At 59.8% G+C, this 115343-nt stretch carries 87 protein-coding genes and 1 pseudogene (1 of these 88 running past the window's edge); 62 read left to right on the top strand and 26 right to left on the bottom strand.

Features of this window, described 5'->3' with window-relative positions; genetic code table 11:
* From RIN49_RS16295 to RIN49_RS16250, 10 genes are all read left to right on the top strand, one after another.
* A protein-coding gene (locus RIN49_RS16295) for an ABC transporter permease (RefSeq protein ID WP_309121228.1) crosses the window boundary here: on the top strand, positions 1-661 show its 3' portion. The gene continues 275 nt to the left of window position 1, outside the view; only the last 661 of its 936 coding nucleotides appear in the window; its start codon lies beyond the left edge, outside the window; its stop codon occupies positions 659-661.
* A gap of 14 nt (positions 662-675) precedes the next feature.
* Entirely contained in the window at positions 676-1548 is an 873-nt protein-coding gene (locus tag RIN49_RS16290) for a carbohydrate ABC transporter permease (RefSeq protein WP_309121227.1), read from the top strand.
* 72 nt (positions 1549-1620) lie between these two features.
* On the top strand, positions 1621-3309 hold the full coding sequence (locus tag RIN49_RS16285; protein ID WP_309121226.1) for an ABC transporter substrate-binding protein: 1689 nt from the start codon (positions 1621-1623) through the stop codon (positions 3307-3309).
* 71 nt (positions 3310-3380) lie between these two features.
* Positions 3381-6815, top strand: a complete 3435-nt coding sequence (locus RIN49_RS16280) for a glycoside hydrolase family 2 TIM barrel-domain containing protein (protein WP_309121225.1) — start codon at positions 3381-3383, stop codon at positions 6813-6815.
* A gap of 98 nt (positions 6816-6913) precedes the next feature.
* Positions 6914-7606 carry a GntR family transcriptional regulator gene (locus RIN49_RS16275; RefSeq protein ID WP_309121224.1) on the top strand — a complete coding sequence of 231 codons (693 nt, stop codon included), beginning with the start codon at positions 6914-6916 and terminating at the stop codon, positions 7604-7606.
* A 17-nt stretch (positions 7607-7623) separates the two neighbouring features.
* A complete protein-coding gene (gene uxuA / locus RIN49_RS16270; RefSeq protein ID WP_309121223.1) occupies positions 7624-8718 on the top strand; it encodes a mannonate dehydratase in 1095 nt (364 codons plus the stop codon).
* Complete coding sequence (locus RIN49_RS16265; RefSeq protein WP_309121222.1) at positions 8702-9550, top strand: SDR family oxidoreductase; 849 nt, start codon at positions 8702-8704, stop codon at positions 9548-9550. The genes uxuA and RIN49_RS16265 overlap by 17 nt, the downstream gene beginning before the upstream one ends.
* A 13-nt stretch (positions 9551-9563) precedes the next feature.
* Complete coding sequence (locus tag RIN49_RS16260) at positions 9564-10373, top strand: Nif3-like dinuclear metal center hexameric protein (protein WP_309121221.1); 810 nt, start codon at positions 9564-9566, stop codon at positions 10371-10373.
* Between the two features lie 32 nt (positions 10374-10405).
* Complete coding sequence (locus RIN49_RS16255; RefSeq protein WP_309121220.1) at positions 10406-12463, top strand: alpha-glucuronidase family glycosyl hydrolase; 2058 nt, start codon at positions 10406-10408, stop codon at positions 12461-12463.
* A gap of 173 nt (positions 12464-12636) precedes the next feature.
* Positions 12637-15660 (top strand): carbohydrate-binding protein, encoded by a 3024-nt coding sequence (locus RIN49_RS16250; protein WP_309121219.1) that lies wholly within the window; start codon positions 12637-12639, stop codon positions 15658-15660.
* 66 nt (positions 15661-15726) lie between these two features.
* On the opposite strand, the gene RIN49_RS16245 is transcribed toward RIN49_RS16250, so the two are convergent.
* Complete coding sequence (locus tag RIN49_RS16245) at positions 15727-17487, bottom strand: sensor histidine kinase (protein WP_309121218.1); 1761 nt, start codon at positions 17485-17487, stop codon at positions 15727-15729.
* Positions 17488-17509: 22 nt separating this feature from the next.
* Entirely contained in the window at positions 17510-19051 is a 1542-nt protein-coding gene (locus RIN49_RS16240) for a response regulator (protein ID WP_309121217.1), read from the bottom strand.
* A gap of 187 nt (positions 19052-19238) precedes the next feature.
* Here RIN49_RS16240 and RIN49_RS16235 point away from each other — a divergent pair, with 187 nt between their 5' ends.
* From RIN49_RS16235 to RIN49_RS16220, 4 genes are all read left to right on the top strand, one after another.
* On the top strand, positions 19239-20222 hold the full coding sequence (locus tag RIN49_RS16235; protein WP_309121216.1) for an ABC transporter permease: 984 nt from the start codon (positions 19239-19241) through the stop codon (positions 20220-20222).
* Between the two features lie 24 nt (positions 20223-20246).
* Positions 20247-21134 carry a carbohydrate ABC transporter permease gene (locus RIN49_RS16230; RefSeq protein WP_309121215.1) on the top strand — a complete coding sequence of 296 codons (888 nt, stop codon included), beginning with the start codon at positions 20247-20249 and terminating at the stop codon, positions 21132-21134.
* Between the two features lie 141 nt (positions 21135-21275).
* Complete coding sequence (locus RIN49_RS16225; protein ID WP_309121214.1) at positions 21276-22931, top strand: ABC transporter substrate-binding protein; 1656 nt, start codon at positions 21276-21278, stop codon at positions 22929-22931.
* Between the two features lie 75 nt (positions 22932-23006).
* The gene (locus tag RIN49_RS16220; RefSeq protein ID WP_309121213.1) at positions 23007-25097 is read left to right on the top strand and encodes an alpha-galactosidase; all 2091 of its coding nucleotides are present in this window, start codon (positions 23007-23009) and stop codon (positions 25095-25097) included.
* Here the strand turns inward: RIN49_RS16220 and RIN49_RS16215 are convergent.
* A complete protein-coding gene (locus tag RIN49_RS16215; RefSeq protein WP_309121212.1) occupies positions 25091-25954 on the bottom strand; it encodes a helix-turn-helix transcriptional regulator in 864 nt (287 codons plus the stop codon). The genes RIN49_RS16220 and RIN49_RS16215 overlap by 7 nt on opposite strands.
* Before the next feature lie 153 nt (positions 25955-26107).
* Here RIN49_RS16215 and RIN49_RS16210 point away from each other — a divergent pair, with 153 nt between their 5' ends.
* From RIN49_RS16210 to RIN49_RS16200, 3 genes are all read left to right on the top strand, one after another.
* A complete protein-coding gene (locus RIN49_RS16210; RefSeq protein WP_309121211.1) occupies positions 26108-27472 on the top strand; it encodes an MATE family efflux transporter in 1365 nt (454 codons plus the stop codon).
* Positions 27473-27590: 118 nt separating this feature from the next.
* A complete protein-coding gene (locus RIN49_RS16205) occupies positions 27591-28049 on the top strand; it encodes a MarR family winged helix-turn-helix transcriptional regulator (RefSeq protein WP_309121210.1) in 459 nt (152 codons plus the stop codon).
* Between the two features lie 67 nt (positions 28050-28116).
* On the top strand, positions 28117-28590 hold the full coding sequence (locus tag RIN49_RS16200; protein WP_375295259.1) for an ArsI/CadI family heavy metal resistance metalloenzyme: 474 nt from the start codon (positions 28117-28119) through the stop codon (positions 28588-28590).
* A 63-nt stretch (positions 28591-28653) separates the two neighbouring features.
* Here the strand turns inward: RIN49_RS16200 and RIN49_RS16195 are convergent, their stop codons facing one another.
* Both RIN49_RS16195 and RIN49_RS16190 read right to left on the bottom strand, forming a co-directional pair.
* Positions 28654-29673, bottom strand: a complete 1020-nt coding sequence (locus RIN49_RS16195) for a Gfo/Idh/MocA family protein (protein WP_309121208.1) — start codon at positions 29671-29673, stop codon at positions 28654-28656.
* A gap of 437 nt (positions 29674-30110) precedes the next feature.
* A complete protein-coding gene (locus tag RIN49_RS16190) occupies positions 30111-31361 on the bottom strand; it encodes an FAD-dependent oxidoreductase (RefSeq protein WP_309121207.1) in 1251 nt (416 codons plus the stop codon).
* Between the two features lie 105 nt (positions 31362-31466).
* Here RIN49_RS16190 and RIN49_RS16185 point away from each other — a divergent pair, with 105 nt between their 5' ends.
* Entirely contained in the window at positions 31467-32504 is a 1038-nt protein-coding gene (locus RIN49_RS16185) for a LacI family DNA-binding transcriptional regulator (RefSeq protein WP_309121206.1), read from the top strand.
* Positions 32505-32659: 155 nt separating this feature from the next.
* Positions 32660-33543 (top strand): annotated as a pseudogene (locus RIN49_RS28830) (DUF1259 domain-containing protein).
* A gap of 77 nt (positions 33544-33620) precedes the next feature.
* On the opposite strand, the gene RIN49_RS16170 reads toward RIN49_RS28830, so the two are convergent.
* Entirely contained in the window at positions 33621-34592 is a 972-nt protein-coding gene (locus tag RIN49_RS16170) for a superoxide dismutase (RefSeq protein WP_309121203.1), read from the bottom strand.
* A 57-nt stretch (positions 34593-34649) separates the two neighbouring features.
* Positions 34650-35528: a LysR family transcriptional regulator gene (locus RIN49_RS16165; RefSeq protein WP_309121202.1), complete on the bottom strand. Its 879-nt coding sequence runs from the start codon at positions 35526-35528 to the stop codon at positions 34650-34652.
* A 108-nt stretch (positions 35529-35636) separates the two neighbouring features.
* Here RIN49_RS16165 and zwf point away from each other — a divergent pair, with 108 nt between their 5' ends.
* Together zwf and tkt are read left to right on the top strand one after the other, a co-directional pair.
* Positions 35637-37154 carry a glucose-6-phosphate dehydrogenase gene (zwf, locus tag RIN49_RS16160; protein ID WP_309121201.1) on the top strand — a complete coding sequence of 506 codons (1518 nt, stop codon included), beginning with the start codon at positions 35637-35639 and terminating at the stop codon, positions 37152-37154.
* Positions 37135-39123 carry a transketolase gene (gene tkt, locus RIN49_RS16155; RefSeq protein ID WP_309121200.1) on the top strand — a complete coding sequence of 663 codons (1989 nt, stop codon included), beginning with the start codon at positions 37135-37137 and terminating at the stop codon, positions 39121-39123. Before zwf ends, tkt begins: the two co-directional genes overlap by 20 nt.
* Positions 39124-39160: 37 nt before the next feature.
* Here the strand turns inward: tkt and RIN49_RS16150 are convergent, their stop codons facing one another.
* From RIN49_RS16150 to RIN49_RS16135, 4 genes are all read right to left on the bottom strand, one after another.
* Positions 39161-39619 carry a hypothetical protein gene (locus RIN49_RS16150; RefSeq protein WP_309121199.1) on the bottom strand — a complete coding sequence of 153 codons (459 nt, stop codon included), beginning with the start codon at positions 39617-39619 and terminating at the stop codon, positions 39161-39163.
* Positions 39620-39722: 103 nt separating this feature from the next.
* Positions 39723-41555 carry an ABC transporter substrate-binding protein gene (locus tag RIN49_RS16145; protein ID WP_309121198.1) on the bottom strand — a complete coding sequence of 611 codons (1833 nt, stop codon included), beginning with the start codon at positions 41553-41555 and terminating at the stop codon, positions 39723-39725.
* A gap of 124 nt (positions 41556-41679) precedes the next feature.
* A complete protein-coding gene (locus RIN49_RS16140; protein ID WP_309121197.1) occupies positions 41680-43188 on the bottom strand; it encodes an ABC transporter permease in 1509 nt (502 codons plus the stop codon).
* Positions 43189-43201: 13 nt separating this feature from the next.
* Entirely contained in the window at positions 43202-44578 is a 1377-nt protein-coding gene (locus tag RIN49_RS16135; protein WP_309121259.1) for an ABC transporter permease, read from the bottom strand.
* A 256-nt stretch (positions 44579-44834) separates the two neighbouring features.
* On the opposite strand from RIN49_RS16135, the gene RIN49_RS16130 reads away from it, so the two are divergent.
* Positions 44835-46571 carry an ABC transporter ATP-binding protein gene (locus RIN49_RS16130; RefSeq protein WP_309121196.1) on the top strand — a complete coding sequence of 579 codons (1737 nt, stop codon included), beginning with the start codon at positions 44835-44837 and terminating at the stop codon, positions 46569-46571.
* Between the two features lie 70 nt (positions 46572-46641).
* Here the strand turns inward: RIN49_RS16130 and RIN49_RS16125 are convergent, their stop codons facing one another.
* Positions 46642-47187: a hypothetical protein gene (locus tag RIN49_RS16125; RefSeq protein WP_309121195.1), complete on the bottom strand. Its 546-nt coding sequence runs from the start codon at positions 47185-47187 to the stop codon at positions 46642-46644.
* A 361-nt stretch (positions 47188-47548) separates the two neighbouring features.
* Here RIN49_RS16125 and RIN49_RS16120 point away from each other — a divergent pair, with 361 nt between their 5' ends.
* Positions 47549-48721: an alanyl-tRNA editing protein gene (locus RIN49_RS16120; RefSeq protein WP_309121194.1), complete on the top strand. Its 1173-nt coding sequence runs from the start codon at positions 47549-47551 to the stop codon at positions 48719-48721.
* A gap of 73 nt (positions 48722-48794) precedes the next feature.
* On the opposite strand, the gene RIN49_RS16115 is transcribed toward RIN49_RS16120, so the two are convergent.
* On the bottom strand, positions 48795-49838 hold the full coding sequence (locus RIN49_RS16115) for an SIS domain-containing protein (protein ID WP_309121193.1): 1044 nt from the start codon (positions 49836-49838) through the stop codon (positions 48795-48797).
* Between the two features lie 164 nt (positions 49839-50002).
* On the opposite strand from RIN49_RS16115, the gene RIN49_RS16110 reads away from it, so the two are divergent.
* From RIN49_RS16110 to RIN49_RS16050, 13 genes are all read left to right on the top strand, one after another.
* Positions 50003-50977, top strand: a complete 975-nt coding sequence (locus RIN49_RS16110; protein WP_309121192.1) for an ROK family protein — start codon at positions 50003-50005, stop codon at positions 50975-50977.
* 12 nt (positions 50978-50989) lie between these two features.
* On the top strand, positions 50990-51844 hold the full coding sequence (gene fba, locus RIN49_RS16105) for a class II fructose-1,6-bisphosphate aldolase (protein WP_309121191.1): 855 nt from the start codon (positions 50990-50992) through the stop codon (positions 51842-51844).
* A gap of 6 nt (positions 51845-51850) precedes the next feature.
* Positions 51851-52783 carry a 1-phosphofructokinase gene (gene pfkB / locus RIN49_RS16100; protein ID WP_309121190.1) on the top strand — a complete coding sequence of 311 codons (933 nt, stop codon included), beginning with the start codon at positions 51851-51853 and terminating at the stop codon, positions 52781-52783.
* A gap of 100 nt (positions 52784-52883) precedes the next feature.
* The gene (locus tag RIN49_RS16095; RefSeq protein ID WP_309121189.1) at positions 52884-53669 is read left to right on the top strand and encodes a DeoR/GlpR family DNA-binding transcription regulator; all 786 of its coding nucleotides are present in this window, start codon (positions 52884-52886) and stop codon (positions 53667-53669) included.
* A gap of 93 nt (positions 53670-53762) precedes the next feature.
* Positions 53763-54821: a Gfo/Idh/MocA family protein gene (locus tag RIN49_RS16090; RefSeq protein WP_309121188.1), complete on the top strand. Its 1059-nt coding sequence runs from the start codon at positions 53763-53765 to the stop codon at positions 54819-54821.
* Between the two features lie 139 nt (positions 54822-54960).
* Entirely contained in the window at positions 54961-56751 is a 1791-nt protein-coding gene (locus tag RIN49_RS16085) for a sensor histidine kinase (protein ID WP_309121187.1), read from the top strand.
* On the top strand, positions 56744-58261 hold the full coding sequence (locus tag RIN49_RS16080) for a response regulator (RefSeq protein WP_309121186.1): 1518 nt from the start codon (positions 56744-56746) through the stop codon (positions 58259-58261). The genes RIN49_RS16085 and RIN49_RS16080 overlap by 8 nt, the downstream gene beginning before the upstream one ends.
* A 132-nt stretch (positions 58262-58393) precedes the next feature.
* The gene (locus tag RIN49_RS16075) at positions 58394-59860 is read left to right on the top strand and encodes an ABC transporter substrate-binding protein (protein ID WP_309121185.1); all 1467 of its coding nucleotides are present in this window, start codon (positions 58394-58396) and stop codon (positions 59858-59860) included.
* Between the two features lie 94 nt (positions 59861-59954).
* Positions 59955-60893 (top strand): ABC transporter permease, encoded by a 939-nt coding sequence (locus tag RIN49_RS16070; protein ID WP_309121184.1) that lies wholly within the window; start codon positions 59955-59957, stop codon positions 60891-60893.
* A gap of 30 nt (positions 60894-60923) precedes the next feature.
* Positions 60924-61841: a carbohydrate ABC transporter permease gene (locus tag RIN49_RS16065; RefSeq protein WP_309121183.1), complete on the top strand. Its 918-nt coding sequence runs from the start codon at positions 60924-60926 to the stop codon at positions 61839-61841.
* A gap of 24 nt (positions 61842-61865) precedes the next feature.
* Positions 61866-63185, top strand: a complete 1320-nt coding sequence (locus tag RIN49_RS16060) for a glycoside hydrolase family 125 protein (protein WP_309121182.1) — start codon at positions 61866-61868, stop codon at positions 63183-63185.
* Between the two features lie 2 nt (positions 63186-63187).
* Positions 63188-66304, top strand: coding sequence for a beta-galactosidase (locus RIN49_RS16055; RefSeq protein WP_309121258.1), 3117 nt, complete (start codon positions 63188-63190; stop codon positions 66302-66304).
* Between the two features lie 18 nt (positions 66305-66322).
* The gene (locus RIN49_RS16050; protein ID WP_309121181.1) at positions 66323-69055 is read left to right on the top strand and encodes an alpha-mannosidase; all 2733 of its coding nucleotides are present in this window, start codon (positions 66323-66325) and stop codon (positions 69053-69055) included.
* Positions 69056-69136: 81 nt separating this feature from the next.
* Here the strand turns inward: RIN49_RS16050 and murQ are convergent, their stop codons facing one another.
* From murQ to RIN49_RS16020, 6 genes are all read right to left on the bottom strand, one after another.
* A complete protein-coding gene (gene murQ / locus RIN49_RS16045; RefSeq protein ID WP_309121180.1) occupies positions 69137-70069 on the bottom strand; it encodes an N-acetylmuramic acid 6-phosphate etherase in 933 nt (310 codons plus the stop codon).
* A gap of 58 nt (positions 70070-70127) precedes the next feature.
* Positions 70128-71000, bottom strand: coding sequence for a carbohydrate ABC transporter permease (locus tag RIN49_RS16040; protein WP_309121179.1), 873 nt, complete (start codon positions 70998-71000; stop codon positions 70128-70130).
* A gap of 25 nt (positions 71001-71025) precedes the next feature.
* Complete coding sequence (locus tag RIN49_RS16035) at positions 71026-71988, bottom strand: ABC transporter permease (RefSeq protein ID WP_309121178.1); 963 nt, start codon at positions 71986-71988, stop codon at positions 71026-71028.
* 117 nt (positions 71989-72105) lie between these two features.
* Positions 72106-73734, bottom strand: coding sequence for an extracellular solute-binding protein (locus tag RIN49_RS16030; RefSeq protein WP_309121177.1), 1629 nt, complete (start codon positions 73732-73734; stop codon positions 72106-72108).
* Positions 73735-74370: 636 nt separating this feature from the next.
* Entirely contained in the window at positions 74371-77625 is a 3255-nt protein-coding gene (locus RIN49_RS16025) for an ATP-binding protein (RefSeq protein ID WP_309121176.1), read from the bottom strand.
* The gene (locus tag RIN49_RS16020; protein WP_309121175.1) at positions 77622-78293 is read right to left on the bottom strand and encodes a response regulator transcription factor; all 672 of its coding nucleotides are present in this window, start codon (positions 78291-78293) and stop codon (positions 77622-77624) included. The genes RIN49_RS16025 and RIN49_RS16020 overlap by 4 nt, the downstream gene beginning before the upstream one ends.
* A gap of 240 nt (positions 78294-78533) precedes the next feature.
* On the opposite strand from RIN49_RS16020, the gene RIN49_RS16015 reads away from it, so the two are divergent.
* Positions 78534-78746, top strand: a complete 213-nt coding sequence (locus RIN49_RS16015; RefSeq protein ID WP_309121174.1) for a hypothetical protein — start codon at positions 78534-78536, stop codon at positions 78744-78746.
* 94 nt (positions 78747-78840) lie between these two features.
* On the top strand, positions 78841-79008 hold the full coding sequence (locus tag RIN49_RS16010) for a hypothetical protein (RefSeq protein ID WP_309121173.1): 168 nt from the start codon (positions 78841-78843) through the stop codon (positions 79006-79008).
* Between the two features lie 22 nt (positions 79009-79030).
* Here the strand turns inward: RIN49_RS16010 and RIN49_RS16005 are convergent, their stop codons facing one another.
* Together RIN49_RS16005 and RIN49_RS16000 are read right to left on the bottom strand one after the other, a co-directional pair.
* Positions 79031-80347 (bottom strand): BaiN/RdsA family NAD(P)/FAD-dependent oxidoreductase, encoded by a 1317-nt coding sequence (locus RIN49_RS16005; protein WP_309121172.1) that lies wholly within the window; start codon positions 80345-80347, stop codon positions 79031-79033.
* A gap of 32 nt (positions 80348-80379) precedes the next feature.
* Positions 80380-81690, bottom strand: coding sequence for a BaiN/RdsA family NAD(P)/FAD-dependent oxidoreductase (locus tag RIN49_RS16000; RefSeq protein WP_309121171.1), 1311 nt, complete (start codon positions 81688-81690; stop codon positions 80380-80382).
* A 180-nt stretch (positions 81691-81870) separates the two neighbouring features.
* Between RIN49_RS16000 and RIN49_RS15995 the strand changes: the two genes are divergently transcribed.
* The 3 genes from RIN49_RS15995 (at position 81871) to RIN49_RS15985 (ending at position 84495) form a co-directional block, all read left to right on the top strand.
* A complete protein-coding gene (locus tag RIN49_RS15995; protein WP_309121170.1) occupies positions 81871-82665 on the top strand; it encodes a polysaccharide deacetylase family protein in 795 nt (264 codons plus the stop codon).
* A 109-nt stretch (positions 82666-82774) separates the two neighbouring features.
* Entirely contained in the window at positions 82775-83116 is a 342-nt protein-coding gene (locus tag RIN49_RS15990) for a DUF1904 family protein (protein WP_309121169.1), read from the top strand.
* A 215-nt stretch (positions 83117-83331) separates the two neighbouring features.
* Entirely contained in the window at positions 83332-84495 is a 1164-nt protein-coding gene (locus RIN49_RS15985) for an acyl-CoA dehydrogenase family protein (RefSeq protein WP_309121168.1), read from the top strand.
* 22 nt (positions 84496-84517) lie between these two features.
* Here the strand turns inward: RIN49_RS15985 and RIN49_RS15980 are convergent, their stop codons facing one another.
* Positions 84518-85981: an RICIN domain-containing protein gene (locus RIN49_RS15980; RefSeq protein ID WP_309121167.1), complete on the bottom strand. Its 1464-nt coding sequence runs from the start codon at positions 85979-85981 to the stop codon at positions 84518-84520.
* Between the two features lie 296 nt (positions 85982-86277).
* Between RIN49_RS15980 and RIN49_RS15975 the strand changes: the two genes are divergently transcribed.
* The 3 genes from RIN49_RS15975 to RIN49_RS15965 all read left to right on the top strand — a co-directional run bounded on the left by RIN49_RS15975 (position 86278) and on the right by RIN49_RS15965 (position 89799).
* Positions 86278-87207 (top strand): ABC transporter permease, encoded by a 930-nt coding sequence (locus RIN49_RS15975; RefSeq protein ID WP_309121166.1) that lies wholly within the window; start codon positions 86278-86280, stop codon positions 87205-87207.
* 14 nt (positions 87208-87221) lie between these two features.
* Entirely contained in the window at positions 87222-88112 is an 891-nt protein-coding gene (locus RIN49_RS15970; protein ID WP_309121165.1) for a carbohydrate ABC transporter permease, read from the top strand.
* Positions 88113-88191: 79 nt separating this feature from the next.
* The gene (locus RIN49_RS15965) at positions 88192-89799 is read left to right on the top strand and encodes an extracellular solute-binding protein (RefSeq protein ID WP_309121164.1); all 1608 of its coding nucleotides are present in this window, start codon (positions 88192-88194) and stop codon (positions 89797-89799) included.
* Positions 89800-89857: 58 nt separating this feature from the next.
* Here RIN49_RS15965 and RIN49_RS15960 read toward each other — a convergent pair whose 3' ends face one another.
* Positions 89858-92092 carry an AraC family transcriptional regulator gene (locus RIN49_RS15960; RefSeq protein WP_309121163.1) on the bottom strand — a complete coding sequence of 745 codons (2235 nt, stop codon included), beginning with the start codon at positions 92090-92092 and terminating at the stop codon, positions 89858-89860.
* A 238-nt stretch (positions 92093-92330) separates the two neighbouring features.
* Here RIN49_RS15960 and RIN49_RS15955 point away from each other — a divergent pair, with 238 nt between their 5' ends.
* A complete protein-coding gene (locus RIN49_RS15955; RefSeq protein WP_309121162.1) occupies positions 92331-93371 on the top strand; it encodes a Gfo/Idh/MocA family protein in 1041 nt (346 codons plus the stop codon).
* Between the two features lie 90 nt (positions 93372-93461).
* Here RIN49_RS15955 and RIN49_RS15950 read toward each other — a convergent pair whose 3' ends face one another.
* Complete coding sequence (locus tag RIN49_RS15950) at positions 93462-94022, bottom strand: LysM peptidoglycan-binding domain-containing protein (protein ID WP_309121161.1); 561 nt, start codon at positions 94020-94022, stop codon at positions 93462-93464.
* Positions 94023-94167: 145 nt separating this feature from the next.
* Between RIN49_RS15950 and RIN49_RS15945 the strand changes: the two genes are divergently transcribed.
* From RIN49_RS15945 to RIN49_RS15915, 7 genes are all read left to right on the top strand, one after another.
* On the top strand, positions 94168-95085 hold the full coding sequence (locus RIN49_RS15945; protein ID WP_309121160.1) for a LysR family transcriptional regulator: 918 nt from the start codon (positions 94168-94170) through the stop codon (positions 95083-95085).
* Positions 95086-95182: 97 nt separating this feature from the next.
* A complete protein-coding gene (metE, locus tag RIN49_RS15940; protein ID WP_309121159.1) occupies positions 95183-97483 on the top strand; it encodes a 5-methyltetrahydropteroyltriglutamate--homocysteine S-methyltransferase in 2301 nt (766 codons plus the stop codon).
* Positions 97484-97624: 141 nt separating this feature from the next.
* On the top strand, positions 97625-97960 hold the full coding sequence (locus RIN49_RS15935; protein WP_309121158.1) for a hypothetical protein: 336 nt from the start codon (positions 97625-97627) through the stop codon (positions 97958-97960).
* Positions 97961-98022: 62 nt separating this feature from the next.
* Entirely contained in the window at positions 98023-98352 is a 330-nt protein-coding gene (locus RIN49_RS15930) for a hypothetical protein (RefSeq protein ID WP_309121157.1), read from the top strand.
* Positions 98353-98480: 128 nt separating this feature from the next.
* Positions 98481-99107, top strand: coding sequence for a YqaA family protein (locus RIN49_RS15925; RefSeq protein ID WP_309121156.1), 627 nt, complete (start codon positions 98481-98483; stop codon positions 99105-99107).
* 125 nt (positions 99108-99232) lie between these two features.
* Positions 99233-100579, top strand: coding sequence for a flavin monoamine oxidase family protein (locus RIN49_RS15920; RefSeq protein WP_309121155.1), 1347 nt, complete (start codon positions 99233-99235; stop codon positions 100577-100579).
* A gap of 120 nt (positions 100580-100699) precedes the next feature.
* Positions 100700-101665: an aldo/keto reductase gene (locus tag RIN49_RS15915; protein ID WP_309121154.1), complete on the top strand. Its 966-nt coding sequence runs from the start codon at positions 100700-100702 to the stop codon at positions 101663-101665.
* A gap of 59 nt (positions 101666-101724) precedes the next feature.
* On the opposite strand, the gene RIN49_RS15910 is transcribed toward RIN49_RS15915, so the two are convergent.
* Positions 101725-102516 carry an IclR family transcriptional regulator gene (locus RIN49_RS15910; protein ID WP_309121153.1) on the bottom strand — a complete coding sequence of 264 codons (792 nt, stop codon included), beginning with the start codon at positions 102514-102516 and terminating at the stop codon, positions 101725-101727.
* Between the two features lie 32 nt (positions 102517-102548).
* The gene (locus RIN49_RS15905; protein ID WP_309121152.1) at positions 102549-103532 is read right to left on the bottom strand and encodes a 2-dehydro-3-deoxygalactonokinase; all 984 of its coding nucleotides are present in this window, start codon (positions 103530-103532) and stop codon (positions 102549-102551) included.
* 139 nt (positions 103533-103671) lie between these two features.
* Here RIN49_RS15905 and RIN49_RS15900 point away from each other — a divergent pair, with 139 nt between their 5' ends.
* The 10 genes from RIN49_RS15900 to RIN49_RS15855 form a co-directional block, all read left to right on the top strand.
* The gene (locus RIN49_RS15900) at positions 103672-104829 is read left to right on the top strand and encodes a mandelate racemase/muconate lactonizing enzyme family protein (RefSeq protein WP_309121151.1); all 1158 of its coding nucleotides are present in this window, start codon (positions 103672-103674) and stop codon (positions 104827-104829) included.
* 53 nt (positions 104830-104882) lie between these two features.
* Positions 104883-105803 (top strand): dihydrodipicolinate synthase family protein, encoded by a 921-nt coding sequence (locus RIN49_RS15895; RefSeq protein WP_309121150.1) that lies wholly within the window; start codon positions 104883-104885, stop codon positions 105801-105803.
* A 26-nt stretch (positions 105804-105829) separates the two neighbouring features.
* The gene (locus tag RIN49_RS15890; protein WP_309121149.1) at positions 105830-106642 is read left to right on the top strand and encodes an SDR family NAD(P)-dependent oxidoreductase; all 813 of its coding nucleotides are present in this window, start codon (positions 105830-105832) and stop codon (positions 106640-106642) included.
* Positions 106643-106648: 6 nt separating this feature from the next.
* Complete coding sequence (locus tag RIN49_RS15885; RefSeq protein ID WP_309121148.1) at positions 106649-107644, top strand: aldose 1-epimerase; 996 nt, start codon at positions 106649-106651, stop codon at positions 107642-107644.
* Positions 107645-107657: 13 nt separating this feature from the next.
* A complete protein-coding gene (locus RIN49_RS15880; protein WP_309121147.1) occupies positions 107658-108842 on the top strand; it encodes a mandelate racemase/muconate lactonizing enzyme family protein in 1185 nt (394 codons plus the stop codon).
* 42 nt (positions 108843-108884) lie between these two features.
* On the top strand, positions 108885-110414 hold the full coding sequence (locus RIN49_RS15875; protein WP_309121146.1) for a response regulator transcription factor: 1530 nt from the start codon (positions 108885-108887) through the stop codon (positions 110412-110414).
* A 139-nt stretch (positions 110415-110553) separates the two neighbouring features.
* Complete coding sequence (locus RIN49_RS15870) at positions 110554-112362, top strand: sensor histidine kinase (protein WP_309121145.1); 1809 nt, start codon at positions 110554-110556, stop codon at positions 112360-112362.
* A 178-nt stretch (positions 112363-112540) separates the two neighbouring features.
* Positions 112541-113509, top strand: coding sequence for an ABC transporter permease (locus tag RIN49_RS15865; RefSeq protein ID WP_309121144.1), 969 nt, complete (start codon positions 112541-112543; stop codon positions 113507-113509).
* Positions 113510-113520: 11 nt separating this feature from the next.
* On the top strand, positions 113521-114402 hold the full coding sequence (locus RIN49_RS15860) for a carbohydrate ABC transporter permease (RefSeq protein WP_309121143.1): 882 nt from the start codon (positions 113521-113523) through the stop codon (positions 114400-114402).
* 94 nt (positions 114403-114496) lie between these two features.
* On the top strand, positions 114497-115343 hold an 847-nt coding region (locus RIN49_RS15855), incomplete at its 3' end, for an extracellular solute-binding protein (RefSeq protein ID WP_309121142.1).

Below are 115343 nucleotides of genomic sequence, written 5' to 3'. Positions count from 1 at the left end.
CAGTTATCTCGCGGTCCGATTTCCGCTGACGCTCGTCTTCGCGCTCCTTCTCAACGAGCTGGTAAGGATGAAGTGGAAGAAATTCATCCAGACGGTATCTTATCTGCCTCATTTCATCTCGATGGTCATCGTGGCCGGGATGGTCAAGGAGATGGTGAGCGTAACCGGACCGATCAACGCCTTCCTGACGTGGCTCGGATACGAGAAAATATCGTTCATCTCGCTTCCGGAATGGTTTCCGACGATTTACGTCGCCTCGGGCATCTGGCAAGCGCTCGGATGGGGGACGATTCTGTATTTGGCCGCCATGACCGGAATCAATACAGGGCTCTACGAAGCTGCGAAAATCGACGGCGCGAGCCGGTTCCGCTTGGCTTGGCACGTGACGATTCCCGGTATTCTGCCGACGGTCATGGTGCTGCTGATTCTCGACATCGGCAACATCTTGGGCTCGAATTTCGAGAAAATCCTGCTTCTGTACAATCCGCTTACGTACGAAACGGCGGATGTCATCTCCACCTACGTATACCGGATGGGCATTACCGGCGGCAACTTCAGCTACGCGACCGCGGTCGGGTTGTTCGAGGGCGTCATCGGCCTCATCCTCGTGACGATCGCGAACGAAATTTCCAAACGGACGACGAAAGCCAGCCTATGGTAGAGAGGAGATTCGATGTGAAAACGCCATCGTCCTTCAGCCTATTCAATCTCGTCAACGGTATCGTCATGCTCCTCGTCGTCTGCTTTACATTATATCCGTTCCTTTACCTCGTGGCGCAGTCCTTCAGCTCGGAAGCCGCGATCTACGCGGGGAAGGTGTCGGTGTGGCCCGTCGACTTCACGACCAAGACGTACGAGGTCATTCTGAGCAAACCGGACTTCTTCCGTTACTACGGCAACACGATTTTGTACTCCGTCGTCGGCACGTGCATCGCCGTCGCGGCCACGGCCGTCATGTCGTATCCGCTTTCCAAAGAACGGCTGCGGCTGAACAAATTTCTCATCCCGTTCGTGCTGTTTACGATGTATTTCGGCGGCGGCCTCATCCCGAACTATATTTTGGTCGCGAAGACGCTCGGCATGCGGGATACGATATGGGCGATCGTCATTCCCGGAGCGATCAGCGCCTTCAACGTCATCCTGATGAAGACGTTCTTCGCGAGTCTCCCGAACGAGCTCGAAGAAGCGGCTCGCGTCGACGGTCTGGACGTCTTCGGCATCTTTACGAAGATCGTGCTGCCGCTGTCGAAGCCGATCCTGGCCACGATTACGTTGTTCGTCATGGTCGGGATGTGGAACAACTGGTTCGGGCCGTCGCTCTTCCTGCAATCGAAGGAGAAGTGGCCGATCGCTTTGTATTTGAAGCAAATCATCGATAACGCGGTCAGCCCCGCCGAGATCGGGGCATCGTCCGATCAAGCCGCCCAGATCGCGGCCAGCGTCAAGTCGACCGCCATGGTGCTTACCTCGCTGCCGATCATCTGCGTATACCCGTTCGTCCAGAAGTATTTCGTGCAAGGGATGATGATCGGCGCCGTGAAGGGGTAATCGGTATAACCGGAGGGGCGGCGCCGCTTCGTTATATACATCAACGCAATAGAAATCAAGGGAGGCACGGGTATGGAAAGGTTTAGCAAAGCAGCGTTACTCATGACGCTGGCGGTGACGGTCGCGATCCTGTCGGCCTGCAATTCGCAGTCCGGGGGCGCAGGCGCTTCTTCGAACGGGGAATCGCCCGCTCCGCCGGCGGAGGCGGGCGGCAAAGACGAACCGGCGACGGCGATTGCGGATTACGTCTTCGGGGAGGACCAGACGTTCCGCTCCAACGAGCCGGTGACCTACTCCATGATGTACAGCGATCATGAGGGCTACCCCTACAAAGAAGATTGGCGGCTGTGGAGCGCCATTCAAGAGAAGTCGAACGTCACCTTCGACTTGTCGATCACGGCGCGAACGGAATACGAAAATCAGAAGTCTCTGTTGGTCAACAGCGGCGATGCGCCGTATATCATTCCGAAGACGTACGACGAATCCGCCTTCGTCGCATCCGGCCAAATCGTGCCGGTCAGCGATTGGGTCCAATACATGCCGAACTATATGAAGGCCGTGAAAGCGTGGGGCATGGAAGAGGACTTGAAGGCGAAGCTGAAGGAAGACGGCAAGTATTACGTCCTTCCGGGCATGTGGGAGGCGAACGGCGGCGGATATTCCTATATCATCCGCAAGGACGTCTTCGAAGCGGCGGGCATCGACGTCGAAGCGGAGCAGGCGAATTGGACGTACGAGTCGTTCGCGGAAGCGATGAAGAAGGTGAAGGAATTTACCGGCGCGCCTTACGTGTTTTCCGATCAATTCAAAGGCGAATCGACGTTGAACATCGCGGCCGTCCAATACGGCGTTACCGGAGGATGGGGTCTCTCCAACGGGTTGACCTTCGACCACGAGAAGCAGCAATTCATATTCGCCGATGCGTCGGAGGATTTCAAGGCGTACCTGACCTACTTCAACCGCTTACTCGCCGACGGCGTCATGGATCCCGAATCGTTCACCCAGGAGGACGAAGTCGCCAACGCCAAGTTTTTCAAGGGCGACACCTTCGTAATGAACGGAAACTACCAGTTGCTGTCGAATTACAAGTCCAAGATGCAGGCTCCGGAAGCCGAACTGTACATGATTACGCCGCCGGGCGGCCCGAAAGGGAAGCTTCAAGTCGAAACCTCGCGTCTGGAGAACGGCATCATGATCAGCCGGAACGCGCTTGACGACCTGGGCGAGGAAGGCTTTATCCAGATGCTTCGCTTCGTCGACTGGCTCTGGTATTCCAACGAAGGGCAGACGCTCAGCCTCTGGGGCGTCGAAGGAGAGACGTATACGGTCGACGCGGAAGGCAATATCGTGCTCAATCAAGACATCTACTACAACGGCTTGAACGAAGGCGCGACGAAGCAGCTGAACGCCGACTTCGGCTTCGCCGGCGGCGTGTTCGCTTACGGCGGCACCTCCAAGCTGAAGATGTCCAAGATGTCCGAAGGCGAGAAGGACTACGTCAATCGGATCTTGACGACGCGCGAGCCGCGCAAGCTGCAGCCGCCGATCATGGCGACGCCGGAAGAGACCGAGCAGATGAATCTGATCAAGACGCCGCTCATGGATTATGTCAAGACGATGACGCTCAAGTTCATTACCGGTCAAGAAAGCCTAGATAACTGGGGCCAGTATACGGCGCAAGCGGAGGCCAACGGCAGCGCGCGATATGCGGATATGGCGAACGACATTTTCCAGAAGACGAAGAGTTTGTTAGGGGATTGACTCGAACATGGGCCGGGCGCGAGCGCCTGGCCTTTCATTCTAAATTAATGGCGAAAGCGGGCGCATCGACCATGAATACGACAGAGCCGTTCAACGACGGCTGGGCATTCGCAAGGAGCGGTCTGGACGTCGCCGATCCCGCCGGGCTGCGCTTCGAACCGGTGGATCTTCCCCATGATTGGTTGATTGATAACCCATCCGCGCTATACGAGAACGGGATAGGCTGGTATCGGAAGCGACTCGTCCGGACGGCGGAAGACGGCGGCCGAGGACGGCGGCTTCTGCTCTATTTCGAAGGCGTGTACATGGATAGCTCCGTATACGTCAACGGACGGCTCGCGGGCGAGTGGAAGTATGGCTACTCCTCCTTCGAGCACGACATCTCGGACGCCGTCGTCGAAGGCGCGAACGACATCCTCGTGAAGGTCGTGCACCAAAGTCCGAACAGCCGATGGTATTCCGGGGCAGGCATCTATCGGAACGTCTGGCTGAAGACGCGAGGCGACGACCATATCGTCACCGACGGGGTCTATGTGTCGAGCCGGCCGCCGGTCGACGGAAGCGACGCATGGTCGGTGGAGGTCGATACGGATGTGCGTCTCGCGGGTGACGTCACTCTCGTGCACCGCATCGTCGATCGAGGCCGCACGATCGCGGAAGCGTCGGAGACGATGCTTCTCGCCTCCGGGCGGGAAGCGAAGGGACGCGCCCGGTTGTCGGTGGAGAAGCCGCTGCTGTGGAGTCCGGAGGAGCCGAATTTGTACCGGTTGGTCACGCGGTTGGAGCGAAGCGGGGAGCTGCTGGAGACAAGCGAGCGGTCGATCGGCTTCCGGGACGTCGTCTTCGATCCGGAGCAGGGGCTGCGGGTCAACGGGAAGAAGCTGAAGCTGAACGGCGTATGCGAGCATCACGATCTTGGCGCCTTGGGTGCGGCGTTCAACGTCCACGCGCTGCGAAGACGGTTCCGGCTGCTGAAGGAGATGGGCGTGAACGCAATCCGTACGGCGCATAACATGCCGGCGCCGCAGCTGATGGATCTGGCGGACGAGATGGGGCTGTTCGTCGTGTCGGAAGCGTTCGATATGTGGGAGCGATCCAAGACGCCGTACGATTACGCAAGATTCTTCAAGGGTTGGGCCTATCGCGACGTGAGGAGCTGGGTGCTTCGGGACCGCAATCACCCGAGCCTCCTCATGTGGAGCATCGGGAACGAAATCTACGACACGCATGCGGACGAGCGAGGGCAAGACGTTACGCGAATGCTTATGGAATATGTGCTCGAGTTCGATCCGAAGCGGAATGCGCGGGTCACGATCGGGTCCAACTATATGCCTTGGGAACCTGCGCAGAAGTGCGCCGACCTCGTCAAGCTGGCCGGCTATAATTATGCGGAAAAGTATTACCGGAAGCACCATGAAGAGCACCCGGATTGGATCATCTACGGCAGCGAGACCGCTTCGATCGTACAAAGCCGGGGCGTCTACCATTTTCCGTTCGAGACGTCGATTCTGGCCGACGACGACGAGCAATGCTCCGCGCTCGGAAACAGCTCGACGAGCTGGGGCGCGAAATCCGCGGAAGCTTGCATCCTGGCGGAGCGGGATACGCCGTTCTCTTTAGGACAATTTTTATGGACCGGCTTCGATTATATCGGCGAACCGACGCCGTATCATACCAAGAATGCTTACTTCGGCCAGCTCGATACGGCTACGTTCAAAAAAGATTCGTATTATATCTATCAAGCCGCTTGGACGGATTACCGGACGAACCCGATGGTTCATGTTTTCCCGTATTGGGATTTCAACGGCGGGCAGCGGATCGACGTCCGCGTCTGCTCGAACGCGCCTAGGATCGAGTTGTTTTTCAATGGCGCGTCGGTCGGCGCGATGAACCTCGACCGCGAACGCGGGACGCAGCTCGTCGGCTGGTGGAAGCTTCCTTATGCGGAGGGGGAAATCAAGGCCGTCGCGTACGACGAAGCGGGCGACGTCATCGCGACCGACGTCAGGGCGTCCTTCGGGGACGCGAAGCGGATTCGCTTGGAGGCGGATAAAGAAGCGCTGACGGCGGACGGCGCCGACCTGATGTTTTTGGAGATCGGCATGGAGGACGAAGACGGCCGTCCGGTCGAGAACGCCAACAACCGGGTCCGCGTCGAGGTCTCGGGGGCGGGCCGACTGCTGGGTCTCGATAACGGAGACAGCACGGATTTCGACCCGTATAAGGGACTCAGCAGAAGATTGTTCAGCGGCAAGCTGATGGCGATCGTCGGGGCGACGCTGTCCCCGGGACGCGTTCGCGTCGAGGTGTCGTCGGCGGGCATGCCGTCCGCCCTATTGGAATTCGATTCCCATGCGGCGAAGGGCGGCGCGCCGGCAGGGGTTTCGGCGCAGACGAGCAACCGGGATCTGCCGTGCGCGACGGGGCGCTTGGACGAAATTCCGGTTCGCAAGATCGAACTCGTCAGCGAATCGGGCCGAAGCTTCGATCCGTCCGTACGGGAGATCGTCGTCCAAGCGACGCTGCGGCCGGACAATGCGACGGATCGGGACGTCGAATGGCGCGTCGTCACGGACGAAGGCATCGACTCGAACCTCGCTTCGGTCGAGGCGGCCGGGCTGCGGGCGAAGGTGACCGCGCTCGGCGACGGAGCGTTCCGTCTGCGCTGCACGAGCAAGAACGGCACGGACAAGACGAAGCTGATCTCGCAGCTGGAGTTCACGGCCACGGGGCTCGGGACGGCTTACAAGGATCCGTACGGATTTATCTCGGCGGGATTGTACGATTACGCCAAGGGGGAGGTCGGGAACGGCAACGAACGGGGCGTCGCGACGAGCCGAGACGGGGAGACGCTTGTCGGCTTTCGCGGCATCGACTTCGGGCCGTACGGCTCCGATACGTTGACGATCCCGATCTTCGCGCTTACGAGCGAACCGTACGCGCTGCAAATCTGGGAAGGGATGCCGGACGAAGCGGGCAGCGTCCTGGTGGCGGACGTCGTCTACCAGAAGCCGTCCAAGTGGAATGTGTATCAGGAGGAGACATATCGGCTGACGAAGCGGCTTCGCGGCGTGACGTCGATCTGCTTCGCGCTTCGGCGGAAGGTGCATATCAAGGGCTTCTCCTTCGAACGGCAGAGCCGGGCGTTCGAACGCAACCAGGCGGCCGACTGCGACCGGATGTACGGCGATGCGTTCGCCGTCGTCGGCCGTCGCGTCGAAGGGATCGGCAATAACGTCTCGCTGGAGTTCCACGGGATGGACTTCGCGGCCGAAGGCGCGTCGAAGCTGATCGTTCGAGGGAGGTCGCCGATCGAGAACACCATTCATATCCGGTTCTCCGGCACGGACGGGGAGAGCAGCCGGCTCGTGGAGTTCGAGAAATCCGACGGATACGAGGAGCGCGCGTTCGATATGGAGAAGGTATCGGGGCTGCGGCAAGTGACGTTCATCTTCCTGCCGGGCAGCCGATTCGACTTCGATTGGTTCCGTTTCGAGCGTGGATAGGTTTTGTTCGAATATTCTTGTATTACTTGTATACAAGTATGCGGAGAACATGTTATGCTGTGCTCAGGTACGAAGAGCAACCTATCGGAGGTATTCCTATGCTCGACCTCGAGCTGAGCAAGCCGGACCCGCGGCAGTCGGCCCGCGACTATGTGTACGACATGCTGCGAGACAACATCATACGCTTGAAGCTGAAACCGGGGCAGCCCCTCTCGGAAAACGAACTCGCGGCCAAGCTGCGCATCAGCCGAACCCCGATTCGGGAAGCGCTCGCGCGTCTTTCCCAAGAACAGCTGCTCGAGGTGCTGCCGCAGCGCGGCACCTACGTCTCCTTGATCGACTTGGACCAGGTGGAGGAGGCTCGCTTCGTTCGGGAGCAGCTCGAGCCCGCCGTCGCGAGAGCGGCCTGCGAACGGTTCGCGTCCGATCATCTCGTGCAGCTGGAGATGAACGTCCTTCTCTTCGAGAAATTCGTAGGGGAGAAAAATTACGCCAAGCTGTTCGGGCTGGATATCCAGTTTCACGAGACGTTATTCGCGGGCGGCGGCAAGGAGCGCACGTGGAAAATCGTGAACGCGATGAACGCCCATCTGAGCCGGATTCGCATGCTGAGTCTCGCTTCGGAGTTTAATTGGAGCACGATCGTCGCGCAGCATCGAGCGATCGTCGAGGCCATCTCCGGCAGAAACCCCGACGAGGCGGAGCGGATCATGAAGGAGCATGTGACCTTGATCCTTCAGGACCAAGAGGCGTTGGTGCGAAAATTCGAGGGCTTCTTCAAGCCCCGATGAGAAGGCGGGATGACGGTATGAAAATGGTGTTTCGTTGGTTCGGCGAAGGCAACGACCAAGTGCCGTTGGCGCATATCCGGCAAATTCCCGGCGTAGAAGGGATCGTCTGGGCGCTGCACGACGTGCCCGTCGGGGAGGAATGGCCGACGGAGAAGATCGAAGCCGTTCGGCTCCAGGCGGAAGCCCACGGCTTCCATATCGACGTCGTGGAAAGCGTCAACGTGCATGAGTCGATCAAGCTCGGCTTGCCGTCGCGGGATCGGTACATAGAAAACTACAAGAGGACGGTCGAGAAGCTGGGCCGCGTCGGCGTCAAGGTGATTTGCTACAACTTCATGCCCGTCTTCGACTGGATCCGGACCGAGCTGTATCGGGAGCTGGAAGACGGCTCCACGGCGCTGTTCTACGAGAAGAGCTTGTTGCAAAACATGGATCCGCCGGAGCTGGTGCGCAAGATCGCGAACCATCCGAAGTTCACGATTCCCGGCTGGGAGCCGCAGCGGTTGGAAGCGCTGTCGGAGCTGTTTCTCGCCTACCGGGACGTTACCGAAGAGCGGCTGTGGAGCAACTTGCAGTTTTTCTTGGAAGAGGTCGTTCCGGTTGCCGAACGGAGCGGGATTCGCATGGCGGTCCATCCGGACGACCCGCCTTGGTCCGTCTTCGGTCTGCCGCGTATCGTAACCGGTCGGGCCAATATCCGGAGACTGCTGAAGCTGGTGGACCGTCCGGCGAACGGGGTCACCCTGTGCAGCGGGTCGCTCGGCGCCGATCCGGCGAACGACATACCGGCGATGATTCGCGAGTTCGCGGATCGCATTCCGTTCGCCCATATTCGGAACGTGCGCGTCTACGAGAACGGCGACTTCATCGAGACGTCGCATCGGACGTCCGACGGAACGGTCGATATCGCCGGCATCGTGCAGGCGTATCACGACGTCGGCTTCGCGGGATATGCGAGACCGGATCACGGCAGGCATCTATGGGGCGAGCAGTGCCGTCCCGGGTACGGGCTGTACGACCGCGCCATGGGCATTATGTATCTCTGGGGTCTCTGGGACGCTCTGGAACGCCGGAACGAAGGGAGGCGGCATTGCCATGCTGCAGATCAATGAGCGCTTGAAGGGCAAAGTCGCGGTCGTCACCGGCGGCAGCGGCGTATTGTGCGGCGCCATGGCCGTCGAGCTGGGCCGGCAAGGCGCGAAGGTGGCCGTTCTGAACCGCAAGGCGGAGAACGGCGCCGCCGTCGCGGAACGGATTCGGGCCGCGGGCGGGGAGGCGGTGGCGATCGCCTGCGACGTGTTGGACGCCTCCAGCGTAGCCGCGGCGGAGGAAGAAGTGTTCCGGACGTTCGGGCCGTGCGATATTTTGATTAACGGGGCCGGCGGCAACCATCCGGATGGAACGACGACGAAGGAAACGCTGAAGCTCGAGGACTTGGGGCGAGCGGGGATGCGGAGCTTTTTCGATCTGAGTCCGGAAGGATTCAGCTTCGTGTTCAACTTAAATATTCTCGGCACCCTGATCGCTACGCAGACGTTCGCGAGACGGATGCTCGGACGGGAAGGCTGTACGGTGATCAATATGTCTTCCATGAGCGCGCCGAGTCCGATGACCAAGGTGCCCGCCTACAGCGCGGCGAAAGCGGGAATCGACAACTTCACGCAATGGCTGGCCGTTCACCTGGCGGACGTCGGCATTCGAGTGAACGCGATCGCGCCCGGCTTCTTCTTGACGGAGCAAAACCGGAATCTGCTCACCGAGCCGGACGGCGGCCTGACCGAGCGGGCGCATAAGATCATTGCGCATACGCCGATGAAGCGCTTCGGCAAGCCGGAAGACTTGCTCGGCGTCCTCCTCTGGCTGATCGATCCGGAGCAGTCGGGCTTCGTGACCGGCGTGACGATCCCGATCGACGGCGGCTTCATGGCCTATTCCGGCGTGTAGGGAGGCGGCCGATATGTCCCGGTCCGTAACGGCAGGTCAGTTCATCGAGAGGTATGTGCAGCCGCCGACGTCGTCGGGGGCGGGATCCGGGGCGACGGTCGACGGCTTCGTGGCGGGGGCGCCGAATACGATCGTAACGGGCGTCGTCACCGCGTTCCTGGCTTCGCAAGCCGTGCTGGAGCAAGCCGTCGCCCTTGGCGCCAATCTGGTCATTACGCACGAAGGGATCGATTACAGCCATCATTCCAACGCGTCTTTGCTGCGGGACGAGGATCCCGTATGGTCGGCGAAGCAAGCTTGGATCGCCGGCGCGGGGCTCGTCGTGTACCGGTATCACGACGGCATGCATCGTCGCCGGCCGGACGAGATCGCGGCGGGTCTCGTCGAGGCGCTCGGATGGGAGTCCTGCGTCGAGGACATTCGACCGGAAGCCAGCATCGTCCGGCTCCCGCCCTTCGAACTTCGTTCGCTTGCGGCGTTGCTGAAGGAAAAGCTTAGCCTCCCCTATGTCCGCGTCGCCGGCGACCCGGACGCCCCTTGCGCCCGGATCGGCGTGACGGTCGGATACCGGGGCGGCGGCGCCGCGGCGATCCCTCTGCTCCGCGAGGTCGACGCCGTCGTCGCCGGCGAAGGGCCCGAATGGGAGACGCCGGAGTACGTAAGCGACGCGCTGCATCAAGGCAGGAAGAAGGCGTTCCTCCTTATCGGTCACGCGGCGAGCGAGGAGCCGGGCATGCGGCGGCTGGCGGCGCGGCTGCAAGCGGCTTGCCCCGACGTGCCGGTTCGCTTCGCCTCCGGCCGGCAGACGCTTCAACTGTTGTAGCAAATCATAGGTTCCCGGGAGGACGATCTTGCATGCAAGACCAAACGTATGAGGAAGCGTATGCTTGCTGGCTCCGATACCGCGCGGTCGAAGACGACCCGCTGCGGCAGTCGTATTTGCGCGCTTGCGCCTCCATCGCCATGACGGACGCTTCGGCGGTGCTGGATGCCGCGCGGCGAGAGCTGACCGACGGACTGCGCGCGTTGCTCGGGACGGCGCCGGCGTCGGCGTCCGCCGAGGACGCTTCGATCGTGGCGGGGACGCTCGGCAGCGATCCCCGGCTCGATGCGAAGAGCCTAGGGGCGGACGGCGGTCGGCTCGGCGAGGAAGGCTACGTGATTCGTCGATCGGTCGGCGGTCCGATCGTGCTGGCCGCGAATACGGAGCGAGGCGTGTTGTATGCGGCGTTCCGCTTCCTGAAGCTGCTCCGGACCGGAGCGTCGATCGAACGCTTGGACGTGACCGACGGCCCCGCGAATCGGCTGCGGATGATCAACCATTGGGACAATATGGACGGAAGCGTCGAGCGCGGGTACGCGGGTCGATCGATCTTCTTCCGAGACGGTCGGTTCATCGAAGACTTGTCCCGGATCCGGGACTATGCGCGGCTGCTTGCGTCCGTCGGCCTTAACGCCGTCTCGATCAATAACGTGAACGTGCACAAGACGGAGACGCGGCTGATAGCGGAAGACTTCCTCCCGGACGCGGCGCGCGTCGCGGACGTCTTCCGATCGTACGGCGTTCGGCTGTTCCTGAGCGTCAATTATGCCGCGCCCATCGAGCTCGGGGGTCTTGCCACCGCGGATCCGCTCGATTCGGAGGTCGCGAATTGGTGGGCGGACCGAGCCGAGACGATCTACCGGTACGTTCCGGATTTCGGCGGCTTCGTGGTCAAGGCGGATTCGGAATTCCGGCCGGGGCCGTTCACCTACGGCAGGAATCATGCGGACGGAGCGAACATGCTGGCCGACGCGCTCGCGCCGCACGGCGGGATCGTCGTCTGGCGCTGCTTCGTCTATAACTGCCTGCAGGATTGGCGAGACCGAAAGACGGACCGAGCCCGCGCCGCCTACGATCACTTCAAGCCGTTGGACGGTCGGTTCCGGGACAACGTCGTGCTGCAGATCAAGAACGGACCGATGGATTTCCAAGTCCGCGAGCCGGTATCGCCGCTAATCGGCGGCATGACGAACACGAATCAACTGATGGAGCTGCAAATTACGCAGGAGTATACCGGGCAGCAGCGGCACTTATGTTACCTCGTCCCGCAATGGAAGGAAGCGCTCGACTTCGACACGTACGCTCGGGGCGAAGGCTCCCTCGCAAGCGAGGCGGCGAGCGGGGCGCTGTTCGATCGGCCGCTCGGCGGGATGGCGGCCGTGTCCAATATCGGGGACGACCCGAATTGGACCGGACATCCGCTGGCGCAGGCGAACCTCTACGGCTTCGGCAGACTGGCCTGGAGTCCCCGCGCCGCGGCGGACGACATCGCGCGCGAATGGATCCGCATGACCTTCGGCGGCGACCCGCGGGTGATGGAGGTCGTTCTCGACATGCTGCTCCAGTCCTGGAACATTTACGAATCTTACACGGCGCCGCTCGGCGTCGGATGGATGGTGAACCCGAACCACCATTACGGTCCGAACGTGGACGGGTACGAATACGCGAAGTGGGGAACGTATCATTTCGCGGATTGCCGGGGGATCGGCGTGGATCGCACGGTCGCTTCCGGCTCGGGGTATACGAGCCAGTACCGCTCGCCGCAATCCGACCGATACGAATCGCTGACGGAGTGTCCCGACGAGCTGCTCTTATTTTTCCATCATGTGCCGTATACGCATCCGCTTGCGTCGGGCAAGACGGTCATTCAGCATATTTACGATACGCATTTCGAAGGAGCGGACCGCGCGGCCGAGCTGCTCGCGCAGTGGGATACGCTGCAAGGCGCCGTCCCGGAAGCGACGTTCCGGGAGGCGCGCGAACGATTCGTTCATCAGGCGGAGCACGCCAAGGAGTGGCGGGATCAGATTAACACGTACTTCTACAGGAAGTCGGGGATTCCGGACGCGCGCGGTCGGAAAATCTATTAATCAAGCATTTGCGGGGCTCGTGCCGGGATGGCGCGGGCTTTCGTCGTTTTCTGCCGGAAGTCCGAAGCTTTGGGGTACGAATCGTAACTTTCTTGGATAGAAGGGAGCTCCTTCCGACTTATACACTTGAGGAGGGCAGGCGCAATGCCAGACTATCCCTTAAGGAGGAGACTATGATAAGAGCTATTTTTAGGAACAGGTGGCTGCACGGGCTGCTCGCCGCCGTCCTCTTGCTGCAGCTGACGGCGCGCGCGCCGGCCGCCGTCGCGGAGGACGAATCGGTCGCGTTGACGTTCGAAGCGGAGGCGGAGGCGAACGCATTGACCGGCAAAGCGACGGTGAACGACTGCGATCCGGCCGCGGGATGCTCCGGAGGCCGGATCGTCGGCAATCTGTGGGGCGGCTCCACCCTCCGCTTCCAGGATGTCGTCGTACCGGAAGCGGGAATTTATACGATGACCGTGCGTTATATTTCGGGCGATCCGCGGTCGGTCGCGATCGGCGCGAACGGCGCGCCGGGCGACCGGTTCGATCTGCCGTCCACAGGGAGCTGGAGCACCCTCGGATCGTACGAGCTCGAGATCGAGCTGGCGCAGGGCGCGAATAGCATTCTGTTCGACGACGGGGGAGGCTACGCGCCGGATATCGATCGAATCGATCTGGAATGGAGCCGGGAGCCGGGTACGGATCCCGGCGAGGAGCCGCCGGGCGAGCCGTCCGGCGATGTCTACGAAGCGGAGGATCCCGTCAATACGTTAACCGGGAATGCCGGCGTCCGCGCGTGCAAAGCGTCGAGCGGCTGCTCGGGCGGCAGCAAGGTCGGAGATCTATGGGGAGGCTCCTCCTTGCGCTTCAACGGCGTCGCCGCGCCGACGGACGGCGTCTACCTGTTGAAGCTGTCCTACATTTCCGGCGATCCGCGTCCGATCGCGGTGACGGTGAACGAAGGCGCGGAAGAGACGTACACGCCGCCGGCGACGGCGGATTGGGATACGGTAGGAACGTTCTCGATCGAAGCGGAGCTGCGGGCGGGCGCGAACGTCGTGACGTTGGACGATAACGGCGGATGGTCGCCCGACATCGACAAGCTGGAGGTCGTCGCCGTCGAAGCGCCGGGCGAAGATCCGGGAGCCGTCGATGGCATCGGCGAGATGGGGGCGAAGCTGGAATCGGCGACGTTCGGCACCATTGTGGTAGAAACCTATGAGCGCGGCCTGCAGGCGACGAACGGCGTCTATAGGATTTTGTACAATACGGAGTCCGGATTGGCGGCGTACGCGTGGAACGGGAGAACGGTCGCGAAAGGCGTGTTCAGCACCGTGCGTCTGGACGGGCTGCTGGAGAGCCGCGATTACGAGGAGCACGCGTTCTCGTTGAGCGACGTGGAGCGGATCAAGGACGGACACGGCAAGGGCATCCGTTTCGCGATCGAGAACCGGCAAGAGGGCTTTCCCGTCATGAAGCAAATTTATCAAATCTACGACGGTCTGCCGTACTTCCTCGCGAGCCAGTCGGTCGCCGGCGCAGCCGAGCTGCGCACGAACGAGATGGCTCCGATCGTCCTGAACGCCAAGGGCGGGGTCGATATCGGGGCGTACGGCGACAATCGGGTGCTGGTTACGCCGTTCGACAACGATATGTGGTCCCGATACCAGGCGCGCACGATCAATACGAGCCTGAATACGAACAACTATATCAGCTCGGAAGTAACGGCCGTCTACGACAACGAGAGCCGCGACGGTCTCGTCGTCGGATCGGTCACGCACGACCTTTGGAAAACGGGTATCGCTTGGAGCGGCTCGAACGACCGTCTCGACAAACTGAAGGTGTACGGCGGCTTCGCGTCGCAGGCGTCCACGCACGATTCGCTGCCGCACGGCGAAGTGTCGGGGACGACGGTGACGTCGCCGCAGATGTTCGTCGGCTTCTACGACGACTACCGCGACGGACTCGAATCGTACGGGCGGGCGAACGCGGCGGTGGCCGCGCCATTGAAGTTCGAGCGCGGCGTGCCGAAGGGCGTGCCGGTCGGCTGGAACAGCTGGGGCGCGTACGACAGCAAGCTCAGCTACGACAAGGTGGTCGCCGTGTCGGACTTTTACAAGAACAACCTTCAGGAGGAAGGCTTCTCCAACAAGGGCAACGTCTACATTAACTTGGATTCGTATTGGGATAATCTGACCGATCGGCAGCTGAAGGACGTCGTCTCCGTCATTCGGAACAACGGCCAGAAGGCTGGCATCTACTACGGCCCGTTCGTCTATTGGGGCGACAATATGGAGCAGCCGGTCGAAGGGACGGACGGACAGTATACGTACGGGGATATTATTTTGCGCGATCCGGACGGCAACCCGCTGCCCAAGGTGGACGGCGCCTACGCCGTCGATCCGACGCATCCGGGCGCGAAGCAGCGAATCGACTATTACTTCAAGCGATTCCTCGACTACGGCTTCGAATACATCAAGATCGACTTCCTCAGCCACGGCTCCTTCGAAGGGGCGCATTACGACCCGAACGTGGAGACGGGAATCGAAGCGTACAACCAAGGGATGGCGCACATCAACGAGGCGCTCGACGGGCGCATGTTCATCAGCGCGTCGATCGCGCCGTTGTTCCCGAGCCAATACGCGCACGCGAGACGCATCTCCTGCGACGTCGACGGGACGCTCGCCAAGACGGAGTACCAGCTGAACAACCTGACGTACGGCTGGTGGCAGAACGGCACGATCTATACGTACACGGATCCCGACTATATGACGCTCGCCAAAGGGGGCTCCTTCGAGGCCGCGCAGTCTCGAGTGAACGCGGCGGCGATCTCGGGCACGGTGTTCCTCGGCTCCGACGACGTAGCCGACCCCGTCGCGCAGCAGTACATGAGAGAACTGCTGACGAACGAGCGCGTGAACGAGGTGGCGCTCGAGGGCGAAGCGTTCCGTCCGATCGAGGGGGATACCGGAACGGCGGCCGCCGACGCGTTCGCGCTGTCGAAGAAGAAGCGGCATTCCATCGCCGTATTCAACTACTCGAACGATCCCGCGACGAAGACGATCGAGCTGGCGCGGGCCGACATTCCCGCAAGCGGGACGATCGCGATCGATCTGTGGACGCAGGAACAGCATCTTGTAACGGACGGGAAGCTGACGATCGATCTGAAGGGCGGACAGTCGAAGCTGCTCGTCATCGAAACGAAGGAATAAGCGAAGAGGCCTGCCGCCGCATACCCCGTATGCGGTCGGCAGGCCTGTTGCGTCGAAAGCGGTACGTTACCCTGGAATGCGGATCCGCACGGACGTTCCGATGCCGGGCCTGCTGAACAAGGTGACGCCGTACGAGGGGCCGTACATCAGCTTCATGCGCTTGTCGACGTTGGCGATGCCGTAGCCGGACGCGACCCGACCCGTCTCCGAGGCGTCGGCATCGGAGGCGTTCGTCGTCTGGCGGAAGCCGGCTCCGTCGTCGATGACCATCAGCGCGATATCCCCTCCCTCGCGGCGCGCCCGGATGATGATATTGATGCCGCGGCGGTCGTCCCAAATCGCGTGGTTGATGCAATTTTCCACGAACGGCTGCAGCGTCAGCTTCGGAATCGGGAACGGATGCACGCTCTCGTCGATATCGTAATGCATCCGCAGCAATCCCTCGAACCGGATTCGTTGAATCGCGACGTAATACTTCGTCAACGTCAGCTCTTCGCTGACGGAGATGACGTTCTTCCCCTTGTTCAGCGAGATGCGGTAAAACTTCGCCAGATCGGACACCATCCGGTTCATCCGGGGATCCGCGTTGCGCAGCGCGAGGGAAGAGATCGACGCCAACGTGTTGTAGAGGAAGTGCGGATTGATTTGGGCTTGCAGCACGTTCATCTCCGCTTCCTTCTTGTCGATCTCCTTCTTATACACTTCCGTGATCAGGTTGTCCAGCCGGTTCGCCATGCTCCGGAACGCGATGCCGAGCTGCCCGATCTCGTCGCGTCCGAGCGCGTCGACGCGGACGTCGAACTCTTCGCGCTCCACCTTGCGGATCATGCGGAGCAAGAGCTCCACCCGCTTCGTGATGAGCCGCGCGGTCACGTAGATGAGCAAGGTCGCCAGCAGGATGCTCCCGATCGCGAAGAGCAGAATGCGGCGCGTGGCGTCGTGCGCGTTCTCGATGAAGTTGCGGTACGGGATGAGCACTACCGTCTTCCAGCCGTAGGACGTCGTGCGGTAGACGACGAACACCTTTTCGCCGTCGTAAGTGCCGTCGTACTTGCCTTCCCGGCCGTCTTGGAAGCCGTCCTCCACGAACGAATCGAGCCGAGCGCCGAGCATGCTCTTATCCTTCGCGGATAAGATCGCGCCGCCCCGGTCGACGACGAAGATCGACTTGTCGTCCGACTCCTTGGCCATCAGCGAGTAAATGTCCGACTCCAAAATATCCATCGTCAGAACGCCGTACGGAAAGTTGAGGCTGTCGGAATTGAGCAGCCGGGTCAGCGTCAGCGTCGCCGGAGCGTCCGGCCGCGGCCGCTTGGACAAAAACCGGATATTGCCGTACGTGTTCTTCACCGCCTCGTATTCGGGCGATCGCATGAAGGTTTCGTCCAGCCGCCGGATGTAAATATGATCGAGCGGGATCGTCTGGTTCGTCACGTAGAGCGTCAGCGCATGGATGTCCGGATTCGTCGTCAGCACGTTGTTGATCGTATTGTTGAAATAGCCGTACGCGTCGACGAACCGGCTCGTGTCGCCCGAGTAATCCTGCGACAAGTACGCGCGCAGCGTGTCGTCGAGGTACAGCGTCGTCGAAATTTTGCCGTAGGCGTCCAGCTTGCTCTCGAGGTTGGAATTGATCTGCGAGATGGTCGCCGCCGTGTTCGCATACTGCTGGTTCGTCAGCTCGTCGCGGAGCGTCGCGTGCGAATAGTAGACGAAGAACAGCAACGGCAAAATCGACGCGAACAGGAAGACGACGAACAGCTTGCCGCGCAGCTTCAGGTTGGCCGCGCTCGCGACGAGGCGCCGCGCGGCCGAGATCGGCGTCATGGGCATTCACTCCGGTCTAGGTTCAAGTGTACGCCTTCCGGTACTCGTTCGGCGTGCTTCCCTTATGTTTATAAAAAACGGAGCAGAAATACGAGACGTTCTCGTAGCCGACCGCATGGGACACCTCGTGCACCTTCAGCGACTTATCCTTGAGCAGCTCGGCCGCGCGCCCCATCCGGATGCGGGTCAAATATTCGTGAATCGTCTCGCCCGTCTTCTCCTTGAATAATGTCCGAATGTAGTTCGGAGACAAATAAATTTCCTTCGCGATGTCGTCCACGGTCAGCGGAAGGTGGTACCGTTCGCCGATGAGCCGGACGATCCGGTCCGCGACCTGCCGGCTGCGGTCGGCATCGCGCTCCTTGATGAGCGAGGCGACCCGTTCCGCGTAGCGGAGCACGTACGTCTCGATTCGGCCGAGCGACGTAAGAGCGGACAGCTCCTTCCAATGGTCGGCGAACAGCAGCTCCTGGTCACCGCCGGCGAGTAACGCGGAAAATTCATGCTCGACGGCGGTCAGCAGCCGAATCGCGGCGTGCCCCGCCTCGTTGCGTCGAATCCGCCGATCCCTCAGCAGAGCGAACAGCGGCGCCGCCGCGGGCGTCTCGCCGCGGCGGACCGCCCCGACCAGCTCGGCGGCGTACGCTTCGACGTCCGCCTCGAGCGGCGCGAGCGGACCGCAGTCTTCCGGTACGATGACGCGGCCGGGCTCCAGATAGAACTTGTACTCGTTGGCGAGCTTGGCCGTTCGATACGACTCCGGGAGCCGTTCGATGCCGCGTCCGACCGCGCCGAGCCCGATGGTGAGCGCCGCTCCGTCGCCCGCGAGCGGCTCGAGCCGCCGCCTAAGCGCCTCCCAATAGGCGCGGTCGGCTTCGAGGCGCATGCCGGGCTTCGCCTGCGACGCGACGGCGTACGCGCCCGGCGCGAGCTCCGCGACGATCGATCTGGCGAAGGACGCCTGCAGCTCGGTCTGCAGCGTCCGCAGCCATTCGGGCGGAGGCGCCGTACCGCCGTCGGCGTCGATCGTCACGGCCGCGGTCAGCAGCTCGGCGCCGGCCGACAAGCCGCTCGCCAGCATCGCCAGCTGCTCGGCTCTCTCCTTGAGCCGCGCCGGATCCGACTCGCGGATCATCTGCAGCAGCAGCTTCTCCGCCGCCCAATCCTCGCCCTGCGCCGCGAGACGGTCCTCCTCGCACTTGCGCTTCACGCGCTCCATCAGCGCCTCGAGTTCCTCGAGATCGATCGGCTTCAGCAGATACCCGGCCGCCTCGACGTTCAGCGCCGCTTTAATATATTGAAACTCGTTATGTCCGCTAAGGAATACGATCTTGACTTGCTTCCGCAGTTGCCTGGCGCGGCGCGCGAATTCCAAGCCGTCCATGATCGGCATGCGGACGTCGGTCAGCACGATATCGGGACGGCACGACTCGAGCGCTTGGAGCGCCTCCTTGCCGTTCGCGGCCGTCCCCGCGACGGAGATGTCCATCGCGTTCCAGTCGACGTACCGCTCCAACGTCTCCAGCTCCAGCTTCTCGTCGTCTACCAACAGTATGGAGTACATCGCGGAATCCCCTTTCCTTCACCTGCAACGACTGCTTCTATTCTAAGCGCAATGCCGCATCTCAACAATGGATGCGGGGAAAGTGCGTCATTTTCGGGCATGAATCTGAGGATGCTTGTATAGAAGGGCGGAAGCCGAGGCCGATATAATGGGGAAGCAAAGTCCAACGACGCGGGAGGTACCTAACATGAGCATTCGAACGAAGCAAGTCGCCTCCGCGCATGAGGCGGCGATCGCGCGCAAGCGCCCCCTGGACCGATGGGCCAAGATCAAGGAGCAGCGGCTGCTCTATCTGCTGATGCTGCCCGCGTTCATCGTTACGCTGTTATTTTCGTACGCGCCGATGTTCGGGCTCTACATCGCCTTCATCAATTACGCGCCGACGGGCGGTTCGTTCTTCGCCCAGCTGGCGAGGAGCGAGTTCGTCGGATTCGACTGGTTCGAATACTTCTTCGTGAACGGCGACTTCTACATGATCATGCGCAATACGCTGGCGCAGAGCTTCCTCTCGCTGCTGTTCGGCTTCCCGATGCCGATTCTCCTCGCGCTCATGATCAACGAGATGGGGAGGAGCTGGTTCAAGAAAGCGTTCCAGACGGTCTCGTACATGCCGCACTTCATCTCCTGGGTCATCGCGGCCAACATCGTCATTACCGTGCTCGCGAGCGACGGCGTCGTCAACAAGGTGCTGATGGGCCTCGGGCTCGTCCAAGAGCCGATCGCGTTCATGATGAACGGACCGATGTTCTGGTGGATCATCGCCTTGTCCAACACGTGGAAGGATATGGGCTTCAACGCCATTCTGTATTTGGCGGCGATCGCGGCGATCAACCCGGAGCTGTACGAAGGCGCGAAGGTGGACGGTGCGAGCCGCTTCCGTCAGATGCTGCACATTACGCTGCCGTCCTTGCGTCCGACGATCGTCATTCTCGCCATCCTGGCGGTGGGCGGCATTCTGAACGCCGGCTTCGACCAGCAGTTCCTGCTTCAGAACAATACGATTCTGAACTATGCCGAGGTCATCGATACGTACACGTACAAATACGGGCTGCAAAACGGGATGTTCTCGTACGGAGCCGCGGTCGGGTTGTTTAAATCCGTGGTCGCCTTCGTCTTGATCGTCTCCGTGAACGCCCTGGCGAAGCGCATGAAGGAAGACACGTTATTCTGACGCAAAAGGACGGGAGGAAGCCGCATGATCAGCCGCAAGAACGATTTCCTATTCATGTCGATGGTGTATCTCTTCATTGCCTTCGTCTTCGTCGTCACGTTCTATCCGTTCTGGAACATCTTCATTATTTCGCTGAACAGCGCGGAGGACACGATTCGAGGCGGGCTGTATTTATGGCCGAGGGAGCTGAGCTTCGAGAGCTACCGGCAAATCTTGAACGACGGCGAAATTTTGAACGGCCTCAAGGTGACGCTCGCCCGCACGCTGGTCGGCACGCCGCTGGCGGTGCTCGTCATCAGCATGCTGGCTTACGCCGTAAGCAAGCGGGAGCTGATCGGGAGCCGGCCGATTACGCTCTACTTCATTTTCACGATGTATTTCTCGGGCGGATTGATTCCTTATTACATGGTGTTGAAAAGTCTCGGTCTGATCGACCACTTCATGGTCTTTATCTTGCCGGGCATGATGAACGTGTTTTACATGATTATCGTGCGCACGTTCATTCAAGGCATTCCGCAGGAGCTGGACGAATCGGCCAAGATCGACGGGGCGAATTACTTGCACATTTTCTTCCGGATCATTCTTCCGCTCTCGCTGCCGGTGCTCGCCACGATCGGGCTGTTCACCGCGATCTCGCACTGGAATGCATGGTTCGACTCATACGTGTTCACATATAAGACCGAACTGAAGACGCTGCAAGCCGTTTTGGTGAAAATTCTGAATCAATACCAGACGGGCTCGATGATGAACGAAGCGCAGCAGTTGGCCGAGTCGTCCAAGCGCGCGGCGGTGTCGCCCGATACGATTCGAATGGCCGCCACGATGGTCGCTACGCTCCCGATTATCATGGTGTATCCGTTCCTGCAGCGGTATTTCGTCAAGGGGATGACGCTCGGCGCGGTCAAGAGCTAAGACGGCGGCCGCCGATAAGCTTGAAAGGGGGTGTGGCGTCGCCGGCGGTACTCGCGGGCCTTGCCGATTCGAAAAGCGTACGTAAGCGTAGACGATTCTTAAGATGATTCTTATGATACTTACTAAGGGGGATACAAGACCATGGCACACACGAACAAGCTGCACACTTTCGCCGCATTCGCGCTCAGTCTCGCGCTGGTCGCGGGCTGCTCGAACGCCGGAACCGGCGGAACCGCCGGAAGCGGCGGGGCGTCGGGCGACGCCGACGCCAAGCCGGCGGGGGAAGCCTCCGGCGAAGCGTCGGCGGCGGATAGCCTGGAGCCGATTACGCTCACGTTCTTCGACCAGAACACGGGCGACGCGTTCACGAATCCGGTGGCGCAGGAAATTACGAAGCGGACCGGCGTGACGATCGAAATCCAGCAGCCGACGGGCAACCCCGCGGAGAAGCTGAACTTGATGCTCGCGAGCGACGACTTGCCGGACATTATCCTGATGAGCCGCAGCAGCGACCTTGTGAACAAATATATATCCGCCGGCGCGATCGTGCCGTTGGACGACTTGATCGCCGAGCACGGTCCGAACGTACAGCAGATGTACGGAGATACGCTCAACAAGACGCGCCACACCGACGGCAAGAACTATTATTTATCGAACTGGTACGGCCTCGAACACGAGCCGGTATTCGGCTTCAACATCCGCAAGGATCTGCTGAAGGAGCTCGCTCCGGACAAGGCGGAAGGCGGCGTCCCGTTCGCGGCCGAAGAGTTCAAGCAGCTGCTGACGGACTTCAAGGCCAAGTATCCGGACATCGACGGCAAACCGACGATTCCGCTGACGATGGACGGCGAAAATATGGGCGCGGTGACGGGGACGTTCAAGGGCATGTTCGGCCTGAAGCCGTATTACGAGGATAGCGAGGGCCATATCCGATTCGACGTCAAAGATCCGAAATACCGCGAGATGGTTCTCTACATGAACGACTTGTACCGCTCGGGCCTGATCGATAAGGATTGGGCGATCAATAAGAAGCAAGCGTGGCTGCAGAAGCTCTCGAGCGGCGCCGTGCTCGCGACGACGGGCGCGTACTGGGATCCGGGCGACGCCAACAACATTCTGAAGAAGGACATCGGGGAAGAGGCGCAGCTGTTTCCTTATAAAGTCGTCGCGCCGAACGTGGATCCGGGACAGACGACGTACGGCTCGCGCAGCTCGCTCGGTTGGGACGCGATCGCGATCTCGAAGACGAACAAGGATCCGGTTCGCACGATGAAGTTCATCGACTTCCTCGCGAGCGAGGAAGGGCAATACCTGCTGATGTGGGGCGTCGAAGGCGTCCACTGGGATATGAAGGACGGCAAGCATACGCCGCGTCCCGAAGTGCTGCAAGGCTTCAAGGACGACTGGGCGAACTACGCCAAGCAGACGGGCATTCGCAAGTGGACGTGGTTCATCAAGAACGGACCGGGCTCCGACGGTACGCCGTACGATCTGCCCGCCCGTTACGAGCGTACGCCGCTCGATCAGATGGCGCTCAAGAACTTGTCCGACTCCGTCTTCGACACCGCGCCGTACGACGGGCTAGGGCCGAAGGGCGGCACGCCGGATGCGTTGATCGAGCAGAAGGTGAACGACATTAAGACGCAAGCCGTCACGAAGGCGATCATGGCGAGCTCGGCCGAGGAATCGAACCGGATCTTCGACAAGATGCTTGCAGACATGAAGGCCGCCGGCGACGAGAAGGTCGAGGACATTATCGACGCCAACTTCAAGGAGCGCGAGACGCTCTGGAACTAACCGCAATTCGGGGATAACCATTAGGAAAAGCCGGTCGCGCACTGGCTTTTCCCCATTTTCGGGAGGGATATGGCCATGGTTCGAGTCAAGGCAGGGAGCATTCAAGTCGTAAGGGAGTCCGCTCGATTTACGGTCGACAACGGACAAATCGCCGTCGTTTCCGATCTGGCGGACGGCACGCTGGCGATGCGCTGGCGGAGCGGCGCCGCCCTTGAGGGGGTGTTCAGCGAATGCGCGATCCCGTCCGGCATCGCGCGTACGACGCACTACGGCGCGCACCGCGTCGACGAAGCTTCGATCGGGGACATCGATGACGCCATCGGCCGAGGGATCGCGTGGACGGTAGAGCATACGCCGGCGGAACGCATCGACGGGGACGCTCTTCCCGTACTCCGGCAGCGATTCCGGTTGTACGACGGGCTGCCGTACTGCCTCGTCGAGCTCGAAGCGGCCTGCGAGGCCGTATGGGAGACCGGCGAGATGGCGCCGATCGCCGCGCTGCGGAACGACGGTTCGATCTTGTCGCTCGGCGGCGGCGAGGCGTCAAGCCGGGAGGAGCTGCGCGTTCTGTTCGTGCCCTACGACAACGATAAGTGGGTGCGATACGGCTCGTACCCGATTCCCGGCTCGGTGGAGAGCTACGAAGCGACGGCGATCTACGGCGCGGACAGCCGCCGCGGCGTCGTCCTCGGCTCCGTCCGGCACGACTTCTGGAAGACGGGCATCCAGGCGGAAGGCACGTTCGCCGGCGAGCTTGCGCGGCTTCGGGCGTTCGGCGGCGTATCGGGACTGCATACGCGGGACACGCTGCCTCACGGCACCGCCAAGGGACTCGTCAACGTGTCCCCGCTCGTCTTCGTCGGAGCGTATGACGATTATCGGACGGGCATGGAGGCGTTCGGACTCGCGAATGCGGCGCTGGTCCCGGCGCTCCCGTGGGACGGCGGCGTGCCGTTCGGCTGGAACAGCTGGTCGGCCGTCATGTCGAAGCTCGATCTGGACGTCTACGTGCACACGTCCGATTTCTTTCGGAACGAGCTGCAGGGCGGCGGCTTCCACGGCGACGACGGCGTCGTGTACGTTAACTTCGACGCCTTCTGGAACCATCTGCCGGCCGGGGAGCTGGAGGAGGCGGTAAGACGGGTGAAGGCGAACGGGCAGAAGCCGGGCATTTACTTTTCCCCGTTCGCGTATTGGGGCAAGGATCCCGAGCGGCCGGTCGAGGGCTTCGAAGGGCAGTACGTTTACCGCGATATTTTGCTGAAGGACGACGCGAGCCGGCTGTTGCCGACGCTCGACGGCGCGCATGCGATCGACCTCAGCCATCCGGTCGCGCTGGAGCGCATCCGCAATGAGCTTCGGAATTTCGTGGAGCGGGGCTTCGAATACGTGAAGGCGGATTTCTTGTCGCACGGCGCCATGGAAGGGCGGCATCACAACCCCGAGATTCGGACCGGCGTGCAAGCGTACCATCTCGGGATGCGGACGATCCGCGACGCGCTGGCGCCGGAGAAGATCGGCAGGCCGTTCTTGATCAACCTGTCCATCGCGCCGCTCTTCCCGCACGGCTATGCGCACAGCCGCCGCGTCTCCTGCGACGCGTTCGGCTTGATCGGCGACACGGAATATATGTTGAACGCGGTATCCCACGGATGGTGGATCAACGACGCCCTGTATCGCTTTAACGACCCGGACCATACGGTGCTGTATAAGAGCGAGAATCAGCGGGAGACGACGGAGCAGGAAGGCAGAAGCCGCCTTACCGCCTCCGTGATCGCGGGCACCTCGCTGCTGCTGGGCGACGATTACCGGCAGGAAGAGGCAGCCCGTCGGGCGCGCGAATGGATGACGCATCCGGACGTCATGAAGCTGGCGCGGCTCGGGCGAACGTTCCGCCCGGCGGGGCGGCCGAGCGGAAGCAAAGCCGCGGACGTATTTACGCTGCGGACGGACGAGGGGCATTGGGTCGCCGCGTTCAACTACGACCCGAACGCGGGGATCCGGAAGGAGCTCTCCCTCGAGGAGCTCGGCATCTCCGAGACCGGGGCGCTATCGGTCGCCGACGTATGGTCGGGCGCGGAGCAAGTCGTCGAAGCGGGCGCGCGTCGCCTGCTTGTCGAGCTCGAGCCGGCGGAAGCCAAGCTGCTTCGCATCCGGAATCACTGAAATAACTGACGGTATTCGCGGGGCGTCATGCTCTCTAGCCGCGAAAAGCAGGTGCTGAAGTAAGGCGCCTGCCGAAAGCCGACCTCTTCCGCGATGCGGGAGATCGTCCAATCCGTCTGCATGAGCAGCAGCTTGCTCCGTTCGATCCGGTAGCGGAGCAAATACTCCTTCGGCGTACAGCCGTATTCCCGCTGCATGCACCGGGCGATATAGACGGGGTGAAAGCTGAGAAGCTTCCCAAGCTCGCGAACGGTAATGTCTTCGCGGAAGCGGCCGCGAAGGACGGCGGCCGCCCGTTCGGCGCACGCCCTTCCCGGCGAGTTCCGACGCGAATCCTGGGAGGCGGCGAGCAGCTGCACGAGCTCCTGGAACAACAACTGCTGCTTCAACCGGGCCGCGCTCAGATGCGCGTTCGGATGAAGCTCATTCAACTGACCGAGCAGTTCGTCGGCTTTGGCGGGCTTCGCCAAGCGGACGAACTGCGGCAAGGTCACCGGAAAGCTTCGTACGTCGAATAATTCGTCCGCGTCGTTGTCGGGATGAAGCTCTCCCGCATCGTCGTCCGCAGCCGCCCAAGGGCCGGACGTCTGGAAATGAAGCCAATAATACTCCGTCCGCTCCCGGCAGTCTTCCAGGCCGTAATGGAAGCAGTCCGGCCGCAGCACGAGCGCGCACCCCGGCTCTACCTCATACCGCCGCTCCTCCTCCCCAATGTATAAACAACCCTTCTGGACGAACAGCAAGTCGAATACGCGAAGGTTTCGGCGGCTCATATGTCGCTCTCCGGGAGCGAAGATCGAATGCCCGCAAGCGATGTATTGCAGCAGCGGGGGCACCGTGAAAACAAGCATGGTCATGGAAGCGTTTCCTTCCCGAAAGGTTTCATATGTGAAAGTTTTCGTTGAATAATTGAACCACTGACGGAAGTATACCATCTATAATCTGTTAAGGAAAAGGCGAAATCTTTCGTCCGAATCAGGAAACAACTTGTCAGTCCGGAGGTTTAATTTGTGAATTCCAAATTTTCACTATGGGCGCTGTCTTGGCCGATTTTTCTCGAGCTGTTCCTGCAGACGCTGCTCGGCACCGTCGATACGGTCATGGTCAGCCACATCTCCGACGGGGCCGTCGCCGTCGTCGGATTTTCGAACCAGCTGTTTAACGCCCTGAATACGTTGTTTATGACGATCGCCACCGGCGCCGGCATTCTCGTCGCGCAGCGAATCGGCATGAAGCGGGAGGAGGAGGCGCGCACGATCGCGATCATGGCCGTCACGGCTTGCACGTTGATCAGCGCCGCGATCAGCCTAGCGTTGTATTTCTACTCCGCTCCGATCGCCGGCATGCTGAACGTCTCGAACGAGCTGCTGCCGCTGTGGAACGTCTACGTCTCCAACATCGGCGCCGGCATGGTTCTCACCGGTCTCATCGCCGTGCTCGGCACCGTCATTCGGAATACCGGCAATACGAAGGGACCGATGTTCATCGGGATCGGGATGAACGTCGTTCACATCGTTCTGAATTACGGCTTTATCTACGGCGCGTTCGGCATGCCGACATGGGGACTGTTCGGCGTGACGGTATCCGGAAACTTGTCGAAGCTGTTCGCGGCGGTCCTGCTGCTGTACATGTTCGTGTTCGCTTTCGAGCGGACGGTTCGACTGCGGGACTTCGGCATTTTCAAACTCAGCCTGTTTCGTCAGATCTTGAAAATCGGTTGGCCGCTAGGCGTCAACATGTCTTGTTGGGTGTTCTCTCAGCTGGCGATTTACGCGTTCCTCGCCGATCTCGGCGACAAGGAGCTTGCCGCCCGCACGTATATGAACACGCTGGAATCGTTCTGCTTCATGCTGGGCGGGGCCATCGCGGCCGCCGCGCAAATTCAGATCGCCCACTTGTTCGGCGCAGGGAAAATCCGGGACGCGTACGCGGCGGCGTACCGGGCGCTGTGGGTCGGTCTCGCGTTCGTCGCGGCCAGCAGCATCCTGCTCTATCTATTCGGCCGTCCGGCGCTCGGGCTGTTTACGAAGGACGGACAGATCGTCGCGATGGGCGTCTCGCTGCTGACGCTGAACTTGGTGCTGCAGCCGGGCAAGATGCTGAACATGGCGCTCGGCAACGCGCTGAACGCCGTCGGCGATACGCGGTTCACGATGCTCGCGTCTCTCGGTTCCATGTCGGTCATCGCGACGGGCTGTTCGTATTGGCTGGGCCTCGAGATGGGCTGGGGGTTAATAGGGATTTATTGCTGCATGATCGCGGACGAATATGTGCGGGGCGCGATGTCTTTCTATCGGTGGAGGGGCAAGAAGTACCTGAACAAGGGGGCGGCGCAGCCGGTGCCGGCGCGGCTCGAAGCGGCGGTCCCGCTGTAACGGATAACGAACGGAGCTCCTTGCGCAAGGGGCTCCGCTTTGTTGTCAGAATCAGATGCGAAATTAAATAGTTGCAAACATCAATTGTTATATGTTATAAATACATTAGGTGATCGACATGAAAACATTACCGCAATATATCGATGCGAGGGAATTGCTGCAGCGAACGTTCCGGCGCTTCGGGCTGCTTCAGAAAGACGGCGCGTCGTGCTGCGGCGTATCGGTCGTACAGAGCCACATCCTATACGAGCTGGCGAAGCGGCCGAATATTTCGCTGAACGATCTCTCCGAGATGTTGGCGTTGGATACGAGCACGTTGAGCCGCCAAGTGCAGCAGCTGGTGGAGGGCGGGTTCCTCAGCCGCCTGCCGGACCCGAAGGACCGCAGGTACGTGCTCCTGTCCCTGACCGAAACCGGGGAAGAGCAGTGCGCCCGCATCGCGGGAACGATGGAGACGTACATTCAGGACGTCTTCTCCTACATTCCCGACGACAAGAAGGGGCAGGTCCTGGAAAGCCTCCAGCTGCTTAGCGATGCGATGGGGCAAAGCCCGCATTGCTGCAAACCTCCTCTCTAGACGAGAGGAGTCGCTTTTTACCCAATAGTTGCAACAATCAATTATTGAATATATGAAGGAGTGTTGTCTGATGAAAATGCACGTCGCGATCAATGTACGAAATCTGGAGTCGTCCCTCGCGTTCTACAAGAAATTGTTCGATGCCGAACCAACGAAAGTCAAAGAGAATTACGCGAAATTCGAGCTCGACGAGCCCGCGCTTCATTTCTCGCTGAACGTTCGGCCTTTCGACGGCAAAGGCGCACTGAACCACCTTGGATTTCAAGTCGGCCGCACCGAGGACGTGCTGGCGGCGAAGGAGCGGCTCCGGCAAGCGGGGCTGGTTTCTTTCGACGAGATGGACACGACCTGCTGTTACGCCGTCCAAGACAAGATCTGGGTGACCGATCCCGAGGGTAACGCATGGGAAGTGTTCTACACCCATAGAGACAGCGAATTCGAGGCGGCGGAAGAGCGAGCGATGCCTGCGGTATGCTGCGCCACAGCCTCTGCCAAGCCGGTCGTGGAACAGGATCCACCAGCGGCGACCTCATGCTGCTGAATCCAAAAACAAGGGGCCCGCGCGAATGCGGACCCCTTGTTTTTTCGGTTGCTCTTCCTGCGATTACAGCTTTACGATCCGGCCCGTCGCCTGCGATTCGAACGCGGCCAGAATGACGGCCAACGACTTCTTGCCTTCCTCGCCGGAGATGCTCGGAGGCGTCTGCGTCGCGATCGAGCGGACGAACGCGTCGATGACGCCGCTCGGCACTTGCTTCTCGTTCGTGGCCATGGCGCCGACGACATACGTCTCCACGCTGCCGTCGCGAAGCTCCACGATCACCTCGTCGCCGTTCACGGTTCCGATTTTCATGACGCCGTTCTCGCACCAGAGCACGGTGCTGTTGTCGCCGCCTCTGTATTGCGTCCAGCTTGCCGTCAAGGTGCCGATCGCGCCGCTCTTCATGCGGAGGAGGCACGTCGCGTTATCGTCGACGTCCGTGCCCTCTTTATGGATCGTGCCGACGAAGCCGGCCACTTCCGCCACTTCGTCGTTCAGAAGGTATCGGATAAAGTCGGATTTATGCACGCCGAGGTCGCCCATGGCGCCCATCGCCGCTTCTTCCTTCCGGAAAAACCAGCTGCCGCGGCCGTCTACGCTCCACCCTTCCGGTCCCGGGTGGCCGAAGGCGGTGCGGAACGTCAACACCTTGCCGAGCTTGCCGGAGTCGAGCAGCTCCTTCGCCTTCGCGTGCGGAGGCATGAGTCGCTGATTGTGGCCGACCATCAGGTAGACGTTGTTGCTGCGAGCGGCGTCGATCATCTGCTGCGCTTCCTCCAGCGTCGTCGCCATCGGCTTCTCGACCAATACATGCGCTCCCGCGTTCGCGGCCGCGATGGACATCGGCGCATGGAGGGCGTTCGGCGTACATACGCTGACGGCGTCGACCTTCTCGTTCTTCAGCAGCTCTTCGTAGCTGGCGTACGCTTTGCCCCCGTACTGCTCGGCCATCTTCTGCGCGCGCTCGAGAACCGGGTCGGCGAACGCGACCAATTCCGCGTCGGGATTGGAGGCGTACTCGGGAATGTGTCGGCGCTGCGCGATCGCGCCGCAGCCGAATACGGCGACTTTGATTTTGCTCATTATAGAATGCCTCCTACTTCATCGTTTTTGCATATGTGCCAATGCGAAAAAAGCCAATCGTTTGCATCGTACACGAAAACCGGCCGGAAGAAAATTAACGATTTCCTTAGGAGATGAACTATCTGGCTATATTGTGGGCGGGAGGTTGGCGGATGTAAGATCGCGGGGGGCTGGGAATGGAGCGGATTCGCGCGTTTAGCCGGTATTTTCCGCCTAAAGCGCCTAGATAAGCGCAGAAGTGCGCTTTAGGCGGAAAAGTCCGCCTAAAGCACGAGATAAGCTCAGTTTTGCGCTTATAGCCGGAAAATTCCGCCAAAAGCGCCGAGATAAGCGCGAATTCGCGCAGCCGGAAGAAGGCGGTCGAGGGTTTCCACGAGTGGCCTTCTTGGAGCAGAACGCCCCGCGGTCGTCCACTAGGCTCGGTAAGCCTCGCATTATTATTTCTGAAACTCCACGCCTTGCGCGGACAGCCGTTCGTGCAGCGCCGGGATGGAGATGCCGGCGACCGAGGAGCCGGTTTCGACGGCCAGCGAAGCGGCGTTGCCCGCCGCTTGGCCGAGGGCGTAGCACGTCGCCTGCACGCGCATCGACGACATGGCGACGTGCGTGGCGGAAATGCAGCGCCCGGCGACGATCAGCCCTTCGACGCCGACCGGGACCATGCAGCGGTAGGGGATGTCGTAGCCGCTCACATGGCGTTCGTCCGTACTGGCTCCCCCCGTCGGGTTGTGGATGTCGATTTCGTAATTCGTCTGCGCCACGACGTCGTCGAATCGGCGTCCGCCCGTCACGTCCTCCTCCGTCAGCGTATACAGCCCGACGATTTGGTTCGTTTCCCGAACGCCGACCTGTCCGGCGACATGGGACAAAATATAATTTTCGAAACCGTTGCGCTGCAGGTAGTTCGCGACGGAGAACGCCTGCCGCAGCGATTCCTTCTCCGCGAAGTTGACGTCTCGAATCTTCGCTCCGTTCCCCCGCACGCGCGTCATATTGACGAGCAGCGTGCCGTCCCCGGTCTTCTCCCAATACAAGCGTCGGCCCTGCGGCAGCTCCGATACGTCCTCGTAGCGGTAGCCGTCCTCCGGCAAGTACTGGCGCGCCGGCTTCCCCGTATCCTGCATCATGAACATGAGGGTCATCGGCTGCGTCAGACCGTCCTCGTCGCGCCCCGAACGCAGCGGCACGCCGGCTTCGGCCGCTACGCGCGAATCGCCCGTGCAATCGATGAAGACGGCGCCTTCGAACGCCTTGAGGCCTTCCCGCGTATTGGCGACGACGCCCGTGACGCGGTCGCCCTGCTTGATCGCGGCGACGACGCTCGTGTGGTAGTAGACGTCGACGCCTTCCTTTTCCAGCTTACCGTTCAAATAGTGGCGCAGTTCGAAGGGCGAATATTGCGGCCAGATGGACACATGGTGCGTATCCGGCAGCGCCTCGGGAAGAAACTCCGCGATGAACTCCCGGTAGATGCCCGTCACATTGCCGATGCCCATAAAGACGCTTACGTTTCCGAGCGTTCCCATGCCGCCCAATTGAGCGGAATGCTCCAAAAGTATGGTTTTCCGGCCGTTCCTAGCGGCGCTTACGGCCGCCGCGGTGCCGGCCGGCCCGCCGCCGATGACGACGACCTCCGCCGTATCGTACACAGGTACGGTTGTATTTAACGTGACTTCTCGATTCGACATATCCATTCTCCCTCCCGCAGGAACGATGTTTAGCCCCATCATAATCAAATTTGCAGCTACAAAATAGTTTCATTTTAGTTACAATTAAAGAGGGAGGCGGGTCTTGTGCCGAGTAAAAAAGCGGTGACGCTGCGAACGATCGCCGACGAACTGAACTTAACGATTCATACCGTCTCGAAGGCGCTCCGGGGACTGCCGGGCATGTCGGAGACGACGCGTCGAACGGTGGTGGAACGGGCGCGGGAACTAGGGTATCGGACGAAGGAGCAGGAGGCGGGCATGACCGCGGAACGGATTCCTTCGGTGCGGGCCAGACCGCGGCGCTTCGCGATGCTGATGAGCGGAGATCTGCCGTTCCATCGTCAGCAGACGGACGGGGTACAGACGCGGTTGGCCGAGCTGGGGCATACGTTATACCCGTTGGTCGTGCCGAGCGGGTTGGGCGAACCGGCGGAGCTGGAGGCGTGGCTCGAGAAGATCGGGGCGGAGTTCACGGACGGCTTGTTTCTGTCCGCGGTGCTGCCCGAACGGCTGGAGGCGGCGCTGCTTCGGAACCCTCTGCCCAAGGTGCTGATTAATTACCCTTCCGATCTGGCGGAGGTGGACAGCGTCGTATGGGATGTAGAGTATGCGGTTCACCGCTCCATGGAGGCGATCTATGCGAACGGACATCGGAACGTGTTGTACGTCGGGGAGATCGAGCCGTTCCGCGGCTTCCGTCTTCGGTGGAGGGCGTTCGCCATCGCCTTGAAGCGGGCGGGCGTCGAGCGGGCGCCCGATCCCGACGAGCATGTCACGAGCGATTCCGGGGATCGCGTCGAGTGGATGGAGAAGCTGCGGTCCCGGTTAAGCTCCGGGCGGTACACGGCTGTATTTTGCGCGATTCCCGGCACGGCGGAGTGGGCGTATGCGGCCGCCGCTTCCCTCGGCCTCGACATTCCCGGGGCGGTCTCCCTCGTCGGCATGGAGCACGAGGAGCATCCCTATCTGCCCGATCTGGCGCGGCCGGCGTTGTTCGTGAAAGAAGCCGGGGAGAGGGCGGCGGAGCTGATGCTGCGCCGCATCGCGAATCCGACGCTGCCTTACGAGCATGTCCGGCTGAAAGGTCCGTTCCTCGAAGGGCGAACCCTCCGCCGTCTATAATTTTCGACATCCGTCGTTGTCCCGGCCCGTGCCTCTAAGGTATGGGCTTTCGATGTTCCTGAAGCCTAACTATCCGGAAAAGGGCCTCGAATGACGCTACTCACCTAGAGCACTCCTGCGGAATTGTCATAAGTTGCTTGCAGGAGGTGTTTTCCATGGCGATGCATATGCAACCGTCCCGGCTGTGCAGGAGATTCGCTCAAATTTTAAATGCGACTCCTTCCGTAATTAACGGGGTTTGCACCGCGACCAGGTCCCGAACGAACATCAAACCGAAGGTGCTGCGAAGGAACGCGCAGTCGTTCATGTTCGTCCCGCAGGCGTATTCCTTCGAGAAGTTGGATCGGCAAGGCCGCGCGTTATGTTTGGGGGAGACGGTCATTCTGCAGTCGGAGCTGAATCCGTTCATCTCCAGCCTGCGCAGACAAGGGATCAAGGTGACGGCGACGCACAACCACTGGTTGTTCGATTCGCCGCGGCTCATGTACATTCACTTCGAGTCCATCGACAAGCCGCTCGATTTCGCAAGGAAAGTCCGCAACAGCAATCGTCTGCTCACATCGCGGATCGTCCGCGGGTAACGGCAACGGAAGGAGGGATGCACATGGTACTCTCGTTCGAACAAACATGCGAACGATTCGGGAAGATTCTCGGGGGCATGCATACGACGCAGGGCAAGGTTTGCACCGTCATGAAATCCAGAACCAACATTCAACCGATCGTGCTGGGGAGGCGAGCCAAATCGTTCTTGCTTCTTCCGCAGATGTTCAGCTTCGAATCGATGACGAAGGACGGACGGGCGCTCTGCAGCGGCGAGACGGTCATCCTGCAGTCCGAAATCAATCGATTCACGAGCAGGCTGCGCCGACACGGCATTATCGTCACCGCCATCCATAACCACTGGCTCTTCGATAACCCTCGGTTGATGTACATGCATTGGGAAAAGGTCGACAACCCGCTCGCGTTCGCTCGCAGCACGAAGGATGCGCTCGGCGTATTGACGACCAGGGTCGTCCGGCCGAGAGCAAAAGCGCGTTAGGTCCTGCAACGGGAGAGGCTGCCGCATGAGGCAGCCTCTTATTGCCCAGTCTTGCCTAATTCCCCCGAAGTCGACGATCAATACGGCTTCCAGCGTAATTGCCGGGCTTGATCGTACCGTCGTTCGACGTCTTTCCAATTCACGACATTCCACCAAGCTTCGATGTACGTTTTGCGATCGTTATGGTATTTCAGATAGTATGCGTGCTCCCATACGTCGAGGACAAGCAGCGGAACGACGTCCCATTGGGAGAGGTTTTGGTGCTTCTCCGCTTGAAGAATTTCCAGCCGGTGCGAACGGGGGGACCAGACGAGGATCGCCCAACCGACGCCTTCCGCCTTCTCCGCGGCTGCCGAGAAGTGCGCCTTAAATTCGTCGAAGCCGCCGAAATCCGCATCGATCCGCCCTCGGAGGCCGCCCCCGACGGACGGCTCCCCGCCGCCTTTCGGAGACATATTGTTCCAGAAAATGGTGTGAAGGTAATGCCCGGCTCCGTGAAACGCGGCTTCCCGCTCCCAATGGAGAATGAGGTCGTAGTCCCCCGTCCTTCGAGCCTCTTCCATCTTTTTCTCCGCCCGGTTTAATCCGTCCACGTAAGCTTGGTGATGTTTGTCGTGATGGAGTCGCATCGTCCGTTCGTCGATATACGGCTCCAATGCGTCGTAATCGTACGGGAGAGGAGGCAACGCGTGCCCCCCGATAGGCACCGGATTCGGCGCGATCGGCGCGCCTTGCGACGAACCATGCCCGGACGGATGCGCGTCGGGAAAATGGCTGAAACCCTCGTTCAGTAAGTATGCCTCCTGCAGCAATGAATTCACGGCCGCAGGCGGGATCGAAGGCGGGTACGTGTTCAACATGCTTTTCGCCTTTTGCTCCAGCAGCCGCAGCTTGCCGAGCCACTGTTCCAACTCTCGGCTCCGATCGTCGGACAACGCCGCCGTCGACCGCATACCAGAAACATATTCGCCGCCTCTCGCGCACCAGTTCGCGAGGCTCCGGCACGTTCGAACCGGATCGTACCGGGTATACCCATCCGCATTCCTCAACTTTGTTCCGCTCCCCTCATCCTTCTGAAATACCCTATGCGGGTATTCGCCCGGAGGTTAACGAATCAATTCGATGAACGCGCTTGCCGCGCGGGAAAGCGGCATGTTCCGCATCGTCATGATGCCTACGTGGGACGGGGGGATCGGCACGTCGAGACGGACTTCGAACAGAGACCCTTCCTCCAGCTCCTTCGATACGAACTCCCGCGTTACATACGAAATCCCGAGCCCCCTCCGGGCGAACTCGATGAGCAGGTCGACGCTGCCGACCTCGATCTCCGGCTTGATCGAGTACCCATAGTGCTGGAACAACTCCGTAATCGCCATGCGCGCGCGGCTGTTCCGCGAAAACAGGATGATCGAATGCCGCAGCAGCTCCTGTAAGGACAGCGTCTTGCCTCTTAATTCGGCGTACCGCGCTCCCGCCACGAAGCAATCCTGCAATTGAAAGCTTTCCTTCACTTCCAGCTGAGGCTCGACGATCGGCATGCGGACGACCCCCAAGTCGATCCGGCCTTCCTTCAAGAACGTGATGACCTCCGGCGTCGTCCCGTGGTTCAGGTGCAGCTTCACGCCGGGATGCTGCTCGTGGAATTGTTCCAGGTGCGGAAGCAAATAGTGCTTGAACAGCGAGTCGCTCCCGCCGATGCGCAGTTCGCCGCTCTCCAAATTTTTCAACGCGGCCATCTTCTCCTCGGCCAACGCGATAAGAATATGCGACTGCTCGATATACGAATAGAGCACGCTTCCCTCTTGCGTCAGCTCGACCCCCTGCGACGTGCGGGTAAACAATGCGACGCCGAAGCTTTGCTCCAGCTGCTTAATGGCATGGCTCACGCTCGGCTGCGTCAGGAACAGCGCCTTGGCGGCTTGGGACAAGCTCCCCGTCTTAGCCGCCCAATAAAACACCTTGTACAGCTCGTGATTGATCGCCATAGATGTAGTCTATATCTCCTCTGAAATATATTCATTACTTGTATATCCGGTAATTGTATTATAGTAGAACCACAACAATGAAACTAGCGGTCTGGAGGGGGATGCAAGATGGAACCGACGACGATGATTTTGTTCGGGGCGACAGGCGATTTGGCCAAACGGAAAATATATCCGGCCCTCTATAATTTGTTCTTGGGCGGCAAGCTGCCGCACGGATTTTCCGTGTTCGGGTTAGGCCGGAGAGAATGGTCGGACGAAGTCTTTCGTTCGAACGTCGAGCAAGCCGTCCGACAGTTTTCCAGACGCAAGCCGAAGGATATCGATCAGGGTCTTACCGATTTCTTGGGGATGTTCCGGTACAACGTGCTGGAAATCGACCGCGAGAGCGACTACCGGGAGCTGCTGAGCGTCGTCGAACGCAGGGAAGCGGCGCTGCGCCTTCCGCCGAACCGATTGTTTTATTTGTCCGTCGGCCCCGAGCACTTCGAGACGATCGCGCTCAACGTTCGATCCAGCGGACTCGGCTCCGCGAGCGGGTGGAAGCGGCTCGTGATCGAGAAGCCGTTCGGTCATGACCTGCAATCGGCGCGGGATCTGAATCGGGTATTGAACCATGCGTTCGCCGAAGAAGAAATTTACCGCATCGATCACTATCTCGGCAAGCCGGTCGTACAGCAGCTGAAGGCGCTTCAGCAGGCCAATCCGGTGCTCCAGGCGTTATGGTCTCACCGCTACATCGCCAACGTGCAAATATCGGCCGGCGAAGCGGACGGCGTCGGCTTGCGCGCCGGATACTACGATCATATCGGCGCGCTGCGGGACATGTTCCAAAACCATCTGCTGCAGCTGTTGATGACGGCCGCGATCCAGCTGTCGCAGGACAGCGGTCCGGAAGAGGTCCGGTGGAAGAAGAGGAATGTAATGGAAGCGGTGGATTTGCTCCAGAAGGAAGACGTTCGCGCTCGCGTCGTCCGCGGTCAATACGCGGCGGGCCGCGTCGGCGGCCAGGACGTCGTCGGGTATACGCGGGAGCCGGGCATCGCGCCGGACTCTCGGACGGAAACGTTCGTAGCCGCCCGGCTTCACATCGACAACAACGCTTGGCGGGGCGTTCCGTTCTACCTGCGTACGGGGAAGCGGATGAAAGACAAGTCGACTAGAATCGTGGTCGAGTTTAAGGAGCCGCTTCGACCGAAGTCCGAGGGCGGCGTCGCGCCGAACCTGCTGATCATCGAGATCGGGCCGAACGAAGGCATCTCGCTTCAGTTCAATGCGACGGAGCACGGCCCGAGCGGGGGCTTCAAGCCGGTTCGGATCGAGCTGCATCGGAACCCCGAAGATTCGCCGGAGTCGTACGAGAATTTGATCGGCGACGCTCTCGAGGGGGACGCGACGTACTTCGCGCATTGGGACGAAATCGAGTTGTCTTGGCGATGGGTTCAACCGGTGCTGGACGCATTCGAGGAGGAGCTCGTTCCGCTGCATTACTACGAGGCAGGCTCGTGCGGACCCGATGCATCCGACGCGCTGCTCGCCGCGGACGGAAACTTCTGGTGGCTGGACGACAGAGAGGAACGAACATCCGAAACGAAAGAAGGAGAACGCTATGCCTCATACGCAAACTAGTAACCGACTCGCGGTCGATACGATCCGCACGCTGTCGATCGATGCGGTCAATGCCGCGAATTCCGGTCACCCGGGGCTGCCGATGGGAGCGGCGCCGATGGCGTTCGCGCTCTGGTCCGACCATCTGAATCATCACCCGGGAAATAGTAAGTGGTTTAACCGGGATCGATTCGTCTTGTCGGCGGGACATGGCTCCGCGCTCTTGTACAGCCTCTTGCACCTATCGGGCTACCGCGTGTCGATCGAGGACTTGAAGGCGTTCCGCAAGCTGAACAGCCGGACGCCGGGACATCCCGAATACGGGCACACGGACGGTGTCGAGGCGACGACGGGTCCGCTGGGGCAAGGCGTCGCGATGGCCGTCGGGATGGCGATGGCCGAAGCGCATCTCGCCGCGAAGTACAATCGAGACGGATTCCCGGTCGTCGATCATTATACGTACGCGCTTGTCGGAGACGGCTGCTTGATGGAAGGCATCTCGTACGAAGCGATGTCGATGGCGGGACATATGAAGCTTGGGAAATTAATCGTGCTTTACGATTCCAACGATATCTCGCTGGACGGCGCGCTGAACCTAAGCTTCGGCGAAGACGTTCGGAAACGGGCGGAATCCGCGAACTGGCACTACTTGCGCGTGGAAGACGGCAACGATACGGAAGCGATCTCGGCGGCGATCGGGGAGGCGAAGCGGAACGATTCGCAGCCGACGATCATCGAGGTGCGCACGATCATCGGGTACGGCAGCAAGGCGCAGGGCACGAACAAGGTGCACGGCAATCCGCTGGGCAAGGAAGAAGCGAAGGCGACTAAGGAAACGTACGGCTGGGCATACGAAGAAGAGTTTACGGTACCGGAGGAAGTCCGAGCGTATTTCGAACGGCTGAAGGAGGAGGGAGCGGCCAAGGAGCAAGCGTGGAACCGGCTGTTCGCCGACTATACGGCGAAGTTTCCCGCGGAGAGCCGCGAGCTCGCCGAGGCGATCGAGGGCAGCGCGTCCATTGCGGCCTCGGACATTCTTACGTTCGACGTTTCGAAGGCGATCTCGACCCGGATCGCCAGCGGGGAAGCGATCAATCATTACTTGAACATCGTTCCGTCTCTCTTCGGCGGCAGCGCGGACCTGTCGCATTCGACGATGACGGACATGAAGGGCGAGCGCCCGTACGCGGTCGAATCCTATGCCGGACGCAACGTCTACTTCGGCGTGCGCGAGCATGCGATGGGCGCCGCGGGCAACGGGATGGCGCTGCACGGAGGCGTTAAGCCGTTCGTCAGCACGTTCTTCGTCTTCAGCGACTACTTGCGCCCGTCCATCCGATTGGCCGCGCTGCAGAAGCTGCCAGTCATCTACGTGTTCACCCATGATTCCATTGCGGTCGGGGAGGACGGCCCGACGCACGAGCCGGTGGAGCATCTGGCCGCGCTGCGCACGATCCCGGGCTTGACGGTCATTCGTCCGTCCGACGCCAACGAGACGGCCAGCGCCTGGGCGTATGCGCTCGAGCGGAAGGAAGGACCGGTCGCGCTCATTTTGAGCAGACAAAACTTGCCCGTATTCGGAGCGACGAGAGGAAATCGCGAGTTCGTCGAGAGGGGCGGCTACGTACTGACGGAGACGAACGAAAGGCCGGAGCTCATCCTGATCGCGACCGGCTCGGAAGTGTCCTTGGCCGTCGGCGCGAAGGCGGAGCTCGAGAAGGAAGGCGTCTCCGTCCGCGTCGTGGCCATGCCGTGCCGGGAGCTGTTCGATCGGCAATCGGCGGACTACAGGCGCAGCGTTCTTCCCGATGCGGTCGAGAAGCGCGTTACGATCGAAGCCGGCATCTCCCTCGGGTGGGAGAAGTACGCGGGAACCGCCGGCGCCGTGTTATCGATCGATACGTTCGGCGCTTCGGGACCCGGCGGGGCGGTAATGGAAGCCTTCGGCTTCTCCGTCGACAATGTCGTTCGCATCGCGAAATCCCTATAAAGCAGAGCAGGCACGCCGCCGGCGTGCCTGCTTTTTTTCAGATTCGATGGATCGGTTCGATCTTGATAAGCGCCCTTCCGTTCGCGTCCGGCGCCGGATCGGGGACCGACAGCTTCCACCCGGCGGAAAGCATCGATTCCACCCGTCGGGTTTCCTCCGCCGACAGCGGAACGACGACCGCTTCGCCGCCCGGCTCGAGCACGAGCTCGGCGTCTCGGCGGAGCGCGACGGCGATCCAGCTATGGATGCCGCGAAGCGTGTTGTACTTCACGCGGTAGCCGTGCCGAATCGCGTCCTCGAGCGCATCGGCGTGCTCTCGAGCGTACGCGACGAGGTCCGCGTAGTCGAACTGAAATTTGCTTTCGTCCTTGGGCAGATCGCCTTCCCGGACTTTCCGAATGAGTTCTTCGTTCGACCAACCGTAAGATTTCAGCGATTCCAGCAAGAGCGCATGCCATTGCGGCAGCTTAGTTTCCGGGTGAAGCGGTTCGTTCATCGTCTTACACTCCTTGTTCGATTCGTAGGTTGCGTCGGATAAGAAGAGACTGCCTTCGCCGCAGTGTCATGGCGTAAGGCAGCCTCCTTTTTCGTCGTTGGGCTTATTTGCCGGCTTTGTATGCGTTCAAGAACTCTTTCACTTTCGCCGGATCGGCGGTAAGCTCCAGCCCCGTCTTCACCATCGGGCTGAGCGTCGACACGGCCTTGAATTTATTGCCGTTATAGAATGCGAGAATCTCATCCTGATTGATGGAGTAGAGGACGGCTTTACGCAAATCGGCGCTTTCCGCGACCGGACGGTTCGCCGTGTTGAACAGCAAATACGATACGGCGTTGCTCGGGATCGTCTGCAGGAACAGCTTGCTGTCGCCGCGGACGACGTCGTATTTCGTCTCGGACACGCCGTAGTACAGATGGATTTCGCCGCTGCGGAGCGCGGACAGGGAGCTGTCTGCGTCTTTAATGAAGCGGACGTTGATATTGTTGATTTTCGGTTCGTGCTTCGTGCCCTTCATGTAAGCAGGGTTTTTATAGAAGACCGCTTCGTAATCGTTCTTGTACGACAGGATGTACGGGCCGCTCGTATACAACGTGTTGTTGTACTTATCGCCTTCGGTCACGGTGTTCTGGTCGCCGTACGGAATGTCTTTGTTCACGTCGAACGTCGCGACGTCGTATGTGTTGATGCTCTCGACTTGCTTCTTCGATACGATGCCCGCGGATTGGTGCGCCAAGTAGTTCAACACTTGCGGGAAAGGTTTCGTCGTCGTTACTTTCACGACTTGGTATTTGCCGGACTTGCTGTCGGATTGCGTCTTATCGGAGACGAGCTCGGCGATGTTCGCCGGGAGACCTTGCTCCAGCGCGGCTTTCACGCTTTGATCGCTGCCGGAAACCTTCGTCGCTTCCAACGCCGCTACGTCCGTGACGAGCTCGGCGCTTTGGATATGCTCGTGAAGCGTGTACGTCCGGTGGTCCGGTACGGAATCTTTGTTATGCGCGCGCTCGAGCGAGAAGATGACGTCGTCGGCGCCGACGCGCTCGCCCGTATCCACGGCCAGCTTATCCTTGATCGCCGCGAAGTTGATGTCGTCTCTCAAGATGAAATAGTAGTCCGAGTTGCCTTCGGCGATCGCGTGATTGAAGGACAAGGAGCCTTCCGACGTGATCTTGTCGTCGTCCGTCAGGTTGACGAGACGCACGTACTGGTTCGTGTTGATAATGTTGATGGATCCGTCGTTTCCTTTGATCGGATCGAGGGACGTCAACGTCGGCATCGTCGATTGCAGCAGGAGCGCATCCGTGCCGTTCTTCGCAGCGTCCTTGAAGCTGATTTCTTCCCAAGGGAGCGAACGGGACTTGGAAATGCGAACGGTGTCCTTGTTCAGGACGTCCTGATTGAACGCTTGCGCCTTCAAGGAATTGTATAACGGCGCGATATAGGCCTTCTCGAACACGAGCTGCTGCTCGAATTGCTTGTACGTCTCGATATACTGATCCGGCGTCTGGTTCGAAGCCGAATCGATGAGCGCGTCGATCTCCGCATCCGCGAGGATGCTGTAGTCGCCGCCGGTCTTGAACAAGGAGCGAACCGCGTAATCCGGGTTGCCGGTAACCGTCGTCCAGCCGGACAACGCGATGTCGAAGTTGCCGGCGTCTTGCTGCGACTTGAAGCTGCCGTAGTCCGGCTGGATGTTCAGCTTGACGTTGAAGCCGTTCTTCGCGAGCTGGTCGCGCACGATGTTCAGATCGGCTTCGTTCGAGCTCATGCCGAGAAGCTCGATATCGACGGGAGTGCCGTCGACGACGGCTTCCGTCTCTTGCGCGGGCTCGGGCGTCTCCGTCGCCTCGTCTTTGGTGGTGACGTTGCAGGCGCCAAGCACGATCGTTAAGCTGAGCAGCAATAACGCGGAAAACTTGCCTTTGGTTCTCATTGCCTTCTCCTCCAATGGGAAAAATATATTTTATTTAAACTCACATTCAATCATCGAACCTCATGTTTGGTAACGTAGAAGCGATGGAATATGAATGAGGTTTCGAATGTGTAAAACCGGACGGCTAGTCCAGCTTCGGATCGAGCGCGTCGCGCAAACCGTCGCCGAGAAAATTAAACGACAGCACGAGCAATATGATCGCGAGCCCCGGGTAGACGGCTGTAAACGCGTGCGTCTCGAGATAGGCGCTGCCGAGCTTCAAAATGTTGCCCCATTCCGGAATATGCGGCTCGACGCCGAGTCCCAGATAGCTTAAGCTGCTGGTCGAGATGACCGCGGTGCCGATCGTCAGCGTCGACTTCACGATCATCGGGGCGATCGAATTGGGCAAAATATGCTTGAAGAGAATCGTCAAATCGCCGACGCCGAACGCCCGCGCCGCCTGAACGTATTCCAGCGTCGAGACGAGCAGCACGTTCGCCCGCATCGTCCGGGCATACGTCGGGATCGCGCCGACGCTAAGGGCCAAAATGAGATTGACGGTGCTGGCGCCGAACGCCGCGATGATGGCGATGGCCAAAAGAATGCCGGGAATCGCGTATAAAATATCGAGCGCCCGCATGATGACGTTGTCCGTATGGCGGCCGTAGTATCCCGAGACGGCGCCGAGCAGCCCTCCGATCACGAGAGGGATGAGCGTGGAGGCGAGTCCCACCGCGAGCGAGATCCTCGCGCCGAAGACGATGCGCGAGAACAAGTCTCTGCCGAAATTGTCGGTGCCGAACGGATACGCCAAGCTGACCGGCTGCAGAATGTTCCCGTAGTCGTTCTCGACCGCCAGGCCGTAATCGAACGTGAGATAGCTTGTGATCGACATCGTCAGCAGAAACAGGATGAACAACAGCCCCAGCATCGATGTCGAGCTGCGAGACAGCCGATCGACGACTTCTCCCAGCTTCGATCCGGAGGAGAAGCCCTCGTCCCGAAGCCGCGCGAGCAACAGAAGCCCGAGGAATAGCGCGAACAAGTTGCCGGACGCGGCCGTCAGGATCAGTACGACGGCGACGATGCCCATCCAGCGGGGAAGCGAGGCAGGGCCTCCGAATTTCGCCACGAGCAGCAAGGCGACGAGTTGAATCGCGGCCGAGACGATCAGGAGAAACATCCCCAACAGGAACGTGTTGGCCACGTACGGCTTGAATAGGTTGAGCGCCGTCACGGCGAAGACGAGCAAGGTCGTCAGCAGCGTATATACGGCAAGCGTGTAAACCGCGGTTTTCTCGCGCTTCGCCAATTGGAACGCGGCGGCGGCGACGAAGACGTTGCCCGAGAGAAGGCTCAGCATAAGCGCGTACGCAAGCGAACGGGTCGCCTTCGAAATGGCGCCGGACCGAATCAGATCGCGCCGGATGAGTCCCCATACGGCAAGCTGCAGACCGCCGAATAAGAAGTAAGCGGCGCTCGCGGCGAGCGCGACCGGCCGGAACGTTCCGTCCTCGAAGCGATAGGCGTTCAGAAGGAAGAGGAGCGCCAACGCCAAGCTGACGACGCCGGCGAAGCTCGCTTGACCGTATTCGGCGCTCGACTTCAGCTTGAACCGGATTTCATGCGTGGTTAGTGTAGTCGGAATCACGGCAGCACCTGCTTTAGTATTGTTTCATCTTGGATCGAATTCTAGGATCGAAGAAGGCGTACAGCAAATCGACGAGTACGTTCACGACCGAAATCGTGATCGCGGTATAGACGACGCCCCCCATAATGGCGGGGATGTCGGGGATGAACTGCTTATCCACGATATAACTACCGATGCCGCTAATGTTGAACACCTTCTCCGTGACGGCGGCGCCCCCCAGCATGCCTCCGAATTGGAGCCCGATGACGGTCACGATCGGAATGAGCGCGTTGCCCACGGCGTGCTTCCATAACACGCTGCGGTTCGAAAGCCCCTTCGCTTTGGCGGTGATAATGTAATCCTCGTGAATGACTTCGAGCGTCGACGAACGCGTCATCCGCGCGACGGCCGCCGTCAGCCCCGTGCCGAGAACGACAATCGGCATGATCGCCGACAGCCAGTTCGTCGGATTGTACGTCGCCGGCAGCCAGTGCAGCTTGATCGAGAAATTCAAAATGAAGATCAAGCCTTGCCAGAAGTTCGGAATCGACAGTCCGAGCAGCGCGATGAACATGAACGTATAGTCGAAGAACGAATTCGGGCGCGTCGCGGAGACGATGCCGATCGGCAGCGCGATCAAGATCGCGATGAGCGTCGAGATCGCCGTCAGCGTTACCGTCACCGGAAATTTGTTGGCGATCGACGCGGTCACGTTCTCGTTCCCGGCGAAGGAGTTGCCGAGGTCGAACGTCAGGATGCCCTTGATCGTATTCCACAATTGCACGAGATACGGTTGATCCAACCCGTAGATGCGATTGAAGTTGGCGATCTGTTCGGCCGTCGCGGTTTCCCCTAAGATGTTGGCCGCCGGATTCATCGGGGAAATGTAGAGAATCGTGAAGACGAGGAACGATACCCCGAAAATGACGAATACGGCCATCATCAGACGTTCGGCGACATACTTCAAATACGCGTTGGCGTAGATTCCCATCAGGAGATACATCGGCAAGCCGAGCGCCAGCGAGACCGCGAAGAAAGCGGGATGCCGGAGCAGCAGGCGGAACGTCTCGTCCAGCCCCGCCTCGTTCATGCCGTCTTCCGCTTGCCGCAGCTCTAAGCGTTCCCGCACCGCGGCATCGAATTTCTTGGACGCGATCCGTTCGGCTTCGCGGCGGAGGCGTTCCGCGTCCGCGGCTTGACCGAAGAAGCGGTGCTTCCTGCGCAGCTGCTCCCCGGCTTCCTCGAATAAAGTTTCCCGCAAGCCGGATTGCAGCAGCAGGGCTCTGGTTTCCGAAGCGCGACGAGCGTATTCGGATTTGGACCTGCGAAGCAGGTGCATCGCGTACACAAGGACCGTGACCGGCGCTCCCGATAACAAGAGGAGCAGGCGATAGGTCGGGTGAAGTAACATTTTGCGGTATATGGCGGACAAGCGGTCCGCATATCCGGTTCCGGCGGAATTGGCGTACCCAATCAAGCGAGTCGGCTCCTTGCTACTATAGAATGAATTAATTTGTATTATTCCGATAGGTTTAGTATACTTTAATTTGAGACATTTGAAAAGTCAAGCGTTCTCTATGAAACGGGTTTCTTAGAAAAAGTTTCTCGTAAACTATTAAACACCGTTATATTATATCATTAAGTATTATATCAGGTCAGGTGAATCCATGGACACTTTATTAAAAGTAGACGGATTATCCGTTTCATTCTTCGCGCGCGACGCCGAAGTCCAAGCCGTTCGGAACGTCAGCTTCGAGGTCGGGAGAGGGGAGACGCTCGGCATCGTCGGGGAATCCGGCAGCGGCAAGAGCGTCACCGCAAGAACGATCATGCGGCTGCTTCCTTCGCCTCCCTCCATGGTGAAGAGCGGCGAGGTTTGGTTTCAAGGAAAGAACCTCCTCGAGAAGAGCGATGCGGAGATGGAGGATATTCGCGGCCGGGAGATCGGGATGATCTTCCAGGATCCGATGTCGTCCCTCAATCCGACGATGCGGATCGGCCGGCAAATCGAAGAGAGCTTGATCAAGCACCAGAAGTTGAACGCTTCGGAAGCTCGTCGGGAAGCGATAGAGATGTTAAAGCTGGTCGGCATATCGAATCCCGAGGCGCGATACGCCCAATATCCGCATGAATTTTCCGGGGGAATGCGGCAGCGGGTCATGATCGCGATCGCTCTGGCTTGCCGTCCGGCGCTGCTCATCGCCGACGAGCCGACGACTTCGCTCGACGTCACGATCCAAGCGCAAATTTTGCACCAGATGAAGGAGATTCAACGCCGGCTCGGCACTTCCATCGTCTTAATTACGCATGATCTGGGCGTCGTCGCGGGCATGTGCGACCGCGTCGTCGTCATGAAGGACGGCGAAGTCGTCGAGACGGGCGCGACCGAGCGAATCTTCGCCGACCCGCAGGATCCGTATACGGTGAAGCTGCTGAACGCCCTGCCGCGGCTCGACGAGAAGAAGAAGCCGAAGCTCCAGCCGGCGTATGTCAAAAGCGAAGACGACGTGCCGCTGCTGCAGGTCCGCTCGTTGCGACAACACTTCGACCTCGGCAAGGGGCAGATCGTTAAGGCGGTCGACGGGGTCAGCTTCGACCTTCGGGCGGGAGAGACGTTAGGCGTCGTCGGCGAATCGGGGAGCGGCAAGTCGACGACCGGGCGGACGATTCTGCGCTTGCACGAAGCGACCGGCGGCGAGGTGCTGTTCAAGGGCATCCCGCTGCAGCAGCTGAACCGCGCCGAGATGAAGAAGATGCGGCGCCATATGGGCATGATTTTCCAAGATCCGTACTCCTCTCTCAATCCTAGACTTCGCGTCGCCGACATTATCGGCGAAGCGCTCGACGTGCACGGCATAGCGCTCGGCAAGCGGGAGCGGATGCGGCGCGTGGCGGAATTGCTGGAGATGGTCGGCTTGAACGAGTCGCATGCGATGCGCTATCCGCACGAGTTCTCCGGCGGGCAGCGGCAGCGGATCGGCATCGCGCGAACGTTGGCCGTCGAACCCGAGTTGATCGTGTGCGACGAGCCGCTGTCGGCGCTCGACGTGTCGATCCAAGCGCAGATCGTAAAACTGCTGGAGGAACTGCAGCAACGGCTCGGGCTGACGTATTTGTTCATCGCCCACGACCTGTCGATGGTCAAGCATATTAGCGACCGCGTGGCGGTCATGTATAAGGGGAAGATCGTCGAGCTGGCGGAGAGCGAGGAGTTGTATTCGAATCCGATCCATGCCTATACGAAATCGCTGCTCGCGGCGATTCCGGTTCCCGACCCCGGCGTCGAATCGCGGAAGCAATTCGCGCCTCAGCATGAAGCGATGCGGGCGGATCCGTACGGACTCGGGCGCTCCTCCTTCGTCGAATGGTCGAAAGGTCATTGGGTAGCGGTAGCGAACGACTGAAGCTTGACGCATAAGCCCGAACCGCGAGCCCCGCTTGCGGCGGGCTTATGCTTTTTCTTCTTGCCGGTCTTCAAAGCCGAAGGTTCATTCGCCGCTGAAGCATCGCAAGCTCCGTCATCCATCGCTTCGACCGCTCCTCGTAGTCCGACATGCTTCGTTCGTCCTTGCGCGCCTTCGCCTCCGCGTACCTTGTCAACGCCAAGTCGATGCAGCCTAACAAAGTTTCCTTGCGGAGCGACAGCTCGAACCTCGGATCGTCGGCCGCGGTCGACGTGTACGCTTTCCCTTCCTTATAGATCGTAACGACGAGAATGCCCTTGCGGAACGTGTGCTTCTCGCCGCTTAAGCCGGATGCTGCGATGCACGCATCCATCATCTCCACAATGGCGGGGTCGGCGGGAGCGAGTCTCCAATCGTACAGCTGCAGCCGATATTTCGCGCCTAAGCGCTGCAAAGTAAGCGCGTACCGGTCGAACCGGCCTCGGATCGTATAAGAGAGCGCGTTCGGCCCGAACGTTCGGTCCACGATATATTGTTCGTCCAACGCGGAGAGGTACCGTTCGAATTGTTGAATCGTAAGCTCCCCGGATATGTTGCGGTACATGACGACCTCCATGCGACATCAACTCCTCCGTTTTTACTATCTTTGTATTAGCTTCGTACCGAGAAGGTGATTGCCGGTTTTGGGAGGAACGGTTCGAGGCGAAGGCGTCTGTCGGAGGAAACCGCCGGGGAAGAACGGGAAGAGCGGACTTTGTTCCGTTCTGATAACAACTCGCCGTTCCGAGCGAGAGAAGCGTCCGGATCGTTGCCGGCGCCGGCGTCGGATGATGCAGGAATGAGATTTTCCGTTTCGAAAAAATGGGCGCGCATAGCCTTCCCTTGCCGGCCCGAACTTTTGCGGTAGTAACCGTTTATGTTAGAATTCGGACGACGAACGACAATACCTTGATCGTAGAACGGTGGTTCCGAAATCGATGACGAAGAGACTCTATTACGACACCGCCTACTTGACGGAGTGGGGGACGCACCTCTCGAAGACGCTGCGGCGAGAAGACGGGTGGTACGTCGCGCTCGCGGAGAGCGCCTTCTATCCGCACGGCGGAGGGCAGCCCTGCGACTACGGGACGATCGACGGCATTCCCGTCTTGGACGTCATAAGCGAGGAAGACGAAGTGCTGCACAAGGTGGAGCGCCTGCCCGAAGGGGCTGCGGTCCTGTGCCGCATCGATTGGCGGCGCCGGTTCGACCATATGCAGCAGCATAGCGGCCAACATCTGTTGTCGGCGGTGTGCTTGCGGCTGTACGGCGCGATGACGGTAAGCTTCCACCTGGGCGCGGACAGCGCGACGATCGACGTCGAACTGCCGGAGCTGTCGCCGGAGCGATTGGCGGCGTTGGAGCGGGAGGCGAACGACGTCGTCTTCCAAAATCGAGCGATCGCCAGCTACGTCGTGTCCGGAGAAGCGGCGTCCCGGCTGCCGCTCGTCAAGCCGCCGAAGGTGACGGGAGACGTCCGGATCGTGGAAATCGAAGGCGTGGAATACAACGCTTGCGGCGGCACGCATGTATCGGCGACGGGCGGCATCGGGCTGATCAAGCTGCTTCGCGCCGAGAAGCAGAAGGGCTGCACGCGCATTACGTTCAAGTGCGGCTTCCGCGCATTGGAGGAATTCAACGCCGGCGCGGCCATCTTAGGCCGCCTGTCCGCGACATTCAACGCCGGGAAGGACGCCATTCTCGATCGCTTCGCGAAGTGGGAGGAAGAGCAGCGGCAGCTTCAGAAGGAGCTGGCCGAGCTGAAGGAGAAGCATGACGCGTACGTCGCCCGCGAGCTGCTGGAACGGCGGGACGACGGCGTGATCGCGGTCGCGTTCGAGGACAAGCCGCTGAAGGATTTGCAGGGCTTGGCGGGCAAGGTCGCGGCGATGACCGACGTGCCGGTGCTGCTTGCGGATCGGGCCGGGAGCAAGGTCGTGCTCGCGCACGGCGGACGGTTCGGTCTTGCGTGCGGCGCCTTCGTCAAGGAGCATGCGGGGGCGTACCGCGGCAAAGGCGGGGGCAGCGCCACGTTGGCGCAGGCCGGATTCGGGAGCTGGGACGAGGCGGCGGCGTTCTTCGCGTTCGCGAAGCGGACGTTCAAAGCGTAAGGGAAAAAGGCATGGCGCATCCGGGGATGCGCCATGCCTTTTTTTCGTGCGTTGCGGCGGGTGCGCGCGCGACTTACAACTTAACCCATGCCACGAGTCCGTCGGGCTGATCGGGGTTAGTGCCCTTGCGCTCGGCGGCGACCAGGGCGGCGATCTGCGGGATGAAGATGAACGGGATGCCCTGCGCGGCGACGTCGAGCGGGCTCTCGGTCACGATCGAGAGATCCGTCAGCTCCGCCGGCGCCGCCTCGGCGCGATCGGCGAACGCGATGACGCGGGCGCCGCGGCCCTTCAGATCGCGCAGCAGATTGTGCTGATGCGTCGTGCCGCTGCCCGTTACCGCCGCGATGACGAGCGTCTCCGCGTCGACGGTGACCATCGGGCCGTGCCGGACGTCGAGCAGGCGGTGCGAATGCGCCTGCATCTTGGCGATCTCGGTCAAAGCGATCGCTCCCTCCGAAGCGAGGCCGTACAGCTCGCCGTCGGCGAGGACGACGGCGTTCGTCCATTCGAAGCCGGCCGCTTGGCGGATGTCCTGTTCGAAGCGCGCCATATATGCTTCGCCTTGGCCGATCGCCTTCCCGATGTCGGCGATCAGCGCCTCGTCGTCGCCGAGGTAGGCGGCGATCAACAAGTTCGCGACGTACAGATTCACGACCGTTCGCGTCTGACAGACGCTGTGGTCGAACGCCCACGGAAGCTCGAGCGAGAAGTCCGCAACACCTGCGAGCGGCGAGCCTTCGACGCAGGAGAGCGCCAAGACGGGAACCTTGCGATCCTTCCGGACGAGGCGCAGCGCCTCCACGACTTCGCTCGTGCTGCCGGAGCGCGAAGGAGCGACGAGCAGCGCGTTCGCGAGCAGCGGCGCGTACGCGTCCGCGTTCAGCATCAGGTCGCCGCCGGCGAGCGCGATCGACGGCAGCCCGGCGCGGAGACGGACGGAGAAGGCGGCCGACTCGCTCAGGCAGTAGCTGGAGCCGCAGCCGGCGAAGACGAAGGAAGAGACGGCGGAAGCGCGAACGAAGGAGACGATGGCGTCCCGCTTGCTCTGCATATAATCGAAGGTTTGCTGCAGCGCGGCGTATTGCTGTTTAATTTCCTGGTAAGTCAAACTCATGAATCAGGTACCTCCCCTATGAAAATGAGATCCAACCAATCATTCCTACCTCTCATTCTAATCATTAATATTGAAAAATCAATCAAAATAATGATTGAAAAATTCATTTTCCAAAATTATTATTAAGTACATGAGGAGTTCATCGGGCGAGGGGAGGGTCAACGATGAAATATGCAGCCGGCGTCGACGTCGGAGGGACGAATGTCGTGTGCGGTCTGATCGAGGAGACGGGACGGGTCGTCGCGAGGCATAAATACGCTACCGCTCCGGAGAACGGATCGGCCGCCGTGCTCGAGGGCATCGGCGCCGCGATCGAACGGTTGCGAGAGGAAGCGGGGATCGCCGCGGACGATTTGGAAGCGATCGGGCTCGGCATCCCCGGATTGTCGGATCCGGAGCGGGGCGTCAGCGTTCGCGCCGTCAACTTGCATTGGAGCCAAGTTCCGGTAGCCGCCGAGATGCGTCGGAGGCTGGGCAAGCCCGCGTACATCGACAACGACGTGCGCATGTATGCATACGGCGAGGCGCTCGCCGGCGCGGGACGAGGCGCTCGCTATGTGCTCGGCGTTACGATCGGCACCGGCCTTGCGTCGGCGTTCGTTCAGAACGGCGAGCTCCTCTACGGCCATCGCTGCATGGCCGGGGAGATCGGGCATGTGCCGATCGAGCATTTCGAATCGATTCCTTGCAATTGCGGACGGACCGGGTGCCTCGAGACAGTCGTCTCCGCGACGGGGATCGCGCGGCAGGCGCGGACGCGGATCGAGCGGGGCGAGCGCAGCTCGCTCGCCGAACGGTTTCCGGACTTGTCGAGGCTGCGGTCGGTCGACGTGACGGAGGCGTGCCTCGCCGGCGATGCGCTCGCGAAGGACGTGTTGGACCGGACGGGGCGGGCGCTCGGCGCCGCTCTTGCGTGGGCGGTGCCGCTGCTGTCGCCGGACGCGATCGTGATCGGCGGCGGCGGCGCGCTCGCCGGCGATGCGCTGTTCGTTCCGATGAAGCAGGAGCTGGAGTCGCGATTGCTTCAGGACTATAAAGACCAGTTTGCGATTAAGAGCGCCGAGCTGCACGACGACGCCGGGTTGATCGGGAGCGCCTTATGGGCGCTCGCCCGCAACCGGAAAGCACTTCATACCTAGGAGGAACCTATCATGCCCCTTATTTCTTCGACCTCGATGCTGCAAGCCGCAAGACAACGGAAGTACGCCGTCGGCGCGTTCAACGTGCATACCCTCGAGATGCTGCAAGCCGTCGTAGAGGCCGCCGAGGAGACGCGTTCGCCGCTCATCATTCAATCCACGGTCGGTACCGTGAAGCATCTCGGACCGGACTACATCGCCGCCGCGGCGCGCGTCGCCGCCGATCGCACCGGGCTGCCGATCGCGCTGCATCTGGACCATTGCACGGACTTCGACTTGATCGTGAAGTGCATCCGGGCCGGATACACGTCGGTCATGATCGACGCGTCCATGCATCCGTACGAGGAGAACGTGGCGCGTACGCGCAAAGTGATGGAAGTCGCCGAAGCGGCCGGCGTGAACGTGGAAGCGGAGCTCGGCAAGGTCGGCGGCGTCGAGGACGACATCGTCGTCGACGAGCGGGACGCGCTGCTGGCCGATCCGAACGAGTGCAAGTCGTTCATCGAGCGGACGGGCGTGCACACGCTGGCTCCGGCGATCGGCACGGCGCACGGCATCTACAAGGGCGAGCCGAACATCGACTTCGATCGGATCGCGAAGATCGCCGACCTCGTCGAAGCGCCGCTCGTGCTTCACGGCGGCTCCGGCATTCCCGCGGAGCAGGTGAAGCGCGCGGTATCGCTCGGCATGGCGAAGATGAACGTCGCGACCGAGCTGCGCATCGCCTTCTCCGACGCGATCAAGGACATCTTCGCCGCGCATCCGGACGAGAACGATCCGCGCAAATACATGGTGCCGGCGAAGGCGGCGGTGAAGCGTCTCGCCATCGAGAAGATGCAGTTGTGCGGTTGCGTCGGGAAGGCGTAATCGCCGATGATCACGACCGTCACGCTGAACAGCGCTATCGATAAGACGTATTACGTCGGACGCTTCGACAAGGGGAACGTGCACCGCGTCGGCCGGCAGATCGCCGAACCCGGCGGCAAGGGCAATAACGTAGCCAAGGTCGCTCGACTGTTGGGGGCCGAGGTCGCCGCTTCCGGCTTCGCGGCCGGGGCGAACGGCGCTTTCATCGAGGAGCGGCTGGTCGAACGCGGCATCCGGACCGCCTTCGTCCAGGCGCAGGGGGAATCCCGCATCTGCTTGAACATTATCGACGAGACCGACGGGAGCTCCACCGAGCTGCTGGAACAAGGCCCCGTCGCGACCGAGGCGGACGTCGCCGAATTGAAGCGGACGCTGCATGGGCTCGCGTCGTCGTCGAGCATCGTCGTCCTGTCGGGCAGCTTGCCGCAAGGCGTTCCCGTCGCGCTCTACGCCGAGCTGATCGAGACGATCCGGGCGGCGAACGCGAAGGCGTACCTGGATACGAGCGGCGCCGCTCTCGCCGCCGCGCTGCAGGCGAAGCCCGACTTCGTCAAGCCGAACGAACAAGAATTGGCCGCCTGGCTCGGCCGGGAGCTTCGCTCCGAAGACGAGGTCGCGCAAGCGGCTTCGAGTTTGGCGGACCTTGGCATCGGAACCGTCTGCGTCACGCTGGGCGGGCGCGGGGCGATCGCCTTCCTCGACGGGAAGGGCTACCGGGTGAAGCCGCCGAAGATCGAAGCGGTGAACACGGTCGGCTGCGGCGATTCGTTCGTCGCCGGGATGGCGTACGCGACGGAGCGAGGCGCCTCGCCCGAGGGGCGGCTGCGCGCGGCCGCCGCGGCCGCCGCGGCGAACGCGATGTCGGATCGGGCCGGGCATCTCGAGTTGCGGCGATACGAGGAGTATCTGAACGAGGTCGAAGTGACCGCGTTCCGTTGACGGAAGGCCGGGCGCGGCTTCGAGCTCCTTTTCAACCTAGCCGCCGCTTGTTAGAATATGGAGAGACGCGGGCCGGCTCGGCCCATCGAAGGAGAAGCGCATGGAGCATTCGAAGGGCGAAAGCCGCCGATTAAAGCTGTTGGAGCGAATTAAACAGAACGGCAAAGTGTCCATCCAAGAAATCGTCGACGAGATGGGATGCTCGGAAGCGACGGCGAGACGCGACCTGGACTTGCTCGAGAAGGCGGGGAAGATCATCCGCACGATCGGGGGAGCCGTCAGCGAAGGCGCTTCGTCGGCGCTCTCCGGGGAGCTTCCGTTCGCCAACAAGCGCTCCTTCCTCCGGCAGGAGAAGGAGCGCATCGCGGACACCGCGGCCGGCTTGGTCGAGGAAGGGGACGTCATCTGCCTGACGGGCGGGACGACCACCTTCTTCATCGCCAAGGCGCTGAAGGAGCTGAAGGAACGCCGGAACCTTACCGTCGTCACCAACGCGGTCAACATCGCCGCCGAGCTGGCGGATGCGGAAGATATTCAGGTCGTCGTCATCGGCGGCGTCATGCGGTCGAAGAGCTACGAGCTGACCGGGCCGTTGGCCGAGAGCGTCATCGAGAAGCTGAACGTCGCGAAGATGTTCCTCGGGGTCGACGGCGTCTCGCTTACGCACGGGTTCACGATGCACTCGGAGCTGGAGGCGCGCATCGCGCAGCGGTTGATCGAACGGTCGGCGCAAGTATACGCGGTGCTGGATCACAGCAAGCTGCAGCGGACGGCGCTGTTCACGATCACCGCGCTGGATCGGGTGACGGGCATCGTCACCGACCGGAAGCCGGAGAAGTGGTTCGAGGACGCATGCGAGAAACATCGAATCCGAATTCATTACTGAACGCGCGGGGCCTTCCTCCGGTAGTTTCCTCTACCGCGAAGGCCCCTTCTTTGGCGTTAAAGAACTAGAGAGAGATCGGGAGGAATGGAGAGAATGAAACCATTGAAGACGGCGGTGATCGGGCTCGGCCGAATCGGCTGGTCCTATCACTGTCCGCAGCTTACGAAGCATGAGGGGTACGCGCTTACCGCGGTCATGGACCGTTCTCCGGAACGTCTGGACGAAGCGGAGCGGGCGTACGGCATTAGAACGTATCAAGACTTCGATCGGCTGTTGGAGTCGGAAGCGATTGACCTGGCGGTGATCGCTTCGCCGACGATCTTTCATAAGGAGCAGGCGATTCGCGCCATGGAACGCGGCGTAGACGTGCTGCTGGAGAAGCCGATGGCAGGCAGCCTGGAGGAAGTGGATGCGATCCTCGAGGCGATGGAGAAGCACGGCAGGAAGTTGATGGTGTTCCAACCGCATCGAACGTACGCCGAATTTCTCGCGGCGAAGAGCATCGTCGACGGCGGCAAGCTGGGGCGGGTCTTTATGATGAAGAGAGCCTCCTCCGGGTATGTCCGCAGGAACGACTGGCAGTCGATGAAGAAATACGGCGGCGGCATGCTGAACAATTACGGCGCCCACTTCATCGATCAGTTGCTCTGTCTGGCCGGCTCCGAGGCGAAGCGAATTTCTTGCGGCATGAAGCGAATCGCGACGCTCGGCGACGCGGAGGACGTCGTCAAGCTCGTCATCGAGACGGGGAACGACGTCACGCTCGATCTGGACATCAACATGGCCGCGGCCGTACCGCTGCCGCCGTGGACGATTCTCGGGCAGTACGGCAGCGCGAACCTGGAATACACGGAGCAGGGCGCTCGGTTCGTCGTTCGGTACGTCAAGCCGGAGGAGCTGCCGAATCTGAGCGTTCATCAGGAGTTGGCCGCTCCCGGGCGCACGTACGATAACGGGGATCGCCTCGTCTGGCATGAGGAGAGCGTTCGCGTCGACGAGTTTCCGCCGTTAAACTTCTACGAGCAGTGCTTCGATTACTTCGCGCGTGGGGGGCCGTCCTTCGTGGCGGTCGAGCAAACCCGGGAAGTGATGAGAATCATCGAGGAGTGCAGAAAGCAGAACGAAAGAGTCGAATCGCCGGCGCTGGCTTAATCATCAAATCCCATACTGTCGCGAAGAGAGCATTCGGGTCCGAAGGACCGTCGAACGCTCTCTTCGTCGTTCCGCCGGTTCCGCGGAGAGGGGGACATCTGCTAGAATAAGGGCTTAGATCCGGGGGGATGAATATGGAATGAAGAATTTGTATAAAACGTTCTTTCAGAAAAAACTGTACGTCAAAATCATCGGCCTGTTTTCCGTCATGACCGTTCTGAGCGTCATCACACTGTTCTACATGTTATCCGCGGTGATGTCCGAATCGATCACGCGAGTCGAGCTGGACAATCAGGAAGAGGCGATGGAGCTGGTCGACGACGTCATTCGCGCGAAAACCGAGCAGGCGCAGTCGTTGATGCTGTCGATCTATCGCAACGATCCGTTGTACTCCGACTTTTCCGCTTTCCTCACAAGCTCGTACGAAGACTATATTCAAAAACGGCTCAATCGCGCCCATCAATATCCGGGGTTCGACTTCCCCAACGCGACGAGGTATTTCAAAGATTTCATCGACGACAACCGGGATGTGCGGCATGCGATCATATACAGCGGAGAGACGCAAGCTTTATATGCGCTCGGGCATAGCGGGAACCTGAAGCGCGTGGAAGTCAACGCGTCGCGATCCTATATTCCCGAATTCATGGCGTCCGACGTGCCGCTCGTCTCCGTTCCGAACGTCTGGGTACGCAAGGCGATCGGGGAATTCGACCCGAACTTATTCGCGGTCAGCGTCCCGATCACGCAAGTGCGGACGTTCCGGCCGATCGGCAAGCTGGTCCTGCTGTACGATACGGAAGCGATCCGGAGAGCGGCGGGGGAGAAGGCGGAGGCGAAGGGGAGCATCGGCGTCGTCGCGGCGGACGGGAAGTTGCTGTATCGATCGCCGGAGACGCCGAAAGACGTGACGTTCGCCCTGCAGCCGGATGCCGATGCCGAAGCGAATTATTATATTACGACGTTAGCGAACCCCGCGGGCGGATATACGGTCGTAAGCGCCGTCTCGAAGGCGCTGATCGCAGAGGAGTCCCAAGGCGTCCGAGTCGGCTTAGCGATCGTCGGCCTGGCCTGCATCGGAATCGCGATCGCGGTGTCCTCCTGGTTCATCGTGAGGCTCTCCAAGCGGACCAACCGCATCATCGGCTTCATGCGGCGGGCGGAAACCGGCGACATGGCGGTCCGAATTCCGGACGAGAAGGATGACGAGCTGGGTCAAATTTCAAGGTCGTTCAATCAGATGTTGGACGAGCTGTCCAAATATATCGACCGCGTGTATAAAGCGGAGATCAAGCAGAAGAACGCGGAGATGGCGGCCCTGCAGGCGAGGGTCAATCCGCATTTTCTCTATAATACCTTGGAAGTGATACGCATGAGGGCCGTCTCCCAAGGCGCCAAAGACGTCGGGGAGATGATTTACAGTATGTCGTCCTTGTTCCGAAATTTCGTGAAGCCGAAGCCGAGGCATACGCTGCGGGACGAGCTGGGGAATTGCCGGCTGTATCTGGAGCTGTTCCGGATTCGATACAAGGACAAGTTCCGGTACGAGATCGACTGCGAGCCGGAGCTGAGAGAGATGGAGATGATCAGCACGTCGCTCCTTCCCATCGTGGAAAATTATATCGTGCACGGCCTGCGGACCGAAGCGGCGGATAACGTCGTCTCGATCCAAGCCGTTCGGGATGAGGACGACATCCGATTCGTGTGCGCCGACAACGGCGCGGGGATCGAGCCGGATCGCCTCGAACGGATTCGCGCGACGTTGAACGACCCGGACATGGAAGCGGAATCGTTCGGACTGCGCAGCGTGCTGGAGCGGCTGATATTGTTCTACGGCAACCGCGCGCGACTCGAGGTCGACAGCGCGCCGGGGGTCGGCACGACGGTCACGGCTTGGATTCCGATACAAGGAGAACATGACGATCATGTATAAAGTGTTTCTTGCGGACGACGAACCTTTCATTATCGAAGGGTTGTACGACATTCTGGATTGGACGGAGCTCGGGCTCGAAATCGTCGGCAGCGCCGGGAACGGGAGAGAAGCGGCGGCGGCGCTGCGGACGGCGCCGGCGGACATTCTGATTACGGATATTTCCATGCCCTTCATGAACGGATTGGAGTTGATTCGCGACATTCGCGGCGTTCGGCCCGAGATCCGGGTCATCGTGTTAAGCGGCTATAACGAATTCGAATACCTGAAGGAAGGTCTCGTGCTGGGCATTGAAAATTATCTATTGAAGCCGATCAACGTGGACGAGCTGCAGGCGACGCTGCGCAATACGGTCGAGAAGCTGGATCGGGAGCAGGAGCTGCCCAAGCTGCAGACGAGCGATATCGGCATTTTGAAGGAAAATATTATGTACCGTTGGGTGACGGGCGGCATCTCGGAGGCGGAATTGGCCGAACGCGCGGAGCTGCTGCAGATCGATATCGGCCGCGCCTGCTTCTTCGTCGCCCTTCTTCGAACGGACGGCGATCCGGAGGCGCTCTACCGGACGGCTGCGGAGCTGCTGCCGCCGGATGCGTCGGCGGTTCCGTTCCACGATCTGAACGGCGACGTCGTCGCCCTGTTCATGACGGACGATGCGAAGGAAGGGAAACGGGAGGCGCTCGAACGGCTGCAACGGCTGCAGCGCCGAATGGAAGAGTACGGGGGATGCCGGATCGCGATCGGAAGCGTAGAGCGCGACGTCGGAGACGTGCGCAGCAGCTACGCGAACGCCCAGAAGGCCCAAGAGTACTTCTTGCTTTACGATCGCCGCGAGATGCTCGATTACGCATCGCTCCCGATCGGCGGCGACCCGGCGCCGAGCGGCCTGCCCTCGGAGATGAACTACGAGAAGCTGATTTTCGCCAAGGACGAAGAGAAGCTGATGCAGCGGATCGAAGCGGATTTCGAAAGCTTCCAACAGCTCGAAGGGATGACCCCGGGATATTTGCAAAGCCTTGCGGTGGAGATGATCATTCAACTCCAGAGACCCTTCCGCGCCGGGCAGCACGGCGCGCCTCCGCCGTGGTACAGCGAGGGAATCAAGAAAGCGGCCGCCGCGGCGTCCAAGGAACAGCTGCTCGGCATCGTGAAAGAGGCGGCGCGCCGCATGATGGAGTCGCTTCGCAAGGACGGCCGGAGTCCGATCGTACAGCAAGTCCTAAAGCATATTCACGAGTCTTATGCGGAATCCTTATCGTTGAAGTCGATGGGGCAGCGCTACCATGTCCATCCCGTGTATTTAGGCCAGTTGTTTCTGCGGGAAACCGAGGTGACGTTTTCCGAATACGTGAACCGTTATCGGATCGAACAGTCGAAGCGGCTGCTGAAGGAAACGAACGAGAAGGTGCAGGAGGTCGCCCAGTCGGTCGGGTATTGGGAGATCGGTTACTTCTATAAACAATTCAAAAAATACGTCGGGTTATCCCCGACGGAGTACAGGGAACTGTCGTAATGTACGCAGTTTCCTTTAATTTATCCAGCGAATCTTTAGTTTGATTCCTATTTGAAAATGCTTTCATGATTTAGTGTTAAGAGGTAAGCAACACATAAGAATCCATGCGATGCAAAAGGGAGAGAGAAAGAGATGGCAATGAAGAAGAAGCGTTTAGGGACGACGGTCGCTTCGCTGCTCGTAACGGCGCTTGCGTTAACCGCTTGCGGCGGCGGCGGAAGCGCATCCCAAGGAACGGCGGAACAACCGGTAGAATTGCTTTGGTACACGATCGGCACTCCGCAGAAGGATACGGATCGCGTCATGGAAGAAGTCAGCAAGTACACGAAAGAAAAGATCGGCGCAACGGTGAAGATGACCCAAATCGATTGGGGCGACTATACGCAAAAGCTGCAGGTCATGGCGGCGGCGGGCGAGCCGATGGATATCGTATTCACTTCGTCTTGGGCGTTCGATTATGTGCAAAACGCGCGGAAGGGCGCCTTCCTGCCGATCGACGACCTGTTGAAGGAACACGGACAAGGGATCGTCGAGACGTTGGACCCGGCCTTCCTGGAAGGCTCGAAGGTGGACGGCAAAAACTACGGGATCCCGGCGAACAAGGAGCTCCCGGCGCAAGAGGTATGGCGCTTCAACAAGCAATATTTGGACAAGTATAACCTCGACTACACAAACGTCTATTCGCTTGAAAGCTTGGAGCCGCTGCTGAAGACGATCAAAGAAAACGAACCGTCGGTAACGCCGCTCTCCCTCGACAAGAACCACAAACCGTATGTCCCTTACGACTACGTGATCGAAGGGCTGCCGATGGCGGTGGCGCTGGACACGACGGATTACAAAATCGTAAACCTGTTGGAGACGCCGGAGATGAAGCAGGCGCTCGAGACGATGCACAAGTACTACAAGGCAGGGTATATTCCGGCGGAAGCCGCGACGATGACGTCCGCGACGGATATCCAAACGGCCGGCACGTGGCTCGTCGATCGCGCGACGACGCAGCCTTTCGCGGACAATCTGTGGACGGAAAGCTTGGGATACCCGATCGTATCCACGCCGGCCAGCGAATCGATCATCTATAACTGGTCGGTCATGGGCTCCATGCAGGCGATCTCGGCGAATTCCGAGTATCCGGAGAAGGCGATGCAGTTCCTGAACCTGCTGAACACGGACTCGTATCTTCGCAACCTGGTGGATTCCGGCATCGAGGGCGTTCACTACGAGAAAGTCAGCGACAACGTGATGAACAACTTGGACGCGTCCAAAAACTACGACATGCCGACGTTCTCGTTGGGCAACGTCATGCTTACGTATTTGAACCCGACCGATCCGGAAAACAAATGGGAAGAGTTCCAAAAGTTTAACGATGCCGGCAAACCGGCTCCGCTGCTCGGCTTCAACTTCGATACGTCGAACGTCAGCACGGAAATCGCGACCGTCCAGAACGTGAAGGAAGAGTTCTGGTCCGCTCTGATGACGGGTACGGTCGATCCGAACGAATTTACGCCGAAGGCGATCGAGAAATTCAAGGCCGCGGGTCTCGACAAGATCATCGAGGAAGCGCAGCGCCAATTGGACGAATGGCGCGCCGCGAATCAATAAGGAACAGCGCGAGGGCGGGGGCGAATGTGAAGCGCATTCGCCCTCTCCGTTTCGCCGGATTTCGCGGATACAGCCGGAACGAGGAGGGTGAACGATGAGTGCCGTCAGGCGATTATTCAAGGATTTGAACGCAAATAAAGCGATGCTGTTGATGGTGCTGCCTGCAACGGTATGGTTTTTGATTTTTTCTTATTTGCCGATGGCCGGATTGGTTATCGCATTTAAGGAATACCGTTATTCCAGAGACGGATTTCTTGCCAGCATCCTTAACAGCGCTTGGGTAGGGTTCGAAAATTTCAAGTTTTTATTCAGCACGAACGATGCGTGGATCATTACCCGGAACACGGTGTTTTATAACGTGGTCTTTATTATCCTCGGATTGTTATTGGCGGTGGCGATGGCGATCGTGTTATCGGAAATCGTCAACAAAAAATTCGCGAAAGTATACCAGACCGGCATGTTTTTGCCCCACTTCTTGTCTTGGGTCATCGTCGGTTACTTCGTATTCAGTTTCCTTAGCTTCGACCGGGGCGTCTTGAATCAGCTCATGGAAGCGCTCGGTCTCGAACGGATGCAGTGGTATGCGGACCCCGAGCCCTGGCCTTTCATCATCGTGTTCGTCAACCTATGGAAATCGGTAGGATACAGCAGCGTGATTTATTTGGCGGCCATCACCGGCTTCGACAAGTCGCTGTACGAAGCGGCCATGATCGACGGGGCCAATAAGTGGCAGCAAATCCGAAGGATTACGATCCCCTTGCTTATTCCGCTCATGACGATTATGACGCTGCTCAACATCGGCAGGATCTTCTACGCCGACTTCGGGCTGTTCTTCCAAGTGCCGAGAGATTCCGGGGCGTTGTATTCCGTTACGAACGTTATCGATACGTATGTATATAGAGGCTTGACCACGACAGGCGAAATCGGCATGAGCACGGCCGCAGGCTTCTACCAGTCGATCATCGGCTTCCTCTTGGTCATTACGTCTAACTATATCGTCCGCAAAATCAATAAAGATAATGCGCTGTTTTAACTTTCAATGCCGAAGGGGGGCAGGAATCAGATGCTGGCCGTAACCAAGAAAAACCGCGACTTCCACCGGATCTCTCCCGTGGGGAATGCCATCTTCCACGCGATCGCCGGATTGTTCACTTTCGCGTGCGTATTCCCCTTCGTGTTCGTCATCATTATTTCCTTCACGGACGAGAGCACGTTGGCTAGGAACGGATACTCGCTGTTTCCGGAGAAATGGAGTTTGGAAGCGTACCGCTACATTTTGTTGACCGGGGAACAGCTGTTCAGATCTTACGGAGTGACGATCTTCGTGACCGTCGTAGGCACGATCGTCAGCATGGCGTTCATCGCCTTGTTCGCGTACGCGATTTCGAGGAAGAGCTTTAAATATCGAAACTTCTTTTCGTTCTTGGCTTTCTTTACGATGCTGTTCAACGGCGGCCTGGTGCCGACCTACATCGTCGTCACGCAGCTGTTGGACTTGAAGGATACGGTGTGGGCGCTCATCCTTCCGATGGCGGTTAACGCCTTTTATATCATGATCATGCGTACGTTTTTCGTGACGTCGGTGCCGGATGCGATTATCGAGTCCGGGAAAATCGACGGCGCGAGCGAGTTCCGCATCTTCACCAGTCTGGTGCTGCCGTTGTCGCTCCCGGGCTTGGCCACGATCGGGTTGTTCAGCACGCTGGGGTACTGGAACGATTGGTTCAACGCTTTGTTGTACATCGACGATCCGGGCTTAGTGCCGCTGCAGTCGATGCTGATGCGCATCGAGAACAGCATGTCCTTCTTGCTGCAGAACACGTCCAACGCATCGATCAACGCCGGACTTCTCCAATCGCTGCCGCAGGATACGTCTCGGATGGCGATGGTGGTGCTGGCGACCGGACCGATCGTGCTCGCTTACCCGTTCTTCCAACGGTATTTCATTCAAGGCTTGACGATCGGCGCGGTGAAAGAATAATTTTCCCTGGAGGAACCATTAGACATGGAACAATTTAGACTTCCGAAAATTCCGATGCCGGAGCTGCAGCTGCCCGAATCGATCCAAGCCGTGTGCCGAGAAGCGGAAGAGAAGCTGGCCCACCGTCCGAAGCTGCTCCGCCAGTTCTTGAACTGCTTCCCCAACACGCTGACGACCACGACCAAGCAAACCGAAGACGGAACGACCTTCGTCATTACGGGGGATATCCCGGCGATGTGGCTCCGCGATTCCGTGGAGCAGGTCGTGCATTACCTTCCGTTCGCGAAGCAGGACGCGGACCTGCAGCGGATCGTCGGCGGCTTGATTCGGCGGCATATCGAGATGATTTTAATCGATCCTTATGCGAACGCGTTTAACGAAACGGCGAACGATTGGCACTGGAACGCGACCGACGAGACGGAGATGTCGCCTTGGGTGTGGGAGCGCAAATTCGAGCTCGATTCCATCTGTTTCACGATTCGCCTGGCGTATTTGTATTGGCAGGAAACCGAAAGAACGGACATCTTCGACGCGAGCTTCAAGAAGGCGATGTCGAGAATCGTCGATGTATGGAAGACGGAGCAGCGCCACTTCGAGCTCTCGCCGTACCGCTTCGCGCGGGACAACGGCATCCCGACGGATTCGCTGCGCAACGGCGGGTTGGGGATGCCGGTCAACTACACGGGCATGATCTGGTCCGGTTTCCGCTCCAGCGACGACGCTTGCGATTTCCACTACAACATTCCCGCCAACATGTTCGCCGTGGTCGCGCTGCGATACATGCGCGAGATGGCGGAGTGGGTGTTCCGGGACATGGCGCTCGTGAAGGAGCTGACGAAGCTGGAGGCGGACGTGGATCACGGGATTCAATTGTACGGCATCTATCGGCATCCGGAATTCGGACCGATCTACGCATACGAAACCGACGGATTCGGCAACTACTGCCTGATGGACGACGCCGGCACGCCGGGATTGATGTCGATCCCGTATCTCGGCTACGCGACGGCGGACGATCCGATTTACCGCAATACGCGCAAGTTCGCCCTGAGCAAGAGCAATCCGTTCTACTACGAGGGGAAAGCGGCGAAGGGGATCGGCAGCCCGCACACGCCGCCCGGCTACATCTGGCATATGGCGTTGTCGATGCAGGGGCTAACGGCGACGACGGCGGAAGAGAAGCTGGAGATGATCGCGATGCTGGAGGCGACGGATGCGGATACGGGGTATATGCATGAAGGCTTCCATGCGGACGATCCGTCGATCTTTACGCGGAAATGGTTCGCCTGGTCCAACAGTCTGTTTTCGCAGCTGGTGTACCGCGCGATGAAAGAAGGGATCTTGTGAGCCTGACGAAAGATACGATAATTTTCTACGACGCCGAGTTTCCCGGCGCGGAGCATGCGCGTCCGGATCCGGACGCGCTGCGGGCGATCGGCACGGTGGTCGGAGCGCGCGAGCTGTCTGCGGCGCTTCGCGCCTCCGCCGGCGGATGCTTCGTCACGCTGCATGCGCCGTATTTTCCGAAGGCGGCTTGGGAGGACATTCTCGCGTATCTCGAACGCGGCGGCGGACTGATCAGCGTCGGCGGGGCGCCCTTCAAGCGGCCCGTCCTGGAATCTAGCGGCCTGTGGGCGGCGGAGCCGGAACAGACCGCCTATCACCGGGAGCTGCGCATCCACGAGACGCTCCCCGTCGATTCGAGCCCGATCCATCGCCTCGCGGCGTCGGACGACATCCCGATCTTCGCCGGGAAGGAGTCGTTGTTCGCGCCGGCGGATACGTGGAACTTGGTCCCCCACGTCTCTAAGAGCAGCGACCTTCCGCACCAGATGGGTTCGGCGGGTCCGATGGACGCCCATCTGTATCCGGTGCTGAAGGGGATTTCCGCCGCGGGGCGCGAGGTCGCCGCACCCGCGGTGCTGTGGGAGCATACGAAGGGCGATTTCGCGGGAGGACGCTGGTTGTTCGTCGTCCAACCGGCGGAAGCGCGGTTTTGGGCGAACGGAGGCATCGAGGCGTTGGCCGAATGGGCCGGGTATTGCGCGGCGGGCGTGACCGAGCTTTGGCTGAAGCCGAATTACGCCTCTTACGAGCCCGGCGAACGGCCGATGCTGACGCTGCAGACGCAGCGTCTCGGACGACATGGCGATCCGGAGCCGAAGGCGTGGACGTTTTCCATATCCGTATGGCATGCGTCGAACGCGGCGGAGCCCGTGTGGCGGCGGGAGTTTTCCGTTCCGACGACGGAGCGCCAGAGCATTACCCGCATTTCGGTTCCGATCGGGGTCGAGCCAGGGTTTTACCGGGTGGAATGCTTCGCCGTCTCGGCGGACGGGGAAACCCGTACGCTCCGGCAAGGCTTCTGGGGACGCGACGAGGCGCTGCTTGCGGAAGGCTCTCCGGTTACGGCGGGAAGGGATTATTTCGAGAAGGACGGCAAGCCGCTTCCGGTCGTCGGGATGACGTATATGACGTCCGACGTAGCGCGGAAGTTTTTGTTTTTGCCGAACGCGGCCGTGTGGGATCGGGACATGGCGCAGATGCGCAAGGCGGGGATCAATTGGATTCGTACCGGCATCTGGACCGCGTACAGGAATGTGATGCAGGTCGACGGGCATGCGTCGGAGGAGGCGCTTCGCTCGATCGACGCCTTCCTGATGACGGCGAAGCAGTATGATCTCCAAGTGACGTTTACTTTCTTCTCGTTCACGCCGGAGACTTGGGAAGGGGTCAACCCTTATTTGGATCCGCGCAGCGTGGAAGCGCAGAAGCGGTTCATCCAGTCGATCGTCTCCCGTCATAAAGATACGACGAACGTCGATTGGGACTTGATCAACGAGCCTTCCATGTTCGACCCGGCGCGCATCTTCTCGAACGGCCCGCGGTCGAGCCGCGACCGATTCGAGCAAGAGGCGTTCTCCGCATGGCTGAAGGAGCGGCACGGCACCGTCGAAGCGCTCCAAGCGCGATGGAACATGACGCCGGGGCAGCTTCCGAATTTCGACGCCGCCCGCTTGCCGGAGCCCGAAGAGATCAACTTCGACGTCCAAGATATGCATCAAGGGAAGAGAGGGACGCGCTGGCTCGATTACGCGTTGTTTTCGATGGAGATGCACAATCGGTGGGCGAAGCAGCTCTACGACGCGATCAAAGCGGAGTGTCCGCGCCATCTCGTCACGGTAGGGCAGGACGAGGCGTTGGGCGCTCAGCGTCCTTCCCCGTTCTTCTATGCCGAGGCGGTCGATTATACGACGGTCCATTCGTGGTGGCTCAACGATCACCTCGTGTGGGACGGCATCTTCGCCAAGACGACGGAGAAGCCGAATTTGATCCAGGAAACCGGGATCATGTATGTGGAGACGCCGGAAGGACGGGCCAAGCGCTCGGAGCTCGAGCTGCGGAACATTCTCGAGCGGAAGTACGCCTATGCGTTCGCCACAGGCGGCGCCGGCGCGGTACAATGGATATGGAACACGAACTTCTATATGGATAACGCGAACGAGTCCCATATCGGCGCCTTGCGCGCCGACGGCACGGAGAAGCCGGAGGCGAACGTCTCGTACGACTTCGGACGGTTCATGAACGAGATCCGGGAGCTGTTCCGGGGGCGCCGATTGGAAGATGTGGCCGTCGTATTCCCGTATTCGAACGACTTCTCCAATCGGAAGCTGGCGTTCGACGCCACGACGCGTCTGACGCGCGCCTTGGCTTACGAGTTGAAGGTGCCGTTCCGCGCGGTAGGGGAATATCATCTGGATGCGCTGGAACAAGCGCCCGCGAAGCTGATCATGGTGCCGAGTCCGCACAATCTCGACGACGCCGCGTTCGACAAGCTGACGGGCATCGCCGATCGCACCGGCGCCGTCCTGCTGCTCACCGGCCCTGCCGGGCTCGACGCGTACTGGCGGACGTCCGAGCGGCTGACGCGAACGCTGGGCCGACGCAGCCTGAATAACGTGCTGCGGGAGGAGGCGCTCGACGTCGGGGGCAAGACGCTCCCGGTATCGTTCGGCAACCGACGGATCGCCGAAGTGTGGAAGGAGGTTCCGGCGGAGCCGTCGCCGGCGGCGGCCGACCGCGTGCTCGACGTTCCGCTCGGCGGCGGACGGATCGTCTGGAGCCCGCTCCCGGTAGAGCTGAACGAACGGTCGGAGCCGATCCTCGCGCTGTATCGGCATGCGCTGCGCGCGGCCGGGTGCGGGAGCGATCTGGAATGGCTGGAAGGCGGACGGCTTCCCGGCGTATACGGTCGGAAGCTTCGCTTCGATCAAGGGTCGCTCCTGATCTTCGTATCGGAATTCGGGCACGACGCGACCGTGAAGGTGAAGGATCCAGAGACGAACCGCACGTACACGTTCCTCTTGGCGAAGGAGCGCTCCGTGCTCTTCGCATGCGACGCGGCCGGTCGGGTGACGGCCGTATACCGTCCGGAGGAAGTAGCGATCGCCGTTGACGGCGAGTAAAGAGGAGGCTGCCAGACGATGACAGCGCAACGAACCGCGCATCTCGTATCCCATACGCACTGGGATCGGGAATGGTATTTGCCTTACGAGAGGCATCATGTTCGATTGATCCAACTGATGGACGACTTATTCGAGACGCTTCGAACCGATCCGGACTATAAGAGCTTCCATCTGGACGGGCAGACGATTATCTTGGAAGACTATCTGCAGGTTCGCCCCGAGCGGAAGGAAGAGCTGGAACGGTGGATTCGCGAAGGGCGGATCCGCATCGGGCCTTGGTACATTTTGCAGGACGCCTTCTTGACGAGCTCCGAGGCGAACTTGCGCAATCTGCTGATCGGGCATCAAGACGCCCGCCGGTACGGCGCGATCGAAAAGGTAGGCTACTTCCCGGACACGTTCGGGAACATCGGGCAAGCGCCGCAAATGATGAAGCAAGCGGGAATCGACAACGCGGTATTCGGCCGGGGCGTGAAGCCGACGGGCTTTAACAACACGGTGGCGGACGGCGATTACGAATCCTCCTTCTCGGAGCTGATCTGGGAAGGTCCGGACGGCTCGCAAGTATTAGGCCTCTTGTTCGCCAACTGGTACAGCAACGGGAACGAGGTTCCGACGTCTCCGGAGGAGGCGAAGGCGTATTGGGAGCGGAAGCTGGCCGACGCGGAAAAATATGCGTCGACCGATCAGCTGCTGTTCATGAACGGTTGCGATCACCAGCCGATCCAGAAAGATTTGCCCGAGGCGCTCCGTCTCGCGCGCGAGCTGTATCCGGATACGGCGTTCGTCCATTCTTCCTTCGAGGAATATTTGGCGGCGCTCCAGCGGTCGCTGCCGGAGCGGCTGTCCGTCGTCAAGGGCGAGCTCCGCAGCCAGCGCACGGACGGCTGGGGAACGCTCGTGAACACGGCCTCCGCAAGAGTATATTTGAAGCAGCTGAACCAGACGGGTCAGGCGATGCTGGAGAAAGTGGCCGAGCCGCTCGCCACGTTCGCCGCATGGCTCGGGAAGCCGTATCCGCACCACTTGTTCACGTACGCGTGGAAGACGCTGATGCAAAATCATCCGCACGACAGCATCTGCGGCTGCAGCGTGGACGAGGTGCATCGGGAGATGATCACCCGCTTCGATAAGAGCCGCCATGTGGCCGAGGCGATCGCGGAGGAAAGCAAGCGATATGTCGCCGAAGCGGTCGACACGTCCGGCTTCGCGACGTTCGGCGCCGACGCGGTGCCGTTCGTCGTGTTCAACACGACGGGATGGGCGCGCAGCGGCACCGTCGAGGTCGAACTCGAACTCGAGCGGCTGTATTACCGGGATGGCGTCCCGCAGCAAGAGATGATCCGACGAATGAAGGCGATAGAGCTTTCGGGCCGCCTCCTGGTGGACGCCTCCGGGAATGCGATCCCTTACGCGATGGAGGATCTCGGGGTCCATTTCGGCTACGACTTGCCGGACGACAAGTTCCGTCAGCCGTATTGGGCGCGCAAGGCGAAGATCGCGTTCGAAGCCGCGCGCGTGCCGGCCCTCGGGGTCGCCGCGTATGCGATCGTGCGGTCGGAGCGAGCCGCCGCGGCGTCGCCGGACTCCCTGCTTCGGGGCGATCGTGCGCTGGAGAACGAGCTGCTGCGCGTGGAGATCGGGGACGACGGCGCGCTGCGGGTGACGGACAAGACGACCGGCCGGACGTATTCCGACCTATGCGTGTACGAAGACACCGGAGACATTGGGAACGAATATATGTACAAGCAGCCTAACGGAGAAGCGGCGCTTACGACCAAGGGACTGTCCGCAACGATCCGAACGGTCTTGGATCGGCCGGATCGCGCGACGATCGAGATCGTTCACGATTGGCATGTGCCGGCTTCGGCCGACGAGCGCTTCGAAGAAGAGATGCGGGAGGCCGTGTATTTCCCCGAGCGGCAAGGCCAGCGGGTCGAGCGGACGGTACCTCTTACGATTCGCACGAGGGTGAGTCTGCGCCGAAGCGGCAAGGGGGTCGAAGTCGAGACCTCGTTTACGAATCTAGCCAAGGATCATCGCGTACGCGCATTGTTCCCTACGGATTTGGCGACGAACCTCCATCGAGCGGATTCGATCTTCGAAGTGGCGGCGCGCGAGAACGAACCTTCCGCCGAATGGACGAATCCAAGCTATTGCCATCATCAACAGGCGTTCGTCGACGTCAGCGACGATCGCGGCGGGCTGACGATCGCGAACCTCGGATTGCATGAATACGAAATCGTGCGGGACGGACGCAATACGATCGCGGTCACCTTGCTCCGCGCGGTTGCGGAATTGGGCGACTGGGGCGTGTTCCCGACGCCGGAAGCGCAATGCCTCGGAGACCACAAGTTCCTTATGGAGATCATTCCGCACGCCGGAGACGGCGCTAAGACGGGCGCTTACGCGGAAGCTTACCAGTTCCAAGCGCCTTGGACCGTATGCCAGACCGGCGTACATGCAGGCGCCGTCGCGTCGGGTTATGCTCCGATCGGCTGGGAAGGGGACGGAGTGGCGTTCTCCTCGCTCAAATTCAGCGAAGAGAGCGGCCATGCGACGGTTCGTTGGTATAATATGACCGGGGAGACTTCCGAAGTCGCTCTCGTCCTCGGCCATGGGGTCGAACGGGCGTACAAGAGCGACGTCTTGGAGCAAGTCGGCGACGTCGTCGAGACGGATGCCGAAGGCCGCTGCACGCTCCCGATCGGACCTTGCGAAATCCTGACGATCGGTGTTCATAAGAAATAAACAAGAAGTCCGGTTCCGCCAAGGCGATAAGCCTTGAGGGAACCGGACTTCGGCGTTTATTCAGGCACGGGCACGTGAGGTTCATTCCGCCTTGGCGGGTGGCAATGCGCCCTTCGCGGCGCGGATCGCCGCCTTCAGCCGGCCTTCGTGACGCAACAGCAGGTCGGCGGCCTCCGCGGCGTTCGCGCCGGTCTCGATCATGAGAATCGCCGTCTTGACGTGCATATTCGCCTGCTCCAACGCTTCGACCGCTCGCTCTTCCGAGGCGCCGGTGCTCGTGCGCACCATGCGGATCGAGCGGTCGTACAGCTTCGTATTGCTCGCCCGGAGGTCGACCATCAGGTTGTTGTACACTTTCCCCAGCTTGATCATCACGCCGGTCGTCAGCATGTTGAGCACAAGCTTCTGCGCGGTGCCGCTCTTCATCCGGGTCGACCCGGCGACGACTTCGGGGCCGACCACCGGCGCGATGCAGATGTCGCACGCTTCGCCGATGCGCGTGTTCGGGTTCGTGGTGACGCCGACGGTGCCGGCGCCGAGCTCCTTCGCGCGGCGGACGGCGCCCAGGACGTAAGGGGTGGAGCCGCTGGCGGTAATGCCGACGACCACGTCCTTGGACGTGACGCCCTTCTCGTCCATCAGCCGCGCGCCGGCATCCGCGTCGTCCTCGCAGCCTTCCACGGCCGTGCGCAGCGCGCCGTCCCCGCCGGCGATGTACGCTTGCACCAGCTCCGGGGCCGTACCGTACGTCGGCGGACATTCGCTTGCGTCCAGGACGCCGAGGCGCCCGGAGGAGCCGGCCCCGACATAAAACATGCGGCCGCCGTCCTTAAGAGAATCATATATACGGTCCACCGCCGCGGCGATCGATTCGATCTCCTTGCGGACCGCGAGGGGGACGAGCTGGTCCTCGTCGTTGATCAGCATGAGCATATCCCGGGTTTCGCACTCGTCGATAAATTGCGTAGCGGGGTTGACCTTCTCGGTCGTCAATTTCGCGAAGTACGAAGTCATCGTTTATCCATCCTTTTCTACTGTGTAGATAACTTGGTCGTCATTGCGCCGCCGCGCTCTATCCCTTGACCGATCCTACGATCAGTCCCGCTACGAAGAAGCGCTGCAGCAGAGGGTATAGAATGATGATCGGCAAGGTGGAGGTGATGATGACCGCGGACTTGATCGACATGGCGATCGTGCTCTTATCCGCCGAACCGGCGCCGTCGCCGACCATGGTCGTCCCGTTGACGATATTGCGCAGGAACAGCATGACCGGGTACTGACTCGTATTCAAGTAGATCAAGCCGTTAAACCAGTCGTTCCAGAAGAAGACGGCCGTGTACAAGCCGATGGTCGCCAGCGCTGGCGTGGACAGCGGCACGATGATTTGGCGCAAGATGCCGAAGTAATCCAAGCCATCGATAATGGCGGCCTCTTCGATTTCCGAAGGAACGGCTCGGAAGAAGTTAATCAGAATGATCAGGTTGAACTGATTGATCGCGAACGGCAGCAGCATCGCCCACGCCGTGCCGGTCAGATGCAGATTCGAGATGAGCAGGTACGTCGGGATGAGTCCTCCCGAGAAAAACATGGAGAACACGACCAGCTTCATGACGATTCGCTGTCCCTTCAGGAAGCCCTTGGATAACGCATACGCGAAGAGCGTCGTCATGAATAAGGAAATCAACGTGCCCGCTACGGTATAATAGATCGTATTGCCATACGCCTTGAAAAAGTTCGGATACGAGAAAATTTGAATATACGCTTCGACGTTAAAGCCCACCGGCCATAGCGACACTTGGTTGTTGACGATCGCGGTCGGGCTGGACAAGGACATCGCCAACATATAAATGAAAGGCACGATGCAAATCAGGACGACCAAAATCATAATGAGATTGATGACCAGGTCGACGAACGTCATGGAATGAAGCTTTCGTTGCTGGACCACGCGCGGATCCTCCTTTCCCCGGTCGTTAATAGATGCTTTCGCCGGATACCTTCTTGCTGAGCCAGTTCGTCCCGGAGACGAGGATGACGCCGATAACGCCGCTGAACAAGCCGATGGCCGTCGCATACGAGTAGTTCTGATTCATCAGGCCCGTGCGGTAGACGAGCGTATCGATAATGTCGCTGACCATGGCGTTTGAAGGCGTGTAAAGCAGCAGCACCTTCTCGAAGCCGAGGCTGAGCAGCGAACCGACGTTCAAGATGAGCATGATCATGATCGTGGACATGATCGACGGGATCGTTACGTATATGATTTTTTGGAAACGGTTGGCGCCGTCGATATCCGCCGCCTCGAACATCTCCCGGTTAATGCCGGTGATGGCCGCGAGATAGATGATGGCCGTCCAGCCGGTAAATTGCCACGTCTCGGTTAAAATATAGATGGGCCGGAAATATTGCGGCTCATTGACGAAATAGATCGGCTCCATGCCGAATACTTGCTCCAGGATACGGTTGAGCAATCCGGAGCTGGGAGACAGAAGTTCGCCCAAGATGGCGATGACCACCACCGTGGAGATGAAGCGGGGCATGTACGAGATCGTCTGCACGAATTTACGGAACCGGGCGTTGCGCACCTCATAGAGCAGCAACGCGAAAATAATCGGAATCGGAAAATTGATTAGGATGTTTCCGAAGGAAAGCACCAACGTATTGCTGAATGCCCGCCAGAAGGAAGGGTCTCCGAAAAACCGTTCGAAGTAGGCGAAACCGACCCAATCGGTACCGAACGGTCCCATCCCCGGCCGGAAGCGGCGGAACGCCAAGATATTGCCGACGAGCGGAGCGTATTTGAACAATAGAAAATGGACCAACGGAATTACCAGCATAACGTACAGCTGCCAGTAACGCCGGAAGTGGCGGGAGCGCGACCCCGGGGAAGCCCCGACGGAAGGCTGCGCGCCGTTCGAGCGGATGGACGTATCGGCCATATCCTTCACCTGCTTCTTGTTGTGAATTGCGAATCATAGAACAGGGCCTGCCTGAACATGTCGTCCAACCGCGACTACATTCGGAGGGCAGGCCCTTGTTCCGTAGCTTACGAATGATTATTTCTTCAAATTATCGTTGTACAGCTGTGCGAATTTCTCGATTTGCAGGTTCTTCATCTCTGTGACGTACTGATCCCAATCCGCGTTCAGGTCCTTCTTGCCGGTCAGGAACGCGTCCGCCCAAATTTCGAACGTATCGGCGAGCGGCGTCTGGAGGGAGCCGGCTTCCTCGGCCGTCATATCGTCGAACATCGGGCTCGGCGGAATCGCTTGAATCGCCTCGTCCATGCCTGCGACCGTCGCGTTGATTTGCAGGTAGTTCTCGTCGTACTTCGTCATCTCGCGAGCGTTCACCCATACGAGCTGGAGCGGATCCGCGCCGAAGCCGTACTTGAGCTGCATCGACTTATAGATGCCGTCCGCGGAGCTCGCGAGATCGTCCGCATACTTGATCTTGTCGCCGTCCATCGTGTACGTGACGCCTTCGACGCCGGAGCTTGCGAGCTGCGCGCCTTCTTCGGAGAAGAACATCTCGTCGATCGTGCGGACGATGCGCTCGAAGTCTTCGCGCTCCGCCGTCTTCTTCGGGAACAGGATGCCGGAGCCCGTGCTGCTCTTCGGCTGGTGATGCGCGCCGGCCGGACCTTCGAGCGGCGGGTACATCTGAAGGTTGAAGCCCTCTTCCGTCGCCGACGCCTCGATGCCGCCGATCTGATCGTAATACGCGTAGGATGCGAACGACTTGCCCGTCGCCATCTTCTGCGCCCACTTGTCGCCGTCGATCGGTTCCGCCATCTCCGGATCGAGCAAGCCTTCCTTATACAGCTTGGAGAGGTAGGTCATGTATTGTTTGTACTGGTCGCTGATGGCGCCCGGGAAGTATTCTTGCTTCTCGTAATCCCAGCTCAGCGTGTTCGTGCCGGAAGCGCCGTTCTTGCCGACGCTGACGCCGTAAGAAGGCATCGTCATCCGGTACAAGACGCGAGGGCCGGCTAGAATCGTAAGCGGGTACGAATCCGGATTTTCCTCTTTGAATTTCTTAAGGACGGCGTACAGGTCGTCGAACGTTTTCGGCGCCGACAATCCGTATTTTTGCAGCAGGTCATCCCGCAAGATCAGGCCGCCGTCGTAGAACGGCTTATCGAACAGCGAAGGGAGGTAATAGCGCTTGCCGTCCTTCAGTTCGAGCGCCGCGATTTGTTCCTGCAGGCCGAACTCTTCGACGCGGGCGTTGAAGTTCGGCGTCCAGTCGGCATAGTCGCTGATCGGGACGATCGCGCCGTTAAGCGCGAGGGATGCGTTCTCGCCCTTCGTGGTTTGATACAGGATGACGTCCGGTACGTTGTTTCCCGTATTCAATGCAAGAGACACTTTCGTCGCATAATCGGCTACCGGAATGACTTCGAAGGATAAGTCCACGTTGTAGCGCTTCTCCCACTCCTGAACGATCAGCCAGTCTTCCTTAAACGGGAGCGTCGCGTTGTCGGCATAGTAGAGCGATAGCTTGAGCGGTCCTTCCGCTTCGGTCGTCGCGCCGCCGGACGTATTGCCTTCGTTCGATGGGCTTGGCGTTGCGCCTTCGCCGGTAGTGCCGCCGTTGCCGCCGCTGCCGGCGTTGCAGGCAAGAAGCGTAGACATCATCAGGCCGAGCACGACTGTGGTGGAAACCAGCTTTTTCTTGTACATACGCTTGAAGACCTCCCTAAATCCTTGAATTATAGTCCGTTGTAACCCGTGAACCGCTTACATCTCGAATCATAGCATTATTTTATTTCACCAGTCAACGATTATTATGAAATTTTATTTCACGTTTTTCGACTTATTACACTTTTAAAGTAAAAAACCGATAACCCAGGTCGGCGAGCGCCGAATATTTCAATTCTGTCGAGGTGCACAACCACGAACATTCAGGGGAATTCACAGGCCTGTTTCGCCGTGCAGGGGAAGGCTTCGACGGCGCAAGGCGGGACCGTGGGAGCTGCCAGGAGCGGCTGTCGTCCGCCGAAATGCGGAGCGAACCATAAGAGGTATGGGACCGTCGGGCACGAAAAGGGGCTTGGCGTTTTTTTCTTTGCTGCGGCAAACTCGCTGCGCGGGGCGCACGAGAGCGAAATGGTGTCAAAATTTGAGCCGTTCGGGGAAATGGGCGCAAAATTTGAGCAGCTTCTCCCCGCGGGCGGATCGCTGGAGGGGGGCAGTGCGGGAGCGATGGACCCCCGAGACTGTAAGGTCGGTAGTAGCTTAGCAGTCTCGGAAGGGAGCTCTAACGCCTCCGACGGCGTAACGCTGTCGACATATTGCCTCGGAGATGAGGCAAGCGGTTCAGATCGGCAATACGATGCGGAGATCGCAGCCCCAGCCGGGGGCGTCGGTCACCTGAAGCGATCCGCCCAGCTGCACCACCCGCTCCCGCATAGCGGTCAACCCGAAGCCGAACGGCGTATCGCCGTACGGGATGCCGTTGTTTTTCAGCGAGAAGCGCAGCTGCCCGTTCTCCGCATACAGCCGGAAGGCGAAGGCGCTGCCGCCGCCGTGCTTCAGTCCGTTGGTCAATCCTTCCTGCAGCGCGTGGAAGACGACCTTCCGGTACAGCGGCGGGAGCTCCGGCAGCGCATCGATCCGGACGTCGACCGAGACGCCGGTAATGTCCTGCGTCTCGGAGAGCAGCTTGGTCAGCGATTCCCGCAAGTCCGTCTTCGTCACGTCGTCCTTCAGCATCCGGACGGCCGACCGAATCCGGTCCAAGCTGTCGCGGACCAAGCCTTGCGCCGCGGAGAGCTTCTCGAGCGCCAGCTCCCGATCGACGGCGAGCAGGCGCTTGGTGGCTTCGAGCTGCATGACGGTGGCCGTCATCGTGTGGCCGACCGAATCGTGGATTTCGTGAGCGATCCGATTGCGCTCCTCCAACGCGACGATCTCGCGAAGCGCTTCGATCGTCTCGCGGATGGAAAACTGCAGCTCCCGATTCCGCTGCTCCAGCGCTTCGGTCCGTTCTTGCACCTTCTCCTCGAGAGACCGATTCAGCTCGGTAATCTTCAGGTGCAAGTTTACCCGGGCGAGCAGCTCTTGCTTCGCAACCGGCTTCGTGACATAGTCGTTCGCGCCGGATCGGAAGCCTTCCGCCAAGTCTTCCGGCAAGCTCTTCGCCGTCAGCAGGAGAATCGGGAGGTCGGCTTCCCCGTGCGTGCGGCGAATACGCCTGCACAGCTCGTACCCGCTCATGCCGGGCATCATGACGTCGGCAATGATCAGATCGGGCCTCAGTCCCGCCTCCAACGCCGCCAGCGCTTGGGCAGGGTGCGCGTGCGCCACGACCCGATACGACGGGGATAGATGGACGGCCAGCACTTCCAAGTTCACGGGTTCGTCGTCGATGACGAGCACCGTTCTTCGCTCCGCGGCCGACGCTGCCGACTGCTGCAGCCCAGCGAGCGGCGGCTCGGGCTCGTCCGCGTCGGCCCGCGCCGGCGCGCGTTCGGGCTCGAGCGACCGCAGTGCCGCGACCGGCCCCGGCGACGCGGCCGGCACCGCCGCCTCCTCCGGCCATAGCGGCAGCGAGAACGTAAACGTGCTGCCGACGCCAAGCTCCGACTCCACGGCAAGCCGTCCGCCATGCAGCTCCGCAAGCTGCTTGCTGATCGTCAGCCCGAGCCCCGTCCCGCCGATTCCTTGCTCCTCGGTATGGCGGCTTTGGCGAAACCGTTCGAAGATGCGTTCGCGGTCGTTCTCCGGGATGCCTAGTCCGCTGTCGGAGACGGAGATCCGCAGGAATCCCGGGTCGGACTCGTCCGGAGCGGCGAAGATCGTAATGTCTCCTTCGGTCGTGAACTTCACGGCGTTGCCGAGGAGATTGTATAAGATTTGCTCGACCCGGTCTTCGTCGGCCATGACCGGAGGCAGTTCCGCGGGAAGAGCGCAGCGGATGGCGAGCCCTTTGACCTTGGCTTGGGGCTGCAGCAGCGCGGCGACGGCTTCGGCCGTTTTCCTTAGATCGACGGGACGCACGGTCAGGCGGAGATCGTTGTGCTGCAGCTTCGACAAGTCGAGGATGTCGTTCACGAGCCGCGTCAGCCGGCGGCTGCTGGCCACGATGAGAGACAGCCGCTTTCGGTCCTCCGGATCGGTCGTCGCGGATCGGTCCAAGAGCGACTCCGCCATGCCCGTAATGCCGAACAACGGCGTGCGGAGCTCGTGAGAGGTACGCGCCAGGAAGTCGTCCTTCATCCGATCGATCTCCTGGAGCTGCCGGTTCTTGGCCGCAAGCTCCACGGCGTACCTTCGGATCTGGCCAAGCGTATCGTCGAACCGCAAGATCAGCACGGCGCCCAAGCACAGGACGAAGAGAAACACGCCCAAGGTCAACTGGGCGCCGTTCAAGTAAATCACGAAGAACGGGAACCGCTCGTACAACAAGTGGACGAAGGGGTACACATTCACTTGGACGTAGTAGACGGCCGCCAAGATAAGGAGCAGGACGATCCCCGCGAACACCCAGACCGTCTCCCGATCCTTGCTCCGCCGATAAGAGCGGACCAGGAGATACAGCATGACGCACAAATACGCGCACAAGAGGCCGGTCAGAATTTTGTCTACGAGCAGATGGTATAACGGCTCGTGATAGAGAGCGACGACGAGGATCGAAGCGGCGTAACCCCATAACGACCGCATGAACGCGCGGAACAGCTTGCCCGCGCGGTCCCCGTACATGCGGCTCAAGAAGCCGAACAACGCTCCGGCCCCGACGGTGAAGACGACATCCTGCAAATACACCAAGAGCGGGAGGTCCGCGAACAGCTGCAGCGTAGGCGCGCGATTGACGCTGCCGTAGGCGGCGCACGCCGTCAAGACGCCGAAGTGAAAGTAGATCGTATCCTTGGCGTTCACGGCGAACAAGAGGAACGAGCTGATCGAGAAAAACAAGAACAAGACGCAGAGCACGACGCGGAGAACGTCCTGCCGCAGCATGTCCAAATAGAAGGCGTCCGGTCGGCCGATCAGAACGCTTCCGAAGCTGGGAGCGGCGCCTTCGGTATACACTCGAAGATAGATCGGCTTTCCGAAGTCCTCCGAAGCCAAGGGCGCCAAGCTCCAGCGGATGTGCTTGTTGACTCTGAAGTCGTACGGCTCCATGTTGAATTCGTAGATTTCCCTTGAATCGCTAAACAGCTGCACGGCTTTAAAGCCGCGAAGCAGCAGGTGCAGTCCTTCGGCCTCGTCCCGGAACCGTTCGGGAAGCGGAGCGCGAAGCCAATAATGCCCCGTGTAATCGGATGGAATGATCAGCTGGGGAAGAGTGTCCCCGATAGGCTTCCAGTCCGTGTCCGCTTGGGGGGCCGGCAAGCCTTCCGGGGAGAGGGGGATGTCCTCCAACACGTATTCCCACCCCGGGGAGGACAGCCAATTGTTATAGCTGTGGAAGCCTTCGTTCAGGCTGTTCCAAGAGACGATAAACCAAAAAAGCCAAAGCAGCCCTGCGGCCGGCAACGCGAACAGTCCGGTCATCAGCAGACGCCGCCATGACTTGCCGCGAACCCATGTCGTCATCGATCCGTCCCGTCCTTCCTCCCGGACGTTCATTCGTCGGCGAAGAGCTCCTTAAGGCAGAGGATGGCCTTAGAGCGTTCGTTCACTCCGATTTTCTGGTAAATGATGCTGATGTAGTTTTTGGCCGTGCCTTCGGAAAGGAAGAGCGCGCTCGCGATTTCCTTGTTCGACTTGCTCTCGAGCAGCAGTTGAATGATTTGACGTTCCCGGTCGGTGAAGGCGATGCCTTGTCGCTTCAGTTTGCCGGCGAGACGGGGCTTGCGGTATCCGGAGGTGAGAAGCGAAATCCGAGAGGCCAGCTTGCCGGCCACGGAGGAGGGAAGCATCATCTGTCCCGCCGCGGCGTCGCGGATCGACTGGATGATTTTGTCCCCGGGCATGTCCTTCAAGAGGAAACCGCTTGCACCGTACGCCATGCTGTCCACGATGTATTGGTCCTCCAAGAAGGTGGTCAGCACGACGACGACCAGGTCGGGAAATTCGTCCAGCAGTCGCCGCGTCGCTTCGATGCCGTCGATTCCGGGCATGCGGATGTCCATGAGGACGAGATCCGGACGGAACCGGCGGACCGCTTCCATGGCGGCGATCCCGTTATCGGCCGAAGCGACGACCTCCATGTCTTCTTCCAAATTAATAATCGTTTGCAAACCGTCTCGCAACAGCGTCTGATCGTCGGCGATCACAATGCGAATCTTGGTCATGGGTCTTTTCTCATCCTTTTTTCTGTCACTGCTTGTTATTCATTATAGTGCATCCTTCGAGATGCGGTAGATTTTGTTTCCATAGGCGGACGAATCGCTTGCTCGGCCGGGTTTTCGCCATGACCCTGCCGCCTACTAGAATGGCACATGACGAACGATTCGCGAGGAGGATGAACGAGTGAGGAAGAGGAACATCGCGTTGATCGGTTCCGGGGCCTCTCGCCGGACGAATAAGAGAAGATGGGTTTTAACATCGTGCCGGGATTAGGGTACGAGAGAGTCGACCCGAACGAATTCGGTTTGGTCGATCCGAACGATTGCATGCGCGTCGCGATCAAGCCGGAGGCGCGCATCCCGTACGCGACGGCGAACGGCACGCTGGCGCTCGGCTGCGGCGACAGCGTCTTGCTGACTCATCCGATCACCGGCCAAAGCGCGAACGCGGCTTCCTAATGCGCGGAGGCGCTCTACGACGTATTGGCGAACCATCGGGATTCGCCATGGGATCCCGCCCTCGGCGAGCCGGACCCGGGAGTATGCGACGAAGATGACGGAATGGAGGAACGGCATGACGGGGCCGCTCTCGGACTCGTTCTCGGAGACGTTGGGCCGGGCGACGCGGAGCCAAGCCGTCGCGGACGAAGTCGTCGGGCCGTTCCTCGATCCGATCAAGGCGCATCGGGTGTTCTTCGCTTCGTCCTTGCTCGAGGCTTGAATCCGTTCGACCGGAACGGGACTTACTCGGCGCCGGTCAGACGGTCGGCGAGCGCCATCGCGGCGGCATAACCGGAGCTCCACGCCCATTGCAGGTTGTAGCCGCCGCAATCTCCGTCCACGTCCATCACCTCGCCCGCTAAGTAGAGCCCCGGCACAAGCTTGGATTCCAGCGTGCCCGCTTTGAGCTCCGTCGTATCGATGCCGCCGGCCGTCGTTTGCGCGTTCGCGAACCCGTTCGTATCGATGACGGGAAAATCCCATTGCTTCATCAGTCGATACAAGATTTTCTTGGTTTTCCACGATAGATCCTGGCAGAGCAAGTTCGGCTCCTGATCGATGCCCGCCTCTTTCAACAAGACGGGAATCAGCTTCTTGTTCAAGATGCCGATGAAGGAAGCCGCAACCGTCCGGTGCCCGAACATGCCCCAGTGCGTATCCAGAAATTCGACGACCTCTTCCTCCGTGCGGTCCGGCATCAACTCAAGCGATAAGATCACCTTTTCCCCTCTTGCGAGACGATACGCGGCCTTCCGGCTTAACTGTAGAATCGGCGGGCCGGAGGCGCCGTAGTCCGTAAACAATATTTCTCCGTATTCGCTGCGGATACATTCGCCGCCTACGACGATGTGGCCCAATCCTTCGAATTTGACGCCGGACAGGTCCTTCAAATACGGGTAGTCCAGCTTCAATTGCACGATCCCCGGAACAGGATGGATTAGAGTATGTCCCAGCCGCTGCGCCAGCGTATACCCGGAGCCGTCCGTTCCGGTTTTCGGAGCGGTCAGGCCGCCCGTGCAGAGGAACAGATAATCGCTCGTATACACGACCTGTCCCTCCGTCTCCGACTGGCAAGAAATCGTGAATCGCGGATGACCCGTTGAAACCTGAACGTCCGTCACTTTGGTCTTGAAATAGATCGGAACGTTCCGATCCTCCAGCGCGATCCGAAATATATCCAACACCGACGCCGCCTGCAGCGACATCGGATACATCCGGCCGTTCTCTATGGAGACCAGCGGAAGGCCGAGCGCATTGAAAAAATCGACGGTTTGCCGAACGCCGAATTGCTTCAGCACGGGCAGCGGAAACTCCGCTTGGCTGCTATGATATTTATCCAATAAAGCGAGCGCCTCGTCCGTACCCGTCAGCGTGGATCGGTTCGTAATGTTGCAGCGTCCGTTGCCGGTCGTCAATACCTTCTTCCCGACCCGATCGTTGCTCTCGATGAGTCCGACATCGATCCCGAGGTCTCGCGCAGTGACGGCGGCCATCAGGCCGGAAGCGCCGGCGCCGATAATAAACAGTTCATGGTGCTTTGAAGAGGGAGAGTCATACATAAGCGGTGGATGCATTCCTTTTTCCAATAGATTCATTTGTAAATGTGTTTCCCCAGCGCCATCGCGGCCGCATAGCCGGAGCTCCAGGCCCATTGCAAGTTATAGCCGCCGAAGTCGCCGTCGACGTCCATCACCTCGCCGGCCAAATATAGCCCGGGCACGAGCTTGGATTCCAACGTGTCCGAGACGAGCTCCGCCGTATCGATGCCGCCGGCCGTCGCTTGCGCGTTCTCGAAGCTATGGGTATCGGTCACTTTGAAATCCCAACGCTTCAGGATTTTATAGAAGATCCCTTTCGTCTTCCACGAGAGATCCTGGCAAAGCAGGTTCGGCTCTTGATCGATCCCCGCTTCCTTCAGCAGGACGGGAATCAGCTTTTTGTGAATGAACCCGGTGAACGATTCCGCAACCTTCCGGTGCGCGAAGGTTCCCCAGTTCATCTCCAAAAATTCAACGACCTCTTCCTCCGTGCGGTTCGGCATCAGATCGACCGATACGGTCACGGATTCCCCTCTGGCGAGATGATACGCAGCCTTCCGACTGAGCTGGAGAATCGGCGGACCGGAGAGGCCGTATTCGGCGAAATGAATTTCCCCGGATTCGCTGCGAACGACTTCCCCGTCTACAAGGATATGGGCTTGTCCCTGGATTTTAATGCCGGACAGCGCCTTCAGATGCGGGTACTGCACTTTGAGCTGCACGATGGACGGCGCGGGCTCGATCAAGGCGTGACCGAGCCGTCGAGCCAGCGCATACCCGGAACCGTCCGTGCCCGCATTTTGTCCGGTTAGGCCGCCCGTACATAGAAACAAGTAGTCGCTCGTATAGACCGCCTGCTCCTCCGTCTCGGTTCGGCAGGTAATCGTGAATCGCGGATGCTCCGCCGATACGGCCACATCGACCGCTTTGCGGTTCAAGTATACCGGAACGTTCCGATCCTCCAGCGCAAGTTCGAATATATCCAACACGGACGCAGCTTGCAGCGACATCGGGTACAGGAAGCCTTCCTTCAATCGCGTAAGCGGAAGCCCGAGCACCTGAAAGAAATCTATCGTTTGGCGAATGCCGAATTGCCGCAGCACAGGAAGCGGAAATTCAGGCTGACTGCCGTGATACTTGCGTAATAACGCCGCCGCTTCGTCCGTCCCGGTCGCAGTGGATTCGTTCGTAATGTTGCATCGGCCGTCGCCGGTCATGGAAATCTTCTTTCCGATCCGGTCGTTGCCTTCCAGAATGGCGGCATCGATCCCCAAATCCCGCGCGGTGACGGCGGCCATCAGTCCTGATGCGCCCGCGCCGATAATGAATAGCTTGTGGTGCACGGAAGTCCGATACTCGTTCATGGTCGGTCGATGCATCCTTTATCCCGTTTTTTCTTTCATTATAACATAACCGCGAGCGTCGCTTAATCCGGTAGAGAAATGCGGATGACGTCGTTCGGAACGGCTATTTACGAGGCGGAAAGGGGTATGGTTAAATGAGGATATTATTCCCATTCCTATTTCCGAAGGAGATTTTCGAACATGAGGATTCGTTACGATCGCTTTCCCGGCGGCGTATCCAAGGCGCTGACGCTCAGCTACGACGACGGGCGCGTCCACGACCGGAGGCTCGTCGAGAAGCTGAACGCCTATGGGCTCAAAGGCACCTTCCATCTAAACTCCGGTTTCTTCGGCCTGGAAGGATACGTTCATGAGGAAGAGGTGGCCGCCCTCTATCAGGGACACGAGGTGTCCGCGCATACGGTGAACCACCCGTTTCTGGAGCAGTCGCCGCCCGAGCAGGTCGTCGATACCATTATTTCCGACCGCAAGGCGCTCGAGACGTTGGTCGGATACCCCGTGCGCGGGATGAGCTATCCGTTCGGCACGTATAACGACCGCGTCGTCGCGACGCTGCCGACTCTAGGCATCGAATATGCGAGAACGGTCGCGAGCCACGGCAAGTTCGACGTTCCGAGCGATCTGCTCCGCTGGCATCCGACGTGCCATCATAAGCAGATGCTCGAGCGCGTCGACGCCTTCCTCGCGCCGCTTCGCCATTCGAGAATGAAGCTGTTCTACATCTGGGGACACAGCTACGAATTCGAGAACGACGACAACTGGGACATCGTCGACCGTCTCGGCGAACGGCTCGGCGGCCGCGACGACGTCTGGTACGCGACGAACGCGGACATCGCGGCGTATTTGCAAGCGATCGAGCGACTTCGGTTTTCCGCCGACTGCCGCATCGTCCATAACCCTTCGGCCATCCCGGTGTGGGTCAGCGCGGAAGAGGAGCCGCTCATGATCCCGGCGGGACGCATCGTACGACTTTAGTCAATGGAGCAGCGATGACCTTCCCCCTTTTCATGATGACAAGCATGCGGCCACCTAGTATAATACGGAGAACAGATGTTTGGGATACTCGGAAGAATAGGGAGATAGGATGCCGCAACTAACCGTAAGGGGAATAAGCATCGAGTACTTGCTTGCCGTCAGCAAACCGATGGTAGAGGAGCTGGCCGCCGTCTGCGGCTGCGGGACGGACAATTTCACTATCGATTGTTTGGCGACGGCGTCCGTATTCGAGGGGAAGACGACGGAGACGTATCCGTTCGTGGAGGTCGCTTGGTTCGAACGCGGTCGCGACGTTCGGAATCGGGTGGCGGAGACGATTACCCGATTCGTTCGTCAGGCGGGCGTTCCGGAGGTGGAGGTCGCCTTCAAGGTCTACTCGGAAGCGGCTTATTATATCAACGGCATCGCTTGCGATTCTGGAGAGAACTAAGCCAATGAACGAGATGCAGGCTGCTCCGGCGGAATGTCCGCCGCGGGCGGCCTGTTTTTTCGAGACAAGACGACTGTACAATCTGGGTGATTCGACGCACCGGACGTCTTCCGGAAGGGTATAGAACCATATAATGCAACAGAGCGGAGTCGCGAAGTTCGGGCTCCGCTTTCTTTTTATGTATAATGAGAGGAGGATGACGAGGAGGGCCGCATATGAACCGATGGATCGACCAATACGTTCGCAACGCCGCGGAGCGGGAACGCGTCCGCGCGGCCGAAGCCCTGGCCGCCCGATTCGCGGAGAGGGCCGGAGCGCATGATCGCGACGGCTCGTTCCCGTTCGACAATATGTCCGACTTGTTCGAAGCCGGTTATCTTCGGTTGACGGTTCCGAAGCGGTACGGCGGCGACGAAATTTCGTTGTACGAATTGGTGCTGCTGCAGGAGCGTCTCGCGTACGGCGACGGCGCGACGGCGCTGGCCGTCGGCTGGCATCTCGGCCAGACGTTGCATTTCCGAGAATGCCGGAAGTGGCCGGAGCCGCTGTTCGCCGAACTGTGCCGCGATATCGTCCGGGACGGCGCGATGATCAATACGTTCGCGAGCGAGCCGGCGTCGGGCAGTCCGAGCCGAGGCGGCAAGCCGGAGACGGAGGCGGTCCGAACGGACGGAGGCTGGCTGATTTCCGGTCGGAAGACGTTCAGCACGTTGTCTCCGATTTTGGATCGGTTCGTCGTTACCGCCTTCGTACCGGAGGAAGGCGCCGTCGGCGAGTTCCTCGTTCGGAAGGGCGAGGGCGTAACGGTGGAGGAGACGTGGAATACGCTCGGCATGCGGGCGACCGGAAGCCACGACGTCGTCCTGGATCGCGCGTTCGTCTCGAGCGACGCCCGGCTCGAGCAAGCCAAGGTCGACGACGGCGGAGGGTGGCTGCTGCATATTCCCGCGTGTTACATGGGCATCGCGATCGCGGCGCGGGACTTCGCGCTGGACTTCGCCCGGACGTACAAGCCGAACAGCGTGGCGGCGCCGATCGGAGAGCTGCCGACGGTGCAGCAGTCGATCGGCTTGATGGAGACGGAGCTCCGCACGGCCCGGAGCCTATTGTATGCGACCGCGGACCGGTGGGACCGGGAGCGAGAAGGCCGGGCGGCGCTTAAGCCGGATCTCGGCCTGACGAAGTACGTCGTTACGAACGGCGCGATCAAGATCGTCGACTTGGCGATGCGGATCGTCGGCGGCGCGAGCTTGTCGAAGCGGCTGCCGTTGGAGCGGTACGCTCGGGACGTGCGGGCCGGCTTGTACAACCCGCCGATGGATAACAACGTGTTGACGTTGCTGGCGAAGGCGGCGCTCGGAGAGACGGGACAGGGGTGATGCCCCTGTTCCGTCTTTCGCGTTAATTCGCCGGTACGATCTCCCATTTCTGATTCGCGCCGCCCCAGTAGTCGTACTGGATGACGTTCGAGCCGTTGGCGGTGCCGGTCGCGTCAAGCGACCTCCCGCTGTTGCGGTTGACGAGACGGTACGCGCCGTTGCCGACGTCCGAAATCGTCCACTGCTGATTGTTGCCGCCCCAGTAGGACCACTGAATGACGTTCCCGTGATTGGCCGTCGACGATTGGTACACGTCCAAGGCTTTCCCGCTGCCTACATTGACGAGTCGATAGTAATTCCCCGCCGGCTCGATCTTCCACTTCTGATTGGCGCCGCCCCAATAACTCCAAATATCGACGTTGGCGCCGTCGGCCGTCGATTGACCCTCCACCTCCAACGCCCGCCCGCTGCCGACGTTGACGAGCCTGTACTCGGCATTCGGGTCGAAGAGGCCGCCGCTGCTATTGCCGGCGATGACGCCGGTCGACGTATCGATGTCGATGCTCGGATACCAATTCATCTCCAAGGACGTATTCGTCGGGAACGCGAGCGGCAGCCAGACGTACTTGGAGTTGTTGACCGGCTCCCCCCAAGCTCCCGCCCAACGGTCCCCTAGGTATAAGTAGGACGTCGTCGCACTGCCCGTAACCGGAACGACGAACGTAGACTGCGAATCGAACGTAGTGGAATTGCCGAAGTTCGTCGGATTCGTCCAAGCGCCTTCGATATTCGAAGTCGTCGAATACTTCGCCTGGTTCGGATTCCACCCGGTTGCGCCGGACGTTATCAAGAAGTAGGTGGAGCCTCGCTTGAACACGGCGGGAGCTTCCCGATATTGCCCGACGAACATCGTTCGGATGAGCGCGTCCACGCCAAGGAAATCCGAAGTGAGCCGGAACACGTTCATATCGGCGTTCACTCGGGTGGAAGAGAACAAATAGGCGGTGCCGTTGTCGTTGTACACCGTCATATCCCTCGAATCGTACCCCAACGGGCGGAAGCTGCCGTGATAGGTATACGGCCCCTCGATATTCGAAGCGGACGCGACGGCGACGCGCGCCTCGCCGTAGTCGACCCCGTTTTCCTTATGCATCCACATGACGTATTTGCCGGTCGCGCCGTTGTACAGCAGCTTCGGCCGTTCGATATTCGCCGTCGCGAGCTCGCCGCCCATGCTCTTCGATAGCAGATGCGCGCGGAACTCCCAGTTTTTCAAATCCGTCGATCGGTACAGGGAGACGAGATTCGTGCCGTCGCGATTTTCGCCTAACCAATAATAATAGTTCCCCTGATTCAGCATGCCGCCGCCGTGCGCGTGGACTACGTTGCCGTTCGTGTCCGTGAACTGAACGCCGTTCGCGACGTTCACCGTCGCCGCCCGCGCGATCGGCGAGAGCTGGATCAAACCCAACGCGACGAGAAGCGCGGCGATCAGCCCGTATGCGGCCCAGCGCCGAGGCGCGCCCATCCTTGCGGTACCGCTCATGAATGCATCCCTCCATGAAATAGACTTCTTACGTTTCCCATGCTACGGAACGGCCGAGCCTCGAGGATAGCGACCATACGAGACATCCGTGAACTTTTCCAACCAGGGGGGAGCGAACAATGCGGTCGGAGGCGAACTTGGCGGCCGCGTCGGGTTTCGTAAGGGACGTCACCATCTTGCATAGGCGAAAAAGCAGTTTTGTTCACGGAAGGAACGGATTTGCACTACCCGGCTCGACGGACGCCCTCTATGCTTGTGAACAGGAACCCATCGACCGGAGGAGGAAGCCGACGCGCATGATCAAGGTCAAACGTAAGGGACTGCTTCACGAGCTGAAGACGAACTACATTATGTTTTTCATGCTGCTGCCCGCCATTTTGTTTTTTCTCGTGAACAACTACTTTCCCATGGTCGGAATTTATTACGCTTTCATTCAATTCGATTTTCACGCCAGCCTGTTCGAATCGCAGTTCGTCGGCTTGAGGAACTTCGAATTTCTTTGGAAGTCGGGCAAGCTGGTCGAGTTGACGCTGAACACGCTCGGATACAATCTAGCGTTCATTGGACTAGGCAACGCGTTAGCGGTGGCGCTGGCGATTCTGCTCAGCGAAATCAAGGGCAGATGGTTTAAGAAAATTACGCAGTCCGTCATGTTCCTGCCCTACTTCGTCTCCTTCGTGATCTTGAGCGTCATCGTCTTCAATCTGTTCAATTACGAGCAAGGCGTCTTGAACACGCTCCTTAAGCTGTGGGGCTGGGAGCCGGTCGACGTGTACGGCAAGCCGAAGCTTTGGATTTTGCTGATCATCGTGTTTTATCTTTGGAAAAATCTCGGATACAGCATGGTCATTTACTTGGCGGCCATTACGGGCATCAGCGAAGAGTACTACGAAGCGGCGAAAATCGACGGCGCGAACGTCTTCCAACGATCCTGGCACATTACGCTTCCGATGCTCAAGATCACCTTCGTCATCTTGCTGCTGTTCGCGCTCGGGAGCATTATGAAAGGTCAATTCGACCTGTTCTATCAGATGGTAGGGAATAACGGGCTGCTATTCAGCACGACGGATATTTTGGACACGTACGTTTATCGCTCGCTCCGGGTCACCTTCGACTTCGGCATGGCGACGGCCGCCGGCGTGTACCAGTCGGTGTTCGGCTTCGCGCTCATCGTGTCGGTGAACGCGATCATTCGGAAAATTAACAGCGATTACGCTTTGTTCTAAGGGGAGGACGCACGATGAAAATAAGGGAAGAAAGCTCCGCCCGGTTGTTCCGCGCCATCGCCTATCCCGCGGTAATCTTCGGCAGCGTCGTCTGTTTGCTGCCGTTCTGGCTCATCTTGTCCGGCTCCTTCACGAGCAACGAAGCGATTATTCGAGACGGGTACGGTCTTCTCCCTTCCGAGTTTTCCCTGGAGGGATACCGGCTCGTGTTTCGAATTCCGATGGAGATGCTCCGCGCCTACGGGGTAACGGGATGTACGACGGTCGTCGGCACGGCGCTGGGCTTATTCTTTATGACGATGGCCGGCTTCGTGCTGCAGCGGAAGGATTTTAAGTACCGAAACTTCTTCTCCTTCTTCATTTATTTCACGACGTTGTTCGGCGGCGGGCTCGTTCCTTGGTACATTCTGATCACGAGTTATCTCAAGTTCACGGATACGTATTACGCGCTCATTTTTCCGGGATTAATGAGTCCCTTCCTAATTATTTTGATGCGGAGCTTCATGAAGTCGGCCATTCCCGACGAGGTGATCGAATCCGCGAAGATCGACGGCGCGAACGACTTTACGATCTATTCCCGCATCGTGCTGCATCTGTCGATGCCGGGCATCGCCACGGTCGGGCTGTTCCTCGCGCTGCATTACTGGAACGATTGGTTTTTGTCCTCGCTGTTCATCAACGATCCGAAGATGTACCAGCTGCAGTTCTACCTCTACAACATTATTAGCAAGACGGTGTTCGTCTCGAACTTCGGCGCCGCCTCCGGCGTCGTTCCGGAAAATCCGCCGACGGAGACGATGAAGATGTCGATGGCCGTCGTCGTGACCGGGCCGATTTTGCTGTTGTACCCGTTCGTGCAGCGGTATTTCGTAAGAGGCCTGACGATCGGCGCGGTGAAGGGGTAGGTTGGATTCGATTCAGGGGCCCCTGAATCGACTGACATAGATGGAATATGATACTTTCGTTATTAGGAGGAGTTCAAACATGATCGTATCGACGAAGTGGAAAAAGCGGGTCGGCACGCTGCTTTGCCTCGCTTTGGCGTTCGCGACGCTCGCCGCGTGCAGCGGAGGGGGGAGCGGGGCGGAGCCTGAGAAACCCGCCGAGTCCGGAGGAACGACGCCCTCGACGTCGGAGCCGGCCAAGAATCCGGCCGCGGCGCCGGCGGGGCCCGATTTCTCCGAGCGAGTCGAGCTTCAATTCTATATGCTCGGCGACGCGCCGAAGGACTTGCCCAAGGTGCAGGAAGCGATCAACAAGATGGCGCTGGAAGACCTGAACGCCACCGTCACCTTCAATTACACGACCTGGACGGACTGGGATCAGAAGTATAAGCTGCTTCTCTCGACGGGGCAAGCGGTCGATCTCATTTTCACCGCGGAGTGGACGCAGTATCAGTCTTACGCGAAGCGCGGCGCGTTCCTGCCGCTGGAAGACTTGCTCCCGAAGGCGGCGCCGACGCTGTACGACTTCGTGCCGCAAGACATGTGGGAAGCGGTCAAGGTGGACGGCCATATCTACACCGTGCCGGCCACCTATAAGGAGTACGTGACGAACGGCTTCGTCTGGCGGGAGGACTTGCGGGCGAAGCATAACCTTCCGAAGCCGGTCGACATCCCGACCTTCGAAGCGTATCTGGATGGGATCAAGAAGAACGAGCCGGATATCCAGCCGCTCGCCGTAGGCTCGAACGTGAAGGGAGCGCTGTCGGATACGTTCCGGGAAGTGTCCTACAATCCGGTCGGACTGCCGCTGCCGTACGGTATCGGCATTCGATACGACAGCCCGAAGGACGTATATTCGTATTGGGGCTCCGAGGAGCATAAACAAGAGCTGTTGAAGTTCAAGGAATGGGCGGACCGAGGGTATTTCTCCAAGAACGAGCTGAACGAAAAGGAGACGCAGCAGTCGCAGCTGACCGCCGGCACGGCGGCCGCCATGATGGGCGACAACCCGACGCGGTATAACAGCACCTTAAGCGCTATGAAGTCGCTGCATCCGGATTGGGACCTCGGATATCACTCGTTCTCGCTGACGAAAGGGATCGCGACGCCGGTCCACCCGATCCATAACGGCTTCGCCATTCCGAAAAACAGCAAGCATGCGGAACGGGCGCTTGCGTTCTACGAGAAGATGGTGACCGACAAGCGTTACAACCAGTTGACGCAATACGGCTTCGAAGGCGTGAACTACGCGGTGAAGGACGGCTACTACGAGCGGATCGGCGACACCGCGAGCAACGGCTTCAACCGAGAGGCGATGAACGGCTGGGCTTGGCGCAATCCGGAATATATGTTGTTCGAACCGAGCTACGATAACGTGAAGGCGATCTTCGACGAGCTGGATAAAATTCAGAAGCCGGACATCTATCTCGGCTTCGCCGAAGACTATGGGCCGTATTCCGCGGAGCGTGCGGCGTTGGAGCAGGTGGAGAAGCAATATTTGTACCCGCTTATCGCGGGGCAAGTCGAAGACGTCGAGGCCGGGCTCGCGACGTTCATGGAGAAGGCGAAGCAGGCCGGTCTCGAGAAGGTGCAGACGGAGTACGCGAAGCAGTGGCTCGCTTATCTGGAAGAGGCGGGGATTCAATAACGGCGTCATCGGCAAGCGGCATCCCTCGCGAAGAGGCATGCCGCTTGTGCGTTCGTCGTTACAGAGAGATGCCCTGCTTGGATTTCCGGAATTCCGCGGGCGTGACGCCGAAAGACTTCTTGAACATGCGATGGAAATACGAGCTGTTCGTATATCCCGTCCGCTCCGCGATGTCGGCGATGGACACGTCGGTCGTCAGCAGCAATTCCTTAGCTTTCTCCATTCGGACTTGGTTGATCGCGTCGACGATCGGCGTAAGCGTATGTTGTCTGTAGACGCGGCTGACATGGAAGGAAGACAAGGACAATTCGTCCGCGAGCCAGTTCAGGCTGAGGCTCGGATCCGCGTAGCGCGTCCGGATGAGCTCGTTGATTTTCCGCACCAGCGTCTCCTGCTTGTTATTCCGTTTGGCCGCGATTCTCGAGGTCAGCTCGTCGAAGAGCCTGAAGTAGCTTGCGGTCAGCTCCTCCAACGTCTCAACGTCGTGAAAGGCGGGGAGCTGCGGATCGACATTCCATTCTTGCGGCAGCGAGCCGTTCTTCAGCATCTCCGAAAGCAGATTGGCCAGCGTCATGCGAAGTCGGGCGACGGACGCCACCGCCGTCTGAATCGGATAAGCGGACGTCTCCTGCAGAATGTCTTGGAACCAAACCTTGGCTTCGTCCGGCTTGCCGGCCATCAGAGCGTCGATCATCCGCTTCTCCTTGACGGCGGGGAAGGCGTATTCCCGCGACGCGCCGGATTCCAGCTTCGCGCAATCGATCCTCGAACCGAGTCCGTGGAAGAAGCGCAGCAGCGTGGCGTCTCGGGTCCGGCGGTACAACGCGGGCAGTTGGTCCGCTTCGCCGGCGACGGGACTGACGGCGGCGGTGAGCCCGATTCGAATGTACTCCATACACGAGGCTTGAATTTGCGAAAGCATCGGATCGAGCCATTCCGCGTCCCGCGCCTCGTTCGGTTCGAGCGTATTCAGCAGAAATAGGATGCCGTCGTCGTCCATATCCACGGCTTCGACGCGGTAGTATTTCGAGATAATTTCGGAACCGATATTCATGACGGCGAATTTGTATATGAGCAGATCGCCGCCGCTCTTCTCCTTCAACGACGCGAAGCGATCGATTCTGACGTACAACAACCGGTACGGCCGCGTGAAATCGAAGGCGATGCCGAGCTGCTTCAGCTTGGCCAGCTGCGCCCTCGCATCCAGATGCTGCAAGTAAATCAGCTTGCGAAGCGCGGCTTGGCGAATCGCGTACCCGTTATCCCTTCGTTCCGTCTCCAAGTCCTTCACTCGGTTCACGATGTGATGGATGGGGACGTACAAATAACGGGATAGCAGCCAAGACAAGAGCAACCCCGTCAAGAGGACGGAGGCGGCGATCGCCAGCGTAATTTTCTGAAACTCTCGAATCGGCACCGTGACCGCTTGGTACGGCGTCACCCGAATGTATTTCCAAGACAGCCCGTCCGGCGCGGTATACGAAATCAACGACTTCGCGCCTTCGAAGTTCGAGACGACATACCCGGGGCGATCCGATCGCATCGAGGCGCGCAGCAGCTCCTCGCTTCCGCCTAACGCCTGCGTCCGCAAGGCGTCGACGGATAGAATGCGGTCGTGATCGTCGACGATATACGTCGATCCGGCAGTGCCGTTCGCGATCTCCCGGTTGATCCAGTCCGCCGAAACGTTGACGACGACCGCGGAGTTGATGGCGCGGTCAAAGCCGATCGCATCGTAACAGAGATAGGTGTAGATGCCCGTCGGTTCCGCGTCGCCGGGATCGAGCTTGTAGCTTCGCGGAATCGGCGTGAACGCCTTGTAGTCTTCGTAGCGATCAAGGACTTTCAAGATATCCTTGTCGGGCAGGTCGGATTCCGGCAGGGGACCGCTCTGGCCACGATTCGAAGCCACGTAATATATTTTGTTCGCTGGATTGTATACGTAAATCGATTCGATGAACGGGGTCGTAGCCAAGTAATTGCTTAGATCGATCATCGCGCCTTGGATATCGAACGCGGAGGGATTGTTGTAATACAACAACTTGGCGACGTTGCTGTTTCTGTAAATTTGGAACGACAGCGATTGCGCGCTCTCCGTCAGTCGTTCGACTTGTCGGCTCGTCTCGCTGAGCCGGCTCAGGTCGGATTGAAACACTTGCCTCTGCAAAATTCCGGAGTAGCTGAAGTAAAAGACGAACGAAGAGGCGATCAGAGCCAATGCCACGCAAAGGGTAACGCCTAACAGCAATCGGACATACAGCTTCCCGTTCGTTCGCATGGTTCGCAGCGACATCTTTCGATCCCCCTCTTGAGAAATGTTCACAGTGACAAATGCGGATGCAACCTGATTATACCTTCCGGCTCGCACCGCGGACAGTGGACTTTCGCCGAAACAGCGGAGAAATCCTTCGCCGCTCGCATGAACATTTCGCATCGAAGCGAACATTTCTGATGTGTACGGTATTGCGCATTCCATTTGCTATAATGGAAAGTGCATATCCATCTCAACGGAGCATTGGAGTGAAGGGTAGATGTCCGATACATATAGGATCGTGGTTGCCGGCTGCGGCAATATGGCGAACGCCTGGGTGAAGGGCGCGCTGGCGAGGGACAATGCGGAGATCGTAGGCTTGGTGGACATCAAACTCGAATTCGCGCAGGCGATGGCGGAGCGCCATGGCCTCGCTTGCGAGACGTTCACGGATCTTGCCGAGGCGTTGGAGCGGACGGGGGCGAACGTCGTCTGCGACGTAACGATTCCCGCGAGCCACTACGGCGTCTGCTCGACGGCGCTGCAGCGGGGAGCCCATGTGCTCGGCGAGAAGCCGATGGCGGAGTCGATGGCGGACGCCCGCGAACTGATCGCGATATCCGACCGGACGGGCCGCACGTACGCGGTCATGCAAAACCGGCGTTATAACGCCAATATCCGCGCGCTGCGCGAGCTCGTGAAGAACGGGACGATCGGCAGGGTCGGATACGCCGGCGCGGACTTCTTCCTCGGTCCGCGCTTCGGCGGCTTCCGCGAAGCGATGGACAGTCCGCTCCTTCTCGACATGGCGATTCATACGTTCGATCAAGCGCGCTTCCTGACGGGGGCGGATCCGGTTTCGGTGTATTGTCATGAATTCAATCCGCCGGGATCGTGGTATGCGGGCAACGCTTCGGCGATTTGCATCTTCGAGATGTCGGACGGCTCGGTGTTCGCGTACCGCGGTTCTTGGTGCGCGGAAGGCGCGCCGACGTCATGGGAAGCGCAGTGGCGTATCCAAGGGGAGAAGGGCGCGGCGATCTGGGACGGAACCGGCGCGCCGTTCGCCGAGGTCGCCCTGCCGGGCGAGCAAGAAGGCAAGTTCATCCGCGAGTACGAGCGAGTGGAGGCGCCGTTCGCATGGCAAGGCCGGTCCGGCCACGAAGGCTGCTTCGACGAGATGTTCGCGGCGCTGGAGGAAGGCCGGCCGGCCGAAACCGACTGCCGCGACAACATCAAGAGCATGGCGATGGTGTACGGCGCGATCGACAGCGCGAAGGCGGGGCGGAAGATCGATTTGAAGCCGTATTACGGCGGGTAATTCCGCGGCATCATCGGAAAGAAGGCGGCCGGTTCGCAGCGTGACTTCCACGCGCGGACCGGCCGCCTTACGTTCGCCGAGACGTTCCGATTATTGCCCCCCTTGCTCCAGACGGCGGACGCGCTGCCGGAGCCGGTCGACCTCCGCGTCGAGGTTGTTCAGCTGCCGCTCGAGCTGCGCGGTTTGCCGCTCCAGCCGATCCACGCGCTCCTCCAGACGGCGGCCGCCCGGGATCGGGATCGGGAGCGGGAGCGGGAAGGGAGGCGGGTAACCGGCGCCGCCGCCGCCCGTGACCGGAATTCGCAGCTGTTGACCGACATAGATGTAGCCGCCTTGCAGATTGTTCGCTTGGATCAGCGCGTCGACCGTTACGCCGTAACGGGAGGCGATGCCGTACAGCGTATCGCCGGGTTGCACAGTATAAAACATGCGGTGAACGACCTCCAATAAGTATGGTGCTTTCTCCACATCGTATGTGTCCCGTAGGCGAATCGCCCTCCGCACTCGCCCATTTTCGACGTGCGCCGCGTCCCGGTACCCGGCGGCCTTCGCGATCGCCGCGACGTTCCGATCCGTCTCCGGCAGCACCCGGCATGCGCACTCGATGCGCCGGCGCGGGGAGAACCCCGTCCCCGACGCCAAAATCATCATAATACGGCGCCGGGCGACTGAATATTTCACATTGTTTGGTTTTCTTTTCTTCTGTTCGGAAGGTAAACGTTCTTGTTTCTTTCCTCCGCCCATGCTATTTTGAGAACAAATCGCGGGAGAACCCAAGACGAGGAGGAAGCGCCGAATGACGATCCAGCAGCTGAAATACGCGATCGCCATATTCAAGCACGGCTCCATGAACGAGGCCGCCAGGCGGTTGTTCGTCTCTCAGCCGAGCTTATCGAATGCGATCAAGGAGTTGGAAGACGAGCTCGGCTTCGCGATTTTCGAACGGTCCAACAAGGGAATCCGGCTGTCCGGCGACGGCGCGGAATTTCTGCGGTACGCCCGGCAGGTGGTCGAGCAGGCGGAGCTGTTGGAGAGCCGGTATTCGAATAAGAAACCGTCCCCCCAGCACTTCTCGGTATCGACGCAGCATTACGCGTTCGCGGTGAACGCGTTCGTCAGTCTCGTGCAGGAACACGGCCAGGAGGAGTACGAGCTTTCGCTGCGCGAGACGAAGACGTACGAAATTATCGAAGACGTGAAGAACTTCAAGAGCGAGCTCGGCATCTTGTACCTGAACGAGTTTAACGAGAAGGTCATCGATAAGCTGCTGCGGACCGCGAACTTGCAGTTTCACCCGCTGTTCGTCGCCAAGCCCCATATTTTCATCAGCGTGCATAACCCGTTGGCCAAGCAGTCGATCGTTTCGATCGACCAGTTGAGCCGCTACCCGTACTTGTACTTCGAGCAAGGAGAATACAATTCCTTCCACTTCTCGGAAGAGATCCTTAGCACGATGACCCATCCGAAAAGCATTCGCGTCAGCGACCGGGCGACGCTCTTCAACCTGTTGATCGGTCTCAACGGATACACCATTTCGACCGGCGTGCTGAGCGCCGATCTGAACGGCAACGAGATCATTCCCGTTCCGCTGGACTGCGAGGAGACGATCCGCGTCGGATGGATCGCGCATCGGAACGCATCGTTGTCGACGCTCGGGACGGCGTACGTCGAACACCTGAAGCGCGCCATTCTCCCGGTAAACTTCCCACTATAGCTTTAGGCTATAGCCAGGAATAGAATTTTCCAGTTACCCGACCGCGGATCGACCATGGTACCTTGTTGGTAACAACGAGCAGAGGAGTTTGGGAATCATGGCGAAGAGCGGCGCGATCGGGTATCCGCGAATCGGGGCGGACCGGGAATGGAAGAAGGCGTTGGAGGCGTATTGGGCAGGGAAAATAGAGGAGCCGGAGTTCCACAGCCGGTTGCGGGAAATCCGGCTCGATCACCTGCGGAAGCAGCAGCGGAGGGGCATCGACTTCATTGCGGTGAACGATTTCAGTTACTACGACCATGTGCTCGATACGGCCGCGATGTTCGGCCTCGTGCCGAGCCGCTTCCCGTACGAGGGCGGCGTCGTCCCGCTGTCGGCGTACTACGGCATGGCCCGGGGAACGAAAGACGCGGCGGCTTGCGAGATGACGAAGTGGTTTAACACCAACTACCACTATATCGTCCCCGAGCTGGACGGGGCGTCGCCGGCGCTGACGGAGAATAAGCCTCTTCTAGCCTACCGGGAAGCCAAGGAGACGCTCGGCATCGAAGGCAGGCCTGCGCTTTTAGGCCCGCTCACCTTCCTGAAGCTGTCGAAGGGGTACGCTCCCGAGGACATCGACCGGTGGCTCGACCGTCTTGTGCCGCTGTACGTTCAAGTGCTTCGAGAGCTGGAAGCGGAGGGCGTCGATTGGGTTCAGATCGACGAGCCGATCGTCGTCGAAGCGTTGGACGACGCCGATACGGAGCGCTTGAAGTCGATCTATGCGGCGTTCGCCGCTGCGGCCCCGAAGCTGAACGTCATGCTGCAGACGTATTTCGAGTCGGTCGAGCGGTACGCCGACATCGTCGCGCTGCCGGTGCAGGGCATCGGACTCGACTTCGTGCACGGCCGATCCGGCAATCTGGCGGCGATGCGGGCTCATGGGTTTCCGGCGGATAAGACGTTGGGCGCGGGCGTCATCGACGGCCGGGGGATCTGGAAGACGCCGCTCCGCGACCGGCTCGCGCTGCTGGATGCGCTCGCCGAATTCGCGCCTCAAGGGCGATTGGTGGTACAGCCTTCCTGCAGCTTGCTGCACGTGCCGATCTCGGTCGACGGGGAGACGCGGCTCCCCGCGGAGCTTCGGGACGCGCTGGCGTTCGCGGACGAGAAGCTGGACGAGCTCGCGCGGTTGACGAAGGCCGTCTCGGAGCGGAGTCCGCAGGTCGAAGCGGAGCTGAGCGACTACGACCGCGCCGCCGCAGCGCTGGAGCGATCCGGCGCGCGACGCCGAGCGGACGTGCGGCGGGCGGTGGCCGCGATTCGCGAAACCGAGGCGCGCCGGAGCCGGCCGTTCTCGGAGCGGTACGCCGCGCAGCAAGCGAGGTGGCGCCTGCCGCTCCTGCCCACGACGACGATCGGCAGCTTTCCCCAATCGGCGGACGTCCGGAAGGCCCGAAGCAAGTTTCGCGGCGGCGAATGGAGCCGAGAACGGTACGAACGTTTCATCCGGGAGCATATCGAACGCTGGATCAAGCTGCAGGAAGACATCGGGTTGGACGTACTCGTACACGGCGAATTCGAACGCACCGACATGGTCGAGTTTTTCGGCGAGAAGCTCGAGGGATTCGCGTTTACGCAGAACGGATGGGTGCAGTCCTACGGGTCGCGCTGCGTCAAGCCTCCGATCATCTTCGGGGACGTGGCGTTCCGGCAGGCGATGACGGTCGAAGAGACGACGTATGCCCAGTCGTTGACCGCTCGCCCTGTGAAGGGGATGCTGACGGGTCCGATTACGATTTTGAATTGGTCGTTCGTTCGCGACGATCTCGAGCGCAAGGAGGTCGCTTACCAACTGGCTTACGCGCTTCGGCAGGAGGTCGAGGCGCTCGAGCGGGCCGGGATCGGCATGATTCAAGTCGACGAGCCCGCGATCCGGGAGGGGCTTCCGCTCAAAGCGAAGGACCGATTCGAATATGCGGCATGGGCGGTCGAAGCGTTCCGCCTGGCCACCTGCACCGTAAAGGACGAGACGCAAATCCATACGCATATGTGCTATTGCGAGTTTCATCACATGATCGACGCGATCAAGGCGATGGATGCGGACGTCATCTCGATCGAGACGTCGCGAAGCCATGGAGAGATGATTCTCAGCCTCGAGACGAACACGTACGAGCAAGGGATCGGTCTCGGCGTATACGATATCCACAGCCCGCGCGTTCCGGCGGTCCGGGAGATGACGGACCTGATCGACCGCGCGCTGCGCGCGCTGGACCCCAAGCTGTTCTGGATCAACCCCGACTGCGGGTTGAAGACGAGAGGGCTCGAGGAAACGGTGGAGTCGCTGCGCCATATGATCGAAGCGGCGAGGATCGCCAGAGCGAAGTATGCAGCCGCTCCCGTCGGAGGCGCTTGATCCAAGGGGAGCCTCCATGTCGATCAACGAGACATTAGTAACGAAAGCGGAACGTCTGACGCCGAAGCTTCGCGAAACCGCGATCGCGCCTCGCCGCTGGTCGACGCCGTCGCCGATCCGGACGCGTTCCAAGGCTGGCGCATGGAGACGGCGGGCGACGATGAGGAATTGTCCGGTCGCGCGTTCGGGAAGGGCGAGAGCTTTGTCTTGGACTTCGGCGACCACCAAGTCGGATACGTCTCGTTCGCCGCGGATGCGGTCGGCAGCCCGCCGGACGCGCCGCTGAAGCTGAAGCTCGTCTTCGGGGAGATGCCGTGCGAGATCGGGGAGAATTTCGCCCAATACGACGGATGGCTGAGCAGTTCCTGGCTGCAGGAGGAGACGCTGTACCTCGACGTACTGCCGGCCGCCGTGACGCTGCCGAGACGTTATTGCTTCCGATACATGAAAGTAACGGTCGTCGACGCTTCGCCGTAATCCCGGGCGCGCGATTCGCAAACTTCCGATGCACGGCGGTCACGTCGGCCGACGTCCTGAACGTGCCGCCGCTTCCGGCGAGCGTGCCGGACGACTTGGCCGCGATGGACCGGATCGCGGTCAAGACGCTGCAGGATTGCATGCAGACGGTGTACGAGGACGGCCCGAAGCGGGACCGCCGGCTGTGGATCGGCGACCTGCGTACTGGACGCGATCGCTATAAACGCAGGACCGACCCAAATCCCGTCGCGGGGTTGGGTCTTTTTCCGTGCTTCATGAACATCTTCGCGATACATAAGATCGATACGGTCGGTGGTTGCTCGCGTCTCCGGAGTTTACGCGCGGAGCCGCTTTGTATTCCTGCTTGCTCCTCGTTAGTGGAGGTTGAGTAGAGAGCCGCGCGCCCCGCACAAAGTCTAGGCATCTCCCTGTGCCGCAGCCGATTCACGAATCGTTCGATTCCTGTTACAATGAAGCGGCACGACTCACTGGATGTCTCGGAATGGGGAATAACGATCGGATGGATAGCATAGCGGAGTTTTTGAAACAGTTCGGCGCGTTAGGGTTGTTCGTGCATTCGATGATCGACGCCATCTTCTTTCCGATCCCGGCGTTCTTCACGCAGGTTTCGTTAAGCATGATCGATCCGCAGGCAGCGCTTCAATTGGCCACGGTAGGGTTCATCGGCTGCTTGCTGGGAACGCCGGTCGGCTACGGAATCGGCAGGCTGTCGGGCAAGGTGCTGCTTCATAAATTTCTGAAGAAGAAGTGGGTCGACGCGGCGACCGCCATGTTCGGCAAGAACGGGGAAGCCGCCGTGATGATCGGCGCGTTCACGCCGATTCCCTTTAAGGTATTTACGATATTGTCCGGGGGATTGAATTTCCCGTTGTGGAAGCTGATGGTTTACGCCGCGATCGGGCGGGCCGCGAAGTTTTACATCGTCGGCAGCCTGTTTTATATGTACGGCCGAGCGGCCGAAGGCATGGTGAAGCAGGTGTCCATGTACGTCTTCCTCATCGCCGTGCCGGTGCTGCTGATCGGATTGTTCGTCAAGCGCAAGCTGACGAACCGCGCGAAGGCGAACGAAGCGGCAGGCGGGAAGGCGACGGTGGCGGTACAAGCGTCGCACAGCGAAGAGGCATAATCGAGATGTCGAACAGGCCGATGCGGCGACGCATCGGCCTGATTTCATTTTCGCCGGTAACGATGGATTAAACTGCCGGTCGAGCGTTAATCCTGAAGAGAATACCGACCGTGGAGGAGAAGTCTTTGGTTCCGAGGCATCAGACCGAGGTGATCGTCGTCGGCGCCGGCTTAGCCGGGTTAACCGCCGCATTGGAATTGATGTCGCATCAGGTTTCCTTCGTCTTGCTGGAGGCGCGCGACCGGGTCGGCGGGCGAGTGTACAGTCGCGCGGAGGACGGCGTGGTCGTCGATTACGGCGCCCAGTGGGTGTCGTCCAAGCAAACCCGGATGTCGGCGCTGCTGCATCGGTTCGGGCTGACGACGACCCCGACGCATACGGAGGGGCGCACGTTCTACGAGCTGATGGGTCGCCGACGCACGTCGGCGTCCGCAATGCCGCCCTTGCCCGCGGTTTCCCTCCTGGACGTGCTTCGCTTGCGGAAGCGACTGCGCGAGCTGGAGCGGCGAATCGACTTGGAGGCGCCATGGATGTCGAAGGAGGCCGAGCAATGGGACGCCGGCACGCTTCGAGCGTGGCTGGATCGGACGATGTTTTCCAAATACGGAAAGGCGCTCTACGAAATCATTGCGGAAGAAGCGCTATGCGGGGAGCTCGGCGAATTTTCGCTGTTGGACGCGGTATGGTCGTCGGCGTCGTGCGGCGGGCACGACCGAATTCTTACGGCGGAGCAGCGCTGGATCGCGGAAGGCGCGCAGACGCTGCCGGAGCGGATGGCGGCGGCGCTCGGCGATGCGGTCAAGCTGAACGCCCCGGCGCGCGCCGTCGAGTGGACGGAACGGTCGGTGACGGTGCGGACGGATCGCGAAGCCTGGGAGGGAAAACGGGCGATCCTCGCGATGCCTCCGACGTTCGCGGGGCGCCTGCGGTATGATCCTCCGCTGCCGTATATGCGGGATCAGCTGACGCAGCGGGCGGGGCAAGGCGCCGTCATGAAGTTTATCGTCGTATTCGAGAAAGCGTTCTGGCGAGACGTGGGGCTAAGCGGAGAGGCTTATATGGACCAAGGCCCGATTCGGCTCGCGATGGACAGCACGCTGCCCGGGCAGGGCAAGGGCGTACTGACCGCGCTCGCCACGGGGAAGAGCGCGCGCACGCTCGGCTTGCTGCCCGAGGAGGAACGACGGGCCGCCGTCTTGCGCAGCTTGTCGGTGCCGTTCGGCGACGAGGCGCTTCGGCCGGTCGCGTTCTACGAGAAGGATTGGATGTCCGATCCATGGTCGAGGGGCGGCTACGCCGCGCATCTCCCGCCGGGCGTCCTGACGCAGCTCGGTCCCGCGCTGCTGCAGCCCGTCGGACCGATCCATTGGGCAGGCACCGAGACCGCGACCGAATGGCGGTCCTATATGGAAGGAGCCGTACAATCGGGGGAGCGGGCGGCGGCCGAGGTGCTGCGGGCCATCCGGCCGTAAGGACCGAATCGAGCGAAGCGCCGATGCGCATCGCAGAGGAGCCGTCGCAAACATGCCGTTACAGCCCGCCCGTCGAATGGTAAAATATACAAAACCATTTCGAATCGGAGGGCGATGACGATGAAACGCGTACGTATCGGAGACACGGACTTGGTCGGCTCGTCGCTGGCGCTCGGCGGGGTTCCGCTCGGCAGCCGGCTGGATCGGGAGGCGTCCTTCGCGTTGATGGACCGGTACGTCGACGCGGGCGGCAATATGATCGACACGGCCGAGGTGTACGCGAATTGGCTGCCGGGCGAGGCGAGCGTCAGCGAGAAGACGATCGGCGCTTGGATGAAGGCGAGGAACAACCGCGAAGCGCTGATCGTCACGACCAAGGGGGCGCATCCGCGCATCCCGACGATGCATATCGCGAGAATGTCGCCGCAGGAGATCGCCCAAGACGTCGAAGCCAGCTTGAAGCGGCTGCAGGTCGACGCGATCGATCTGTATTGGCTGCACCGCGACGACAAGGATAGACCCGTCGGGGACATCCTCGAGACGCTGAATGCGCAAGTCCGCGCGGGGAACATCCGTTATTTCGGCTGCTCGAACTGGACGGCGGAGCGGATCGAAGAGGCGCAGCGATATGCGGCCGAGCATGGCGTGCAGGGCTTCTCGGCGAATCAACCGATGTGGAGTTTCGCTTCCGTCGACGCGGCGAAGTTTCAAGATCTTACGCTCGTGGCGATGGACGAGGAGATGCACCGCCTTCACCGAACGTCCGGCCTAACGGCGATTCCGTATTCGTCCCAGGCGCAAGGCTTGTTCGCGAAGCTCCAGGACGGGCGGCTCTCCCTCGACGGCGAAGCGGAAGGCGTCGCGCCGCACTACCGAACGGAGGACAACCGGAGGAAGCTGGAACGCATCCGGACGATCGCGGAGAACAAGTCGCTGTCCTTCACGCAGATCGCGCTGGCGTATTTGCTGTCGCAGCCGTTCCCGACGATCCCGATCGTCGGCTGCCATACGGAGGAGCAGCTCCGGGACTGCCTAACGGCGGACGAGGTGCGGTTTACGGAGGAGGAGCTGGCGTTCTTGTCCTAATCGACGAAACGAAAGAAGGCGGTCAGGGCGCATACGGCCCCGACCGCCTTCTTTCATGGCTACATTCTCGCCGTCACATACCCCATCTTGGTCGAGATGCGGTCGGCGACTTCGATCAAGACGCCCGCCAGCTCGCGCTCCCGCTCCGGCAAGCGGATATCCGAGAGCGGGCCGGACAAGCTGATCCCCGCCACGACCTTGCCGCTTCGCCCCCGCAGAGGCGCCGCGATGCAAGCTCTTCCGAGCGCCAGCTCCTCAAGCTCCGTGGCGTAGCCGCGGGAGCGTACCCGCTCCAACTCTTCCATCAGTTTGGTTCGATCGGTAATCGTCCGATCCGTGTAAGCGGTCAGTTCGATCCGGTCCAGCAGCGCCGACGCCTCGTCGCGGCCGAGGTGCGCGAGCAGCACCTTGCCGATGCCCGTGTTGTACAGCGGGTTGCTCCGCCCGAGCAAGGTGTACATCCGCGGGGAGCGATGGCTGTCCACATGCGCCAAATAAAACATCGATTGCGACTTCAGCACGGCCACGTTCGCGCCGAGGCCGAGCCGCCGCTCCAGGTCGAACAGCTCGGGCAGCGCCAGCTTCCGGATTTCGGAATTGTTCAGCGCGATGCCGCCGAGCGTAATGATCTGATGCCCCAGCCGGTAAAACCCGCTGAACTCGTCCTTCTCCACATAACCTAAGCTGACCATCGTCGCCAGCAGCCGGGATACATTGCTCTGCGTCAAATTCAGCTTCTTCGAAAAGTCGATCACGCGCAGCTCCGGCTGTTCGTCGGAGAAGCAGGAAAGAATCGCCAACGCCCGGGTCACGCTCTGGGTGATCATCGGATTCGTTTGTTCAGACTTCATCGGGTTCCATCCCTCGTAAGAGTATGATGCATTCATTGTACCTTATATCGTTCGAAAATTCTCATCGCCCCGCGCGCGCTGAGGCGATCCGACTCCTCCTCCGACACGGCGACGACGTCGAGCTCCGGATATCGCTCCTTCGCGATCGGCTCGAAGACGGACGGATACAACGATTTGCCGTACAGCACGAGACGCGACGTCCGCGGCGTGATCATCTCCCTCAAGAGGGCGAAGTCGAGCGAGAGCAAGGCGCCGAGGTAGAAGCTGGTCGCCCGCCGCTTGCCTGCGGCCTCCATCGTCTCCGCGACCCGCACGGAGAACAAGGCTCTGCCGAAGCCCGCCTGTTCGGCCGTCTCCAGCCCCTTCCGTACCCAAGCCTCGTCCGGCTCGAATTCCGAGAGGGATTGGAGGCTGCTTTTCAAAATCGTCTGCTGCATGATCGTCATCATCAATTCCCCGGTGATCGACGTCCGGCATCCCTCGATGCGCCCCTGGCGAAGCAGAATGCACTTATGATGCGAGCCGTAATGCATAAATAAGAGGTCGCCTCCCTCCGGATCGGGCTCGCCTCCTTCCAAATAGCCGAAGATTTCGGCCTCCTCCCCTCGCATCATATCCTTCTCCGCGATGTCCGAGTCCGTCCCGAACCCCGTCTTCACGCCGGGGATGAAATAGATCGGCCGGTCCGCGACGTCCGGGAACGTCCTCGCCACGAGCGCGGAGGCGATGTCGTCGAGGCCGGCGGGCGCTTCGCGATGCGGAATCTCGAGTAAGCCGACGCCGGAGGTGATCATGCCGGACGCCACGATGGCGTCGATCTCGTCGAGCGCGCAAGAATGCGCTTCCAATAGTTCCGCGATGCAGTCGCGAAGGGCGTCCGTCACGACGCTCGCGTCTCCGCGGATCGCGACGTCCTTAGCCCCCGCCGGCCGAACGGCGCTGCCGACGACTCTCTCTCCGTCGTATAGGCGCACGCGGCTCGAAGTCGTGCCGGAATCGATGACGAACAGTTTCAAAATGGAATCCCCTCCATAATCCCGAAGTGAAATATTGTATTGTAATATATTCATTCGCATTATAGAATATGGTTGTGTAATTGGCAATTCCTATTCGATATGAATGTTCAATTTCGGAATATAGAAGAGGGGGCACGCCGTGAACATTACCGCAATCGAAGTTTTTCCCTTGAAAATCCGCAACGAACCGGTGTATTTGGGGGATTCCCGGGGACTGGACGCGGAGCGCGATTACTACATTCGTCCGGAGTATCGCTCCATCTATTCGCGCAATCTGGAGACGCTGCTGGTGAAGATCGAAGCGGACGACGGATCGCACGGGTGGGGCGAAGCGTTGGCGCCCGTCGGCCCCGAGGTGACCGGCGAAATCGTCGAGCGGCTCTTGTCCCCGTTCCTGATCGGCGAGGATCCGAGAGATATCGACGTCATCTGGAACAAGCTGTACGACTCCATGAGGGAGCGAGGTTACTTCTCCGGGTTTATGGTCGACGCCATAACGGCGGTCGATATCGCTTTATGGGATCTCCTGGGGAAGTCGGTCGGTCTGCCCGCCTATCGGCTGCTCGGCGGCGCGCATCGGAAGCGGATCCCGGCATACGTCTCGGGCATCCCTAGAAATTCTAGGGATGAGCGGGTCCAGCTAGCGCTAGAGTGGAAGGCGCGCGGCTTCGAGGCGATAAAGCTGCACCTCGGCTACGGCGTCCGGGAGGACGCGAGCATCGCGGCGGAGATGCGCGAAGCGCTCGGAGACGAATTCCGCCTCATGATCGATGCGCATTGGAAATACAGCGTCCCCGACGCCATCCGGCTGGGACGCCGATTGGAGGCGCTCGGAATCGAGTTCTTGGAAGCGCCTACACTGCCCGAGGATATCGACGGGCACGTCGAGATTTGCCGAGCGCTCGACATGGCGGTGGCGATCGGCGAAGCGAAGCGGACGCGGTATCAGTTCAAGGAGCGGCTCGTCAAGCGCGCGGCGGATCTATTGCAGCCGGACGTAGGCAGGGCGGGCATCAGCGAGACGCGGAAGATCGCCAATATGGCGGAGGCGTTCAACATTAAGATCGCGCCTCACCTGAGCGTAGGGCTGGGCGTGTGCACGGCGGCGACCTTGCACCTGAGCGCGGCGATTCCGAATTTTCACATCTTGGAGTTCCAACCGTCCGTCCTCCCCGTAGCGAATAAGCTGCTGAAACAACCGATCGCGTGCGAGAAGGGCTTCTACGCGCTGCGGGAAGCGCCGGGACTCGGCGTGGAAATTGACGAGGAGAAGCTGCGCAGTTGGATGAAACGGTAACGGACCGAGAAGGATTTCACCCGAATACGAGAGCGCGAGGAGCGAATGCGAACATGACTACGAATCAAGTAACCTTGAAGGGCGTCTACCCGATTTTGGCCACCCCGTTCACCGAAACCGGCGAGGTGGACGAGCAAAGCTTGCGAGAGCTCGTTCGCTTCCAGTTGGCGGCGAAGGTGGACGGCATCGCCCTGTTCGGCAACGCCAGCGAAATGTATACGCTTCTGGAGCGGGAGCGGGAGTTGATCGCCGGCATCGTCGTCGACGAAGCGAAAGGTCGGGTGCCTCTCGTCTTCGGCAGCGGCCATACGGGACTCGAAGGCGCGGTGCAGCTGAGCAAGTGGGCGCAGAAGGCGGGCGCGGACGCGCTGATGGTGCTGCCGCCGTACATGGTGAAGCCGGACGGCAAGCGAATGATCGAATATTTCGGCGCGATCGCGAAGGCGGTCGACGTGCCGATCATGCTGCAGGACGCTCCGATCGCGAGCGGCGTGAGCATTCCGGTGCCCGCGATGTCGAAGCTGGCGAAGGAATACGAAAACATCGCTTATGTGAAGGTGGAGGCGCCGCCGACGACGGTGAAGATCACGGAAGTCATCGAGCAATCGGAAGGACGCCTCGCGGTGTTCGGCGGGTTGAACGGCATGTACTACTACGAAGAGCTGTGCCGCGGCGCGGTCGGCACGATGCCGGCTTGCGAGTTCCCGGACGTGTGCGTGCAGATTTATCAGTCGTTCGTTTCCGGGGAGAAGGATGCGGCCAGAGCGCTGTTCTACCGATACCTGCCTTTCATTCGCATCGGCACGATCGCCGGCTTCGCCATGGCGGTCCATAAAGAAGTGCTGAAGGCGGGCGGCGTCATCCGGTCCGCATACGTGCGCAATCCGAACGCTCCGATCGACGACATCCTGCGGAAGGAAGCGTTCGAGACGCTGAAGGGACTCGACCCGCTCGTGTTGAATTGGAAAAGGTAAAAAAGATCTAAATGGGGGAACGAAAATTGCTACTTTCCGGCAGGAAGGCGCTCGTTACAGGGGCGGGCGGAAGACTCGGAGGAGCCATCGCCGAACGATTCGCGTCGGAAGGCTGCGCCGTGCTGTTAGCGGACGTGAACGTCCGGAACGCGGAGGCCGCGGCGGAACGCTTGCGGGCGCAAGGACGTCGAGCGGAAGCCGTTCCGCTTGACGTGACGGACGAGGACGCGGTGCGGCGGACGTTCGCGGCGATCCCCGAGCTGGACATTCTGGTCAACAACGCGGGCGTTACGCGCGGCCGTCCCGTGCGGGAGTCGACGCTGCAGGAATGGAACGATACGATTCAAGTGAATCTGACGTCGATGTTTCTCTGCACCAAATACGCGCTGCCGCTGCTGGAGCGGTCGCCGGCGCCGGCGATCGTCAATATGTCGTCGATCAACGCCATCCGGACGAACCCGGGCCTCGCGGCGTATTCCGCCGCGAAGAGCGGCGTTGTCGCGTTCACCGAACAGCTGGCGATCGAAGGCGCCGCGTATCGCATTCGGGCGAACTGCATCTCGCCCGGCCGAACGATGCCCGAGGAGGAGCAAGCGAAGCGCTCGGGCGATCCGGCCTTCGAGATCGACCGGGATTGCTACCCGTTGGGGCGCCTCGGCGTCCCGTCCGACGTGGCGAACGCCGCCTTGTTTCTCGCCTCCGACCTGTCCGCGTTCGTGAACGGCGTCAATTTGGTCGTCGACGGCGGCATGTCGCTGCTTGCGACGAGCGGACTCGTCCGGCCGGACTTGCGGCAGCGGTGGAAGACGGGGAGGTATACGCTGGAGACGGAGGAGTGATCGCTTATGCTGAACCGCTATCGCTATGAATGGCTGGAACGGGACGGCGAATCGATCGGCCGGTTGATCGACGCGCGGGCGGAAGCCGAAGCGCACCTCCTTCCCGGCTTCGGCATGAACGTCGTCCGTTACGTCTCGCAGGGTCGGGACGTCGTGCTGCCGCCGCCTTCCTTCGCGGCGCTGCGGGAGACGCCGTTCCGATACGGCATCCCGGCGCTCGCCCCGCCGGGGCGAACGAGCGGAGGCGCGTTCGAGCATCGAGGCGTCCGCTACGCGCTGCCGGTCAAGTCCGGGAAGCACAATATGCACGGAGAGATCGGCACGGTTCCTTGGCGCATTGCGCGGCAGGGAGCGGACGAGGCATCGGGAGCGTTCCTGCAAGCCGAGTACGCGTACCGGGACGATCCGGCCCGCTTCGCCGCTTACCCGGCCGACTTGCGCTTCGCCGTTACATACCGGTTGAAAGACGGAGAGCTCTCTCTCGAAGGCAACGTGCGGAATGAGGGGCGGCGGCACGCTCCCTTCTCGCTCGGTTATCATCCGTACTTCGTCTGCGACCGAAGCCGCGCGACGCTCCGCATCCCGGCCTGCGCGCAGTGGACGATGAACGAGGACGGAGGAGCGGGCGCTCCGCCGAAGGCGTCGAACCTCGCCGCGTCGCTTCGGGAAGGGCTGGCGATATCGCGGATCGAAGGAAATCTGCATGTTCTCCAGTGCCGCGAGTTCGACTTAGATCCGGGGCGGACCGAACCGTACGTTTGCCGGCTGGACGATCGAGGTCTGAACCGCACCATTCGTTACGAGACGGACGGCTTGTTCGCCGTGACGGTCTTGTTTTTTCCCCCGTGGGGGGAGGCGGTTTCTTTGGAACCGCATACATGCATCCCGGACGCTTACAACCTGTCGCGGGACGCGTCCGATACCGGCGCGCTGGAGCTGGCGCCCGGAGAAGAGAGACGATTCGGATGGCGCATCGCGGTCGAGAACGGCGCATCCGCTTAAGGAGGATATGAACATGAAGGTTACGAATGTAGAAGTGTATATCGTGAAGCTCCGGCCGACAGGGACGGTGCAGAAGGACGGCAAGCGGTTCATTACGCCGGATTATTTCGTCGCCGACAGCAACCGCCGCTCCTGCGTCTATTCGGTGAACGCGGAGACGGTATTCGTGAAGGTGTCGACGGACGAGGGCATCGTCGGCTGGGGCGAAATTTTGGCGCCGACGAACCCGGAGGTCGTGGCGACGATTCTAAGGCATCATCTGGCGCCGATGGCGCTTGGCGAAAACCCGATGCGAAACCAGTATTTATGGGACAAAATGCTCGACACGCTCCGCGAACGCGGGTATACCGGCGGGTACTTGGTCGACGCGATGGCGGGCCTCGACATCGCCTTCTGGGACATTAAGGGGAAGGCGCTCGACCAGCCGGTCTATGCGCTCCTCGGCGGGCCGTATCGAGAGAAGCTTCGCTGCTACTGCTCCAGCGTGCCGGGAGCGGACGTCAAGGAGCGGCTCGAGAATGTAGCCCGGTTGAAGGAGGAGGGCTTCGACGCCGTGAAGATTCACACGTTCGGCAAAGGGAAGAAGCTCGATCTGGAGCTGCTCGAAGCGATCCGCGCCAAGTACGACGCGACCGAGATGGACCTTATGTTCGACGCGCACGGCAAGTGCACGCACACGGAGGCGTATACGTTGGGCCGGGCGTTAAGCGAGATGGACGCGATGTTCTTCGAGGCGCCGCTCACGTTCGAGGACCGGGAAGGCCACCGCAAGCTGGCGGAGGCGATCGACACCGCCGTCGCCGTAGGGGAGCCGCTTCGCACGATTTACACGTTCAAGGAGTGGATCGCCTCCGGCGCCGCGGAAGTGGTGCAGCCGGACATGGGCCGGAACGGCATTACGGAGATGATGCGGATCGCTCACTTGGCGGAAGCGTTCCACGTCCCGTTCGCGCCGCATCTGAGCGCGCATCAAGCCGTCGGTCACGCCGCGTCGATTCATGTGTCCGCGGCGATCTCGAATTTCCTCATCTACGAATACCAACCGAACGCCCTGAAGCGAAGCGCGGACTACTCGAACGCCTCCTTCCGGTTGGAGCGGGGAGAGATCGTCGTGCCGAACGCCCCGGGCCTCGGCGTCGACATCGACGAGCAAGCGATGCGCAAGGCGGTTACGGAATATTTCGAAGTCAAAGCATAAGATCGGCATCGGGGAAACCCATCTTAAAATCGGAGGTCTGAGATGAAGGATGCGGCCTATCGAATTTTAATCGTGGACGACGACGAAGAAGTCAGGAACGGCCTTGCGGAGATCGTGGATTGGAAGAGCTGCGGCTTTCAGGTGGCGGCCGCGCTGAAGGACGGCGAAGAGGCGATTCGGTACCTGCAGGACGCCAGCGTCGACGTCGTCCTGTCGGACATTCGAATGACGTTCGTATCGGGCTTACACCTCGCGAAGCATATTTACGAGCATCGGATTCCGGCGAAGGTCGTTCTGATCAGCGGATACCAGGAGTTCGAATTGGCGAAGGAAGCGCTCCGGTACAACGTGCAGGAGTATTTGCTGAAGCCGACGGATTTGGACGAGGTCTATAAGGTGTTCCGCGGCTTGAAGGAGCAGCTCGATCAGGAGCGGCTCGACCGGACTCGGCTGGCGATGGATAAGGAGATGCGCGAGCAGATGATGCGGTACTTGAAGGAACGCTATCTCCCGCATCTGCTGCTCGATACGACCGCCGACGAAGAGGAGATCATGCGTCAGTTCGAGATGATCGGACTGAACATCGACCCGAGAACGTGCGCTTGCGCTCTCGTCCGAATATCCTGGACCTCCGCTTCCCCGGCGGATACCGTGCAGCGCGCGCTGCTGGGCGGATTGACCGAGAACGCGTCGACCGTTACGCTGCTGCCGTACGGTCCGGTCAAGCGCCCGCTGACGATGCTGGCGGTCGGCGTCGATCCGGAGAAGAGCGAGCTGACGGAGGAGACCGACCGGATCTTCAAACAGACGTCGTCCCGGCTGCGCTCCTTGATCGGACTGACGATCGAATGGCAGGTAGATACCGTATACGGCCGACTGATCGATTTCTTGGAGGAGCAGCGCTCCTTCCGGCTGCGAACGGGGACGTCGACGGACGAGCGGCCCCGGCAGTGGAAGGAAGACAAGCGCCGTTGGACCGAATGTTTGGAGGCGGGGAGGTACGACGAGGCGGGTCGGCTGCTGAAACAGTACCTCGCGACGTACGGCGGGGACGGGATCGACGACGTCAAGTCGATCCTGATTCAGCTGTTCGGCAGCTTGAACGCGGTGTACGCGGCGGACAGCGGCAGCGCCCAGCTCATGCAGCTGTGCAAATCGGAAGACTTGGAGGAGATCGAGCGGATCAGCGAATCGCTTCTGCAAGGCATGAGCCGGCGGGAAGAAGGAGAAGCGGGGTTGAACGCCGAAACCGAGCGGAAGGTCATCTCGAAGGCGAAGCAATACATTCGGGAAAATCTCGGGAAGGACCTTTCCTTATCCGAGGTGGCGGACTTCGTCTATTTGAACCCGGTGTACCTGAGCCGCCTCTTCAAGCTGGAAACCGGAAGCGGCTTCTCCGATTACGTCACGGAGGTGCGGATGAATCTGGCCGCTCAGCTGCTGCGGGATACGAATTTAAAAATTTACGAAATATGCGAGAAGGCGGGATACAAAGACGTCAGACACTTTTACAAGCTGTTCAAGCGGTATGCGGGCTTCTCGCCTAGCGAATATCGGGAGCGCGCCGAATGAAATCGCGCGCCGGATCGGAATCGGCGCTGGCCTGCATGAAGGCCGGCTTTTCCGCGTATAGGGGCAACGATAGAACTCTTCATTTCATGCTCGTGCGCAAGGCGCATGCGCGGAAGAAGCGTTACCACGGAGGGACGACATGAAGGAAAGAGCATCGTTGTGGACGTATATCCGCAACTACAAGTTCAAGAGCATCTTCATTAAAAACTTCATGATCGTCCTGTTTCTGCTGATGGTCCCCTTGGTATGCCTGCATTACCTTGTATTCCTATATAACGATTCCACGATGCGGGAAGAAGTGAGCCGCGCGAGCGCCGGCGAACTGACCCGGATCCGGGATACGGTGGACATCATTATGGCGGAGGCGGCAAGCCTCGGCATCCGACTCGGCTCCGATCCGGACGTCGAGCTGTTTCTGTCGGAAACGATCGAATATCCCCTCGGTTACTCCATGATCTCAAGAATACGGAGGATTCAAGAAATCCTCGGCACTTCGATGGTAACGAATCCCTACGTGGACTCGATCCAAATTTACTCCGGCGACGGGGAGAACGAGTATTTGCTTTCTTCGACGAGCGGAGGAGCGCTGGATAAGTACGAACATCGATGGTGGTACGACGAGTACTTGGCCAAGAAGGGAGAACGGAACTTCTGGGTCAGCGCGCTGCGGAAGCCGTCTCGCGATACGATAGAATACAATTTGGTCTTGTTCCGCAAGCTTTCGATGACCGGAGCGAACAAAGAAGGTTTGCTGACCGTCACGATCAGCGCCGAACAGCTGAGACCGCTGCTGAAGGAGGTCACGCCGGAACAGGAAATCTACATCTTGGATCGGCAAGGGAATATCGTTTTCACGCAGGAACAGCGCTTAATTACGAAGCCCATCGAATCCCGTCATCCGCATTTGCCCTTGCCCGTATTTTCGGGTACGCCGTTCTCCGACATTATCCGGTATGAAGGCATGGATCGGATCGTCTCGGCGGCTCCGTCCTCCCGCGGCGAATGGACGTATGTTTCCATCGTTCCCTTAGAGCATTACGAATCGAGACAAAACCAGCTTCATTCCTTTATTATTTTGCTGTTCGCGATCGGGGTCGGCTCCAGCTTTTTGATCGCGTTTCTGATATCCGTTCAGACGTACCAACCGATTCGAGGGATCTTAAACTTGCTGGAGAGCAGCCATCCGCCGATGAGAGACTTTAAGAGCAAACCGTCCGGAGACGGCAACGAAATCAAATACATCGCGGCTACGATACTGGAATCTTCGGAACAGAAAAAGGAGATGGAGCAGGAGCTGCGCCGCAGGTACGAGATGATGAGCAAAGCGCAAGGTATCGCGCTGCAGGCCCAAATCAACCCTCACATGCTGTACAACACGCTGGAAGCGATCAATTGGAAGGTGATGCGGCTGACGAACGGCAAGAACGAAGCGTCCGTCATGATCCACACGCTGTCACGATTGCTGCGGCTCAGCTTGTCGACCGGGGACAACATTATCCCGCTCCGAGAGGAGCTGGAGCATGCCAGACTGTATGTGGAGGTGCAGCAGCTTCACTACAAGGATCAGCTGGAAGTGATTTGGAAAGTTAACGGAAGCATTCTCGATTTTCTAACGGTGAAGCTCACGCTGCAGCCGATTATCGAGAACGCGATTCATCATGGGATCAAGCCTTCCGGCCGGCCCGGCGTCATCAGCATTATCGGCTACGAGGAGAGGGAATCCATCGTACTGAAAATCAAAGACAACGGGGTCGGCCTCAGCCAAGCGGCGGCGGATAAGCTGAACCAAGACATCCAATCCGACGAAATCAAGGAAGACGCCCATATCGGGCTTAGCAACGTAAACCAAAGAATTCGGCTCATCTTCGGTGAAGCGTACGGCGTTCGCATGTACGGCAAGGAAGGAGAAGGGACGATCGTCGAACTGCGAATTCCGAAGCGGACGTAAGTTTTTCTCGCCGCACCAAATGTCAATGTCGACACACTATTGCGAAAGCGATATCAATAAAGCGTTTACATCCCCTCACTATTTGTAGATTGAGGGGAATTTTTATATCGGGCGGCGGAATTTATACTGAAATCAGGAAAGTCCGGCAAGTCCCAAGATGGAGAGGAGAGACAACGACGTGGCGCAATCCAATCCCGACATCGAAGGCTCCGTTCAGCCTTTTCGAATCGTTGCGGCGAAAAAAGAGAGCTTCCTGAAATACTTTATCAAAAATAAGTGGCTGTATATCTTTTTGATTCCCGGGGTGTTGTATTTTCTGATCTTTAAGTACGCTCCGATGTTCGGCATCGTCATCGCTTTCAAGCAATTGAGCTTGGCGAAAGGGATCTGGGGCAGCGATTGGATCGGCTTCGCGAACTTCGAGACGTTGTTTTCTTCCGCCCACTTCATTCGCGTGCTCAGGAACTCCATCCTGCTCAGCGTGTACCAAATCGTCTTCGGCTTCCCGGCCCCGATCATCCTGGCGCTGATGCTGAACGAGGTCAGGCAGATGGCGTTCAAGCGAATATCGCAGACGATTTTGTATTTGCCCCACTTTATTTCATGGGTCGTATTGGCCGGCATCGTCATCAACTTCCTCTCCCCGACGGACGGGGTCGCGAATCAAATCGTAACGGCGTTCGGCCACGATCCGATCAAGTTTTTGCAGGAACCGCAATATTTCAGAACGATCATCGTCAGCGCCGAAATATGGAAGGGCATCGGCTGGGGAACCATCATCTATTTGGCGGCGATGACGGGCATCGACCCGACGTTGTACGAGTCGGCCAAGATCGACGGCGCTTCGCGGATGCAGCGGATTCTATACATTACGATTCCCGGGATCGCGACGACGGTCGTCATCATGCTCCTTCTGAGTCTCGGCAACATTCTGGACAACGGCTTCGAGCAAGTGTTCTTGTTGTATAACCCGGTGACGTACGAGACAGGCGATATCTTCGAGACGTATACGTACCGGATCGGCCTGCAGGACGGACGGCTGTCCTACGCTACGGCGGTCGGCTTGTTCAAGAGCGTGGTCGGATTCATCTTAATTATTTCGGCGAACTACGCGGCCCGTAAAATCAGCGGAAAATCCATTTGGTAGGAGGGAAGCGAATGCGCCTCAAATTCAGCCTTTTCGACGCTGTCAACAATACGCTCGTCGCGCTCGTCACGCTGTTAATGCTTTTCCCGTTCTTGAACGTGTTCGCCGTCTCCATCAGCGACTACTCCGCCTACGTGGAAAACCCGATGCGCATCTGGCCGAAGGATATTTCGTTCGAGGCGTACCATGAAATCATGAAGCATCCGGTGCTGTGGTCCAGCTATATGAATACGATCCTCGTCACCGTCTCCGGCGTGCTGATCGGCATCTTCCTCTATCTCGTGACGGCGTACCCGTTGTCCAAGAAGCATCTTAGGGGCCGGGGCCTCATCATGGTGGCCATCGTATTCACGATGCTGTTCAACGGGGGACTCATCCCGAACTATTATTTGATGCGCGAGCTCGGGCTGATCAATACGCTGGCCGCGCTCGTGATGCCGGCGCTGATTACCGGCTTCAACCTGATTTTGATGAAGACGTTCATGGAACATATTCCGGAAGAGCTGGAGGAAGCGGCTCGCATCGACGGCGCGTCCGACCCTTACATTTTGTTCCGCATCGTCGCTCCGCTGTCGGGCCCGATTATCGCGACGCTCTGCTTGTTTTCGGCCGTAGGGTACTGGAACAACTTCTATAACGCGATCGTGTACATCCGCGACGTGGAGAAGTGGCCGCTCATGCTGTTCCTGCGGGAAATTATCGAGGGATCGAAGCTGAACTCGATCATGGGCGGCGGCGGGGATAACGCGGCGGAAACTTCGAACCTGAACATTACGCCCGTCACCCTTCAGTATGCCACGCTGATGATCGTCATGATCCCGATTCTCTGCGTATATCCGTTCCTGCAAAAATATTTCGTCAAAGGCATCATGCTCGGCTCCGTGAAAGGCTGACGATCGGATTCGGGAGGATCGTCGGTAGCGTCGGTAGTAGAGGCCATAGCCTTTATTATAAAAAAAACAAATCATGATGAGGGGAGTAATACCAATGGAGCGATCTTTCAAGAGTATGCTCAGCTTCGGGATCGTCACGACGATGCTCGTGTTAGCCGCCTGCTCCGGCAACGGCTCAGGCGGAGAGGAGCCGAGCGGTTCGAGCACGACCGAGACGCCGCCTGCCGGAGGCGCGACCGCGGAAACGCCGAAGACCGAGACGCCGGCAGCGCCGACCGGGATCGATACGTCCGAGCGGGTCACGATCAAAATTATGGCCAACTTCAACCCGGCGGACGTCGCGCCGGCGGACCAAGCGTTGTTCGACAAGGTCGAAGCGGCGCTGAACGTCGATTTGGAATGGATCGTCCCGCCGTCGACGGGATACAAGGAGCAGCTTCAGCTGTCGCTCGTCTCCGGGGATTATCCGGACATGGTCATGTTCCCGGCCGAGACGGACGAGACGTTCCTGAACGCCGTCAACGAGGGCATCGTCATCCCGGTGAATCCGTTCCTGGACCTGCTGCCGAATATTAAGCAATACACGTACGACGTCTCTTGGGAAGCGCTTGAGACGTTGCGCGACGGCAATATTTACGGCATTCCGCGCACGTCGGTCGCTCGGAACGACGGCTTCATCATCCGTCAGGATTGGCTCGACAACCTTGGCATTCAGGTGCCGGAGAGCCGCGAAGTGACGATCGATCAATTCACCGACATTCTACGCAAGTTTACGTTCGACGATCCGGACGGGAACGGCAAGAACGACACGTACGGCTTTGCGGGCTATCTCAATACGACGAAATTGATCGATCCGATTCTTTCGTCCCAATTCGGCAACTTAGGCTGGCAGAAGTCGTCCGGCGGGGAATTCGAATATATGACGCCGATGTACGACAAAA

Origin of the sequence: Paenibacillus sp. (assembly GCF_031177825.1) — a bacterium.
Lineage (GTDB): Bacteria > Bacillota > Bacilli > Paenibacillales > YIM-B00363 > Paenibacillus_AE.
Note: the sequence above shows the minus strand (reverse complement) of the source record. Positions and strands in the feature narration are given on the sequence as shown.

Bases quoted from the DNA above. Each gene is read 5' to 3' on its own strand.
- RIN49_RS16215 (WP_309121212.1), bottom strand. From the start codon at position 25,954: ATGACCATGCTTGTTTTCACGGTGCCCCCGCTGCTGCAATACATCGCT.
- RIN49_RS16280 (WP_309121225.1), top strand. From the start codon at position 3,381: ATGAATACGACAGAGCCGTTCAACGACGGCTGGGCATTCGCAAGGAGC.
- RIN49_RS16005 (WP_309121172.1), bottom strand. From the start codon at position 80,347: ATGTATGACTCTCCCTCTTCAAAGCACCATGAACTGTTTATTATCGGC.
- RIN49_RS15925 (WP_309121156.1), top strand. From the start codon at position 98,481: ATGGATAGCATAGCGGAGTTTTTGAAACAGTTCGGCGCGTTAGGGTTG.
- RIN49_RS15960 (WP_309121163.1), bottom strand. From the start codon at position 92,092: ATGTCGCTGCGAACCATGCGAACGAACGGGAAGCTGTATGTCCGATTG.
- RIN49_RS16245 (WP_309121218.1), bottom strand. From the start codon at position 17,487: ATGACGCCGATCTCGGCCGCGCGGCGCCTCGTCGCGAGCGCGGCCAAC.
- RIN49_RS15915 (WP_309121154.1), top strand. From the start codon at position 100,700: ATGAAACGCGTACGTATCGGAGACACGGACTTGGTCGGCTCGTCGCTG.
- RIN49_RS16090 (WP_309121188.1), top strand. From the start codon at position 53,763: ATGAAACCATTGAAGACGGCGGTGATCGGGCTCGGCCGAATCGGCTGG.
- RIN49_RS16060 (WP_309121182.1), top strand. From the start codon at position 61,866: ATGGAACAATTTAGACTTCCGAAAATTCCGATGCCGGAGCTGCAGCTG.
- RIN49_RS15885 (WP_309121148.1), top strand. From the start codon at position 106,649: ATGCTGAACCGCTATCGCTATGAATGGCTGGAACGGGACGGCGAATCG.
- RIN49_RS16130 (WP_309121196.1), top strand. From the start codon at position 44,835: ATGGACACTTTATTAAAAGTAGACGGATTATCCGTTTCATTCTTCGCG.
- RIN49_RS15955 (WP_309121162.1), top strand. From the start codon at position 92,331: ATGTCCGATACATATAGGATCGTGGTTGCCGGCTGCGGCAATATGGCG.
- RIN49_RS16030 (WP_309121177.1), bottom strand. From the start codon at position 73,734: ATGTACAAGAAAAAGCTGGTTTCCACCACAGTCGTGCTCGGCCTGATG.
- RIN49_RS16265 (WP_309121222.1), top strand. From the start codon at position 8,702: ATGCTGCAGATCAATGAGCGCTTGAAGGGCAAAGTCGCGGTCGTCACC.
- RIN49_RS16230 (WP_309121215.1), top strand. From the start codon at position 20,247: ATGATCAGCCGCAAGAACGATTTCCTATTCATGTCGATGGTGTATCTC.
- pfkB (WP_309121190.1), top strand. From the start codon at position 51,851: ATGATCACGACCGTCACGCTGAACAGCGCTATCGATAAGACGTATTAC.
- RIN49_RS15880 (WP_309121147.1), top strand. From the start codon at position 107,658: ATGAAGGTTACGAATGTAGAAGTGTATATCGTGAAGCTCCGGCCGACA.
- RIN49_RS16070 (WP_309121184.1), top strand. From the start codon at position 59,955: ATGAGTGCCGTCAGGCGATTATTCAAGGATTTGAACGCAAATAAAGCG.
- tkt (WP_309121200.1), top strand. From the start codon at position 37,135: ATGCCTCATACGCAAACTAGTAACCGACTCGCGGTCGATACGATCCGC.
- RIN49_RS16145 (WP_309121198.1), bottom strand. From the start codon at position 41,555: ATGAGAACCAAAGGCAAGTTTTCCGCGTTATTGCTGCTCAGCTTAACG.
- RIN49_RS15945 (WP_309121160.1), top strand. From the start codon at position 94,168: ATGACGATCCAGCAGCTGAAATACGCGATCGCCATATTCAAGCACGGC.
- RIN49_RS15990 (WP_309121169.1), top strand. From the start codon at position 82,775: ATGCCGCAACTAACCGTAAGGGGAATAAGCATCGAGTACTTGCTTGCC.
- RIN49_RS15975 (WP_309121166.1), top strand. From the start codon at position 86,278: ATGATCAAGGTCAAACGTAAGGGACTGCTTCACGAGCTGAAGACGAAC.
- RIN49_RS16025 (WP_309121176.1), bottom strand. From the start codon at position 77,625: ATGAACGTCCGGGAGGAAGGACGGGACGGATCGATGACGACATGGGTT.
- RIN49_RS16260 (WP_309121221.1), top strand. From the start codon at position 9,564: ATGTCCCGGTCCGTAACGGCAGGTCAGTTCATCGAGAGGTATGTGCAG.
- RIN49_RS16085 (WP_309121187.1), top strand. From the start codon at position 54,961: ATGAAGAATTTGTATAAAACGTTCTTTCAGAAAAAACTGTACGTCAAA.
- RIN49_RS16275 (WP_309121224.1), top strand. From the start codon at position 6,914: ATGCTCGACCTCGAGCTGAGCAAGCCGGACCCGCGGCAGTCGGCCCGC.
- RIN49_RS16165 (WP_309121202.1), bottom strand. From the start codon at position 35,528: ATGGCGATCAATCACGAGCTGTACAAGGTGTTTTATTGGGCGGCTAAG.
- RIN49_RS16125 (WP_309121195.1), bottom strand. From the start codon at position 47,187: ATGGAGGTCGTCATGTACCGCAACATATCCGGGGAGCTTACGATTCAA.
- RIN49_RS15860 (WP_309121143.1), top strand. From the start codon at position 113,521: ATGCGCCTCAAATTCAGCCTTTTCGACGCTGTCAACAATACGCTCGTC.
- fba (WP_309121191.1), top strand. From the start codon at position 50,990: ATGCCCCTTATTTCTTCGACCTCGATGCTGCAAGCCGCAAGACAACGG.
- RIN49_RS16110 (WP_309121192.1), top strand. From the start codon at position 50,003: ATGAAATATGCAGCCGGCGTCGACGTCGGAGGGACGAATGTCGTGTGC.
- RIN49_RS16285 (WP_309121226.1), top strand. From the start codon at position 1,621: ATGGAAAGGTTTAGCAAAGCAGCGTTACTCATGACGCTGGCGGTGACG.
- RIN49_RS16205 (WP_309121210.1), top strand. From the start codon at position 27,591: ATGAAAACATTACCGCAATATATCGATGCGAGGGAATTGCTGCAGCGA.
- RIN49_RS15870 (WP_309121145.1), top strand. From the start codon at position 110,554: ATGAAGGAAAGAGCATCGTTGTGGACGTATATCCGCAACTACAAGTTC.
- RIN49_RS15935 (WP_309121158.1), top strand. From the start codon at position 97,625: ATGGAGACGGCGGGCGACGATGAGGAATTGTCCGGTCGCGCGTTCGGG.
- RIN49_RS15985 (WP_309121168.1), top strand. From the start codon at position 83,332: ATGAACCGATGGATCGACCAATACGTTCGCAACGCCGCGGAGCGGGAA.
- metE (WP_309121159.1), top strand. From the start codon at position 95,183: ATGGCGAAGAGCGGCGCGATCGGGTATCCGCGAATCGGGGCGGACCGG.
- RIN49_RS15980 (WP_309121167.1), bottom strand. From the start codon at position 85,981: ATGAGCGGTACCGCAAGGATGGGCGCGCCTCGGCGCTGGGCCGCATAC.
- murQ (WP_309121180.1), bottom strand. From the start codon at position 70,069: ATGACTTCGTACTTCGCGAAATTGACGACCGAGAAGGTCAACCCCGCT.
- RIN49_RS16095 (WP_309121189.1), top strand. From the start codon at position 52,884: ATGGAGCATTCGAAGGGCGAAAGCCGCCGATTAAAGCTGTTGGAGCGA.
- RIN49_RS16190 (WP_309121207.1), bottom strand. From the start codon at position 31,361: ATGTCGAATCGAGAAGTCACGTTAAATACAACCGTACCTGTGTACGAT.
- RIN49_RS15875 (WP_309121146.1), top strand. From the start codon at position 108,885: ATGAAGGATGCGGCCTATCGAATTTTAATCGTGGACGACGACGAAGAA.
- uxuA (WP_309121223.1), top strand. From the start codon at position 7,624: ATGAAAATGGTGTTTCGTTGGTTCGGCGAAGGCAACGACCAAGTGCCG.
- RIN49_RS16075 (WP_309121185.1), top strand. From the start codon at position 58,394: ATGGCAATGAAGAAGAAGCGTTTAGGGACGACGGTCGCTTCGCTGCTC.
- RIN49_RS16240 (WP_309121217.1), bottom strand. From the start codon at position 19,051: ATGTACTCCATACTGTTGGTAGACGACGAGAAGCTGGAGCTGGAGACG.
- RIN49_RS16050 (WP_309121181.1), top strand. From the start codon at position 66,323: ATGACAGCGCAACGAACCGCGCATCTCGTATCCCATACGCACTGGGAT.
- zwf (WP_309121201.1), top strand. From the start codon at position 35,637: ATGGAACCGACGACGATGATTTTGTTCGGGGCGACAGGCGATTTGGCC.
- RIN49_RS16225 (WP_309121214.1), top strand. From the start codon at position 21,276: ATGGCACACACGAACAAGCTGCACACTTTCGCCGCATTCGCGCTCAGT.
- RIN49_RS16020 (WP_309121175.1), bottom strand. From the start codon at position 78,293: ATGACCAAGATTCGCATTGTGATCGCCGACGATCAGACGCTGTTGCGA.
- RIN49_RS16220 (WP_309121213.1), top strand. From the start codon at position 23,007: ATGGTTCGAGTCAAGGCAGGGAGCATTCAAGTCGTAAGGGAGTCCGCT.
- RIN49_RS16035 (WP_309121178.1), bottom strand. From the start codon at position 71,988: ATGGCCGATACGTCCATCCGCTCGAACGGCGCGCAGCCTTCCGTCGGG.
- RIN49_RS15910 (WP_309121153.1), bottom strand. From the start codon at position 102,516: ATGAAGTCTGAACAAACGAATCCGATGATCACCCAGAGCGTGACCCGG.
- RIN49_RS16015 (WP_309121174.1), top strand. From the start codon at position 78,534: ATGGGTTTTAACATCGTGCCGGGATTAGGGTACGAGAGAGTCGACCCG.
- RIN49_RS15965 (WP_309121164.1), top strand. From the start codon at position 88,192: ATGATCGTATCGACGAAGTGGAAAAAGCGGGTCGGCACGCTGCTTTGC.
- RIN49_RS16080 (WP_309121186.1), top strand. From the start codon at position 56,744: ATGTATAAAGTGTTTCTTGCGGACGACGAACCTTTCATTATCGAAGGG.
- RIN49_RS15995 (WP_309121170.1), top strand. From the start codon at position 81,871: ATGAGGATTCGTTACGATCGCTTTCCCGGCGGCGTATCCAAGGCGCTG.
- RIN49_RS16000 (WP_309121171.1), bottom strand. From the start codon at position 81,690: ATGAACGAGTATCGGACTTCCGTGCACCACAAGCTATTCATTATCGGC.
- RIN49_RS16250 (WP_309121219.1), top strand. From the start codon at position 12,637: ATGATAAGAGCTATTTTTAGGAACAGGTGGCTGCACGGGCTGCTCGCC.
- RIN49_RS16065 (WP_309121183.1), top strand. From the start codon at position 60,924: ATGCTGGCCGTAACCAAGAAAAACCGCGACTTCCACCGGATCTCTCCC.
- RIN49_RS16195 (WP_309121208.1), bottom strand. From the start codon at position 29,673: ATGAGCAAAATCAAAGTCGCCGTATTCGGCTGCGGCGCGATCGCGCAG.
- RIN49_RS16235 (WP_309121216.1), top strand. From the start codon at position 19,239: ATGAGCATTCGAACGAAGCAAGTCGCCTCCGCGCATGAGGCGGCGATC.
- RIN49_RS16255 (WP_309121220.1), top strand. From the start codon at position 10,406: ATGCAAGACCAAACGTATGAGGAAGCGTATGCTTGCTGGCTCCGATAC.
- RIN49_RS16010 (WP_309121173.1), top strand. From the start codon at position 78,841: ATGACGGAATGGAGGAACGGCATGACGGGGCCGCTCTCGGACTCGTTC.
- RIN49_RS16120 (WP_309121194.1), top strand. From the start codon at position 47,549: ATGACGAAGAGACTCTATTACGACACCGCCTACTTGACGGAGTGGGGG.
- RIN49_RS16115 (WP_309121193.1), bottom strand. From the start codon at position 49,838: ATGAGTTTGACTTACCAGGAAATTAAACAGCAATACGCCGCGCTGCAG.
- RIN49_RS16135 (WP_309121259.1), bottom strand. From the start codon at position 44,578: ATGTTACTTCACCCGACCTATCGCCTGCTCCTCTTGTTATCGGGAGCG.
- RIN49_RS15970 (WP_309121165.1), top strand. From the start codon at position 87,222: ATGAAAATAAGGGAAGAAAGCTCCGCCCGGTTGTTCCGCGCCATCGCC.
- RIN49_RS16150 (WP_309121199.1), bottom strand. From the start codon at position 39,619: ATGAACGAACCGCTTCACCCGGAAACTAAGCTGCCGCAATGGCATGCG.
- RIN49_RS15895 (WP_309121150.1), top strand. From the start codon at position 104,883: ATGACTACGAATCAAGTAACCTTGAAGGGCGTCTACCCGATTTTGGCC.
- RIN49_RS15950 (WP_309121161.1), bottom strand. From the start codon at position 94,022: ATGATGATTTTGGCGTCGGGGACGGGGTTCTCCCCGCGCCGGCGCATC.